Raw genomic sequence first — 115,343 nt, 5'->3', positions numbered from 1 at the left:
TACGATTTCCGGCTGGAGATGGACGGCGTCCTTAAAAGCTGGGCGGTAACCCGCGGGCCGAGCCTTGACCCGGAGGACAAGCGCCTTGCGGTCCACGTCGAGGACCACCCTCTAAGCTACGGCGACTTCGAAGGCGTAATCCCGAAAGGTCAATATGGCGGCGGCACCGTCATTCTTTGGGATCGTGGTGTCTGGCGCCCGATTGGCGACGCGAAGAAAGGCTACCGCAAAGGCCATCTCGAATTCGAACTGGAGGGCGAAAAGCTTAAAGGCCGCTGGCATCTTGTACGTATGCATGGAAAGCCCGGTGAAAGCCGTGAAAACTGGCTGCTGATCAAGGGCGACGACGAAGAGGCAAGGCATGATGGCGGCGCCGATATTCTGGAGGAGCGGCCGGAATCCGTGAAGACTGGCCGAAGTGTTGAAGAAGTTGCCGCCAAGCCGAAAGACACCTGGAATTCGAAGCCCGTATCGAAAAAGACCGTTAGTTCCTCCTCGGGCCAAAAACAGGCGCATGCCCTTCCGAAAGGTGCCCGCAAACAGGCGCTGCCATCCTTCGTGCCGCCGGCACTTGCGACGCTGAAACCCAAGCCACCGGAAGGCTCCCGCTGGCTGCATGAGATCAAGTTCGACGGCTATCGCCTGCAGGTCCGTATCGACCACGGCAAACTCCAGCTTCTGACCCGTAGCGGACTGGACTGGACCGAAAAGTTCGGCGATGCCGTGGCTCGAGCGCTCAAGTCGCTGCCGGTCGAAACACTGATGATCGACGGCGAAATCGTGGTGGAACGGGACAGCGGCGCCTCGGATTTCTCTGCCTTGCAACAGGACTTGAGCGAAGGGCGCAGCGACCGCTTCGTTTTTTATGCCTTTGATCTCCTTTATCTGGATGGCACGGATTTGCGCGGGGCGGCGCTGACGGATCGCAAGGCGCTACTGGAAAAGCTGCTGCCCGCCAGCAACCCGCATCTTCGCTACAGCGAACATTTCGAGGAAAGCGGCGGGCTTGTTCTCGATCATGCCTGCCGCCTCAGCCTCGAGGGCGTTGTCTCCAAGGTCAAGGACAGCAAATACGTCTCTGGCCGCAAGGGTAACTGGGTGAAATCCAAGTGCTCGATGCGACAGGAGTTCGTCATCGGCGGCTATACGCTTTCCTCCGCGTCGGACAATGCCATCGGCTCACTGGCGCTCGGCGTTTATGAGGAAGGCAAGCTGCGTCATGTCGGCCGAGTCGGCACCGGCTATACCGCTGACATTGCCGAAATGCTGCTTGGCCGCCTGAAACCGCTGGGCATCGATGATAGCCCTTTCGGCGAAAAGCTCACGGCACTTGCGCGCCGCGACCTGCATTTCGTCAAGTCGGAACTGGTTGCAGAAGTGGAGTTTCGCGCCTGGTCCGGAGATGGCAATCTGCGCCATGCATCATTCCGCGGCTTGCGGGAAGACAAGCCGGCGGGCGAAATCGAACGCGAGGATAAAGCCGTGTCGGAACAAGGGACGCCGCAGTCAAAGATCAAGTTCACCCATCCGGAACGGCTTTATTGGCCGGACGATGGCGTGACCAAGGAAGGGCTTGCCGATTATTACACGCAGGTCTGGCGCTATATGGCCCCCTTTGTCGTCAACCGGCCTCTGGCGCTGCTGCGTTGTCCTGAAGGGATCGATGGTCAGCGTTTCTTCCAGAAACACGCCTGGCGCGGTGTGAACAAGGCGATAGAACAGATCAAGGATCCGAAGGACAAGGGCGGCGAACCGCTTATCAGGATTACGGATTTCGATGGCATGATGGCCCTGGTCCAGTCCGCTGCGCTTGAAATTCACCCATGGGGGGCGACAACCGCGAACTGGGAAAAGCCTGACATGATCACCATGGATATAGACCCCGGCGAGGACGTGTCATGGCAGGAGGTAATCGATGCGGCACTGGAACTGAAGCGGCGTTTCGAAGATGCCGGTCTGGCCGCTTTCGTGAAAACCTCCGGCGGCAAGGGGTTGCATGTCGTGGCACCTTTGAAACCGGAAGCGGGATGGCCGGCCTTGAAGGCCTTTGCAAAGACCATGGCGGATGACATGGCCAAGGCGGAGTCGGAGAAATATCTTGCGGTGGCAACCAAAGCGAAACGCCAGGGTCGCATCTTCCTCGACTATCTGCGTAATGGCAGGGGCAATACGGCTGTTGCGCCCTATTCGACACGTGCCCGACCGGGAGCCGCCATTTCAGCGCCAATCGAATGGGCGGAACTCTCAGATGAGATAGGTCCGGCACACTTCACGGTCAGCAATATCGGCGCGCGCCTTTCTGCCCTGAAGAAGGATCCATGGGACGGCTTTTTCGCTGCCGCGCGACCCCTGCCGAAAAAGGCCCGATAAGCGTCAGCCCTTCTTGTCCGAGGCAAGGCTTTTCTTCAAGGCATCCATGATGTTGATGACATTGCCGCCGGTCCGGGTTTTCGTGCCGGTCTTCTTTTCCGGGGAAGAGACGGTCTTGCTCTTGGTTTTCAGCAAAGCGCTGATCTTTTTCTGGATCGGATCCTGCACCAGCGCCGGTTTCCATCCCGTCATCTGTTTGCCGATGCGTTTTTCCATCGCGTCCAGCAGCGGCTTTTCGATTTTCATCTTCGGGTCTAGCGCGTCGATGCTTTCGCGCACTTCCTCGCCATAGTGCAGGGTCCACAGAATGATGCCCTTGCCCGACGGTTCTAGCAGAACCGCTCTTTCGCGGCGATAGAGAACAAGCCGGGCAATACCGACGACGCCGTTTGCCCGCATGGCTTCCCGGATCACGCTGAAGGCTTCCGTGCCGATCTTGTCTTCCGGGCGCAGGAAGTGCGGCCGGTCGTACCATATCCAGTCGATAGAACCTGTGGGTACGAAGGTCTGGATGTCGATGGTGCGGGTGCTTTCAAGCGCGACCGCATCGATCTCGTCATCCTCCAGCAACACATAATCGTCTTCGGCGCGGGGAAACCCCTTCACCTGGTTCTTTGCGGCCACCGGCTTGTGGGTAACGCTGTCGACATAGCGGCTTTCGACGCGATTGCCGGTTTTGCGGTTGAGAACGTGAAAGCGGTATTTGTTGCTTTCGGTTGTGGCAGGCGTCAGCGAAACTGCGGCCGTCACCAGCGACAGCTTCAGATAGCCCTTCCAGAAAACCTGCCGTGCCATGATCCGCGATCCGCCTCGTCGCTTGCTGTCTCCCGGATTAACAACCACAGGGTGGCTTTTGTTCCGGGAGCTTTGGCAGATAGGGCGGGTCTCTGTCTCAGCCGAAAAGCGATGTAAGACCATAGACAGATGCGGATATCAGGGCAGCGGCCGGCATGGTCACGACCCAGGCAATGACGATATTGCCCGCAAGGCCCCAACGCACCGCCGAGACGCGACGCGCGGCACCGACGCCGATGATGGCGCCGGTGATCGTATGGGTGGTGGACACCGGAATGCCGAGCCACGTCGCGCCGAAAAGTGTCAGCGCACCGCCGGTTTCGGCGCAGAACCCCTGCATCGGGTTCAGCCTGGTGATTTTCGACCCCATGGTGTGCACAATGCGCCAGCCGCCGAACAGCGTACCGAGCGCCATGGCCGACTGGCACGAGATCACCACCCAGAACGGCACGTAGAAGCTCTCTCCGAGATGCCCCTGGCTGAACAGCAGCACGGCGATGATGCCCATGGTCTTCTGTGCATCATTGCCGCCGTGGCCGAGCGAATAGAGCGAGGCGGAAATGAACTGCATGATGCGGAAGGTGCGATCCACGGCGAAGGGTGTCTGGCGCACAAACAGCCACGACACGGCAAGCACCAGCAGCAGTGCCAGGAAAAAGCCGATGGCCGGCGACATGAAGATCGCGCCCACGGTTTTCAGAAGACCCGACCAGACGATGGAATTGAAACCGACCTTGGCAAAGCCCGCACCGACGAGACCGCCGATCAAGGCATGTGACGAGCTGGAAGGAATGCCGAAGATCCAGGTGACGATATTCCAGACGATGGCGCCCATCAATGCCGCGAAGATGACCTGCGGGGAGACGATGGCAGGATCGATGATGCCGGTGCCGAGCGTTTCGGCCACATGCAGGCCGAAGAACAGGAAGGCGATGAAATTGAAAAAGGCCGCCCATGCCACCGCATATTGCGGGCGCAATACACGGGTGGAGACGATGGTTGCGATGGAATTTGCGGCGTCGTGGAGACCGTTCAGAAAATCGAAGAACAGCGCGATGGCGATAAGGCCGACAAGCAGCGGCAGTGCAAGCGCGACATCCATCAGACGTTCTCGATAACGATGCCGCTGATCTCGTTCGCCACGTCCTCGAAGCGGTCGACGACCTTTTCGAGTTCGCCGTAGATCTCGCTGCCGATCATATAGGCCATGGCATTGCCGGTCGCACCATGGCGCCGGAAGAGGTCCTTCAGGCCCTGGTCATGAAGCTCGTCGGAGCGCCCTTCGACGCGGGTGACCTCTTCGGCAATCACCGACAGGCGCTGGGCATTGGTGCCGACCTTTTCCAGAAGCGGGATGGCTTCGGCGACGAGGTTTGCCGCACGTACGATCTCGTGGCCCATCTCGCGCATCAGCGGGTCGAATTCGGTTTGCTCGAACAGCCGGATCGTCTTGACGGTCTTGTGCATCATGTCGATGGCGTCATCCATGGACTGGATGAGGTCCTTGATATCGCCACGATCAAAGGGCGTTATGAAGCTGCGGCGCACGGCAAGCAGAACGTCGCGGGTAATATCATCCGCCTGGTCTTCGAGGGCGACGATAAGGTCGCAGTTTTTCTCGACGTCGACGCCGCTCAGAAGGTGGTCCAGAGCTGCGGCGGCTTTGACGACCGTTTCCGAATGTTTGCTAAACATGTCGAAGAAACGGTCCTCGCGCGGCATCAGCTTGCGAAAAATGCTCATCATGCGAATTGGCCCTCAATGGCGCTTTATTAGTTGTGGGGGGTGATTGTCATAAAACTGTCATAAATGCACGCGGGGCATTGATGCAACCCGGAAAATCGGCAGTATCAACGGATATGAAATCCACGAAGAAAAGCCGGAAAGCCCGTCCGGCGCGTTCCCTGACATTGCTTCAGCAACTTGCTGCGGTTCCCGAAAAGCTGTTCACCGGCTCTTTCCGGCAGCAATATGCCGCCTTATGCTTCCGTTATACCGGAAGCGGCGAAGAGATCGAAATCCTCGTCGTCACCTCCCGCACCAGCGCACGCTGGATCATTCCGCGCGGCTGGCCGATGAAACGCAAGAAGCCGCATGAGGCTGCCGCGATCGAAGCGTGGGAGGAAGCGGGCGTTCGTGGCCGCGTGAGGAAGGACGCCGTTGGCCGCTACACCTATCTCAAGATGCTTGACAATGGCGATGTCGTTCCGTGCGTTGTCGATGTCTTCCAGATCGAGATCACCGGGGAGGAAACGAGTTTCAAGGAGCGCGGCGAACGCCTTCTGGAATGGGTTCGCCCGGACGAGGCAGCAAGGCGCGTCCGGGAAATCGAACTGAAATCGCTTCTGGTCGACTTCCGCCCTAGGGGGAAGAGGAAACGCCTGACCGAGGAAAAGTCCTGACTGCAGTGTTGACTGGTCGAAATTAGGAAAGCCAGATGCCGTGATGGGCCGGCGTCTCATGAGTAGCCAGCTCTGTGGCTGCGCTTCGGAATGATCTGTTTGAACGAGGTCCGAGGGCGCCTCTCGGGCTGTACCGATTCTGGCATTTACGGATTATCGTCATTAGATCAGCTTGAACTCGCGGCCCCTGCGGTTCTCCGTTACAAAAATAGGGGCTGATTTTTCTCTCGATCGCCTGACCTTGATCATATGTGGAGACACAATCACTTCCTCGATCATGGGGCCAAGTGCCATCTCTTCCATCAAGTCGATAGCCAGATTGGCGAGAGAGTGGTGTTCTGCCCAGGGATGATCTGGTGCCTGGTAGTCGTCAAAGAAACTCCAGCTCCAATCCTCAATGATGTACAGGCCGCCGGGGCGCAATTGCGGGAATAGCGTTCTGAAGCTTGCCTTTGTCTGATCGTAGAAGTGCGAGGCATCATCAACCACCAGATCAAGCTCGCCGCCAAAATCGGTTTGCACAATCTCGGCAAGTCTTGCCTCATTATCCTGAGAGGTGCCATAATAGAGCTTGGCGCGCCCCTGCTGGGCATCAATGTACGTGTCGAGCGCGGGGATCGGCACTTCGGACAGCTCGACGGCAGCGATTTTGCTTGGCTTAAACACTTCGTTCAGAAAAACGAATGAGCCGCCCTGATAAACGCCGAGTTCGAAAATCCGCTTAAAGTCTTCGCCCTCATGGGCGAGATACTGATCGAGAAAGGTTCTTGATTTCATCATCGTGAAATCGGATTGACCGGATTCACGCTTGCTGCCGCCATACTCGTAATCCATCGTGATCTTGTGACCACCGACGGAAAAGGTTGCGCCGTCCACCCAAGTTAATGCTGGGCGGCTAGTTCCACCATCTTGCTGAAACGCATTCATTTGCTCCTCCATAGTCAACTAGAGGGCGAAAAGTACAATCAAGCCGAGATAGTGGCAACTCAAAATGCGACTTTGCGGGACGCGCAGGAGTGTTTGGCGTCTCCCGATGCTACACAGCAGTGCTTGCGCGAGGCCTGAAACTAAAGCTGCGGGCGAAAGCCAATGCGGGCTTTTCCACAAACGTCCAGGACAGGTATCCAGCCAGCAGAGCGGCAGGAATCGTAATCAAGTTGCTGGGATACGACGTCAAGTTAGGGAAGAAATGAGCGGCGGTCTGCTGAATAGGCCAACCATAGATGTAGACGCCATATGAATAATCGCCGGGGAGTTTGACCTGGCGAACTGGTTGCGATGCCGAGATTACAAGCACCGAATAGAACAGGGCGAGGTAGAGGGCATACTCCTGAACGAATGTTCCCTGCAGGAAGGCAGCGGCAACGATCAGCGGCAGGGCGTAAAGGGTCTTAATCGGGAGAATGTCCCGGATTGAGTAGGCAAAGACGCCGCCCATAAAAAACAGCCCAACCTTCAGGATGTCGGAATATTCAACATCCGAAAAATATAGGACTGCACGCGGCGCAACGGAATGAACCACCAGGATTGCGACCAACGTGGCCAATATCCCGAGCCTCGTTTTGATGAGCCCGAGCACCCCGAATACCAACACATACACATAGCAGATGATTTCCGGCGTGAGTGTCCACAACGATCCGTTAGGTGCCGAGGGGATGCGGTTTTCCGTAAAGACACCCGGCAAATCCCAGCACTGGATCGGGAATATGCTCAGCAAGCTGACGTGGTCTGCGAAGTAGCAATAGACCTGTCGACTTGTGAAATAGTCCATCACCGGCATCGCGGTTACGACCGGCCCGATCACAAAAGATATGACGGCCAAACAGACGATTGCGCCGGGATATATGCGGAATGCGCGCATAAGAACGAAACGTGCCGGCGAGTCGTTGAGCGCAAAGCTTTGCGTCACCAGGATGCCGCTCAGGAAGAAGAACACGCCGACCGCGAGCGTACCGGTGTAATTCTTGTGTATCAGTTGCGTAACCGGCTCCGAATAGCCGCCTGTCTGGAAGATATAGAACGAGTGCCCAAAGATTACGGCGACGGCGGCGAAAAGGCGCACGAGATCAAAGCCATTTTTGTCGCGAGGCAGGATATCGGCCAAGACGATCTTGTCAGGTCTCATTTCTTCTTCGCAACCCTCGCTCGCGGCTAACATACGACTTCCCCTACAGGAAGAACCTGAGACCTACAATAAGGAGACCACCATGACCAGTGTACGAGAAGCACAGCAGCGCTTGCTTGCGCTTGGTTTGCCGTTGTAGTTGATTGGTATACGCCGGTGAAACGCTGTTTGCGATTAATGGTGCTTTGCCCTGCCGAGACGGACAGCATGAAGCGTTCATGTTCACGGATAAGCACATTATCGAGATATCGAGAGAGCAGGTGAGCGGCCTTGCGGCCGATGTCCGCGGGAAGCACGGATATCCAAAGCGACCTTCTACATTCACCTGCACGCGTTGATGACGACGGTCGCTTGTGCCTTCCTGCGGTCTCTACGCCTCAGACAAGCGAAAGGGAAAAAAGAATCCTAGACTCTCGACCAACGCCAAACCTTGCTCGTACTGAAACCTCTTCGTTAAAAACCTGCCAAAGCAACGCTAAGCCGGGTGATCTGGAAGTTCCGTCTCCCCCATCTCGTCCGGTGCCTTCGGTAGCAGGCGGGCGAAACGCCGGGTGATGCTGTCGATGTAAGACAGGATTGTCGGCACGACGATCAGGGTGAGCAGGGTAGAGCTGATGAGGCCGCCGATTACTGCGTGCGCCATTGGCGCGCGCTGCGCCCCGCCACCGCCAACAGCCAGCCCGAGCGGGATCATGCCGAAGATCATTGCAAGCGTCGTCATGATGATCGGGCGGAAGCGGATGATGCCGGCGCTTGCCAGCGCTTCGTTGAGCGAAAGTCCTCGCTTCCTTTCGCGGTTGGCGAAATCGACAAGCAGGATGCCATTCTTTGTAACGAGGCCCATCAGCATGATGAAGCCGATCAGCGAGAACATGTTGATCGTGCTGCCGGCAACCAAGAGCCCGACGAGGACGCCGATGAGAGACAGCGGCAGCGACGCCATGATCGCGAGCGGTTGCAGGAAGCTGCCGAATTGCGAGGCGAGCACGATGTAGATGAAGATGACCGCCATTGCGAGCGCGGTGACCATGTGGCCGACCGTCTCGTCCATGGTTTCGGCGTCGCCGCCGAAGCGGATACGGTAGCCGTCCGGCAGGTCGCGGGCGGCGGTAAGGGTTTTCAACACGTCTGTCACTTCGCCAAGCGCTCGTCCGGATATGTTGGCCGAAACCAGAACCTCGCGGCGATTGTCGATGCGGCGGATTTCGGCGGGTGCTTCCACGGTGGTGATATCGGCGACCTGATCCAGACGTACCATCAGGGGCGAGCCGTTGGATGCCGTGCGGCTGGTGGCGATCATCAACTCGCTGATCCTCGTCGTGTCGGCACGCCGCTCGCCGGGCAGGCGCACGACGATGTCGTAGCTGTTGCCGCCCACATCCGTCCATTTCGACACGTCCTCACCGGCGATGAGCGGCGAGAGCGCTGCGGCAAGATCGGATCGGGAAATGCCGAGATCGCTTGCCGCCTCGCGTTTCAGGCGTACGGAAAGGATGGAGGTCACGTCGCGGGTGCTCGAGGTCACATCCACGAGGCCGGGGATTTTTTTCATATCTTCCATCAGACCGTCGGCGATCTTTTCGAGGATCGCCCGGTCGTCGCCAAGAATGCTGAGCTGGACGGGGCTTTCGCCACCGCCGAGGCCGTTTTGCAGGATCGCGACCTCTATGCCCGATATGGCCGACAGGCGTTTGCGGATCGGATCGGCCAGCGTGACCGGAGTTCGGGTGCGCATCTCCAGCGGCACTAGTCCCACCAGAACGGCGGCGCGATGTTTACCGACGGTGCCGCCGGTATTGACGGTGGAATAGAGCATCTCGACCTCCGGAAATTCCTGGAGTGCCTTCTCGACCTGCCGCACCTTCGCCGTGGTGTAATCCAGCGAGGAGCCGACCGGTGCCGTGACGTTGATCTGGAAGCGGCCTTCATCCGTATTCGGGACGAATTCCGCACCGACCAACGGCACCATGAGCAGACTGCCGACAAAAATGCCTGATGTGACGAGCAGGGTGACGAGCCGGTGGTGCAATGTCCAGCCGATCACGTGCCGATATTGATCGGCGAGCCATTCGAAGCCGTGATCGAAACGGGCGATCAGCCGGCCCACCGGCCCTCGCCGGGCGTTGGGTTGCGCATCCGGATCGTACCAGACGCTCGACAGCATCGGATCGAGCGTGAAGGCGACGAAAAGCGAGATCAGAACGGCAGCTGAAACGGTGATGCCGAATTCATAGAAGAACCGACCGACGATTCCGTCCATGAAAGCGACGGGCAGGAAAACCGCCACGATTGTCGCCGTTGTCGCGATAACCGCAAGTCCGATTTCGTTCGTGCCGTCGAGTGCTGCGCGGATATGGGATTTCCCCATGTGAAGGTGACGGGTGATGTTTTCGCGCACGACGATGGCGTCATCCACCAGAATGCCGATAGAAAGCGTCAGCGCCAGGAGGCTCAGTGTATTGAGCGTAAAGCCCATAACGTCAATGACCGCCAGCGTGCCGATGATCGCAATCGGCAGCGTCAGTCCGGTGATGACGGTGCTACGCCAGGAATTGAGGAACAGGAAGACGATGGCTACGGCAAGTGCCGCCCCTTCTATCAACGTCGTCTGCACCTGGGTGACGGATTCCCGGATGGGAATGGATGTGTCCGTAATGACTCGCAACTGCACGTTTTGCGGAACAAGGTCGGCATTGAGGGCGTCCAGGCGCTTTCTCACATCCGCGACAACCTGAACCGTGTTGGCATCCTGAACCTTGACGATGTCGATCGCCAGCGCAGTCTGGCCATTATAGAGGGCACGGTTTTCGGGGTCGGCAGCCCCTTCGGAGAGTGCGGCGATGTCGCGAAGATAAATGGCTGCGCCACCGCGCCGGGCGACGACCATGTCCAGCAGCGCCTGCGGTTCTGCGATGCGGCCCTGCACCTGGATCGTGCGTTCGGAAACGGTATCGACAAGACTTCCAGCCGGGCTGTTGCTATTGCCGGTGCGTAGCGCGCTCACCACCTCGTTGATGCCGATCCCAAGCGCGCGCATGCGGGTGTCGTCAATCACAATGTCGATCTGCCGCTTGCGGGCGCCGACCAGTGTTGCCTGCCCGACGCCGGGAACAGTCGTCAGTTGCCGCACCACCTTCTGGTCGGCAAGGGTGGTGAGTGCGGGTATGTCGAGCGACGTCGAGCTTATCGCCACCGACAGGATAGGCTCGGCGGCGGGATCGAACCGGGATATGACCGGCTTTTTAGCCTCTTGCGGAAAATTCGCGTCGATGGCGGCGATCTTGTCGCGCACGTCCTGTGCAGCGGTTGCGCTCTTAACGTCGAGCTTGAATTTTGCGACGACGACAGAGCGTCCCTCGTAGGAGGTTGACGTGATCTCGTCCAGACCGCCGATGGCGTTCAGCGCATCCTCGACCGGGCGCGTCAATTCTGTCTCCACCGTTTCCGGCGTGGCGCCCGGATAAGCGGTGGACACCACAACGACCGGAACGTCGACATTGGGGTAGAGGTCGAGCCCCAGCCGCTGCAACGAGAAAAGACCCATGACCAGAAGCGCCACCATCATCATGCTGGCGAAAACGGGGTGGGAGACGGATATGCGGGTAAGAAACATCTCAGCCTGCCTTGTCGACCGTAACAGCCATGTCGGGCTGCAATTCGGGAAGCGGTGCGGTCAGGATCGTCTCACCGTCCTCTAGACCGGCGCCTATCTCGATCAGGCTGCCATCGTTCCAGCGCGATCCCACAGCCACCGTCTGGCGGCGAAGGTGGCCGTTCAGGACTTTAAGGACGTGATAGCCGGTTTCGTCTTTGCGAAGCGCGATTGCAGGAACGACAAGCGCATCGTTTTTTTCGCGCACGAGGATGGACCCGCTGGCGAACATTCCTCCCCACAGCCGGCCGTCGCGGTTGGCAAGCCGCAGATAGACGGCGACAACGCGCGTCCCGTCTTCGGCAACTGGGCTGATGCGCTCAACGGTGCTTCTGAGAGGCTGGCCGCCGATGCCGTCAATATCGAGTTCGGCGGTCTGGCCAACGGCGACACGTGGGATGTCGCGCGTGGCAACGAGAACCTTCGCCTCAAGCATGCTTGTATCGACCAGCGTCATGAGTTCACCATCGGCACTGACGCGGGAGCCGGTTTCTGCCTGCCGGCGAGTAATGGTGCCATCAAAAGGCGCGCGGATTTCGGCATTGCGAAGGGCAAGGCGGGCGATATCCACCTGCGCCGAAAGGCTCTGAAGCCTTGCCGTTTTCACAACGACATCGCTCTTCGCCTTGTCGAGCTGTTCAGCCGATGCAATGTTTTTTGACGCTAGCTGTTCGGTTCGGGTGAGGGCCTGCATCGCCAGTGTCAGTTCGGCCTCGGCCGCATCCCGGTCGCTCTGCCGCAGCAGGAGAGTCGATTGCAGTTCCTCGGTTTCGAACCGTACCAGCAGGTCGCCCGCCCGCACCGCCTGTCCGTCTCGGACGTTCATATCCAGAATTTTTCCAGCCTCGCGGGCGCGGATCACGACACGGCTGACCGGCTGAAGTTCGCCACTGACGCTGAGCCGCTCCGCCATCGCTCGTGTGCCGATCCTTGCGATTTCCGCAGCCGTCAGTTCGAACGGGATACCGGCCGGGCTCATCGAGGTTGACGCCACGATCCCCTTCACGCGCTCGTTCGCATCGACGCTTCCGCGCGCCGGATCAAGAGCCGTGACGACGAGAGCGCAGCCCGCAAGCGCGATCCCCGCCTTGATCGTTCTTTTCACCCACATAACATAATCCTTCCAGGCAAAACTCATCCTGTGACCGCCGATCGAGCGGTCATGTCGCCTGTCTTCCAGGCTGATGGCTTCTGGATAAGTGTTGATAATTGCAGCAGCATTACCCGCTCGCATCTTCTGCGCCGCAATACTGCCGCAACCTTTCTGGCAGACAAGGAGCGGGCGAAGGGACGGTGGCAAATGAGACTTCTGTTGATTGAGGACGAAAAGGAAATGGCGGATGCGCTATCGACGACGCTCGGCAAGCAGGGGATCGTCATCGACCATACGATGCGGCTCGGCGATGCGATGGAGCTGGCGCGCCAGCATGCCTATGATGCCATTCTGCTCGACCGTCGTCTGCCGGACGGGGAGGGACTTACCTTCATTCCAAAGCTGCGCCGCGCCGGTATCGATACGCCGATCATTTTATTGACGGCGATGAACGAACCGGAGGAGCGGATCGAGGGGCTGAATGGCGGCGCCGACGACTATCTCGGCAAGCCGTTTCTCGTCGGCGAACTGCTGGCGCGGCTGCGCGCGGTTTTGAGAAGGCCGGCAAGCATCGCCCCGTCGCAAATCGCTGCAGGCCGCATCGTGATCGATCCGCTTCATCTCAGCGTCACGATCAACTCGCTTCCCTTTGATCTGCCAAGGCGCGAGCTGATGGTCCTCATCACGCTGGCGAAACGAAAAGGCAAATCCGTGCTGCGCTCGACGCTTGAGGCCGCCGTCTACAATTACGAGGAGGAAATCCAGTCTAATGCGCTCGATGCGCATATATCGCGACTGCGCAAACGCCTGCTCGACGCTTCTGCCGGGGTCAGCGTGCATAATATTCGCGGCATCGGTTATCTGCTCAGGGAAGACACATGAAGGCGCAGGGCAAGTCCAATCCGTCCTTGTGGTGGCAATTGAGCTGGCAGCTCAGCATTGTCGTCTCCTCCATGATCGCTGTCGTCATCGTCGGGCTCTGCGTTTACGGGGTGATGAAGCTCTCGCCCAATATCGGGCTCTGGAACGATTTGTCGGCGACACTTGACGAGTCGCTTTCGCTTGATCCGCAAAAGGGTCTGGTCGTTACCGAGGGGCCGGCATTACGCGCCTTGAAGGCGAAGAATGAAACGTTGTGGTTCGTGGTCTCGACACCTGACGGTCACGCGGCGACCTTCGGAACCGTACCGCCTGTTTATGCCGAACTGGCGCGCTACGTTCATCTGATGACGGACGCCGATATTCGCGGCGGCAGCGGCATATCCGAGGTCGCTTCGGCTGAAAGTATCGAGACGACGTCGGGACCCGTCAGGATCATGTTCGGCGGAACCTCTAATGCACGAGCGTCGTTTCTGACGCTTCTTGCCGGCACCTATCCGATTTACGTCCCCCTCCTGGCCGTTCTTTTGCCTGCGGTGTTTTTCTCCGTGCCACACATCGTGCGCCGGGCGCTTGCTGGCCTGAGTTCCGTCGTCAAAAAAGCACCGGAGATCGACCCGCGACGACCGGGTTCGAAGCTTCCCGTCGAAGATGTGCCGCGCGAAGTCGTTCCGTTGATCGTTTCCTTCAACAGCGTTCTCGAGCGGCTCGAAGAGCAGTTCCAGGCGCGGCAACGTTTTCTGATCGATGCCGCGCACGAATTGAGGACGCCGATTGCAATCATGCAGACCCGGATAGAGGGCCTGCCCGGACCGGACCAGCAGCGCCTGATGGAGGATGTCGGGCGGCTCGGTGAAACCGCCGAACAGCTTCTGGCCTTTGAGCGAAACGATCAGGTGAACGACCGGCGCGAGGCGGTGGACCTTGTCGATATCGCCCGCACGGTGGTGGCAGAGCTCGCGCCGCTTGCGCTTTCGGCAGGTTACGACATCTCCTTCGAAACGCAGATCGAAAAATACGACATGCAAGGCAACCCCTTCGCCCTGCCGCGCGCCATCAGCAATATCGTGCGCAACGCCATCGACCATGGTGGAAACAAGGGGCTGATCCATGTCTCGGTTCTGGCAAACGGCGAAATCGCGATTTCCGACGAGGGGCAGGGTATACCCGAGGACCAGCAGGAGCGGATATTCGAACCTTTCTATCGGGTCACCCCGAAAAGCACGGGTGCCGGACTTGGCCTCAGCCTCGTCAAGAAGATCGTCGCCAATCATAACGGCCGTATCATGCTGGAAAGCAACTCCTCCGGAAGCACGTTCCGGGTTCGATTCTGATTGCGCTTTGCGCGCTGTAGACCGGTCGCGGCGATTGTAATGCTGCCGCAACGTTCGCAGCCATAATGTGTGGGCACGGGATCAACCGTACCAACCGGAGTACACGCAGTGACACACCCACCGGATTGTTTTCTTCCGGATTGCCAGCGAGAAGACGGCGCGTAGAAAGCGCGTCGCCGGCCCGGAACCTCGCGCAATGCCGTAGCGCCAATGATCGCAGCAGAGCACCAATCCGATTTCATATTCGGTTCATCCTGGGCGCGCACAGTCCCGGCCAAATCACTCCACGCCCCAGTCCAAACAGTCATACTCCCCGGAATTTTACGATGTCGCATACTGAAATCGCCGCATTCGCTGCGGAAAAAAACTCGGCGAAACCCGAGCCGGTCATCGCTGCGCAAACCATGACTGGCGATGGGCTGGAACTCCTCCGTTTTCCCCTGGCCTGGAGCGTTGCGTCCTTCGTTATGCGCGCCCACTGGAAACGGAGCTTCCTTTTCTGGATGCGTTTTTTGGCTCATCCGCTTGTAACCCTGCGGTGGTGGAGGTTTCTGTCCCGATTCTCGGCGACGCAAAAACTGCCACCGCCGCATGACGAGCTTCTTCAGAAACCCCTGTCGAAATTCCTCGTCGGCAAAATCTCCTATGGAAGACGGCTGGATTTTCTCATGAAGAATTTCGTCATCGCCAGCGGTTGTCTTTCCATAGACGTTATGGCTGCGCTCTGGAGTGGAAAAACGATCGAAATCGGCACCATAGGCGGCCGTGCTGACGAATATCGCTGCACGCTTGCTCTTGCGGATTTATGTGGCGGCCGCCACGAAGGCGCTCTCGCGGTTCGGTTGATCAGAACCCGTGACGACGTCACCTTGTGGACGACGAAGTTTATCTTCGTGACGCAGGATGGGGGCGGGTACAGGACGATTGCTGTTGGCGGCATGCAGGGGCCACGCGCCGCGAAGCAGGAGATGGTGGCAGTAACGCGCGACCTTGCGGGTCTTCGCCCGAAGGATGCCGTTTTGATGCTGCTGCAAGGTCTAATAGAGACGGAAGCGGGTTCCTATTTCGCAGTCTCCCACGCCAGACATCCGATCAATTATCGTCGCGCGCGGCGGCAGAAAATGTTGCTTTCCGACATAGACGCATTCTGGCGGGAACGTTCCGCCGAGCCGGACGACGTGTTCGGTTTTCAGGTGCCGGTTTCAACCCTCGAGGGCGCGGACAAACGCAGCAAGATGAAGCTTGCCTTCTTTGCCATGGCCGGCCGGCTTTGCGAGGGTAAAGCTGGGAGTGCTGCGAAGAGTTGAGGCCGCAGATCCGAGTTGGCCCTCGACACCGTCATGCCGCTGCATCGGCAACACGGCCGAGTTTTTGCAGGCCGCATTCGCGGACGATCTCGGCAATGTGGGTAAACTGCGCCGAGAGCGGATTGCTCTTGCGCCACACCATGCCGATGGTGCGGGATGGTCTTGGCTCTGCCAGCCGAAATACCGAGACGGTGGATTGCCGCGTTTCCATATCGACAGCCATCTGCGGAATGAGCGTGACGCCGATACCGGCGCCGACCATCTGGACCAGCGTCGAGAGCGAACTGCCCTCCATCAGCACGCGCGGCGGCGCGTTCGTTGTACTGCAGAAAGACAGTGCCTGATTGCGGAAACAATGGCCTTCCTCGAGCAGCAGCAGGCGCATTTCACCGAGCTTGCCGGCGCTTGGCACCGGCATCCCCGCATCCTCCATCGGCCGGACCAGAATGAATTCCTCGGAAAACAGCGGAACCTCTTCCAGCGACGCTTCGGACACCGGAAGCGCCACGATTGCCATGTCCAGCCGGGCTTCCAGGAGGTCCTCGATTAGTTTCTGTGTCACCGCTTCGCGCGGACGCGTTTCCAGTCCCGGATAATGCCGGGTGAGCGTCTTGATGACCTGCGGTAAAAGATAGGGCGCGACCGTTGGAATGACGCCGATGCGCAGGCGGCCGCTGAGCGGGCCGTGCCTTGCCCTCGCCAAATCCTGCAATTCATCCACTGAACGCAGGATCAGGCGGGTGCGTTCGGCGAATTCATCACCGAGAGCGGTCAGCCTGATCTGGCGGCTGCCCCGTTCGACGAGCGGCGCGCCGATCAGCTCTTCCAGTTCCCTGATCTGTAGCGAAAGTGCTGGCTGGGAAATGGAGCACGCCTCCGCTGCCCGCCCGAAATGGCCGATCTTCGCCAAGGCGTCGAAATAACGCAGGTGTTTCATCGATAGCCCAATCATAAGCTGAGCATATCGCAGCCTTTAGAATATACAATTGGAAATTACGGAACCCGGCTGTTAGTCATCGTCATGACAGAAAGAGGATGTAGCTGTTCGGTATCACCAGCGTCACTGCGCGGTTTCCGTAAGGATGACCTGCTGTGGGCTGTGGTTCCAACATGCTGCGCATGTCGAATTGACTATGTCGTTTAATTACTAAACCCATCGGAGGGCGAAATGGACGCAACTTCAAAACCGGCTGGCAAGTGTCCCGTCATGCATGGAGGCAATACGGCCTCCGGTAAATCGGTTACCGAATGGTGGCCGAACGCGCTGAACCTCGATATCCTGCATCAGCACGACACCAAGACCAATCCGCTCGGCACCTCCTTCAATTACCGCGAAGCGCTAAAGACGCTCGACGTGGAAGCCCTGAAGGCCGATCTGCGCGCCCTGATGACGGAAAGCCAGGACTGGTGGCCGGCCGACTGGGGCAGCTATGTGGGCATGATGGCCCGCGTGACCTGGCATGCAGCCGGTTCCTATCGCGTGACGGACGGACGCGGCGGCGCCAACACCGGCAACCAGCGCTTTGCACCGCTCAATTCCTGGCCTGATAATGTGAACACCGACAAGGGCCGCCGCCTGCTGTGGCCGATCAAGAAGAAATACGGCAACAAGATTTCCTGGGCCGATCTCATCGCGCTTGCCGGAACGATCGCTTATGATGTCGCGGGTCTGAAGACGTTCGGTTTCGCCTTCGGCCGCGAGGATATCTGGGCTCCCGAAAAGGACACCTATTGGGGTGACGAAAAGGAATGGCTGGCACCGAGCGATGGTCGTTACGGTGACGTGACCAAGCCCGAGACGCTGGAAAATCCGCTTGCCGCCGTGCAGATGGGTCTCATCTACGTCAATCCGGAAGGCGTCAACGGCAAGTCCGATCCGCTGGCGACAGCCGCGCAGATGCGCGAAACCTTTGCCCGCATGGGCATGGATGACGAAGAAACCGTCGCGCTCACCGCAGGCGGCCACACTATCGGCAAGTCGCACGGCAATGGCAGCGCCGCCAACCTCAGCCCCGATCCGGAAGCAGCAGGCCCCGAATATCAGGGTCTCGGCTGGATCAACACCAAGGGTCGCGGCATCGGCCGTGACACCGTGGTGTCCGGTATTGAAGGTGCCTGGACAAGCGAACCGACCAAGTGGGACAACGGCTTCTTCGACATGCTCTTCAAGCATGAGTGGACATTGACGCACAGCCCGGCTGGCGCGTCCCAGTGGGCGCCGATCACCATTGCCGAAGAGGACAAGCCTGTTGACGTCGAGGATCCATCGATCCGCACCATCCCGATGATGACCGATGCCGACATGGCCCTGAAGGTCGATCCGATCTACCGCGAGATTTCGCTGAAGTTCAAGGATGACCAGGACCACTTCTCCGAGGTCTTTGCCCGCGCATGGTTCAAGCTGACCCACCGCGACATGGGCCCGAAGTCCCGCTACTTTGGCCCGGATGTTCCTGCAGAAGACCTGATCTGGCAGGATCCCATCCCGGCAGGTTCCACGAGCTACGATGTCGCTGCCGTAAAGGCAAAGATCGCCGCTTCCGGTCTGGCGGTCGCCGATCTGGTCTCGACCGCATGGGACAGCGCCCGTACCTTCCGTGGTTCGGACAAGCGCGGCGGCGCCAATGGTGCGCGCATCCGCCTTGCCCCGCAGAAGGACTGGGAAGGCAACGAGCCCGCCCGTTTGGCCCATGTGCTTTCGGTGCTGGAGCCGATTGCCCGTGAGACTGGCGCCAGCATCGCTGATGTCATTGTTCTCGCCGGCAACTACGGTGTTGAGCAGGCGGCGAAATCAGCCGGCTTCGATGTCGCCGTGCCTTTTGCACCCGGTCGTGGCGATGCCTCAGCCGAGCAGACTGATGCAGACAGCTTTGCCCCGCTCGAGCCGCTGGCGGATGGTTTCCGCAACTGGGTGAAGAAGGACTATGTCGTCAGCCCTGAAGAACTGCTGCTGGACCGCGCTCAGCTTCTGGGCCTCACGGCGCCGGAACTGACAGTTCTCATCGGTGGCTTGCGCGTCATTGGCGCCAATTACGGCGGCGCAGCGCATGGTGTGTTCACGCAGACCCCAGGTGCTCTGACCACCGATTTCTTCGCAACGCTGACGGATATGGCCTATTCCTGGGTTCCGACCGGCGGCAATCTCTATGAGATTCGCGATCGCAAGTCCGGAGCAACCCGATATACGGCGACCCGCGTGGACCTCGTTATCGGCTCCAACTCCATCCTGCGTGCCTATGCGGAAGTTTACGCGCAGGACGACAACAAGGAAAAGTTCGTGCGTGATTTCGTCGCCGCCTGGACGAAGGTCATGAACGCCGACCGTTTCGATCTTGTCTGAGAAGGCTGACTAATCCAAAAAGCCCCTCCCTGAGCGATCAGGGAGGGGCAATTTTCTATCTGCGGTCTGAGGATGGAACCGGTTTTTCGGGTGATGGCTTTTCGCCACTATCCCCCGGCGCCTTGCCGCCCTTTTCATTCTCATGCGCATCCGGCCCAGCGACGATGACGCCGCGGCCTTGCTCTTCGCGCTTCTTGTCGGCGAAATCGCCGGGTTCCTTTTTGTCGTTCATAGTGATCTCCCTTCGTGATTTCATTTGTCTGGAGATCAAACGGCTGGTCGGGGCAGAGGTTCCAAGGCTCACATTGGAGCGGGATCGTCTGCCAGCACAGCAATGTTTTGCATTACAACCATCTTTGCTATTAACATGAATTGATAAGTCATGTTATTGCGGCCTCATATGGTGGAGCGTGCGGCGCTGTTATCGTGACGCGCATGTCTTACAACCTCGGCTCGACAACTGAACGGTACCCGCATTGAGTTTCTGGCACTCCATGACCTGGCACACGGAAGGGATCAGCGTCACTGCGCCGGTTAAATGGCGCCAGCTGGACGGGCTCGTCAGCGCTTTCTGGGAGGCAGAGAGCCAGATGGGCGCGAAGGGTTATTACCTGGCCGCCGATCCACGTATCATGATATTTTTCAACGATGTCTCGTCGCGCATCAGCATTTCCAACCGCGACGGCGAGTTCACGCAGCATTCCCGCCCCATGACGCGGGCGGTCTATGTGCCGGCCGGTGTTCCGATGTGGACGAGCAGCAATGCTACGCACCGGTTTTCGCATCTCAATCTGCATATCCACAAGGACCGTCTGCTGCGTTTCCTGTCGCCATCGGTCGGCAGTTCGGCGGCGATGACAGCCTTGCGCCGCCCGGTCGAGATACAGGATATCGGCTCTGTCGAAACACTGGCTGGACTGCTTGTCGATGAACTCGCCGAGCCTTCGAAACATGCGGTCTATGCGGAAAGCCTTGTTGGCAGCATCGTTGCCGGTCTTCTCGATATTCCCGGATCTTCGCCGGAACAGGTAAATGGCAGGCTGACGCAGGCGCAGATGAACAAGCTGCTTTTCCGTGTCGAAAGCCGCGGCGACGACCGCATGACGGTTGCAGAAATGGCCGACATCGTCGGGCTTTCGGAAAGCTGGTTCGCAACCGTGTTCCGCCAGACAACGGGCCAGACGCCGCTGCAATGGCAATTGGAGCGGCGGATAAGCCTTGCTCAGAAACTGTTGCTCGAAGGCGATCTGACGGTGGCCGATATCGCCGCCCAGCTCGGCTTTTCCGATCAGGCCCATTTGACCAAAGCCTTCCGCCAGTCCGTGGGCAATACGCCAGCCGCCTGGCGGCGCATGCACAGGCTGCTTTGAATGGTCGCCTTGCCGTCTATGCGGAGCGGGTTCGGCGCATGCCTCGAGCTTCGTTCCACGTCACCCCAGGGGATGACGTTGAACGTTAGGATGGTTACGTAGTATGTTGAAAAGTAGGGATATACTTACCCTCACCACGTCTTGCGCAGCGTAGCCGAGAACGCTCGGCCGGGGTTGTAAAAGTCTGCGCCGAAACCGCCATAAGAGACGTGCTTCTCGTTGAAGAGGTTGGAGACATTCACCTCCAGCGAGGTGGTTTCCTGGATTTTGTAGCTGAACGCTGCGTCCATGGTCACGCTGCTGCCGGTCGAAACCTTGTTCGTATCATCAAAATAATACGCGCCAGTGAAGCGTCCGCCGAGCCCGAAGGTCATGTCACCGCGTTTGTCGTTGCCAGCCAGCGTGTAGTTTACCCAAAGCGAGGCCTGATGTTCAGGCACGAATTGCGGGCGGTTGCCGACATTGCCAGCGATGCCGTTTTCGGTGATTTCCGCGTTGAGATAGGAATAGGCCGCCGTCAGGCTCAGCTCGTCGGTAACCTCCGCCTTGGCCTCGAGGTCGAGACCACGCACGCGCACCTCGCCGATGGTGGTGGGCAGGCTGGTGATCGGGCTGGTGACGGTAATATTGTTCTTCTTGAGGTCGTAGATCGATGCCGTGAACAGGGCAGGGAAGGCATCCGGGCGATACTTCACGCCAAGCTCGATCTGCTCGCCGCGTTCGGGCTCCACGGTCAGGCCCGAGGCCGGCACCACGGATTCTGCGTAGCTGATGTAGGGCGCGATCTCGTTCGTGACCTTGTAAGACAGGCCGATGCGCTTTATCAGTTCGCTGATATCGCCGCTTGCCGTCGTGCCGTTCAGCCTGTTGGTCTGGTCGGTGTCGATCCAGTCATTGCGCAGACCGGCGCTGACGGTCAGCCTGTCGAAGAAGGTCAGGTCCTGCTGGAGGTAGATTGCCCTTGTCTTTTGATCCGTCAGCGAGCTGGCGTAGAGCGGCACCGAAGCGGGCGCACCGGTATAGACCGGGTTCAGCCAGTTGATGCCTGGCGCAGAACCGAAGTAGCTTTTGCTGCCGGACGAGTAGTCGTTATAAAAAACGCCGACAAGGCTGCGGCTTTCGACGCTTTCGAACGTCGCGTCATATTGCAGCCGGGTGTCGATCAGGAAATTCTCGGTTTCGGTCTCGTTGCCGAAATAGGAACGGTTGGCGATGGTCGAGCCATTGGTCGGTGTGGACGAGATATACGCATAACCGAAATCGGTATTTGCCTTGCTGTAGCGCGCGTTCGAACTCAGCGTCAGGCCAGAGCCGAAATCATGGTCGAACATCACGCTCAGCGAATTGCGGTTGGTGCCGCGGTAATTATAGTCCGGTTCACCGAAGAAACGGCTTCTGTCGAAATGCGAGCCGACCGGATGGCCGCCGCCGCCGGGAACGCCGTCCTTGTTGAGATGATCGTAAACGACGGTGAGGCTGGTGGCATCGGTGGGCCGCCATGTCAGGCCGCCCATGAAGAATTTTTCATCATCGCGGGAATAGTCATATTCCGCGTCGGCATTTCTGAGCTTGCCGGTCAGGCGGTATGACAGGGTGTCGTCGCTGGTGATGTTGTCACCGAAATCGAAGCCGGTTTCAGCGCGGCTATAGGAACCGCCTGTCACATAGGCCTCACCAAAGCGGCTGCGTTTGGGAACCTTGGTCGAGTAGTTCACCGAACCGCCGGGATCGGATACGCCAAAGGTCGTGGAATTGCCGCCCTTCAGGACTTCCACGCGCTCATAGGCATAGGTCTCTTCGCGCAGCGCGCCGAAGGGACGGCCGAGCGTCAGCCCGTCGCGATAGGTGTAGGCGTCGAAACCGCGAATCTTGAAATAGTCGAAACGGTCGTCCGAGCCGTAGAAATCCGTGGTCACACCTGCCGTGTATTGCAAGGCTTCTTCCACGGTCTGCACGCCACGCTGCTGCATTTCCTTGGCGGTGATGACCGAAACGGCGGCCGGCGTATCGAGAATGTCGGTTGCCATCTTGCTTCCGCTTGTGGTGCGGGTGGCGACGATCGACTTCTGGTCATTGTCACCGCTGTCGATGGTGATGCGCTCGAGAACCGTGCTTCCGCCCGTTTTGGCGGCCTCCTGCGCCAGCGAACGAGCGGGCAGTACCGTCACAAGCGCCGTGCAGGCAAGAAGGGCTGCCTGCCCATAGCGCAGTCGCGCGGTCCTGCCGTTGACGCCATTCATTTCAGTGTTCATTGCTAAATTCCAGAAGTTGATGCCCCAATCGCCGCTTCCACGGCCCGCTCTCGAAGCGCCCAATAACTTGAGAAAGTTTGTCCGGTATTGTAACTTTTTGCGGTTTTGTACAAAACCCCGGAAATTTCACCACTGTTGTGGCGGCATTTCCTCACCGGGGTTGACGGGGGCATGTGAAGCTGAGAGTTCAAGTCCACTTTTGAACCGTTGAGAGCTTCGCCCATGCTTTTCCTGTTTCGCTGCCTCGCGCCGGCATTCGTGTTTTTCCTGTCGATGATCGCGCCAGCCATTGCTTCGGCGGAAGAGGCGACGCGCTATCCCGTCGTCATCAAACACGCCTTCGGCACGACCACGATTGCGAGGAAGCCTCAGCGTGTCGCGACCGTCGCCTGGGCAAACCACGAGGTGCCGCTGGCGCTCGGCATCGTGCCCGTCGGTTTTGCCGCTGCCAATTTCGGCGATGATGACGGTGATGGATTGCTGCCGTGGGTGGCGAAGCAGCTTTCTGAATTGGGTGCTGCAAAGCCTGTTCTGTTTGATGAGGGTGATGGTATCGATTTCGAGGCCGTGGCGGCAACGCAGCCGGATGTCATCCTCGCCGCCTATTCCGGCCTCAGCCAGTCCGACTACGATACGCTAAGCCAGATCGCACCGGTCGTTGCCTATCCCGTGTCACCGTGGGCAACCGACTGGCGCGAGATGATCCGGCTGAACAGTGCCGGGCTTGGCATGGCGGCGGAAGGTGAGGCGCTGATCAAACGCATCGAGGGTGAGATCGCGCAGGTGGTTGCCGGTCATCCGCAGCTGAAGGGCAAGTCGGCGATGTTCGTCACCCATCTCGACGCCACCAATCTCAGTGTCGTCAATTTTTATACCGCCAATGACAGCCGGGTGAAATTTTTCACCGATCTTGGGCTGACCTCGCCGAAGAGCGTCGCGGAGGCGACGAAACCGGGGCAATTCGCCGCCGGCGTCAGCGCAGAGCGAGTCGATGCCTTTGACGATGTCGATATCGTCGTGACCTATGGTAGCCAGCCATTGCTCAAGGCGATGCGGGCCGATCCGCTGCTTGCCCGCATGCCCGCCGTTGCCCATGACGCAATCGTCATGCTGGGGCGTGATCCGCTCGGCACCGCATCCAATCCCACACCGCTGTCGATTTCCTGGGTTTTAAAGGATTACGCCGATCTTCTGGCGAAAGCAGCGGATAAGTCCTCCGGTAAAGTGAAATGACAATTGAAGGGCCTGCCAAAGGTCCGGCCGTGCTGCCAGGTGGCCGCTCCAACCGCATCCGGACCGCATGGCTCAGCGCCGTGCTGGCGCTTCTGGCGCTGCTATGTGCGCTTTCCGTCGCGATTGGCACCCGTGACGTCACGTTCGCTGACATCACGGCAGCGCTTGCCGGTCGCGTGGAGACGGTGGCGGAAGCGGCTGTTGCGGTTCGCCTGCCGCGAACGCTGCTTGCCCTGCTGTCCGGGGCAGCGCTCGGGCTCGCTGGCGCCATCATGCAGGGCGTTACGCGCAATCCGCTTGCCGATCCCGGTATTCTTGGCGTCAATATGGGCGCATCACTTGCCGTCGTTATCGCCATCGTCTGGTTCGGCATTGCCTCGGCGCAGGCCTTTATCATCACGGCGATTGTCGGGGCAGGTGCAGCTGCGGTTTTCGTTTATGTCGTCGGCTCGCTCGGACGGGGTGGGGCCACGCCGCTGAAACTCGCTCTGGCCGGTGCCGCCACCTCTGTCGCCTTCTCCTCGCTCGTCATTGCCGTCGTGCTGCCGCGCAGCGATATTGCCGGTGGCATCCGTTCCTGGCAGATCGGCGGTGTCGGTGGTGCGACCTTTGACCGGATTGAGACCGTGCTGCCGTTTCTCGCCGCCGGTTTTGCCATCAGCCTTCTTTCGGCACGCAAGCTGAATTCTCTGGCGCTTGGTGATGAGTTGGCCGCCGGTCTTGGCGAGAATGTCGTGGTCGCGAGAGCCATTGCATCCTTTGGAGCTATCCTCCTCTGCGGCGCGGCGACTGCCATCTGCGGGCCAATCGGTTTCGTTGGGCTGGTCGTTCCGCATCTCTGCCGCCTGCTCGTTGGCGTCGACAATCGCTGGCTTCTGCCGTTTTCCGCGCTCGGCGGCGCCTGTCTGCTGCTTGCGGCCGACATTGTCGGGCGCATCGTGGCGCGGCCGTCCGAACTCGATGTAGGTATTGTCACCGCCCTTGTCGGCGCACCTTTCTTCATCTGGATCGTCAGACGTCAGCGGGTACGCGAACTGTGAACATGCACACGTCCGTCATGGAAACATTGGTTTCCAATCGTCACGACCGCCAGCGCCGGCGTCGCCTTGTCATAGCAGCCCTTTCAGCTCTTTTGATCGCGGTTTTGGCATTGACGCTGATGCTGGGACAATCCTTCACGCCGCCCGCCGCCGTCCTGCGGGTGCTGCTCGGAGAGGACATTGCCGGCGTCACTTTCACGGTCGGACAGTTGCGCCTTCCACGCGCGCTGCTCTCCGTTCTCGCGGGACTGAGCTTCGGGCTGGGTGGTGTCGCCTTCCAGATCATGCTGCGCAACCCGCTTGCCAGCCCTGACATTATCGGCATCAGTTCCGGCGCAAGCGTGGCAGCGGTGTTTGCCATCGTCGTCCTGCATCTGAGTGGACCGCTCGTTTCGGTTTTCGCCGTCGTCGCCGGGCTTGGCGTCGCATTGCTGGTCTATCTGCTGTCCTTCCGCAACGGGGTTGCCGGAACGCGGCTGATCCTTGTCGGCATCGGCGTTTCGGCCATGCTCGAAAGTTTCATCGCCTATATCCTGTCCGTTGCACCGGCCTGGACGCTGCAGGAGGCGATGCGCTGGCTGACGGGCAGCGTCAACGGCGCAAAACTTGCCCAGACGCTGCCGCTCTTCGTTGCGCTCATCCTCTTTGGCGGCCTGCTACTCAGTCGCGCGCGCGATCTCGAGGCATTGAGGCTTGGCGATGATACGGCCGCGGCGCTTGGGGTCCAGGTGGGGAGAACGCGCATCGTCGTCATCATCGCCGCCGTCGGCATGATCGCCTTTGCCACGGCAGTTTCAGGCCCGATTGCTTTCGTCGCCTTTCTGTCCGGGCCGATTGCCGCGCGCATCGTTGGCAGCAATGGGTCGCTGCTCATTCCGGCTGCGCTCGTTGGGGCAGCCTTGGTGCTGGTGGGCGATTATTGCGGCCAGTTCCTGCTGCCGGGCCGTTACCCGGTCGGCGTCGTCACCGGCGCGCTCGGCGCGCCCTATCTGATCTACCTTATCGTGCGGGTAAACCGCAGCGGAGGCTCGTTATGACCAGCCACTCCCTTTCCGTGAACCGTCTTTCGGCCGGATACGGTGATAGCCTCATCATCGAAGGGCTGGATCTTGTCGTTCCGCGCGGCCAGATGACCGTCATCGTCGGCGCCAATGCCTGCGGCAAGTCCACGCTTCTTCGCAGCATGTCGCGGCTTATCTCTCCCCGCGCCGGGCAGGTCCTGCTCGACGGAAAGTCGATCCACCGTCTTCCTTCGCGCGAACTTGCAAGACGGATGGGTCTTTTGCCGCAGTCACCCATTGCGCCCGAGGGCATCGTCGTTGCCGATCTGGTCAGCCGCGGCCGGCACCCGCATCACGGCCTTTTCGCGCGGTGGTCGCGCCAGGATGATGAGGCCGTGGCCGCAGCCCTCGTCGCCACCGATACGGTCGAACTTGCCGAGCGGCCGGTGGATGAACTCTCCGGCGGGCAACGGCAACGCGTATGGATCGCCATGGCGCTCGCCCAGGAGACCGAGATATTGCTGCTCGACGAACCCACCACCTTCCTCGACATCAGCCATCAGGTGGAAGTGCTGGATCTTCTGACGGACCTCAACCATGCCCGTCAGACCACCATCGTCATGGTGCTGCACGATCTCAATCTCGCGGCGCGCTACGCTGATCATCTGGTCGCCATGACCGGTGGGAAGCTGCATATCTGCGGCACGCCGGAGGAGGTGCTGACGGAAGAAAACGTGCGGCACGTCTTCGGCATAGAAAGCCGTGTCATCGAAGACCCGACGTCGGGCAAACCAATGATGCTGCCGATCGGGCGGCACAGGACGGCGGCTCAACGGCCGCAATAATCCATCTATTTTTGCGGTGACCGTCTGCGTCCACGGGTGGTGGTTTTAACCGGAACGCTCGCGCCGTACTCGTTCCACCATGCCATCAATGCCTCCATGGTCGGGCCAAGTCCTTTCGCCTTTGCCGTAATTTCATATTCCACGCGTGGCGGAACCTCTGCAAAGACGGTGCGAGAGACCAGTCCATCAGCCTCGAGCTCACGCAATTGAGAGGTCAACATGTGCTGTGTGATGCCGGGAATGGCTTTGCGTAGCTCGTTGAAACGATAGATCCGTTGGTTGAGAAGCCACATGATTTCGAGCTTCCACTTGCCGGAAAGCAGCGCGAAAGCGCGACGCATTTCCTCGTGCATGTTAATGGTTTCACCGCCATTAGTCTGGTTTTTCATACTTACCACACCAAATTCATCCTACTTGCGCATATTCATTCAATAGCACATTTTCCATGTGAACGCCGGATCATGAGCCGCAAGCTGTTCCGGAACAGCGAAAATATTGAACAAATCAAGCTGCCGAAGACATTCGGCGGCAATGGATATCCCATGTCTTCATTCTACATCTACTGGGTCGCAACAACCCTTCTCGTCCTGCTCTATCTGGCGTCGGCAGTCACCTACGTCGTCAAATCCGACTGGGTCACGGAGACGATAACCGGCTTCGGTTACCCTGCCTACCTCGTGCCTCTTCTGACGGCGGTGAAGATCGCCGCCGTCATCGCCATCCTTGCGCGGTTCAACGTCGCCATCAGCGATCTGGCGTATGCGGGGGTACTGTTTCACCTGCTGCTGTCCGGCCTTGCACATATCGGCGTCCGCAAACCTGCCGGCGCACTGCCTGCCGCCATCGGCCTCGGGCTGCTCGTCGTTTCCTTCGCCATGCAGAACGCTGCACGCGAAGTCCCATCCCCCTATGCCCTTGCACGGCAGCTCTGACGCATTCATCACGAAAGGAAATCAAAATGGGAAAACTGACCGGAAAAGTAGCCATCGTGGCGGGCGCAGGCAGAGGGATTGGCCGTGCGACGGCAGAACTCTTTGCAAGGGAGGGCGCCAAGGTCGTGGTATTGTCCTTGACGCCTGCAAATGTGAACGCGGTCGTCAGTCAGATACAATCCAGTGGTGGCACCGCGCTCGGCATCGTCTGTGATCTTGGCGATGGCCAACAGATCACCCGGGCTGTGGCTGAGGCAGCGGAGGCATTTGGCGGCATCGACATTCTCGTGAACGTCGCGTTCGACCCGACTGTCGTCCACTCCCCGATCATTGAGCTCACCGTCGAGCAACTTCAACGAAACCTCGATATGGGGCCGATCGCCTATCTTCTCACGATGCAGGCTTGTTATCCGTACTTGAAGGCCAGTGGCGAGGGCCGGATCATTAATTTCGCGTCGCTGGCCGGTATTCTCGGCATGTCGCCGTATGGACCTTACAACCTTGCCAAGGAGGCCGTCCGCGCCCTGACGAGATCTGCTGCGCGCGAATGGGGTCCTGACAATATCACCGTGAACAACCTGCTTCCCGTTGCCGACACCTGGGGTGCGGGCGTCGACGCTCCTGCTCCCACGAATGCCCTTGGTCGTTACGGTTCCCCTGAAGAGGATGTCGCTCCGGTCGCTCTTTTCCTCGCAAGCAGCGATTCGAGGTTCATTACAGGCTCGAGCTTGACCCCCGACGGCGGCCAGATTATCGACAGCGCCCGCTAACGCCCCGTTGGAGTGCCGGGCAAACAGGCCGGCACTTCGCTCCGTTGTCTCTTCTGCCGCTCCTGATTTGCACCTGCCGGGCAGAACTCAAGGCCATGCGGCATAGGACGGCGGTGCTACGTTCTGTATGCGCACCGCCGTTCGCCGGAAACGGCCGGGAGACGTGCCTTCATTGCGGGTGAAGAAGCGGTTGAAATACCCAGGATCCTGAAATCCCAATCGAAACGCAATTTCAGCGACTTGCAGTGAAGAGTTGAGAAGAAGGTCGCGCGCTTCGGAAAGCAGTTCGCGGTGAATATAGGCCTGTGGTGAAAGCCCCGTTGCCTTGCGCACCACAAATCCAAGACGTTCACGGTTGACGCCGAGTTGACCCGCATAGTCTTCCACGCCCCATTGGTCGCGTTTGTGCTGACTGACAAGTAGCACAAACCGCTCCGTAAGGCTGCCTGCGGTGGAAGCCGCGCCCGCGACGTCGGCCATGGCATGCTGGCAGATGCGGATAAGGGTGACGGATAACAGGCTGGCGATGATCGTATCCGATCCTGTCGATGACCGGAAATTCTCATCCGCGATGGTGTCGAGATAACCCGCCAGTTCTAGGCTGTCTTTTTCAGCCAGCGTCCGGATCAGAACGCGCTGCAATGTGCTGCGCACCATGATTGCGCTCGTTCCGGTTGGCATGGCATGCGCAAGGCCGATTTCGGTCGTTTTCAGCAGTGATCCGCGGCTTCCGGCATTCAGCCGCAGGCGGCCAGCGGGGCCGGAGGCAGGCAGCCAGGCCAGCCCCGGCGCGGTAACCACAACTGTCTTTTCGCCCTGGATGATCTCCGCTTCACCGGCTGAGACGAGGACAAGATGGGCTGCGCCCTGTTCCAGCTTGAACTCCGACACGCGCAGGGACGAAGTCAGCATGCGCGCCGTCGTTTCGATCCTGTTAGCAGCTATCTGGCCGTGATGCGGCATTCACCCTCCAAAAGTACAATAATGTATTACATTAGTGCATTTTATATGCGCCTGTCGTTGCTAAACTTCCATCAGCGCAGGGAAGCCTTGAGGAGAACGGCAATCCCGCTACTGCGCCGTTGGAGGAAAATCATGAATGGTATGAAGCGCAGAACGCTGTCCTGCCTTGCGCTGGCGCAACAGGGTGTTCGCGGAAGCTTTGCCCTTGTCGATCGCGATTATCTGCTGGAAGCCGGAAGGATCGCAGGGGCGGGGAAGGCAGCAGCCCTTTCCTCCCGTCCCACCTTGCAACGGGCGTTTTTCGGCGGTGCCGCCGCCACCATTTTCTGAATTCAGGAGGAAGACCATGCAGACTGTCAATCTTTTCATCGGTGGCGACCATTGCCCGGCCGCAAACGGCAAGCGTTTCGAGCGCAACAATCCGATTACCGGGGACCTGGCAACCAGTGCGGCGGCGGCAACGCCTGAGGATGCCACACGTGCCGCCGATGCCGCAGCCGCAGCCTTTCCCGTCTGGTCGGCAACGCCGCCCGGCGAACGCCGTCGCCTGCTTCTTGCCGCGGCGCAGGCGCTCCGCGATGCCGGGCCGCAGATTACGCTGGCGATGAAAGAGGAGATTGGCGCGACGGATGCCTGGGCCGGTTTCAACGTGATGCTGGCCAGCGACATGCTGGTCGAGGCGGCCAGCCTGACGACCCAGATAAAGGGTGAAATAATTCCCTCCAACCGCCCGGGAACCACGGCGATGGCACTTCGCCAGCCGGCAGGCGTGGTTCTGTCCATCGCGCCATGGAATGCACCGGTCATTCTCGGCGTACGCTCCATCGCCACGCCACTTGCCTGTGGCAACACCGTGGTGATGAAGACCTCGGAGCTTTGCCCGCGCACCCATGCGCTGATCATCGAGGCCGTCGCTTCGGCAGGTCTGCCGAAAGGGGTGCTGAATGCCGTCTCCAATGCGCCGGAAGATGCGGCGAAAATCGTTGAAACACTGATCGCCCATCCGGCTGTCAGAAGGGTGAATTTCACCGGTTCGACCCGCGTCGGTCGTGTCATTGCGGAAACGGCGGGCCGTTACCTGAAGCCAGCGCTTCTGGAGCTTGGCGGCAAGGCACCCTTCATCGTGCTTGATGATGCCGATATCGATGCGGCAGTGGCTGCGGCCGCCTTTGGCGCTTACATGAACCAGGGCCAGATCTGCATGTCGACGGAACGCATCATCGTACTCGACAGCGTGGCCGACACCTTTGTCGAGGCCTTTGCCAAAAAAGCGGCGAGCCTGAAGGCTGGAGACCCTCGCGAGGGAAAAATGCCGCTTGGCTCCTTGGTCAGCGCCGAGGCCGCGTCCCGCATCCGGGCGCTGGTGGATGACGCCGTTGCCAAAGGCGCACGCCTTGTGGCCGGCGGAGGCGGCAATGGTACCATGCTGGATGCGCTTGCCGTCGATGGCGTGACCTCTGCGATGCGGCTCTATTCCGAAGAAAGCTTCGGCCCGGTCGTTTCCATCATTCGCGCCGGCAGCGTCGATGAGGCAGTCAGTATCGCCAACGAAACCGAGTTTGGTCTTTCCGCTGCTGTTTTCGGCAGGGATCAGGCAAAAGCACTCGCGGTAGCCGGACGCATCGAAAGCGGCATTTGCCACATCAACGGACCCACCGTTCACGACGAGGCGCAGATGCCATTCGGTGGGGTGAAGGCCTCCGGTTACGGCCGTTTCGGCGGCACGGCGGGCATTGCGGAATTCACCGAACTGCGATGGGTCACGCTGCAGGACGGACCGTTGCATTACCCGATTTAAGCCGGAAGCATCACCGGCTGGCTGGTCACGTCAACGCTTCTCGTCGATCAGCCAGCCGGTGAGTTTTCTGACCGCACTGTCGCTGCTTTTCGGCCTCAGCAACCAGTAGCCGCGACCCGGCGCATCCAGACTCGGGCCTGCGGTCACCAGGACGCCTGCCTCGACCAGCGGATCGACCAGTCCCGCCCAGCCGAGGGCAAAACCCTGTTCGCCGATCGTTGCCTGAACCACCATGGTGTAATTGTTGAAACTGATGTCTCCGCTTTCGTTTTCCGCGCCTCTCAGCACGCCGAAATGCTTGAAATAGGACGCCCAGTCGAACCAGTGCGCCTGTGAGGTGTTTTCGAGGTGGATGAGTTTCAGCCGCGAAAAATCAGCCACTGTTTCGGGTGCCGACTGCTCCGCCAAAAGCGCCGGCGAACAGACGGGCGTGACCTTCTCCGAAAGCAGCAGCACCGCGCCGTCGCCGGCATCCTGCCGCGTGCCGAAGATGATCATCACGTCGCTGTCGTGTTTGCCCTGTCCGAGCGGATCCTGCGTGGCGACGATCTGGATGTTGATGTCAGGATTGAGCGCGCGAAAACCATGCATGCGTGGGATGAGCCAGAGAGAGGAGAAGGCATAGTCCGTGTGCAGGCGGATTGTCTGCCGCTCCTCCGTTCTGCGAAGTTGCTGGGCCAGAAGGTCGATGGCATCGACATTGCGTGAGACAATCTCGAACAGCTTTAGCCCCTCGGCCGTCAACTCGATGCCGCGATGTTTACGCCGCACCAGTGCAACGCCCATATCGTCTTCCAGCCGGCGGATCTGATAGCTGACAGCTGGCTGGGTCAGCCGCAGGGACGCCGCCGCTGCCGTCAGGCTGCCGCGCCGGGCGACCTCGGTAAAAATGCGCATCCATCCAAGATCGAGCGGCCGCTCTGTCATAGAAATTCCTTATATCAGTCATCGAAAAATACCCGCTTCACAGGCAAAAACAATGTGGTGTTCAATAAACTGGACTAATAAAAGGGGAGCCGCAATGAAAACCGTTTCTCGCATGCACCGCATCGCCGCCGGTCTGTTTTTGTCCGTGGCGGCCTTCTCCACCCCGCTTTATGCCGCTGATGATGCGGCCTGCAAGACCATTCGCCTCAGCGATCCCGGCTGGACCGACATCACCGCCACCAATGGCGTCGCCTCGGTTCTGCTCGATGCTTTGGGGTATGAGGCCGACGTCAAGACGCTGTCGGTGCCGATCGGCTATCAGGCCATGAAAAACGGCGAGATCGACGTCTTTCTCGGCAACTGGATGCCCGCCCAGAAATCCTTCGTTGACGACCTCAACGCCGCCAAGGCGGCCGACGTGATGACGAAAAACCTTGAAGGCGCCAAGTTCACCCTGGCAGTGCCTTCCTATATGGCCGAAAAGGGCGTGAAGGATTTTTCGGATCTTGCCAAACACGCTGACGAATTTGAAAGCAAGATTTACGGCATCGAGCCGGGCGCACCCGCCAACCAGAACATTCAGAAGATTATCGATGCCAATGATTTCGGCCTGAAGGGCTGGCAGCTTGTCGAATCCGGCGAGCAGGCGATGCTGGCGCAGGTGGAACGGGCCGGAAAAGACAAAAAGGCGGTCGTCTTCCTAGCATGGGCGCCGCACCCGATGAACGAGAAGATCGATATCGCCTATCTCTCCGGCGGTGACGCCTATTTCGGCCCGAATTTCGGCGGTGCCGAGGTCTATACGCTTGCCCGTACCGGCTGGCCGCGGCAATGCCCGAATGCGGCGACGCTTTTCAAGAACCTCAAATTCGATATCGGCATGGAAAATGCCCTGATGGGTTCCATTCTTGGTGGCGAGGATTCCAAGGCGGCGGCAGCGACGTGGCTGAAGGCCAATCCGACATCGCTGGATGGCTGGCTGCAGGGCGTTACCACGCTGGATGGCAAGCCGGGTGCGGATGCCGTCAAAGGCAAGCTTGGCCTCTGAGACTGTAGGGTGAAATGCCGCGTCCCAATATCCTGATACTGATGGCCGACCAGTTCAACGGGACGTTTTTTCCCGATGGCCCGGCCGATTTTCTCCACGCGCCACATCTGAAAGCGTTGGCGGAGCGGTCTGTCCGTTTCGCCAATACCTATACGGCAAGTCCGCTTTGCGCGCCGGCCCGGGCTTCGTTCATGTCCGGTCAATTGCCCAGCCGGACGCGGGTTTACGATAATGCCGCCGAATTCGCGTCGGATATTCCGACCTATGCGCATCATCTGCGGGCAGCTGGTTATTACACCGGCCTTTCCGGAAAGATGCATTTTGTCGGACCGGACCAGCTGCACGGCTTCGAAGAGCGTCTGACGACGGATATTTATCCGGCGGATTTCGGCTGGACGCCTGATTATACCAAGCCGGGCGAGCGGATCGACTGGTGGTATCACAATCTCGGTTCGGTCACCGGCGCGGGCGTTGCCGAAATCACCAATCAGATGGAATATGACGATGAGGTTGCCTATCACGCAACCCGCAAGCTCTACGATCTGTCGCGCCGGCTCGACGACCGCCCGTGGTGCCTGACCGTCAGCTTCACCCATCCGCATGACCCGTATGTGGCACGGCGGAAATTCTGGGATCTCTATGAGGATTGCCCGGCACTCGATCCGCAGATACGGGCGCTTCCCTTCGAGCAGCAGGATCCGCATTCAAAACGGTTGCTGGAAGCCTGTGATCATCAGGCCTTCGATATTTCACCCGACGAGATACGCCGGGCGCGGCGCGGTTATTTCGCCAATATCTCCTATATCGATGAGAAGGTCGGCGAAATTCTCGACGTATTGAAGGCGACCCGGATGGAGGAGGACACGATCATCCTGTTCCTCTCCGACCATGGCGATATGCTGGGCGAGCGCGGCCTGTGGTTCAAGATGTGCTTTTTCGAGGGTTCGGCCCGCGTGCCCTTGATGATCGCAGCACCCGGCTGGAAACCGGCGCTTATCGACGCGCCGGTTTCGACGCTGGATGTCACACCGACGCTGTGCGGTCTGGCAGGCCTCGATATTACCTCACTGAAACGCTGGACGGATGGCGAAGACCTTGCGGCTTTGGCTGCGGGAACAGGCGAGCGCGGGCCGGTGCCGATGGAATATGCCGCCGAAGGTTCGATCACGCCACTGGTCGCTATCAGGGATGGCCGTTACAAGCTCTCAGTCTGCGAAGCGGATCCGCCGTTGCTCTACGACCTCGAGACGGATCCTGAAGAGCGGATAAACCTTGCCGGCAATCCTGAATTCGCTGATGTGCTGTCATCGCTTTCGGCTGAAATCGGCCGACGCTGGCAGCTGCCCGTTTTCGACGCATCGGTGCGGGAAAGTCAGGCGCGGCGCTGGGTGGTCTACAAGGCGCTGCGAAACGGCGCCTATTTCCCGTGGGATTATCAGCCGTTGCAGAAAGCCTCGGAACGCTACATGCGCAACCACATGGATTTGAACGTGCTGGAGGAAAACCAGCGTTTTCCACGCGGGGAATAACGCTGGCAGGGATTATGCGGCGGCCGTCGTTCTCGGCGCGCCGCCAGTGGCCTGCACGGCAAGGCTACCCGCCGCAACGCCTGCCTCAAGGCATAGCTTCTCGTCCGCCCGCCGAAGCCAGGCATCGATGAAACCGGCATTGAAGGCATCACCCGCGCCCGTCGTGTCGACGACGGGTACCTTCTTCGCCGCCTCATGGTGTAGGCCTGTTTGCGAGGACACCCAGGCGCCCTCCGCGCCGCCTTTCAGGGCGACGACAGGAAACGACCCCGACAAGGCTCTGGCCGCCGACTCAGGGTCAGAATGGCCTGTGATCGCCTCGGCTTCTTCGAGGTTGGGCAAGAATACGTCGACGCCATCACACGCCTTGAGCAGGCCCTTGTCGTAAATCAGCGAGGCATCCCAGCTGGGATCGAGCGAGACGGACAGTCCGCTGTCCCTGGCGCGGGCGACGAGATCGGGGATTTCGTGCAGTGTGGCGAATTCTGCGATGTGCAGATGGCAGGCCCCGTTCCACGAAAATGCGGCATCAAGGGTCGATGGCCGGGCGATACCGGCGCGCCGTGTCAAAAACGCCCTGTCATGGCCAACCACCGTCGCGACGGTGACCTGCGGGCCCGCATCTGCCGAGTGTTCCAGAAATTGCAGGTCTACACCGCTTTGCTGCATTTTCTCGCCGATGGCGCGTGAGAAGGTGTCGGTGCCGAGCCTTGCCAGCAGCGTGGCCGTGCGACCGATATGGGCGAAATGCGCAGCCGCAATGAAAGCCCCGCCACCGGCGGCGATTTCCATGTCGCTGGCAAACAGCTCCCGTCCGAGCACCGGCAATTCGTCAAGCCCGGTGAAAATGAGGTCGCAATAGATTCGGCCGATACTGATGACCGCTGACTTTTCCGTGTCTGTCCTCATCATGCGCGGCCCAGAAGCTCTTCCGTCTTGGCATCGAAAAGATAGAGCGCGCCTGCCTGCGTCTCGCATTGCAAGCGGCTACCCACCTGGGGAATGGCCTTGCCCCTTGCTGTCGCGATGACCGAGGTCGTGGGCGTGTCCAGATGAACCAGCGTTTCCGGGCCGAGCGGCTCCACGGCTGTCACTGTTCCCTCCAGCGAGAAAGACCCTTGAGTTGCCTCGCCTTCTCCAACCAGCAGATCATGGGGGCGAATGCCAATCAGCAGATCGCCATCGGCAGACTGTGTAACGCTGTTCGTCGTTCTTTTGCCCCGCAGCAGGTTCATCGATGGGCTGCCGATGAAACGCGCAGTGAAGACGTCCACCGGCGTCTCGTAAAGTTCCGAGGGCGTGCCGACCTGGAGGATATGGCCGTCCTTCATCACGACAATCCGGTCGGCCATCGTCATGGCTTCCACCTGATCGTGAGTGACGTAGACGGTGGTTGTCTTAAGACGTTGGTGCAAGCGCTTGATTTCAATGCGCATCTGCGATCTCAACTGGGCGTCGAGATTGGACAGCGGCTCATCGAAAAGGAAGGCTGAGGGATCGCGCACCATGGCGCGGCCGATGGCGACGCGCTGCCTCTGTCCGCCTGACAAAGCCGCGGGCCGACGGTCGAGCAATGCCTCAAGTCCGAGCACCCGACCGGCCTCTTCGATACGCCGGTTCTTTTCCGCCTTGTCGAGCTTTGAGGTATAGAGCCCGAAGCCGATGTTCTGGCGAACCGTCATATGCGGGTAGATCGCATAGTTCTGGAAGACCATGGCGATGTTGCGCTGTTTCGGTTCTTTCTCGTTGACGACGTTTCCGGCAATTTTCAGCGTTCCGCCCGAAATCTCTTCCAGACCCGCGATCATTCTGAGTGTCGTGGATTTGCCGCAGCCGGAAGGGCCGACGAATACGACGAATTCGCCGTCTTCAATGGCAAGGTCGATGCCTTTGACTGCCTCCACCTTGCCGTAGCGCTTTACGAGTTGATTGAGTTCGATTGTCGCCATTATCGCGCTCCCGTCAGGGCGGTAAATTTCTCTGCAAGCTCAGCAGCTTTTGCCGCTTCGTAGTCGGTGGATCGCTGTGCTTCTGCTTCAAACGCAGCAAGTTTGTCGCGATAGGCCGCAATCGCCTCGCGCATCGGCTCCGGGGCAGGGCCGCCGAAGCGGCTGCGCACGGCGACAAAGTGCTCAGGCGAGACGATCTGCCTAAACTTTTCCTCATCGACACTGGTCTCGCGTCCTGCCAGTTCCTCGAACGCCCTGCGGAACGGCTGGTAACCGTCGTTCGGCAGGTCGCCCTTCAGCGCGACAACGCTTTTGGCGACGGTTGCGGCAATTTCATGGGCCTGGCGGAATGACAGGTCTTCGATGCGGACAAGAGAATCTGCCAGTTCCGTGATGGTGATGCAGGAACGGCGAATATTCTGGTCGACCCTTTCCGGATCGATACTGATCTTGCCGACGAGGCTGGCAAGGAGATCGAGCACCCGGCCGGCAGAGGCGAAGGCTTCGTAACCCATGCCCTGGGTTTCGCCCTCGCTGTCGTTCATGTCGGTGAAGGGCGTGTTGTGCATCACGTCGAGCATGGTCCGTGCCCGCCCGAATGTCTGGCTAGCGAGGTGGCGCAGATGTTCGATCGGGACCGGGTTTCGTTTCTGCGGCATGATCGACGAAATCTGCACCAGCGAATTCGGTACGTAGATCTGCCCGACTTCGAAGCTCGTCCAGAACTGGAAGTCCTGAATGAGCCTGCCGAGATGCAGGAACATCAATTCGATGGCGCCATAGGTCGCTGTTGTATAGTCGACGGCGGCGATGCAGGAATAGGAATTGCGCAAGGGTGCCGCAAAGCCGAGAAGTTCGGCGACACGTGCCCGGTCGATGGGAAAGCCAGACGTGGTGATGGCCGCAGCGCCCATGGGTGAGAGATCGACGATGCGCCGGGCCTCAGTGAAGCGGTCAATATCCCGGATCAGCACTTCGATGGCGGCGGAAAGATAGTGGCCGAAGGTGGTGGGCTGGGCCGGTTGTCCGTGCGTATAGGCGACGATCAACGTCTTCTCATTGCGCTCGGCGGCGTCGATCAGGGCGGCCAGCAGAAGCCGCGCCTTGGCAGTGAGCGTGTCGATCTTGTCTTTCAGGCCGATTTTGAAAAGCGTGTGATCGATGTCGTTGCGCGAGCGTGCCGTGTGCAGGCGGCCTGCCACATCGACACCGATGCGGGCTTTCAGCTCCTTTTCGATCAGGAAGAAGAAATCCTCGACCTCGCCGGTATAGACCAGCTCCGACGGATTGATGGTCCTGTCGATGTCATCAAGCGCTCCGGCGATTTTTGCTGCCGTGTCCGCATCGAGAATGCCGGTCTCGCGCAGCATGACCAGATGGGCGCGGTCGATGCGGCGGAAACCGTCGACATGGTGGTTCTTGGCGCCATCGAAAAGCGGACGCAGCACGGTTTCCTTGTAAACTGGGTCGGGAAACTTGCTGGTATCCGACAGGCGCGGGTTCATATCGGCCATGGTGTTATCCTTTCAGGCCTGCCAGCATCACACCGCGAACGATGTAGCGTTGCAGGACGATGAAGACGATAAGGGTTGGGATGGTCGCAATGGCAGCGCCGGTCATGATCATTTCCCACTGGATCTGCTGTTCCACCGCAAAGCTCGATAGGCCGACGGGCAGCGTGTACAGCTCCTTGCTGGTAGTCACGATCAGGGGCCAGAAGAATGCTGTCCAGTTGCCGAGGAAGGTGAAGATTGCAAGCGCCGAAAGGGCAGGCGTCACCAGCGGCAGGGCTACCTTCCACCAGATCTGGAATTCGTTCAGCCCGTCGACACGCGCTGCCTCCAGGAAGTCGTTCGGAACCGTCTCGAAGAACTGCTTCATCAGGAAGGTGCCGAAGGCCGTCATCATTCCCGGGAACATGATGCCCCAGTAGCTGTCGAGCCAGCCAAGCTGGCTGGACATCAGATACCAGGGGATAACAAGCATTTCGGTCGGAATCATCAGCGTGGAAAGGATCGCGAGGAAGATGAAGTAGCGACCGCGAAACTCGAATTTGGCCAGCGTATAACCGACCAGACTGTCGAAGAAGCAGTTGGAGACGGTGACGATGACCGCAACGAACATCGAGTTGAAGAACCAGCGGAGGAAACGGCCGTCGGCCAAGACAGTCATGTAATTCGCAAGCGTCGGTGCTGCGGGAATGAGCCTGAGATCATAGACCTGATCCGCGGTCTTGAACGAGGTCGAAAACATGAAGAGCAGCGGCGAAATCATGATCAGGCCGCCGATGAACAGCAGCGTCCAGGCAAGGATGCGGCCGGGGCGGACGCGGGCGTGGGAGAGTGGCAACGCTTCGCTCATTTCTTTTCCCTCAGAACCCAGAGCTGGACCAGCGACACGACAAGAAGAATGGTGAACAGGACAACGGTCTGCGCGGCGGCATAACCCATCGCATAGGAATTGAACGCGGTCTGGTAGATCATCAGCACCAGCGGTTTGGTTGAGCCGAGCGGTCCGCCCGGATCGTTGGTGGTCATGTTGTAGACCTGATCGAAAATGCGCAGGAACCCGATTGAGGAGAAGACGACCAGGAAAACGGTGGTTGGTTTCAGGAGCGGCAGCGTGATCTTTCGAAGGATCGCCCATTCGCCAAGTCCGTCGATGCGCGCGGCCTCATAAAATGTCGTCGGAATGGAGCGCAGGCCCGCCATGAAGATGATGATCTGGAAACCAAGCCCGGCCCAGATGGACGTCACCATGACCGAATAAAGCGCCTGATCGGTGGAACGGATGAATGGCTGCTGCGGAATTCCGATCATGCCAAGCACGTCGTTGATGATGCCGATCGGCGGCGGCTGATAGAACCAGCGCCAGACCCATGCCATTGCCGCTGCCGTTGTCAGATAGGGCAGGAAATAAAGCGCGCGGATGAAACCGTGCAGGATGCGCACCCGATCCAGATAAAAGGCGATGACGAAAGCCAGAACCAGACTGATGGGCGTGCCGACAATGAGATAGGTGAAGGTGTTCTTGAAAACCTTCCAGAATTGCGGATCCTTGAACAGCTTGACGTAATTGGCAACGCCGATGAACTTTGCCGGGCGCAGCAGGTCCCAGTTGGTAAAGGACAACCAGAAGGCCTGCAACGTCGGGTAAAAACGGATGATGCTGTAAAACAGGATCGGGATAGCAAGAAAGCTCCAGATCCACACAAGCCGCTTCGTGCGCATGGAAAAGCGATCCCCGAAGGAGCCGCCGGGACGGCCGGATGCCGCCCCCTGTTGATCGATCGCTGTCATGATTGGACCTGCGGTTTTACGGTTTGGCCGCGTCGATGATTTCCTGCTCGGCGCTGGCGGCCTGCTTGATGGACTCCTCGACGGATTGACCCTCGAGCAAAATCCGGTTCGTCATGTCGATGGCGTTCTGCCGCTGGGCCGCCTCATCCATGAACCTTGTCGTATGGGCGTATTCGAGACCCTTCAGGAACGGTGCATAGATCGGGTCTTTCAGGTTCTCCTCGGTCAACGCCGCAGATCGCCGCGCCGGCAACTCGCCAACCGTCTTCAGCCAGATCGCCATGGCTTCCGGTGAGGAGATGTAAGCGAGGAATTTCTTCGACGCTTCCAGTTCTTCACCGGTTGTCTTGGCGCTGATGCCATTGGCGAAATAGCTGGCATAGTTGGAGCGGATATTCTTGTCATTGGTGGGAAGCTCGGTCACGCCCCACTCGAAGTCCTTGATGGTTCTGAAAGATCCAAGCCTGAACGTGCCGTCGATGGTCATGCCTGCCTTGCCCGCACGGAAGGCAGCCTGGCCTTCGTCCATGAAGCCCACCTGACCGATCTTCTTTTCAAGCTGCAGGCTCGTATAGAACTTCAGCGCCTGGATGCCCGCCTCGCTGTCATAGGTGACTTTCTGGTCGTTGTCGGTGTAGGGCTCGCCGCCATATTGGCGGATAAGAACTTCGCGCCACCATTGGTGGTCCTGACCGCCCATATCGAGCGTGGAGCCTGCAACGGTCAGGTTTCCAGCGGCATCGTGCTTGGCGATCTTTTCCGCCGCGGCAACAAATTCGTCCAGCGTCTTCGGCGGATTGGCGGCGTCGAGGCCGGCTTCCGTGAAGAGCTTCTTGTTGTAGAAAAGTGCGAGCGAGCGAACCGCCGTCGGCAGGCCGTAATAATCGTCGCCGCGCTTCATGGCGCCGACGATGGGGAAAAATTCGCTTTCGATCTTGTCATGCGGGAAAGCGTCGGTCGGCAGCGGCTGCAAGATACCGCCGGCTGCAAACTTGTCGAGCCAGCCGTAGAAGAGCTGCATCACGTCAGGGCCTTTACCGGACATGTTGGCGGCAATCACTCGCGTCTGGTAGTCGGCATAAGGGAAGGTCACCTGTTTGACGGTGATATCCGGATTGGCCTTCTGAAACTCGGCGATAAGCTCGTCCATCGCTTTGACGCGTGTGTCGAAGACATATTGCCAATATTCGATTTCAACCGCCTGCGCGGCGTTGAATGCAAATGTGCTGAAACCGGCGACCAAGCCGGCGAACAAAGTTGCCCTGCGCATGTAAGCCTCCATTTTCTCCGCCCGGTCTTCCGGATGCGGAGTGATCGTTCCCTTTATCCGCGCTTTCGCGCGCGCTCATCGATTTGCCGGCAGCGGGATTTTACGCGTTCCGCCCCTTGCAATTCTGACCCCCGGTCGCTCTCTACGGTTCTCTGAAGGCGAGCATTTGTCAATAACATAATTTACTTGAATTATTATATTGCGCTTATCCTCACTTCGACGCTATGAATTTTCTAACGGACGGGAAGTTGAAGAGATGACGGTGCACACGGTGGATACCTATCCCGTAGCAATCGGAAAAAATCCTGAGCGCAGCCGCGAACACAACAGGCGAGTCGTCCTCGACATCGTCAGGCGGCACGGCTCGCTCGGTCGCGCCCAGTTAGCCAAGATCACGCATCTCACACCCCAGGCGGTCGCCAATATCGTCGATGAGCTGGTGGGCGAGGGGCTCCTGAAAGAGCTTGGTCGCCGGCGCACCGGCAGGGGCCAACCGCCGATACAATTTGCCGTCAACCCGGATGGTGGCGCAACGATCGGGGTGGAGATTGCCGCAGACCATATGGTCACCGTCGGTCTTGATCTGGCCGGCGTGTTGCGCACGCAGCGCGTTACCCCGCTAAAGGACACCACGCCGGACGCCATACTCAAAACCTTTGCGGCGGAGCATTCAGCGGTTGCGAAGAATGTCGGGTGCAGGCTGCTTGGCACCGGCGTCGTCATGCCCGGGCCTTTCGAGATTGACGGCATGACCTCTGTCGGTCCGACGACGCTTTCCGGCTGGGTGGGTGTCGATGCCCGCCAGATGCTGAGCGATGCCTGCGGCCAACAGGTCGTGGTGGAAAACGATGCGACGGCCGCTGCTGTCGGCGAGCGCCTGTTCGGCGCAGGGCTGGCTATCCCGAATTTTTGCATGATCTATTTCGGCGTCGGCATCGGTCTCGGCATCATCCAGGATGGTTCGCCCTATCGCGGCGCTTTCGGCAACGCCGGGGAAATCGGCCATGTGACGGTCTCGCCCAAGGGAAGGCCTTGCCCGTCTTGCGGGCAAAGAGGTTGCCTGGAGGCCTATGCTTCCGTCTATGTGCTCAAGGAAAAGCTCGTCTGCGCCGGTGTTGCGGACACGGAGCTTGATGATCTTGAAGCCCTGTTCAGCGCGGGCAATCCGGTCGTGATGGAATGGATCGACGAGGCAGCCGTCCATCTGGCGCCCATGGTGGCGATGCTCGAGAACATTCTCGATCCGCAGACGGTCATTCTCGGCGGTGCGCTGCCTGAAAACATCATCAGCGAGATCATTGCGCGGATGGGGCATCTGCCGACTTCGGTTGCAAGCCGGCGGCAAAGAGAGTTGCCGCGCGTCATCCACGGCAAGTCCGGACAGTTGACGGCGGCGCTTGGTGCTGCCGCCTTGCCGCTGTTCGACATTGTCACACCAAAACTTGAGACGTCCCTGGGCGCCGTAGCGCAGGTGCCCGGCTGAATATTGGAGGAGACCGCCCATGCTTAACCCCCGGGAGCGCATCGAACGGCAGATGGCCGATCCATGGCTCGTGCGTCTGCACCGTAAACTGAGCGCACTGAAATCCACTGTCACCGTCATGCACACCGGTGCGCATCCGGACGACGAGCAGAACGGTCTTCTTGCCTATTTCCGGATGGAGCTGGGCATGCGGATCATCATCGCCTGCTCGACGCGCGGTGAAGGCGGGCAGAATGCGCTTGGGCCGGAGCGGCTGGGCGCGCTTGGTGTCATCCGGTCGCGGGAGCTGGAGGAGGCGGCCCGCATCATCGATGCGGACATAAGCTGGCTCGGCCATGGCCCGGCGGATATCATCCACGACTTCGGCTTCTCCAAGGATGGCGACCAGACCTTTGGTCGATGGGGGCGGCAGCGCATCGTCGAGCGGCTGGTGCGCGCCTATCGCAAGGAACGGCCCGATATCGTCATTCCGACATTTCTCGATGTGCCGGGACAACACGGGCACCACCGCGCCATGACGCGCGCGGCGAAAAGCGCAATCGCGCTGGCGGCTGATCCTGCCGCCTATCCCGAGCATTTCTCCGAGGGGCTGAAGCCGTGGAAGGTGGCCAAATATTATCTTCCTGCATGGTCTGGTGGTGGTGACACCTATGATGACGAGGTGCCTCCGCCGGAAACGACGCTGACAGTCAAGGCGGTGGGCAAGGAGCGGGCAACCGGCGCGCAATATGACCGCATCGGCGAATGGTCGCGTTATTATCATGCCTCACAGGGAATGGGGCATTGGCCGAAGCGGGCGCAGGAAGCATGGCCACTGCATCTGGAACTCTCCAACGTCGCAGTCGGTGAGGAAAGCTCGATCCTCGACAGCCTGCCGTCGTCGCTGGCTGATCTCTCGGCTTTTCCGGGTCTTACGGCCGATTTGGCAAAGGCGCTGGTTGCGGCCGAACAGGCAATCACTGACGCAATCGATGCCTTTCCCGACACGCAGCGGATCACGGCCTCACTTCTGACGGCGGCAACCCTTTTGCAAGAGGTCGACGAGGCCGCAGCGCCGGACTTCAGGGAGTTGCATGGGCACCGGATCGCGCGCAAACGGGCGCAGGTCGATGCCGCTATCCTGACAGCGCTCGATCTTTTCGAGCGGGCCTATGCCGAGCCAGCCGAGATCGTTCCGGGTGGGACGTCATCTCTCTATGTGGAACTCGCGGGAAAGGCGGCTGAATTTGACGTCGAGGTTACCCCCGTCCTTCCGGCTGGCGTATCGTCTTCAGTTCAGTCGCGTGGCCAGACAATGGTCTTCTCGCTTGCCGCCGATCAGGACGCGGCCGTTTCCGGGCTTTACCAGCCCGACTGGAAAGCCTCAGGCGGCAATGGTCATGCCTCGGTGCGCCTGTCCGTAAGGATTGGGGGCAGGGAGGTTTCGGCCGCTTTCGATCTGGAGGAGCCGATTTTCGTGACGCCGGCGCAGTCGCTGACGATTTCGCCCGATGCGCTTCTGGTTCCACTTGGACAGGGGCAGGATTCCCATGTTTTTCAGGCAAACATAAAGGGTGCCGATGCACCGCTGTCTTTCAGGAGTACGGGTGGCTGGAACCTGCGCAAGACCGGCAATAACTGGATTGCCGAGCGTACTGGTGAGGCAGCGGTCGGCCTTGCCCAGATCGAAGCGCTTGTCGGTTCGCAACCTGCCTTCCAGATCACGCCCATCGCATATCCGCATATCGGCCGGGCGCGGTTTCTGGCGCCCTCCGCTCTGAAAATCCTCTCGCTCGATCTCAAGCTGCCCGAGGGCGCGCGCGTCGGTTATATCGGCGGCGGTGCCGACCGGGTCGGGTCATGGCTTTCGCGCATGGGTCTTGATGTCACCGAACTCGATGCGCAGGCGCTTGGCGGTGATCTCTCGTCCTTCACGACGATTGTTGTGGGCATCTTCGCCTTCGGCATTCGCAAGGATCTGGCTGCGGCAACCGAAAGGCTTCACCGCTTCGTCGAAGAGGGCGGCCATCTTGTCACGCTCTATCACCGGCCGACCGACGGATGGAGCCCTGAGACGACGCCCGTCAGGCGGCTTGAGATCGGTAAGCCTTCCCTGCGTTGGCGGGTGACGGACCCTAATGCGGAGGTGACGGTGCTATTGCCCGATCATCCATTGCTTGTTGGGCCCAACACGATCGGTGCTGCCGACTGGACGGGCTGGGACAAGGAGCGCGGGCTCTATTTCGCTGCGCGCTGGGATGATGCTTATGAACCCCTGCTCGCCATGCACGATGTCGATGAACAGCCTCTGAAAGGGGCGCTGGTCTCGGCGGCCATTGGCATGGGCCGGCATACGCATACAAGCCTCGTGCTGCACCACCAGATGGACAAGCTGGTGCCGGGGGCATTTCGCCTCATGGCAAACCTTGTGCAACCCGCGTGAATGGCCAGGACCAGAGTGAAAAACAGGAAAACCCGCGCGAAAACGATGCTCGCGCGGGCATCGGCTGGCTGCTCATGGATATGGCCCTCGTTTCGGGTGGAATGACAGCCCTTGTCAAGGCGCAGGGTGTGACCTATCCGGCATTCCAGCTTGTCTTCATAAGAGCGATGATCGGCCTGATTTTCATCCTGCCGCTTATCTGGCGACACCGGGGGGAAATGGCGCGCGTCAAATATCCCTGGCGCAACCTTTTCCGAATCTGCTGCAACGCCATTGCACTCACCAGCAACTTCGTCGCCATCACCCTCTTGCCGCTCGCCACCGTCAATGCTGTCGGCTTCTCACGCCCGCTGGTGACGATGGCCATGGCGGTTGTCTTTCTCGGTGAAAAGGTAAGCCGATATCGCTGGGTCGGCGCTTGCCTCGCATTTGTTGGCGTTCTTGTAGTCATCGGGCCGGGCGGCGCGGAGATTAACGCAGGCGTGCTCGTCGTCCTCGTCTCCGTCGTGTTCGGCGCGCTTGCGGTGATCCAGACCCGGGCGCTGCGGCAGGAAAACACCACTGTCATGATGGTGTTCTACACGGTGGGTCTTGCCGTCATTACCGCCGTTCCGGCGATCTGGACGTGGAAACCGGTCATGCCGCTCGACTGGGGGGCGTTGCTCGCCATCGGCCTGCTTGCGCAAATGGGACAATATTGCTTCCTGCGGGCCTATCGCATCGCTGACGCCAGTGTTCTGGCGCCCGTTGGATATCTGTCGATTTTGTTCGTGACCGCTGTGGGATACTTCCTGTTTGACGAGGTGCCCGAAGCCCGTGTTGTTCTTGGCATTGCCATCATTCTCGTCTCCTTGCAGGCAACCGCCTTTGCGGAATATCTTTTGAGGAAGTTGCGCGGCCGGCGGTGACAGGTGCCGCTTTTATCTTTGACGCGCCAGAACGCTCAGCCGGATCCAGCCCAGTGTCGCGCGCTTGAAGCGATCGTAAAACGAACGGGCAAACCGCACATATCGCATGATCCATGCGAACCAGGCGTAGGTGAGGAGCTTCTCCCGACCGGCGTGGTAAATGCGCTCGACAATCAGGAACGTGGCGAGGTGAGCGAGGATCGTCAGCGCAATTCCCGTTTTGACGGTGCCGTGCGCGATGAGGAGCAGGCCGATGATTTTCATCGGTTCGGCGATGGCAAATGGCACCGCCAGCAAAAGAAGAATGGCAAGACGCGGTAATCCGCCAATCCGGCTTTCCAGTTTCCTGATGAATGTCAGTCTGGATATCGCCTTGATGATCGGCCGATAGAGCGGGCGAAAAATGCCGTCGAGGATCAGGGCAAACACGATGATTGCCCGAAGCGGAAAGATGAGGATCTTCCTGATTTTGTTGTTCACCTCATTCGGTCTCCAAAAGGGGCTGTATGGCCAATTCTTAATCGCCTGAAACGTGGCAAAACGAAGTTATTTTTTACGATCTGCTCTGCTGAACGCTCGCATACATGCCGGTGGTGCGGAATTCGCTTGGATTGATGCCATATAGCCTGCGGAAGACCTTCGAGAAATAGTTCGGGTCTTCGAAGCCGCATAGCACGGATACCTCCTTGATGGGGATGTTTTCGGCTGTGGTGAGAAGCTTGGCTGCCCGTCTCAACCGTCGCTGCAATACAAATTCGGCCGGTGGCAGGCCTTCGCTTGCCGTGAAGATGCGGGAAAAATGCGCACGGCTGAGGCCGGCGACCGCGGCAAGATCGCTGACGGAAAGACGCTCTCCGAGATGCCCGTCTATATAGCTCAGCACCTGCTGCATGGTGCGATATTCACCGCCAAAGGAGGGATGCGAGCCGAACACGTCGTCATAAAGCGTCATCGCCGCTTCATAGGCGACGGCGGAGGCCGCCCCTGGTGTTTCCGCGCCGTTGACGAGGCGCGAGCAACAATGGGCGAGATGATCGACGGTTTCCTGTTGCAGCTTGAGGATCGGCCCGGTGACGGCAAGAATATTGCGGTGAATGCGCAAGGCCTCCTCGCCATTCATGGAGATCCAGAAGAACTCCCATTGCTTTCCCGCTTCCAGCCAGTAGCGATGATTGTGCGGGATGAGCAGCAGGAGGGTTTCGCCCGGCTTCACCACGTAATGACGGTTCTCGTAACGAAGGTTTCCCTGTCCGCCAATGCAATATTGCAGCACAGTGAATGGTGTCTGTCCGCGCTTTCGTCCGTCCCAGTCATAATTGCCACTGCTGCGGATTTCATAGCCGCTGCTGGTGGGCATTGTGTGCAGGGTCTGGCGGCCGCGGGGCAGCGAGACGGTCCGCATCCCCGGCCCCTGATCGATCAAATCGCGCAGCACAAAATTACCCATGAAAGCATAATCCTTCTCTGGTTCCGCTCGTCATTATACGCATAATCCCGAACCGAGGAGACAGCCAGCACGATATTGTTGCGGAGAATTTTTCAGGAGTGCCGGTTTTCCGGGGTTCTTACAGGTATATTCTCGCATCGCCTTATTATGATCGTTTGGCCCGTTTCACCCGTTCGATTTGCAACAGAGGTGGCGTTATGAGTTTCAAAATCGCTATAATCGGCGCCGGAAGCGTCGGATTCACGAAAAAACTGTTCACCGATCTCCTGTGCGTGCCGGAGTTTCGCGACATCGAGGTCGCGCTGACGGATATCAGCCAGCACAATCTGGATATGATCAGGGCGATCCTCGACAAGGTCGTGGAAGCCAACGGTTTTCCGGTGAAAGTGACAGCGCATACCGACCGCCGTCGCGCGCTTGAGGGTGCGAAATACATCATTAGCTGTGTGCGGGTCGGCGGTCTGGAAGCCTATGCGGACGACATCCGTATTCCGCTGAAATACGGGATCGACCAGTGCGTCGGTGACACCATCTGCGCCGGCGGCATTCTCTATGGCCAGCGTAACATTCCGGTCATTCTGGATTTCTGCAAGGATATCCGCGAGGTCGCCGCACCTGGTGCCAAGTTCCTGAATTACGCCAACCCCATGGCCATGAATACATGGGCAGCCATCGAATACGGCAAGGTGGATACTGTTGGTCTTTGCCACGGTGTGCAGCACGGTGCGGAGCAGATCGCTGAAATTCTCGGCGCAAAATCCCCGTCCGAACTTGATTACATCTGCTCGGGCATCAACCACCAGACATGGTTCATCGATCTGAGGCTGAATGGCCGCAAGATCGGCAAAGAAGAGCTGGTCGCCGCTTTCGAGGCGCATCCGGTTTTCTCACAGCAGGAAAAGCTGCGCATCGACGTGCTTAAGCGCTTCGGTGTCTATTCGACGGAGAGCAACGGCCATCTGTCCGAATATCTGCCGTGGTACCGCAAGCGCCCGGATGAAATCGCCCGCTGGATCGATATGTCGGACTGGATTCACGGCGAGACCGGCGGTTATCTGCGCCACTCCACCGAGACGCGGAACTGGTTCGAAACGGAATTCCCGCAGTTCCTGGCGTCAGCCGCCAAGCCCATCGAACCGGAGAAGCGCTCCAACGAACATGCGAGCCACATTCTGGAAGCGCTTGAAACCGGGCGTGTCTATCGCGGCCACTTCAACGTCAAGAACAATGGCGTCATAACAAACCTTCCTTCTGATGCGATCATTGAGTCGCCCGGTTTCGTGGATCGTTTCGGCATCAACATGGTCTCGGGTATCACGCTGCCGGAAGCCTGCGCGGCGACCTGCATGGCGTCTATCAACGTGCAGCGCATGTCGGTACATGCGGCGGTCAGCGGCGATATCGATCTTCTGAAGCTTGCCGTGCTGCATGACCCGCTAGTCGGCGCCGTCGCCACTCCGGAGGAGGTCTGGCAGATGGTGGACGAGATGGTCGTCGCACAGGCGCGCTGGCTGCCGCAATATGCGGATGCCGTGCCTGATGCCAAGGAGCGGCTTGCGAAATCCACCGTCAAGACCCGCGACTGGGCGGGTGCGGCGCGCCGCAATGTGCGCTCAATCGAGGAACTACGGGCCGAGAAATCGGCGCTGAAAAAGGCCGTTTGAAGGAAAAGGCATGGGAACAGGCCGGTGGTGAAAAGGGAGTTCGCCGCCGTGGCTATCGCGACAACAGAGGGTTGGCGGTCGAAGAGCTGCCATTTGGGAGGAATGACGATGCAACTTCAACGCAAGATCGGTATCATCTCGGCATTGGGTCTTGGTGTTTCGATGGTCGCACTCAGTGCGAACGCCTTCGAAACCACCACGCCGCCGGAGCCGCCGCAGTTTCCGGCGGAAGGCAAGATCAATTATGTGGCGCGCGACTCGATCCTCGAATTCAAGGCCCTGCCTGATTACAGCGAGCCAGACTGGATCACCGAAAAATTCGAGAAGACAGGCAAGCTGCCGCCCTTGAAGGAACGCTTGCCTGAGGAGCCGCTGGTCTACAAGACCGGCAACATGGTGGATGGCATCGGCGTTTATGGCGATACGATGCGCCATGTGATCGGCGGACGGCCCGAGGGCTGGAACTACATTGCCGGCCAGAGCCAGGGCTGGGGCGGCATCGATATTGCGCTTTCCGAATGCCTGACGCGCACAGCGCCGCTGTTTCAGGTGAATGCCAAGGACACCGAACCGCTGCCCAATCTCGCCAAAGGCTGGGAATGGTCGCAGGATGGCCACAAGCTGACGATGCATCTGGTCAAGGGTGCAAAATGGTCTGACGGTGTGCCGTTCAACGCCGATGACGTCATGTTCTACTGGGAAGACGCGGTTCTCGATCCCAACGTGTCGCCGCTCGGCGGCGGCGCGTCGCCTGAAGCCTTCGGCGAAGGCACCACGCTCAAAAAGATCGATGACTATACGGTGGAGTGGACTTTCAAGACCGCTTTCCCGAAGCAATATCTCTATACCATGGCTTATCCGAGCTTCTGCCCCGGACCGGCGCATATTCTGAAACCACAGCACCCGAAATATTCCAAGAACACCTATAACCAGTTCAAGAACGCCTTTCCGCCGGAATATATGAACATGCCTGTAATGGGTGGTTGGGTGCCGGTGGAATATCGCCCCGACGACATCATCGTGCTCAGGCGCAATCCATACTACTGGAAGGTCGACGAGAAGGGCCAGCAGCTGCCTTATCTCAACGAGCTTCATTACAAGCTCTCCACCTGGGCCGATCGCGATGTGCAGGCTGTGGCGGGATCGGGCGATTTCTCCAATCTCGAGCAGCCGGAGAATTTCGTCGCTTCGCTGAAACGCGCAGCTGACACGAATGCGCCGGCTCGCCTTGCCTTCGGGCCACGCCTGATCGGCTATAATCTGCAGATGAACTTTTCCGCCAATGGCTGGGGCAATCCGGACGAGCGCGGGCAGGCCATTCGCGAGCTGAACCGCAACGAGGTGTTCCGTCAGGCGGTGACCTCGGCCCTCGATCGCAAGGCAATCGGCGACTCCCTAGTCAAGGGCCCGTTCACGGCGATCTATCCGGGTGGCATTTCCTCGGGCACCGGTTTTTACGATCGCAATTCCACGGTCTATTACCCCTTCAACCTTAAGGAAGCGAAAGCCGCCCTTGCATCAATCGGCCTGAAGGACACCGATGGCGACGGCTTCTTGAACTTCCCGAAGGAGACACTGGGCGGACGAAACGTCGAGATCATTCTTCTGGTCAATAACGGCTACACGACCGACAAGAGCATCGCGGAAGGCCTTGTCGGGCAAATGGCGAAACTTGGCCTTCGCCTCGTCATCAACAGCCTTGATTCCAACCAGCGCGATGCGGCCCATTATGGCGGTCAGTTCGACTGGCTGGTGCGCCGCAACTCCACCGAGCTTTCGTCCGTGGTGCAGAATACCGAGCAGTTGGCACCCGTTGGCCCGCGCACCAGCTGGAACCATCGCGCACCTGAAGGCAAGGAACTAGATCTGATGCCGTTCGAAAAGGAGATGGCCGATATCGTGCGCAAATTCATCTCCTCGCAGGACAATGCCGAGCGGGCGGAACTGATGAAGCAATATCAGAAGGTCTACACGCAGAACCTCTACACGATCGGGCTTACCGAATATCCCGGCGCGCTCATCGTGAACAAGCGGTTCTCGAATGTGCCGCAGGGCACGCCGATCTTCATGTTCAACTGGGCTGAAGACGCCATCATCCGCGAACGCCTTTGGGTCGCGGCCGACAAGCAGGGCAAATACGAGCTTTTCCCCGAGCAGCTTCCCGGCAAGCCGGGTGAGGGCGGCCCGATCAACTAGAACTCCTCCCGGAGAAAACCCGGTACCGGTCGCGCGTGAAGCGCGACCGGAGACACACGGACTAGCCAAGCGGAGGATACCCGTTCGATGCTGAGATTCCTGACAATACGCATAGGCTCCGCCATTCCGGTGCTGCTTATCCTGAGCGTGGTGACATTCGCCATCATTCAGGCGCCACCCGGCGACTATGCTGACTACATCCGCTCGCAATTGATGAACCAGGGCGGTGCGTCCTTCGAACAGGCGGAAGCGCAGGCGCAGGCCTACCGCATCGAACACGGTCTCGATAAGCCGATCGTCGTGCAATATTTCAACTGGATCGGCGGCATCATCACACGCGGCGATTTCGGCTACAGCTTCTATTACAACAAGCCGGTTGCCGATGTGGTCGGCGAACGCCTGCCGCGCACCATCGCACTCGCCCTTGTCTGCCACATTCTTTCATCGCTTCTCGGCACCGGTTTCGGCATCTGGGCTGCCACTAGACAATATTCCTGGATCGATAATCTGCTTTCGACCGTCGCCTTCCTCGGCATGACCATTCCGCGCTTCCTGATGGCGCTGATCCTCGTCTACCTGATGGTGTTTCATTTCGACGTGTCGGAAATCGGCAGCTTCTTTTCGCCGCAATATGGCGGTGCGCCATGGTCATGGGGGAAGTTCGTCGATCTCGTCAGCCATGTCTGGCCGGTGGTTGCCATCGCCGTTTTCGGTGGCCTTGCCTATAATATGCGGGTAATGCGCGGCAATCTGCTGGACACGCTGAACGCCCAATATGTGGAGACGGCGCGCGCCAAGGGCCTTTCGGAAGGCGCGGTCATCATGCGCCACGCCGTGCCGAACGCCGTGCATCCGCTCATTATGTATCAGGGCGTCGTGCTGCCCTACATGCTGAGCGGCGAAATCGAAACTGCGATCATCTTTGCGCTGCCGACCGTCGGTCCCGCCATCGTCGGGTCCATGGCGGTCGGCGATGTCTATGTCACCGCAACCTTCATGATGGTGCTGGCCGCCACGCTCATCGTCGGCAACATCATCGCCGACATGCTGCTCGCCATGCTCGACCCGCGTGTGCGCGAATTCGGGAGGGCTTGAGATGGTGGCCGTTGACGAACTCAAGAATGAATCGGCTGCCGCACCGAAGCCCGAGCGGGGTGTTCAGGGTAACGAGACCTATCTCGCTCTGGTGTGGCGGCGCCTCAGACGCTCTTTCACCGGCATGGTGGGGCTGGTGCTGGTGGTGCTGTTGATCACGATCTCAGTCTTCGCCGATTTCTTCGCGCCAATGAACCCGCTTGAAACCAATGACAGTTTCTCCCCGCCGCAGGTGGTGCGGTTCTCCGACAAGGACGGCAATATCAGCCTGTTCCCTCGGGTCTATGCCACCGCTGAAACGGACGAGCTCGATCCGGTGACGTTCCAGCCTATTGTCGGCCCGGATTACGACAATCCGCTTTATCTCGGCTTTTTCGTGAAAGGCGCGGAATATCGGCTGTTCGGCCTCATCCCGGCAAACCGGCACTTCTTCGGCACCACGGACGGGCAGCCGGTGCATTTTCTCGGAACCGACAAGTTCGGACGCGATGTGCTGTCACGCGCCATTTATGGCTCGCGCATCTCGCTTGCCATCGCGCTCAGTGTCGTCACCATCGTTACCGTCATCGGCACCAGCGTCGGGTTGATCTCAGGATATTTCGGCGGGCCGCTGGATGCATGGGTGCAGCGTTTCGTGGAAGTGGTTCTGGCCTTTCCTCAGTTGCCGCTCTATCTCGCCTTGACGTCGCTTATCCCGGTCACCGCCCCGACGACTGTTTTCCTCCTCTTCGTGGTCGGCGTCATGTCGGCGCTCGGCTGGGCGCAGATGTCTCGCGAAGTGCGCGGCAAGACGCTGGCGCTGGCGCGTATCGATTATGTCCGCGCCGCGATCGCGGTCGGCGCCACCGACCGGCGCATTATCTTCCAGCACATCCTGCCGAATGTGATGAGCCATGTGATCGTTGCCGTCACGCTGCATATTCCAAGCGTCGTGCTGCTCGAATCCTTCCTTGGCTTTCTCGGTTTCGCGGTCAAGCCGCCGCTGATCTCCTGGGGGCTGATGCTTCAGGATACGGCCACCTATTCAGTCATTGGTTCCTATCCATGGATCCTTGCGCCGGTCGGCTTTGTGCTGGTCACCGTTTTTGCCTTCAACGCGCTGGGCGATGGCCTTCGCGATGCTGTCGATCCCTATTGAGAGGTGCGTAACATGGTTGCTGCACAGAACACCTACGCCCCTGCCATCCGCTTCGATGCTGATAATCGAAACGACCAGGCCATCATCGATGCACGCAATATTGCCGTGACTTTCAAGGTTGAGCACGGCACGGTGGAGGCAGTGAAGGACATTTCCTTCCAGCTTTACCGGGGGGAGACGATCGCCATCGTTGGCGAATCCGGTTCGGGAAAATCGGTGACCGCCCGCACCATCATGGGGCTTTTGACGAAGCGGGCCTCGGTTTCGAAAACCGCGACCGTGCGCTTCAACGGCGACGACATCCTGAAATTTTCAAGCCGCCAGCGGCGGGCGTTGCGCGGCAACCGTATCTCGATGATCTTTCAGGAGCCGATGAGTTCGCTGAACCCGATCTATACGATCGGCAGTCAGATCGTCGAGGCGATCCGCGTCCACTCGAAGCTGAGCAGGAAGCAGGCCGAAGCGAGGGCGCTCGATCTTTTGCGGCAGGTGCAGATTCCGGAACCCGAGGCGCGGCTGAAGCAATATCCGCACCAGCTTTCAGGCGGTCAACGGCAGCGTGTCATGATCGCCATGGCGCTCTCCAACGATCCGGATGTGCTGATCGCCGACGAACCCACCACAGCACTGGATGTGACAGTACAGGCGCAGATCCTCAACCTCATACGCGATCTGCAGAAGAAGCGCGGCATGGCCGTGGTGCTCATCACCCATGACCTGACGATCGTGAAGCAGTTTTCCGATTACGTCTACGTCATGCAGCATGGCGAGATGCGTGAGCACAACACCACTGAGCGGCTGTTTGCAGCGCCGAACCACCCCTATACCCGAAAGCTGCTTGCTTCCGAGCCGCATGGCACCGCCAAACCATTGCCGGAAAATTCCGGTGTGCTGCTGACGGCGAATGGCGTGCGGGTGTCGTTCATGATGCGCTACGGTGGCCTGTTCAAGCCGGAATTGAAGGAACTTGTTGCCGTCGACGATCTTGGTCTTACCCTCAAGCGCCATGAAACGCTGGGAATTGTCGGCGAATCCGGGTCTGGCAAAACGACCTTTGGCCAATCCCTGTTGCGGCTGAACGAGCCGGTGGCCGGAGAGGTGATTTTCGATGGCGAGAGGGTCGACGGCCGCTCCCGGTCTCAAATGCGGCCTCTGCGCTCTCGCATGCAGGTCGTCTTTCAGGACCCTTTCGCCTCGCTCAATCCACGCATGACCATCGGCCAGATCATCGAGGAAGGGCTGGTTATCAACGGGCTTGGTAAAACCAAGGCCGAAAGGCTGGAGCGGGTGCGCGACGCGCTGGAAGCGGCAGGCATGCCCGGCAACATCCTCTCGCGTTTCCCGCACGAGTTCTCAGGCGGCCAGCGCCAGCGCATCGCCATCGCGCGTGCAGTCGCGCTGGAGCCGGAATTCATCCTGCTCGATGAGCCGACCTCGGCGCTCGACCTTTCCGTTCAGGCGCAGATCATAGACCTGCTGCGCAAGCTGCAGGACGAGCGGGGCTTGAGCTACCTGTTCATCTCGCACGACCTGAAGGTCGTTCGGGCTCTCTGCCACCGCGTCATCGTCATGCAGCGCGGCAGGATCGTGGAGGAAGGCCCCGTCGAGGAGGTGCTGAACCGCCCGAAAACCGAATACACCCAGCGGCTCGTCCGGGCCGCCTTTGAAATCGCATAGTTCAAGATGCCGGAGGCAAATATGGCACGAGATCCCAAGATCACATTTATCGGCGCAGGTTCCACGGTGTTCATGAAGAACATCATCGGCGACGTGCTGCAACGTCCGGCCCTTTCCGGCGCAACGATCGCGCTGATGGACATCAACCGCGAAAGGCTGGAAGAAAGCGCCATCGTCGTCAACAAGCTGATTTCGACGCTCGGGGCAAAGGCGAAAGCCGAGACTTTTACAGACCAGAAAAAGGCGCTCGCCGGTGCCGATTTCGTCGTCGTCGCCTTCCAGATCGGCGGATACGAGCCCTGCACAGTCACCGATTTCGAGGTGCCGCGTAAACATGGCCTGCGCCAGACCATTGCCGATACGCTTGGTGTCGGCGGCATAATGCGGGGCCTGCGCACCGTGCCGCATCTGTGGAAGATTTGCGAGGATATGCTCGCCGTCTGCCCCAATGCGATCATGCTGCAATATGTCAACCCGATGGCGATCAACACCTGGGCGATTGCGGAGAAATACCCGACAATCCGGCAGGTCGGCCTTTGCCATTCGGTGCAGGGCACGGCCATGGAACTCGCCCATGACCTCGATATTCCCTACGAGGAAATCCGCTATCGTTCGGCCGGCATCAACCACATGGCGTTTTTCCTGGAATTCGAGCACCGCCAGTCTGATGGCAGCTACAAGAACCTCTATCCCGATCTCGTACGAGGCTATCGCGAAGGCCGTGCGCCGAAGCCCGGCTGGAACCCGCGCTGCCCCAACAAGGTGCGGTACGAGATGCTGACGCGTCTCGGCTACTTCGTTACCGAAAGTTCCGAGCATTTCGCCGAATACACACCCTATTTCATCAAGGAGGGGCGCGAGGACCTGATCGAGAAATTCGGTATTCCGCTCGATGAATATCCCAAGCGCTGCATCGAGCAGATCGAGCGCTGGAAGGGGCAGGCGGCGGCCTATCGCTCAGCCGAAAAGATCGAGGTCAAGCAATCCAAGGAATATGCCTCCTCCATCATCAACTCGGTCTGGACCGGCGAACCGTCTGTCATCTACGGCAACCAGCGCAACAATGGCTGCATCACCTCGCTGCCATCAGATTGCGCGGCGGAAGTGCCCTGCCTTGTCGATCATAACGGCGTGCAACCAACCTTCATCGGGGAATTGCCGCCGCAGCTGACCGCGCTGATGCGCACAAACATCAACGTGCAGGAGCTGACGGTGCGGGCGCTGATGAGCGAAAACCGTGAGCATATCTTCCACGCGGCGATGATGGACCCGCATACGGCAGCGGAACTCGATCTCGACCAGATCTGGCAGCTGGTGGACGATCTTCTTGTCGCGCACCGGGACTGGTTGCCGGAATGGACGCAGGTGGAGATGAAGCGGGCGCGGGCGGTGTAAGGAACGCAACGGCTGCGTTGACGGCAGGCTGGCGCACCTTGCGTGGCGTTCGCCGGTTGTCATTCCGCTATAGATTTAACGTCATCCTCGGGCTCGTCCCGAGGAACCAACCACCTAGCAGAAAATGATAGCTAGCAGATGCTCGGGACAGGGCCGAGCATGACGAAGTGGGTTTTAGTCCTTCATCCACTTGACGTGTGTCAAAGCCTCGAAGCGCTCCCTCACCTAAACAGTCCCTAGCAACCTGTCTTCTCGCTCCAATATGGGAAATATCAGGTGGGATTTATGAACGTAAAGGTGGCTGGCTTCTTCGGTTTTATCGTATTACGGTTGAAACTCGAAGGGTTCATGGGGAAGACGGATGTCTAAAAAAGGCTTGCTCGTTGGTCTGGCGGTTGGGGTTATTGCCGTTGCTGCCTATTTCGCCTGGTCGAAGTTGACGGCAGAGGGTCTGCCCTCCGGTTTCGTTTCCAGTAACGGCCGGATCGAGGCGGTCGAGATCGATATTTCCACCAAAACCGCCGGCCGTCTTCAGGACATCATGGCGCGCGAAGGCGATTTCGTGAAGGCAGGGCAGGTGCTTGCCCAGATGGATACTGCCCAGCTGGAGGCCAAAAAGCGTCAGGCGGAAGCGCAGCTTCGTCGCGCAAAGATCGCAATCGATACCGCCCATAGCCTCGTTGCCCAGCGGGAGGCGGAAAAGACCTCGGCGCTTGCGGTGGTGGAACAGCGCAAGGCCCAGCTTGATTCGGCGTCCAAGACCTATGCGCGCTCAAGACAGCTGTTGACCGGCAATGCCGTGTCGCAGCAGATCGTCGATGACAGTGAGGCGGCAGAACAGTCCGCCCGCGCCACTCTTGCCTCGGCGCAGGCCTCGCTTGCCGCCTCTGATGCGGCAATCAACGCCGCCAAGGCACAGATCGTCGATGCGGAAGCGGCTGTCGATGCCGCGCAGGCCGATATTGAGAGCATCGAGACAGACATAGCCGATGCGACGCTGAAATCACCCCGCGACGGCCGTGTGCAATATCGCATCGCCCAGCCCGGCGAGGTGCTTTCCGCCGGCGGGCGGGTTCTCAACCTCGTCGATCTCGGTGACGTCTACATGACGTTCTTCCTGCCCACGGCTGAGGCTGGCCGTACATCCATGGGCTCGGATGTGCGCCTGATACTGGACGCAGCGCCGCAATATACCATTCCCGCCAAGGTTTCCTTCGTCGCCGATGTGGCGCAATTCACGCCAAAGACGGTGGAAACCGAGGAGGAGCGCCAGAAGCTTACCTTCCGGGTGCGGGCGCAAATTCCGCAGGAGCTGCTGCAGAAATATATTCAGTATGTCAAAACCGGTCTTCCCGGCATGGCCTATGTCCGGCTTGATCCGCAGGCCGTCTGGCCGGAGAATCTCGAACGCAATCTTGTGAAGTGAGAGTGGCCGCGATGGTCACACCCTCCGCGACGAATACTAAAAATCCCGGCGCGCCAGTCGCGCGGTTGACGGATGTACGGCTGGCGTTTGGCAGCACGGTTGCGCTTGCCGATATATCGGTCGAAATTCCCGCCGGACGGATGATCGGCCTTATCGGGCCTGACGGTGTCGGCAAGTCCAGCCTCCTCTCTCTGGTTTCCGGCGCCCGGGCTATACAGAAAGGCAAGGTGGAGGTCCTCGGCGGCGATATGTCCGATCCGCGCCACCGCGAGGATACTTGCCCGCGCATCGCCTATATGCCGCAGGGCCTCGGCAAGAACCTCTATCCAACCCTCTCGGTCTTCGAAAATATCGACTTTTTTGGCAGGCTGTTCGGGCAGGACGGCAGGGAGAGAAAGGCACGTATTGCCGAGTTGCTGAAGAGCACCGGCCTTGAACCTTTTGCCGACCGGCCGGCAATGAAGCTTTCCGGCGGCATGAAGCAGAAGCTCGGGCTCTGCTGTGCGCTGATCCACGATCCTGACCTGCTCATTCTCGATGAGCCGACGACGGGTGTCGATCCGCTGTCGCGCCGGCAATTCTGGGAGCTGATCGATTCCATCCGCGCCGGTCGTCCGGGTATGAGCGTGATTGTCGCTACGGCCTATATGGAAGAGGCCGCCGGTTTCGACTGGCTGGTCGCCATGGATGGCGGCAAAATTCTTGCCACCGGCTCGCCCACCGAGTTGCTCTACCGCACCTCCGCCGCCAATCTCGATGCAGCCTTCATCGCGCTTCTTCCGGAAGAAAAGCGTAAGGGTTACCACGAGGTGAATATCGCGCCGCGCACGGTGACCGGCGAGGGCGATTATGCCATTGAGGCCTCGCATCTGAGCATGCGTTTCGGTGATTTTACCGCCGTCGACAATGTCAGCTTCAAAATTCCGTGTGGCGAGATTTTCGGTTTTCTCGGCTCGAACGGCTGCGGGAAATCCACCACCATGAAGATGCTGACCGGTCTTCTGGCCGCCAGTGAAGGCGAGGCGAAGCTATTCGGCCACGAGGTGGATGCCAGCGACATGGCGATCCGCCACCGCGTCGGTTACATGAGCCAGGCCTTTTCGCTCTATTCCGAACTCACGGTGCGACAGAACCTCGATTTTCACGCGCGGCTGTTCAAGCTGCCGGAAGCGACCATTCAGCCGCGCATCGCCGAGATGGCAGAGCGCTTTGATCTCGGCACGGTCATGGACACGCTGCCGGACGACCTACCGCTCGGCATCCGGCAAAGACTGTCGCTTGCGGTGGCGATGATCCATTCTCCTGACATTCTCATCCTCGATGAGCCGACCTCCGGCGTCGATCCCGTGGCGCGGGACGGGTTCTGGCAAATCCTAGCCGATCTCTCCCGCAACGATAATGTCACCATCTTCATCTCCACCCATTTCATGAATGAGGCGGAGCGTTGCGATCGGATTTCGCTGATGCATGCCGGCAAGGTGTTGATAAGCGATACGCCTGACGCGATCACCAAAAGCCGTAATGCCGCAACGCTGGAAGAGGCTTTCGTCGCCTATCTCGAGGATGCCTCGGGTGTCAAAAAGGCGGAACCTTCAATAGCGCCCGCTCCGGCAACGGAGGTGGTCCCGACGCAGCATGTTGCACCAGCCCGCAAACGGTTTTTCGATGTCAGGCGCATGTTCAGCTATACGCGCCGCGAGGCGCTGGAACTGCAACGCGATCCCATTCGCGGCACTTTAGCGGTTCTTGGCAGCGTCATCCTGATGTTCGTGATCGGATACGGCATCAATCTCGATGTTGAGGACCTGACCTTCGCGGTACTGGACCGCGACGATTCCACCATCAGCCGCGATTATGTGCTCGATATAGCCGGTTCCCGTTACTTCATCGAGAAAATGCCGATCCGCGACTATGCGGATATGGACCGGCGCATGCGTGACGGGGAACTCAGCCTTTCCATTGAAATTCCACCCGGTTTCGGCCGCGATGTGCTGCGCGGCAAGACGGTGGAGGTCGGCGCTTGGATCGATGGCGCCATGCCGCAACGGGCAGAAACCGTGCGCGGTTACGTGCAGGGCATGCACCAGACATGGTTGGCGCGCAAGGCGAGCGAAATCTATGGCAATGCAGCGACGCAAAGCAGCTTCAGCATCGAAACGCGCTATCGTTACAACCCCGATGTCAAGAGCCTCGTCGCCATGGTGCCGGCGGTCATTCCGCTGCTGCTGATGCTCATTCCCGCCATGCTGGCGGCGCTCAGCGTCGTTCGGGAAAAAGAACTTGGCTCGATCGTCAATCTTTACGTGACGCCGACCACGCGGCTGGAATTCCTGATCGGCAAACAGCTTCCTTATGTGGCGCTCGGCATGCTCAATTTCCTGCTCTTGACGGCATTTGCGATCTTCATCTTCCGGGTGCCGTTTACCGGGAGTTATCTCGCTTACGCGACGGGCGCTTTACTCTTCGTCATCATCGCCACATCCATCGGGCTCGTCATGTCTTCCTTCATGAAGAGCCAGATCGCGGCGATCTTCGGCACGGCCCTGTTGACGCTCATTCCGGCCACACAATACTCGGGCATGATCGATCCCGTTTCGTCGCTGCAGGGGGCGGGGGCCTTTATCGGCAATATCTATCCCGCCACCTATTTCATGACGATCTCACGCGGCACCTTCTCCAAGGGGCTGGATTTCGACGGTCTTTCGGGTTCCTTTCTGCCGCTTCTCATCGCCATTCCGCTGCTGCTCATCGCTGGTGCTACTCTTTTGAGGAAACAGGCGTCATGAGTTTGTTTTCATCCAACATCTTCCAGCTCGGCATCAAGGAACTGCGCGGGCTTGCGCGTGATGGCATGTTGTTGCTGCTGATCGTTTACGCTTTCACGCTGCAAATCTACACCGGTTCCAGCGCGTTGCCCGAAACCCTAAACAACGCCGCCATCGCCATTGTTGATGAGGATCAGTCGCCGCTTTCCGGTCGCATCAGCACGGCGTTTTATCCGCCCTATTTCGCGCCGCCGAAGCAGATTTCCATTGCTGAAATGGACAAGCGCATGGATGCAGGGCTCGACACCTTCGCGCTCAACATTCCGCCGGATTTCCAGCGTCAGCTAATGGCCGGGCAGCACCCTGCCATCCAACTCAATATCGATGCCACCCGCATGAGCCAGGCCTTCAGCGGCGGCGGTTACGTGCAGAACATCGTGACGAGCGAAGTTGAGGAATATGTCAACCGCTATCGCGGCGCGACGACGGTGCCAGTCGATCTGACGCTGCGTTCTCGTTTCAACCCTGAACTGGACAAATCCTGGTTCGGCTCGATCAACAATATCATCACCGCCATCACCATGCTGTCGATCGTGCTGACGGGCGCGGCGCTCATTCGCGAGCGTGAACATGGAACGGTCGAGCATCTGCTGGTCATGCCGGTCACGCCGCTGGAAATCATGCTCAGCAAGGTCTGGTCCATGGGCCTTGTCGTGTTGGTGGCCTCGGCATTTTCCCTTTTCGTTGTCGTTAAGGGGCTGCTCGCTATTCCCATCGAAGGCTCGCTCTCCCTTTTCCTACTTGGAACGGCGTTGCAGCTCTTTGCGATGACCTCGATGGGTATTTTCCTGGCAACAGTGGCGGGTTCCATGCCGCAATTCGGCATGTTGCTGATCTTGTTCCTGCTGCCGCTGCAGGTGCTGTCCGGCGCCATGACGCCGCGCGAAAGCATGCCGGATATCATCCAGTACCTCATGCTGCTCGCACCCAACACTCATTTCGTAATTCTGGCGCAATCGGTGCTTTTCAGGGGGGCGGGGCTGGATGTGGTCTGGCCGCAATTGCTGGCGCTGCTTGCGATAGGCTCTGCACTCTTCATTTTTGCGCTTCGCCGCTTCCGGCGGTTCCTGCGCTGACCGGCGGACATTAGCCCGTTTTCCAGCATTTGCGAACGAGTTGAATTAATTGTGTTCGGTAACGGTATGTTCGCCCTCCGGGAATATGCCTATGAGGACGGTTGGGTAAAAGAGGGCTTTGTTGAGGAGTAGCAAATGAATATCGCAGGACGTCTGTCACTCACGGCCATGATCGCACTGGCCACGACACCATCCCTCGCATCGGAGGATATGGCTTCGCAGACGAGTGAAGCGATATTTGGTTTCGGTGGTGTTTTAACGAAAGAAGACATGTTGAAAAGCGCTGCCCTCGTTCCCGTGGAATACGAAAAGAATGCCATTCTGGGTGGCGGTTATCAGTTCTATCCCTATCGCATCGGCAATGTGAAGCTGGGCGGTGAAATCGGCGTTGCCGTCAGGTTTGGCAAGGGGTTCACCGGTGAAGTCTGGGCAGGACCTGTCGCGCGTTATGACAAGATCAGGCTCGGGGATCGGTTGTTCGTTTCGCCGAGTTTCACGGCGGGTCTGAGCCTCGTCTCGGATGCGCAGCCGGGGCGGGAGAGGCAAGAAGAAATCAAGGACAACGGCAACGCCAATGTCCTGTTTTACCTCGGCCCGGAAATCAACGTTTCCTTCAGCGAAGAATCCTCGACGGAGTTCTTCTGGCGGCTTCACCACCGTTCCGGCGGCGGCAAGACGCTGGGCAATATGAAGGGCGCGACGAATGCCAATGTGTTTGGCGTTCGCTACAAGTTCTGACGACGTGGTGTCGGTAGTGGCCCCCGATATGACTGAATTTACGCCATACTTCTGTTTTTCCGCGCCCCTCGGAGGATGACCCTTGCACTCAGCGCATGGGTGGCCTGCCTTATTCTGTCTGTTCTTTGGTCCCGACAAGGCGCATATAAGGGACATCAAAGGACGCCGGAACGAAACGTTACTGACGTCGCCAACACCTTGAAAGGGTAATGTCATGAACGTAGCACGCAGCTTTAATAACTGGCGCAAGTATCGTCAGACCGTCAACGAACTGGGCCGCATGAGCAGCCGCGAACTGCACGATCTCGGTATCGACCGTAGCCAGATCAACAGCGTCGCCCGCGCCGCCGTCGGCAAGTAATCAGGCAGCTATTGCCGCTTTTGAATGACTAAACGCCCGCTTCGCGGGCGTTTTTGTTTTTGGCGAACCGTCGACGCTTGTGTCTCCCACGGGGCATGCCGTGCAAAGGCGAAAATCAGCCTGTTGCATTGATGTTTCGGGTTGGAAAAATCGCCATGCGTTTGATGCATGTCTGAGGTGCAAGCTTGTGTCTGTGAAATGCAGAAAAAAATGATATCTTCAAATCATCGAAACGGATGTACCTCCTCCCACATTCTTTCGGTAATGCGGGTGATCCTACTCCTCCTCCCAAGGATTGCCCCGGGGACAGCGGTTTCCTCCTCCCATATCGCTGTTCAATCTTTCAAGAAGCCTGCCGCACCTCCTCCCGCGGCAGGCTTTTTTGTTTTCAGCGCCGGGCGCCGTTTTCAGGCAACCCGCTTTTTATCTCCACGAGAATGGTTCAGTCGAAAGCCATCATGCCGATGGGCGTAACGGCACGGGTGCCCGCGCGCTTGGCAAGTGCGTAGGAAAGGCACTGTTCCACGGCGTCCTGCGGCACAGGTTTTACGATAACGCCTGCGCCGATACCGAGATTGACCACCACTTCCGGATTTGCCGTCATGAAGATCACCACGACGCCGTGATCCTGCGAAAGCCGCCTCCCGATCTCCGGGCCGGTCTGGCCGTCGGCGAGATTGACGTCTACAAAGGCAATATCTGCGCGGCTGCCGAGTGCCACGGCCTGATCCAGCCGGTTGGCGATGCCGATGACGTCAGCTTCCTCTTCCGCCTGCATAATGGAATCTTCGATATCCATAGCGATGAGAAATTCGTCCTCCACGATCAGCACACGCGGTTGTTCCGTGCGGAAACCCGGTTCGTTTTGCAGGATGTATGCGGACATATGACTGCCTCCATTCCATGCGCTTTAGCGCGGTCGGAAGGCAAACACCTGCCGAAGCAACTCGTTCCAAAGTGAGATAAACATGGTGAATACAGTGTAAACGGACCGGCTTTTCGGCTATCACCTCTAGATAGCGAAGCAGTTGATTCGGTTTGGTTTTCATCCGGGGAAGGGGTCGGAGACAGTCGCCGTAGCGCATCTTTCGCCCCTGGAGCACAAGCCTTTAGCCGCAAGCGGGGCAAAGGCTTGCATGCAAATTCAAAGCGTTACAGCGTCCTTCACGCGCCAGGAAGGACATGCAGGAACGTTGCCGATCATTCGCGTGCCGCGGTTAAAAAACGGCGCGAGACCCTATGAGTTTAGAAAGAGAATAAGACGATGACCCAGTCTCCGCGCGCTCCAATCGCCCGCAATACGCCCAATATCGCTGTTATCGGCGTCGGTGGCGGCGGCGGAAACGCGATCAACAACATGATCGACGAGGGCATCGGCGGCGTTGATTTCATCGCCGCCAACACGGATGCGCAGGCGCTGAAGAAAACCAACGCGCCAAGGCTCGTGCAACTCAGCTCCGAACTTACAGGCGGGCTGGGTGCCGGGGCTGATCCGGAGGTTGGCCGGCAGGCGGCAATCGATTCGCTTGACGAGATCATGGATCACCTCAACGGTTACGACATGTGCTTCATCACCGCCGGTATGGGCGGCGGTACCGGCACCGGTGCTGCGCCCGTCATCGCGGAAGCGTGCCGTGCGAAGAACATCTTGACCGTCGGTGTCGTCACCCTGCCGTTCAGCTTCGAGGGCGCGCGCCGCATGCGTGCTGCCGAATATGGTTTCGCCAATCTGCTTAATACCGCCGATACCGTCATCGTCATTCCCAACCAGAACCTGCTGCGTATTGCGGATGCCGGCACGACCTTTGAAAGTGCCCTGAAGACGGCGGACAAGGTCCTGTCCCTCGGCGTGCGCTGCATTACCGATCTCATCCTGCGCGAAGGCCTGGTCAATCTCGACTTCGCCGATGTGCGTTACGTCATGAAGAATGGCGGACGCGCGCTTATGGGCACGGCGCAGGCCAAGGGTCCAAAACGCGCTTCGGAAGCGGCAGCCGCCGCCATCGCCAACCCGCTGCTCGGCGAACCGTCGCTGAAGGAGGCACGCGGCGCACTTGTGTCGATTTCCGGCGGTAACGACCTGACGCTTTACGAGATCGACGAGGCGATGACGCTTGTGCGCGAGGCAGTCAGCGAAGAGACCGATGTGGTGATGGGCGCGTCCTTCGATCCGACGCTGGACGGCGCTTTCAAGATTTCCGTCGTGGCCACCGGCCTGCGTAACTGAGGTCCCTACCTCGAAGCGGTGCTTTGTAAAAAAGCAGCGATGTCACAAATTGAATTATTGAAGCCGTCGCGGGTAATTTTCGTGACGGCTTTTTGTTGTTTTTGAACAATTATTCCGCCATTCGAGGGGCAGGTGCTGCAACGCGGCGTTGATATGGAAAAAATATAATAGTACTCTTTATGTCGACAAGAGGGATTTGGTTATGACGGATATAATTGCTTCTGCCGAGCGTAAGCGTGGCTCCGGCGTGAAGATGGTCTACGATCTGCTGCGCGACGAGATTCTCGATCTGGTTCTGCCACCGGGTAGTCCAATCGATGAGGTGCAGCTTGCCGAGCGGTTCAAGATGTCGCGCACGCCCATTCGCGAAGCGCTGGTGCGGCTCTCGGGCGAGGGGCTGATCGATACGCTGCCGAACCGTTCGACCATGGTGTCGAACATCGATTTCCTCAATATGCATACCTATTTCGATGCGCTGGTGCTGATGTACCGGGTGACGACCCAGCTTGCTGCCCAATATCACCGTCCGGAAGATCTGGCCGGCATCCGCGCCCATAATGCGGAATTTGCCATTGCGGTGGAAGAGCAAGACGCGCTGGCGATGATTTCCACCAATGCGGCCCTGCACCTTTCCATCGCCGAAGCCGGGCGCAACCCCTATTTCACCAGTCTGTTCAAGCGTCTGCTGGATGAGGGACGGCGCATCTTGCGGCTGTATTACCAGTCCTATGATGATCGCCTGCCGAAACGTTTCGTCGACGATCACGATGCGATCATAGCGGCGATCGCCGCGCGCGACACTGTTCTGTCCGAGAAACTGGCCCGCGAGCATGCCGAACAGATCGTGCAGCAGGTGCAGAAACTACTGGTGCGCAATGAGCGGCTGGAAATAAATCTGTAGCTTGTCGATTTCTTGTCGACAAATAAAATACAAGATTGTAATGTCCTTGTTGAAAGGGTGGCGCGGAGGTGCGTCCATTCCCGAAAAACTGTCCCTTAGGAGCTAGTAATGACGGCCAGCATTTTTTCCGGCGTGATTCCCGCCTTGATGACCCCCTGCAAAGATGATCGCACCCCCGATTTCGACGCGCTTGTCCGCAAGGGCAAAGAGCTGATCGCCGATGGCATGTCTGCCGTCGTGTATTGCGGTTCCATGGGCGACTGGCCGCTTCTTTCCGATGAGCAGCGCATGGAAGGCGTGGAACGTCTGGTGAAAGCCGGCATTCCGGTCATCGTCGGCACCGGCGCGGTCAACACGGCATCTGCCGTTGCGCACGCCGCCCATGCCCAGAAGGTTGGCGCAAAGGGCCTGATGGTCATTCCGCGTGTTCTTTCGCGCGGCTCGGTCATCGCTGCCCAGAAGGCGCATTTCAAGGCCATCCTTGCGGCCGCTCCCGAAACGCCCGCTGTCATCTACAACAGCCCCTATTACGGTTTCGCCACCCGCGCCGATCTCTTCTTCGCGCTGCGTGCGGAACACAAGAACCTCGTGGGCTTCAAGGAATTCGGTGGTCCGGCGGATATGCGTTACGCTGCTGAAAACATCACCAGCCGCGATGATGAAGTCACCCTGATGATCGGCGTCGATACTGCCGTTGTCCACGGCTTCGTCAATTGCGGCGCAACCGGCGCGATCACGGGCATCGGCAATGTTCTGCCGAAGGAAGTCATCCATCTCTGCAAGCTGTCGCAGGCCGCCGCCAAGGGCGATGCGGACGCCCGCGCCCGCGCGCTGGAACTGGAGCAGGCGCTCGCCGTCCTCTCCTCCTTCGATGAAGGCCCGGATCTGGTTCTCTACTTCAAGCACATGATGGTGCTGAAGGGCGACAAGGAATATACGCTGCACTTTAACGAGACCGATGCCCTCAGCGACAGCCAGCGCGGTTATGTCGAGGCGCAGTTCAAGCTGTTCAACAGCTGGTACGCCGACTGGAGCAAGCTTCCGGGTGCGGTTCAGGCCTGCAAGGCTGCCTGATTACTTTCTGCAGTGAAAAAGGCCCGCATTTGCGGGCCTTTTTTCGTTTTATGAGGTTCGATAGATATCCTTCGTCATGCCTGATTGGGTTCGGCATGACGAAGGACTGATGTCAGGAGACGGCGTCCATCCCCTGTTCCAGCAGCCGGTCGAGACCGGCGATTTCGGCGGCGGTCAAGGTAATGCCTTCGCTTTCCGATTTGGCGCGTGCAGTGAAGCGGCGGCCGGAGGGCAGGCGGGCTCCCTGGCCGGTAATGGCGTCGAACAGGATTTCCGCCCGCTGGAAAGGATCGCCCGGACGGCCCTTGGCGAAGGCTTCCGGGGAAAAGGCGACGATAAGCTCGCCATGGAAGGGTGCAAGCGTTGTGGTGCCGAGATACTCCAGTACTTCGGGGCTGGTCAGGTCACCGATCATGATACCCGCGAGAAGCTCGATCATGGTGCCGATGGCCGAACCCTTGTGGCCGCCGAACGGAAGCATGGCGCCGGCAAGCGCAGCCTCCGGGTCGGTCGTCGGGTTTCCGTCGGCATCCACGGCCCAGCCTTCAGGCAAAGATTTGCCCGCGCGACGGTGCAGTTCTATCTCGCCGCGCGCCGCAACAGATGTTGCGAAATCAAAGACATAGGGTGAAGTGTTCTTACGGGGCCAACCGAAGGCGAAGGGGTTGGTGCCGAGCAGCGGCTTGGTTCCGCCAGTGGGAGCGACGGTGGAATAGCTCGGGCACATGACCAGACCCGCTAGACCGTTCGCTGTCAGCCCCTCGACTTCCGGCCAGAGCGCCGAGAAATGCGTACAGTCATTGATGACGAGCGCGGCGATGCCGGTGCGTTTCGCCCGCTCCACCAGAACAGGCAGGCCAAGCTCGAAGGCGGGGTTGGCAAAACCGCCATTGGCGTTGACTTTCACGATCGCTGTGCCGTCGTCTTCGGCCACCTCCGGCATCGCATCGGGCTTAACCTTGCCTGCCTTGACGGTGCGCAGGGCGCCTTCGATGCGGTAGATACCGTGCGATTTGCAGGCGTCACGCTCACCGGCAACAATAACCCGCGCAAGCGCTCCCGCCTGCACGGCATTGAGCCCCGCCTTGCGGAAAATCGCTTCGACCCGCTGAAAAAGCCCGTCGATGGTCAATGTGGTGTTGTCGCTCATCATAATCCTCCGATATTGGGCTCGCACATTTTGAATACATAAAGTATACAACGGTCATTCTATTGCAACTCGTCTTTTCGGCATTCTGCGTCCGGTGCCCATTCCTGCCACAAGCGCCGGGATGAGAGTAGGGCAGACTTGCCCAACCAGGGCGCCATTTTCACGTGCTCTTCGGTCCCGAATTGCAAGCTCGCTCCCGTAGCACTGTTCGCTGCTGCAAAAATTCTTTTTGTATACTCATTGTATTTTTATGTTGATTTATCGCCTCCATGGGGAAATAGTGACCTCGCCTTCAATGGCAGAGCAATTCTGGGAGCAAATCAACAATGAAAAAATCGGTCATCGTCGCCGGCCTGCTGGCCGCCACTTTCGCTATTACTCCGGCCAAGGCCGACAAGCTTGACGACATCATTTCGTCCGGTACGCTGCGCTGTGCGGTCGTGCTCGACTTCCCGCCCATGGGCGCGCGTGATGACGCCAACAACCCGATCGGCTTCGATGTCGATTATTGCAACGATCTCGCAAAGGCGCTCGGCGTCACGGCTGAAATCGTCGAGACACCTTTCCCGGAACGTATACCGGCGCTGATGTCCGGCCGCGTCGATGTTGGCGTTGCCTCCACGTCCGACACGCTTGAGCGCGCCAAGACGGTTGGCATGACCGTGCCTTACTTCGCCTTCGAAATGGCTGTCACCGCCAACGACAAATCTGGCGTCAAGTCCTTTGAGGACATGAAGGGCAAGACCGTCGGCGCGACTGCCGGTACGTTCGAAGCCATTGCGCTCGAAAAGACCGTCAAGGAATGGGGCGTGGGCGAGTTCCGTCCTTACCAGACGCAGGCTGATGTGTTCCTCGCGCTCAGCCAGGGTCAGATCGACGCCACCGTTTCAACCTCGACCGTTGCACAGGCCAACGTTAAGACCGGCAAATTTGCCGGCATCTCGGTGGTCGGCAAGGCACCTTATGACATCGATTATGTCGCTCTCTTCACCAACCGCGATGAATATGGCTTCATCAATTACCTGAACCTGTTCATCAACCAGCAGGTTCGCACCGGCCGTTACGCCGAACTCTACGGAAAATGGGTTGGCGGCGAAGTTCCTTCGCTCACCGTCAACGGCGTCTATCGCTGATCGGAACTTTTCCCAAACGGCGCGGTCGGATCGATCGCGCCGTTGATCGTTTCTGAAAAGGTGAGACGGTTATGTTCAATTATACATTCCACTGGAATCAGGCGCTGAAGGCTTTGCCGCAGCTGCTGGACGGTGCGGTGGTGACGCTGCAGATCGCGATCCTGTCGATGGTGATCGGTCTTTCCTGCGCCATCGTGCTGACCCTGTTCCGGCTTTCCGGTAACCGGATATTGGGTGCCATTGCCGCCGTCTGGGTGGAAATCGCCCGCAACACGCCGGCGCTGTTCCAGATTTACATGGCCCATTTCGGCCTTGGCAATTTCGGCATTCATCTCAGCCCCTATACGGCGCTTCTGGCCGGCATCGCCTTCAACAATGCGGGCTATCTTGCGGAGAACTTCCGTGGAGCGCTGAAGGCGATACCGGATACGCAAACGCGCTCCGGCCGTTCGCTCGGCATGACGTCGATGCAGACCTTCCGCCTCATCATCATGCCGCAGATGCTGCGCGTCGCCTTCCTGCCTGCCACCAACCAGATGGTCTGGGCAATCCTGATGACCTCGCTCGGTGTCACCGTCGGCATGAATACGGATCTCGCCGGTGTCACGCAGGCCTTGAACGCCCGTTCGTTCCGCACCTTCGAATTCTTCGCGCTTGCCGCGGTCATCTATTACGTGATCGCCAAGATCGTCACGCTTGCCGCCAGATTGCTGGCCGCTCGTCTGTTTCGTTACTGAGAGAGGTGCGCCATGTTTGAAACCGCTCTCACCTGGAGTGATCTTGCCTTCCTTGCCAAGGGCGCGGGGATGACGCTTGCCGTCACCGCCGTTGCCGTGACGGCTGGCACCCTCATGGGTATCATCTTCGGTGTCATCCGCTTCCAGCTCGGGGCCTATTGGTCGCTGCCGCTGACCTTCGTGCTGGATGTTTTCCGCTCCGTGCCGCTCCTCATCCAACTGGTGCTTGGCAATGCCTTCCAGTCGATCGCCAAGCTCGGCTGGCCGCCATTCACCACCTCATGCGTGGTTCTGTCGCTTTATACGGCGGCCTACTGCACCGAGATCGTGCGTGGCGGCATCGAAGCGGTGCCGTCGAACACGCGCCGCGCCTGCCGTTCGCTCGGCATGACCTGGTCGCAGGACATGTGCTACATCGTGCTGCCGCTTGCAACTCGCGTGTCGTTGCCCGCCTGGATCGGCCTGACACTCGGCGTCATGAAGGATTCGGCGCTCGTGCTGTGGCTCGGACTTATCGAGCTTCTGCGTGCCTCGCAGATCCTCGTCACGCGCCTGCAGGAACCGCTGACCATTCTCATGATCTGCGGCGCCATCTATTTCCTTATCAGCTTCCCCATCGCCCGTTTCGGCGGGTATCTCGAAAGACGGTGGTCCCCCAATGATTGAGATCGAAAACGTCCGCAAATCCTTCGGCCCGCTGGAGGTTCTGAAAGGGATCAACCTGACCGTCAACAACGGCGAGGTCGTCACTATCATCGGTGGTTCCGGCTCCGGCAAGTCGACGCTGCTGACCTGCATCAACGGCCTGGAGCCGATCGATAGCGGCAAGATCGTCATCGACGGCACCGAGGTGCATGCCAAATCGACCGACCTCAACAAGCTGCGTCGCAAGGTCGGCATCGTCTTCCAGCAATGGAACGCCTTTCCGCATCTGACGGTACTCGAAAACGTCATGCTGGCGCCGCGCAAGGTGCTTGGCATTTCGAAAGAGCAGGCCGAGGAAATCGCGGTCAAGCAACTGACCCATGTCGGTCTTGCTGAAAAGCTGAAGGTCTATCCGAACCGCATGTCTGGCGGTCAGCAACAGCGTATGGCGATTGCCCGCGCTCTTGCCATGTCGCCGGAATATATGCTGTTCGACGAAGTCACCTCAGCGCTCGATCCGATGCTGGTGGGCGAAGTGCTCGATACGCTGAAAATGCTGGCCGACGAGGGCATGACGATGATCTGCGTCACCCATGAAATGGCCTTCGCCCGCGATGTGTCGAACCGTGTCGCCTTTTTCCATCAGGGCGTGATGGCGGAAATCGGCACGCCGGATCGGCTTTTCGGCGCGCCGCAGCACCCCGAGACGCAGAAATTCCTGTCGAGCGTGCGGTAATGTCTGCAAACAATGTCATCGTCATAGGGGCCGGCGTTGTCGGCCTCTCGGCAGCTATTGCCGCGCAGGGACGCGGCCTTTCGGTCACGGTTATCGATCGCGAAGGCCCGGCGGCCGGCGCTTCCGCCGGTAACGCCGGTGCCTTCGCCTTCACCGATATCCTGCCGCTCGCATCCCCCGGCATTCTCTGGAAAGCGCCGAAGTGGCTTCTCGACCCGCTCGGGCCTCTCAGCGTACCGCCTGCCTATGCGCTGAAGATTGCACCATGGATGTTCCGGTTCTGGCGCGCCTGTGCCGCCTCGAAGGTTGAACATTCCACCACCGCCCAGACGGCGCTGATGGACCTGTCGAAATCTGAACTTGAGCCGTTTCTCAGGAGAACCGACACGATTGCCATGCTGCGCAAGGAGGGCAATCTCCAGGTCTATGAAAGCGAAGCCGAATTCGAAGGCTCGCTTGCCGGCTGGAAGGCGCGCGAGCGTCATGGCATCGAGTTCCGGCACCTCAATGCCGAGCAGATGGCCGAGATACAGCCCGGCATCGCACCGCGTTTCACCTGCGGCACCTTCACGCCCGGCTGGCATTCCATCGCCGACCCGAAGCTCTATACGCTGGCTCTTGCCGAGCATTTCCGCAGCATCGGCGGTCGTATCGAACGTCTCGACATCGCAGCGCTCAGGCCGCTGGAAGACGGTGTGGAAGTGGTGAGCCATGACGGGCGCACTCGCAAGGCCGGCAAGGTGGTATTGGCGGCGGGCGCGTTTTCGCATCGCATTGCCCGTTCGCTTGGGGAAAAAATTCCGCTGGAAACGGAACGGGGGTATAATACCACCCTGCCTTCAGGCGCCTTCGATCTGCGCACGCAGGTGACCTTCGGCGGTCATGGTTTCGTTGTCACGCGGCTTTCGACCGGCATTCGCGTCGGCGGTGCAGTGGAGCTGGGCGGGCTCGAGCTTCCGGCCAATTTCGCCCGCTCCGAGGCGCTTCTCGCCAAGGCGGCAAGTTTTCTGCCAGGCCTGAAAACCGAAGGCGGCAAGCAATGGATGGGTTTTCGCCCGTCGCTGCCCGACAGCCTGCCGGCGATTGGTGCGGCGCGCCACACGGCGCGGGTGGTCTATGCTTTCGGTCACGGCCATCTGGGGCTGACGCAATCGGCCGGCACGGCCCGCATCGTCGCCGATCTACTGACGGGGCAAAAACCCGCCATCGATACAAGGGCATTTTCGCCACAACGTTTCTAGAGAATTTTGGCTTTTCTCCGAAACGCAAAAATTCTCTAGTTTTTTTTACGCATTTTCCAGACGTAAAACCGCTACGCACTTTTACTGGAAATGCTTTTGGGGAGATTTTCGATGTCTTCTTCCGGTTCGACAACAGCCGTTCCTCAGGCGCGCAGCATCCTGCCGGGCGCGGCTGAAGGCGTGGTGATCGCCACGACTGAGGCGCTGAGTTTCTGGGGCGGTGTCGATCCCGCCACAGGCAAGGTGATTGATGTGCACCACCCGCTGCACGGCGTCTGTCTCACCGGCGGTGTGCTGTTCATGCCGTCAAGCCGTGGCTCCTGCACCGGTTCTGGCGTTTTGCTCGATCTCATCCTGACGGGCCGCGCACCCTCAGCGCTTGTCTTCTGCGAGGCCGAAGACGTGCTAACGCTAGGCGCACTGATCGCTTCGGAAATGTTTTGCAAGCCCATGCCGGTGCTGCGCCTGGACGCGGAGAATTTCGCGCGGTTCTCTCAAGCCTCTCATGTGCGTATCGATAAAAATACCATTGAGGCTGATGGCGTTTCCCTCGCGATCGCGCCGCCTGCGACGACGCATCTCGATCTCAAGAATGACGACAGGGCAATGGTCGAGGGCCGCGACGGCATTGCCGTGCAGCAGGCCATGCGCATCATTGTCGCCATGGCCGCCCAGCAGGGGGCGTCAGCGCTCGTCGATGTCACGCAGGGTCATATTGACGGCTGCATCTATGCCAGCCCCGCCAATCTCACCTTTGCAGAGAAGATGGCGGAGATGGGCGCAAGCGTGCGCGTGCCGACGACCATGAACGCCATCTCGGTGGACAAGGCGCATTGGCGCGCGCAGGGCGTGCCGGAGGATTTCGGCGATCCCGCCGCAAGGCTGGCAGATGCCTATGTACGCATGGGCTGTCGCCCCACCTTTACCTGTTCGCCATATCTGCTCGACAGCGCGCCGCAGGCCGGCGACATGATCGCCTGGGCCGAATCGAATGCCGTGATTTTCGCAAATACGGTTCTCGGCGCACGCACGGCCAAACATCCGGATTTTCTCGATCTCTGCATTGCCTTGACGGGCAGGGCGCCATTGTCCGGCGTCTATCTTGAGGAAAACCGCCGACCGCAACGCATTGTCGATGTCGCTTTGCCTGAGGATATCAATGACGCCTTCTGGCCGCTCATCGGTTATCTCGCTGGCAAGACAGCCCCCGATTGCATTCCGCTTCTGCGCGGTCTTGGCGCAGCAAAGCCTTCGCGGGATGATCTGAAGGCGCTCTGCGCCGCTTTCGGCACCACGTCTGCGGCTCCCATGCTGCATATCGAGGGCGTCACCCCGGAAGCGCGACTGGAGCCGGTCGAGACGGCGGAAACCGTCACAGTTTCGCTTGCTGATATGGCCGCAGGCTGGTCGCTTCTGAATGAGGGACCAGAGGATGTGCAACTGGTTGCCATCGGCAGCCCGCATGCCTCGCTGGAGGAATGCCGCGCGCTGGCGTCCGCCTTCAACGGACGCAGGCGTCATGCAAATGTTGCCGTCATCGTCACTGCCGGACAGCAGGTCATCGACGCAGCAGAACGGGACGGCACCCTGCGAAGCCTGCATGACAGTGGCGTCCAGGTACTGCCTGATCTGTGCTGGTGCTCGATTTCCGAACCGGTCTTTCCGACCAGGACGCGCGCGCTGATGACCAATTCGGGCAAGTACGCCCACTACGGTCCTGGCCTCAGCGGCCGCGCGGTGCGTTTCGGCAGCCTTGCCGACTGTGTTGAAAGCGCACTGACCGGCCGTGCTATTTCCCGTCTTCCATCCTGGCTTTCCTGAGGAGCACTAAATGCGCAGTATCAAGACAGTTCACGTCATCTCCGCCCATGCGGAAGGCGAGGTGGGTGATGTGATCGTGGGCGGCGTGAGGCCGCCGCCGGGCGAGACGATCTGGGAACAGAGCCGTTTCATCGCCCGCGATGAGACCCTGCGCAATTTCGTGCTCAACGAGCCGCGCGGTGGCGTGTTCCGCCACGTCAATCTTCTGGTGCCGCCAAAACATCCTGACGCGGATGCCGCCTTCATTATCATGGAGCCGGAAGATACCCCGCCCATGTCGGGCTCCAACTCCATCTGCGTTTCCACCGTGCTTCTGGATGGCGGTATCGTGCCAATGCAGGAGCCAGAAACCCATATGCTGCTTGAAGCGCCGGGCGGGCTTGTGAAGGTGCGTGCCGAATGCCGCAATGGCAAGGCCGAACGCATTTTCGTGCAGAACCTGCCGAGCTTTGCCGCGAAGCTCGATGTAGAGCTTGAGGTCGAGGGTCTCGGTACGTTGAAGGTGGATACGGCCTATGGCGGCGACAGTTTCGTCATCGTCGACGCCGAGGCGATGGGCTTCAGCCTGAAGCCGGACGAAGCGCATGAGATTGCCCGTCTCGGCGTGCGCATCACCAATGCGGCCAACAAGGCTCTGGGTTTCGAGCATCCCGAAAACCCGGATTGGCGTCATTTTTCCTTCTGCCTGTTTGCGGGCAAGGTAGAGCGCACCGCTGAGGGCCTGCGGGCAGGTGCCGCCGTTGCCATCCAGCCGGGCAAGGTGGATCGCTCACCGACCGGTACGGCGCTTTCGGCCCGCATGGCGGTGCTGCATGCACGCGGTGAGATGAAAGAAGGCCAGACGCTGACGGCCGTGTCGCTCATCGGCTCCACCTTTACCGGTCGCATTCTGGGAACGACAACGGTGGGCGACCGCCCGGCCATCCTGCCGGAAATTTCCGGCCGCGGCTGGATCACCGGCATTCACCAGCACATGCTCGATCCTTCCGATCCATGGCCGGAAGGATATCGTCTGACGGACACTTGGGGCGCTCGATAAGGACGATACACCGTACTTCCCTCATCCCTGTGACCAGCACAGGGATGAGGGAGGGACCTCACCCGCCCACCCGCTTCGTTGTCTCCCTGACGATCAACTCGAACCCGACATCCACCCGCGCACCTTCGGGAACGGCAGCGCCTTTTTCCGCTTCCAATATGGAAAGCAGCAATTCGCCCGCTTTGCGGCCGATCATCTGGGCGTCTACACGGATCGTTGAAATCGCCGGATAACATTGCCGGCCGATGTCGAAATCGCCGAAGCCGAGGATGGAAATCTGTTCGGGAACGCGAATGCCGCGACGATGACACTCCATCAGTGCGCCGACGGCGGAAATATCGGAGACCGCGAAAATGCCTTCGACATCCGGCGCCTTCGCCAGCAACGAGCCGAGCGTTTTGGCCCCATGGTCGTAGGAGACTGGGGCGCTGCCCTCGCGGATGATGAGGTCGTCGGCAATGCCGGCTTCGCGAAGTGCAGCACCAAAACCGAGCAGGCGGCTTTCGCCGCGCCAGTCCTTTACATCGCCATCCGCACGCGATCCCAGTGCGCCAATTCTCTTAAATCCAAGCGATATTAAATATTTGGCGGCGTTTCTTCCCACTTCGTAGTTGGAAAAGCCTACCGCATGGTCGATGGGATGTTCGGGAACGTCCCAGATTTCGACAATCGGGATGCCGGCGCGCATCAAAACTTCGCTCGCCATCTTGGTATGCACCGTTCCGGCAACGACTATGGCGTCTGGCCGGCGCTCCATCATGGTGCGGATGACGCGCTCCTCCTCCTGGAGATCGTACATGGTATAGCCGATCAGCAGTTGATAGTCGGCGGCGCGTAGCGCGTTGGCGAGCCCCTGTGCGCTGTCGGCGAAGTTGGAGTTGGTGAGCGTCGGCAGGATGGCGGTGATGAAATTGGTGCGTCGGGAAGACAGCGAACCGGCGATCCGGTCAGGCACATAGCCAAGCTTCTCGATAGCCTTCATCACCTTCTGGCGCGTGTCCTCAGACACCAGCGCCGGATCGGCCAGCACCCGCGAAACGGTCATCTTGGAGACGCCCGCGAGTTTCGAGACGTCGCTCATGGTTGCTTTTTTTGACGTGACTAACGCTGCGGCCAAGGGCGTGCGCTCCACCAAAGCATGTCTCCCTGAATTAGAACCGGTTCAGGACAAGACATACACGAAGATATCAAGGGAAAGCACGCCGCATGATTGCAGATCGGTGCGGCGTGCACCGGATTTATGCGATGCGACGGTAGACGAGGTGATAGAAACGCCCGTCGCACATGCTCATCATCTCGTCCGTCAGCACCCGGCCTTCCAGTCTGACCGGCGAAACCAGCGCTTCTTCCACAGCCTCAATCGACGGATAGTCGATTTCCTGCACCATAATGATGGCCGCCGCGTCCGGGTCCGTACGCTCGGTGCGCATGACGCGCACGGCCTGCGCGTTCGGCATGCGTTTCCAGACCGGCAGAAGCTTTTCCTCGACAATGCGGAAAAACTCCTCCTCCCGACCGGCGTGGATCTTGCCTTCAAAAATTGCCGAGCGTGTATACATGGTTCCCTCCCGAATGAATGCCCGATGCAACAGTTCTGTAGATCGGACTTGCAATGATACCGATAACATGCATTATTGATCCTGCCAAGAACGCGAAATGGTGTCGACCAGAGGAAAATCGATAACCAGCCAAAATCATTGAATTTCATGGGGAATTCTAACAGTTTTGGATCTTCGCGTCTTCTTGGGAGGAGTTTTTTGCAAATCGGGTTGAAATGTTATCGAGAACATTTTTCGGTTTGCGCAAAGGCCGCTGTTCCCGTGCGGACGGCAAATAAAGGGTTGGAGGAGAAACCATGAGCATTTCCAGATTCTTGAAGAACATGACCGTCGCAGTCGGTGTTGCCGCAGCAACGCTAGCCGCCACCACCTCGGCCCATGCCGTCTCGCTCAGCGAGATCACCGCGCGCGGCAAGGTCAAGATCGGCGTTCTCACCGGCGCGCCGCCGATGGGTATGGTGGACGAGAAGGGCAATCCTTCCGGATATGACGTTGATGTCGCCAATCTGATCGGCTCTTACCTGTCGCTGCCGGTCGAACTGGTGCCGCTGACGCCGCCGGCCCGCATTCCGGCGCTCCAGACCGGCAAGGTCGATTTCCTTGTCGCGACGCTCGCACCGACCGGTGAACGCGCCAAGACCGTCATGTTCACGCAGCCCTACAGCGCCTTCAACATGGACATCATCTCCGGCAAGGACCAGAAATTCGAAAATCTCGACAGCCTCAAGGGCAAGCGCGTTTCGGTCAATCGCGGTTCCTCGCAGGAAACCGCGCTGCGCAAGGCCAATGTCGAAGGTCTCGAAATCGTCGTCTACGAAGACGATTCCACCAGCGCCCAGGCTCTGCTTGCCGGTCAGGTGGATGCCGTCGCCCTGCCGTCCACGGTGGGTGAGGCGATCATCAAGCAGCGTCCGGAAGCCGGTCTGCAGGTCGGTTTCACCTTCTTCCAGCAAGGCAATTCCATGGCGACGAAGATTGAGGATTTCGAGCTGCGTCAGTGGCTGAACACCTCCATCTATCTCATGAAGATGTCGGGCGATCTCGACCGCATCTCGGTGAAGTGGACCGGCCGTCCGCTGCCGCAACTGCCTAGCTTCTGATTGAGCCATTCAACGCGCCCGCCGGGAGAAATTCCGGCGGGCCGGGAAATGTCCACGGAGTGACGCATGTCCTATACATTTCAATTCGGCGCGCTTGCCCAATATCAGAACGAATTGTTGAGCGGCATATGGCTGACGATCAAGCTATCGGTCCTCTCCATCGTGCTCGGTTGCGCGTTCGGCATTCTTTTAGCCTCGCTGCGTTCCATCAATGGCGGCATCGTCCGCATCATCGTGGACGGCTATGTTGAGGTGATCCGCAACACGCCATTTCTGGTGCAGCTTTTCATCGTCTATTTCGGTCTGCCGGGGCTCGGCTTTCGCGTTGGAGCCGATACGGCAGCTCTGATCGGCATGACGATCAATCTTGCCGCCTATTCCACGGAAATCATCCGCGCCGGCATCGAGGCGGTCCACAAGTCGCAGATCGAGGCGGGCGAGGCTCTGGGCTTCACCAAATATCAGATCTATCGTCACGTCATCATCGTGCCTGCCATCGCCAAGGTCTATCCTTCGCTGTGCAGCCAGTTCGTGCTGATGATGCTGGCATCGAGCATATGTTCGGCCATCTCCACCCATGAGCTTGCGGCCGCCGCTGCCTTCGTGGAATCGCAGACCTATCGCTCCTTCGAGGTCTATATCGTCGTCACGCTCATCTATCTTGCGCTGGCGCTCAGCCTGCGGCTCATCCTTGCCCTTGTCGGCATGTGGCTGTTCGGCCGCCGCGTGGCGCGCAAGACGATGACCGCCTTGCCGGAGGTGCAGTCATGACACTCAGAACTTTCGGCTGGAACGAGTTCGGCTTTCTGCTCACCGCCCTGCAATGGACCGTGCTTCTGACGATCATTGCGCTCATCGGCGGCGGCCTCGTCGGTTTCTTCGTGGCGCTTGCCCGCACCTCGGATCTGAAGGCGCTGCGTATCGCTGCCGGCACCTATATCCAGGTCATCCAGGGCATTCCGGTGCTGATGATCCTGTTCCTGTCCTATTACGGCCTAAGCCTTGCCGGACTTGAACTGCCACCGCTGATTGCCGCCGGCGCATCGATGACGATCTATACGTCGGGTTATCTCGCCGAAATCTGGCGCGGCTGCATCCAGGCGGTGCCGAAGCAGCAATGGGAGGCGTCCGAGTCGCTGGCTCTCACCCGCGCCCAGCAATATCGCTACGTCATCCTGCCGCAGGCGATCCGCATTTCCCTGCCGCCGACCGTCGGTTTTGCCGTTCAGGTCGTCAAGAATACGTCCATCGCATCGATCATCGGTTTCGTCGAACTGGCGAGAGCGGGGCAGCTTATCAACAATGCCACGTTCCAGCCGTTCCGCGTCTTCGTCGCGGTGGCCGTGCTTTATTTCATCGTCTGCTACCCGTTGTCCCAGCTGTCTCGTTGGCTGGAAAGGAGGCTTCATGCCGGAAGTAATCGTTGAAAACGTTCACAAGAGCTTTGGCGCTCTGGAAGTCCTCAAAGGCGTGTCGCTGACGGTCGGCCGTGGTGAAGTTTTCGCCCTCATCGGCCGCTCCGGCTCGGGCAAGAGCACGCTGCTGCGCTGCATGAACGGGTTGGAGAAGATAAATTCGGGCCGCATCGAAATCGCCGGCCATGCGCTGGGCGGAGATGCCACGGCGCTGCGCAAGCTGCGCACAGATGTCGGCATCGTGTTCCAGAGCTACAATCTTTTCCCGCATCTGACGGTCGGCGAAAACATCATGCTCGCTCCGCGCATCGTCAAGGACGTGGCAAAATCGGAAACGAAGGACATTGCCCGCGAGGTTCTGCAACTCGTCGGCCTGTCGGAGAAATTCGATTCCTATCCCGACCAGCTTTCCGGCGGCCAGCAGCAGCGCGTGGCGATTGCCCGCTCGCTTGCCATGCGGCCGAAGGTGATGCTGTTCGACGAGGTGACCTCTGCACTCGATCCCGAACTGACGGAGGAAGTGCTGACGGTCATGGAAAACCTCGCCAAGGGCGGCATGACCATGATCCTTGTCACCCATGAAATGGCCTTTGCACGCCGTGTGGCGACCGAAACCATCTTCATGCACAAGGGCAAGATCTGGGAACAGGGCCGCTCGGCAGAACTCTTCGCCAATCCGCAAACACCGGAACTCCGGCAATTCGTCAAGGCCGATGTGAAATAGCGCCTGATCACAAGGACATATCCATGACTACTGAAATCGTACAACTGTGCCCGCTGATCCCGGCACTGGAACAAGAACTCGCGCAGCGCTTCACTGTTCATCGCCTGTTTGAGGCGGCAGACAAGGTGGCATTCCTTTCTGAAAAGGGTGCTGCAATCCGCGGCGTCGTCACCGGTGGCCATATCGGCCTGCCGGCGGATGTCGGCGCCGCGATCCCCAATCTCGAGATCGTCGCCATCAACGGCGTTGGTTTCGACAAGGTGGATCTGGCGGAAGCCAAGCGACGCGGTTTGCGCGTCTCCAACACACCGGATGTTCTGACGGCGGATGTCGCTGACCTCGCGCTCGGTCTTGTTCTGGCGCAGGCGCGCAAGCTGCCGCAGGCTGACCAGCATGTGCGCACGGGGCAATGGCTGAAGGGTGATATGGGTCTTTCCACCCGTGTGGCCGGCCGCCGCTACGGCATTTTTGGCCTTGGCCGCATTGGTCAGGCGATCGCCAAAAGGCTGGAAGGCTTTGATGCGCGCATTTCGTACACCGCCAGAAACCGTCGCGATGTTCCCTATGATTATCACGACAGCATCGAGGCTCTGGCCGCCAATTGCGACGTGCTGATCATCGCCGCCGCCGCCACCGCCGAAACGCGCCATATCGTCAATGCGGATGTGCTGAAGGCTCTCGGTCCCCAGGGTGTGCTCGTCAACGTGGCGCGTGGTTCGCTGGTGGATGAAAAGGCACTGGTCGAGGCGCTCTCGAGTGGCACGATCGGTGGCGCAGCGCTTGACGTCTTTGAAGATGAGCCACGTGTGCCGGAGGCCCTTTTCGCCTTCGAAAACGTCACGCTCGCGCCGCATGTCGGCAGCGGCACGCACCAGACCCGGCGCGCCATGGCCGATCTGGTTCTCGCCAATCTTGACGCGCATTTTGCCGGTAAAGAGCTCCCCACACCTGTCGTGTGATGGATAAGCAATTGACGGTTGCAGTCAAACGCTGCAGCCGTTGCAGCTGCATGAGATTGACTAGGAAGTCCTGTAGCTAACGGTTCAGTGCTATGAAGTATTGATCGGGAAAAGCTTGTTCCACGGCGCAAATGCGCCGTGGCTCAATGCCGGCTCACGGCCGGTATGTCGCAGGAGAGGTTTTGTCTTTGCCGACAATCTGATCGCGCGGTATTTGTCGCGCCATTTCGCTTCAATCCCCCGCCGTCGTTCATATTTATATAATATGTGTAATCCTACTATTCTGCTTCCTTATACAGTAACGAGGCGGATAGTTGCGTTCCAAAGGCCCGAAGTCACGCTTGCAGAACCGGCCGCCGCCGACGAAGTCCGATGCGCCGCCATCCGACCGGCATACGCTGCTTGAAGCGATGATCGATCATGTGCCGGATTTCATCTATGCCAAGGACCTGGAAGGCCGCTTTCTCTTCGCCAACCGTGCCATCGTGACCGAAAACGGGTTCGACACAGTCGAGGAACTGATCGGTCTCACCGATTACGATATTAACGGCGATGCGGCGCAGCGTGCCGGCATTCCAGAGACCGAGGCCCGGGTGATGCGCACGGGAGAGCCGGATCTCGGTTTTGAGGAACGCGCAATGCGCGGCGATATCGACCGCTGGCTGATGATGTCGCGCGTGCCGCTTAGGGACAAGAACGGCGCGATCATCGGTGTGGTTGGTGCCTCCAGGGATATTACCCAGAAGAAGGCCTCGGAGCGACTGCTTCAGGCGCAGGCGCATATTCTCGAAATGATTGTCGGGGCGGCGCGTATCGAGGATTTTCTCGAAGAATTCGTGAAAGCCATCGAAAACCTCGCTACCGGACTTGCCTGCGCTGTTCGCGTGTTTGATGCCGCGGCCGGCGAACCTTCGGTCTATGCCTCGCCTTCGCTTGCACAGCATGCGGGGGTGACCGCACTCATCTCCAGCGTCAGCGATGCCGAAAGCCTGACCTATCCTGCCGGTAATGTGGCCTTCAGTTTCGATATTCCCGCCAGCGAAGGCAATGCGCACGGTTTCGTCTGGTGCATGTTGACGGGCCGCACACCGGATGCGGGGCTTCTGGAGTTCATCGCCGCCGCCGCGCGTATGGCGGGTCTTGCGATCGATCGCAAACGGGCGGCGGAACATATCGCGTTTCTTGCCGATCACGACATGCTGACACGGCTGCCCAATCGCCGCTTTCTGGATACGCGACTGCCGGAAATACTGGCAGCATCGGCAAAAGCGAAGCGGCATGTCGGCATCGGCTTTCTTGATCTCGATAATTTCAAGCAGATCAACGATACGCTCGGCCATAGCATTGGCGATGCGTTGTTGTCGAAAACGGCTGAGCGCATCGCGCGCAGTCTCGGTCGAAACGATCTGGTGCTGCGGGTGGGCGGGGATGAGTTCGTCATTATTCTGCATAAGCAGAAGGACGATTTCGAAAGCCGCCTGCAACACATCCGGGCTGCAGTCTCGCAGCCGCTGCGCCTCGGCAACTACGATATCAAGGTCACATGCAGCATTGGCATGGCATTTTTCCCGGAGCACGGGGAAACCACGGCGGAAATTGTCGCTGCGGCCGATCTTGCGATGTATGAGGCCAAACATCGCGGGCGAGATGGCATTGCAACCTTCACGCCGCGCATGGCGGATGATCTGAGGAAGAAGTTCACCCGCATCGAGGAATTGCGCAGGGCGGTGGAAAGGGACGAGTTCGTTCTCCACTATCAGCCGCAGGTCGATCTTCTGACCGGTTGCATCAGCGGCGTGGAGGCGCTGGTGCGCTGGCAGCACCCGGTGGAAGGTCTGCTCGGCCCCGCGGATTTCATCGGCCTTGCGGAAGAAACCGGCCTCGTCGTGGAACTTGGGGAAAGCATTCTGAAGAAAGCCTGCTTTCAGGCGCAGGCATGGTGCACTGCCGGGCTGCCGCCCGTCAAAATGGCGGTCAATATTTCACCCAGGCAGTTTCAGGGCGGGCTTGTGGAGCAGATAAGGTCTGCGCTCACGCAATCCGGCCTTGCACCGTCTCTCCTGGAAATCGAGATCACCGAAAGTCTCATCATTCAGGATGTGGAAACATCCGTGCGGATCATGCACGTCATCAAGGAGATGGGCGTCAGCCTGGCACTGGATGATTTCGGCATCGGTTATTCCTGTCTCGGCATGCTCAAAACCTTCCCGCTGTCATGCATGAAGATAGATCGGTCGTTCCTTACCCATCTGCCGGAAAAAACCAAGGACAGCGCCATCGTCTCCATCATGATCCAGCTTGCCGTGTCGCTGGGCATCGATGTCATTGCTGAGGGCGTCGAGACCGGCGAGCAGGCAGCGTTTCTGCGTGCCGCCGGCTGCCCCTTTGGGCAGGGTTATTACTTCAGCCGTCCGGTGCAGGCGGATGCGATCGAGGCAATGTTGGGGACTATGATGACTTTCCCTGCCGTCCTGTCCAACAATATCGAATAATTCCCACCTCGGTGGCCTGCCTCTAACCGGATTCGCCGGGCGCGAATTGGCGGAAGGCACGTTGCGCTGTCTTTGCCGCATAGTGGCGTCGGGAGGGAGTGCGGCTATATCACCCTTCTTGCGACCCCACGCGGCATTAAAAGCCCGCATCACCTCATCTTAATCCATGAAACTTGATGCCTTCCCAAGCGATTGCGGGATTGGGCGCAAGTTTGTTCTAGTATTATAATTCAAAAATATTAGAACTAATTTGCGCTATATCTAAGTAATAAATATCGAAATGACCAAATAAAACATTTATATATTATATATTAAACTATTAATTTGTTGTAATTTTACTACGTTATTTGATTGCGTGCTTAAAGGTTACTTGTATTATTTAGATTTAAATTGCGAGTCTCCCGTAGTTTCTGCCATTTGCTAGATCGGCGCAGAGAAGCGGGCGGCAGGGAAAAGACCAGCCCTCGGTTTTGCGCATTCGTTGAAAAATTTTTTGACTGGAGATTAAAAATGAACATCAAGAGCCTCCTCATCGGCTCCGCTGCCGCTCTCGCAGCAGTATCCGGCGCACAGGCCGCTGACGCTATCGTCGCTGCCGAACCCGAGCCCATGGAATATGTTCGCGTCTGCGACGCCTTCGGCACCGGCTTCTTCTACATCCCCGGCACTGAAACTTGCCTGAAGTTCGACGGTTACGTTCGTTTCCAGACCGACTTCGGTCGTAACCAGTCCGGCACTTCCGACTGGGATGCCACGACGCGCGGTCAGTTCAACATCGACACCCGCACCGACACCGAACTCGGCGCTCTGCGCGGCTACATCGGTCTGCGCGGCCAGGCCGACAACGACACTGACCGTAACGTCGTTCTCGATCAGGCTTTCATCGAACTCAGCGGCCTGAAGGTCGGTTTCTACTACAACTGGTGGGATGACGGTCTCTCTGGCGAGTATGACCAGCTCAGCTCCAACCGCACCCGTCTGAACGCCATCCGTTACACCTACGACGCAGGCTCCTTCTACGTTGGTGCCGCTGCTGAAGAGCTGGAAGGCTCGCGCAAGGGCACGTCTGAGCTTGGCGTTTCAAAGGGCGGCAAGTTTAAGACCAACACGAACGATGTCAGCGTAAGCGCCATCATCGGCGGCAAGTTCGGCGGCGTTAAGGCCAACCTGCTCGGCGCTTACGACACCAACCAGGAAAACGGTGCAATCCGTGCAATTGTCACGGCTGACATCGGTCCGGGCACTCTTGGCCTCTCCGGCGTATGGGCTTCCGGCGCCAACTACTACTACGAAGAATCCGAATGGTCGGTTGCTGCCGAATATGCCATCAAGGCAACCGACAAGCTGACCATCATCCCCGGTTTCCAGTACTTCGGCACGATCGATATCGGTGCTAACAACGACTTCGTTGGCAACCGCGATGCATGGCGCGCTGGCGTAGCGACAAGCTACAAGATCACCTCCGGCCTCTCCACGAAGGTTGCAGTGACCTATCAGGACGTGGACGGCAAGAAGGGTGTAAACGGCGGTGGCGACAGCTGGACCGGCTTCCTTCGTCTCGAGCGTTCGTTCTAATACCCGACACAAGAAAAGAGCATAAACCTTGTTAGATAACTCAGATCCACCCCGCAATCCAGCGGGTGAGTAGCTAGCTCCAGTCAAAGTTCCTGACATGACGTCAGGTTTGCTCCCCGGACCCCTCCAGACCGGGGAGTTTTTGATTCACGAGAGATTGAGTGAATTTTTGTCAACAATGTTATTGCTGGCAATTGAAAGCAGTGTGACTGCCGACCGAGCTTCTCGGCCGCATTTCCATACTACCGGCCAAGCACCGCGGCGGGCGGCTGGGGAGGGTGGACCGGTTCTTCGAAGGTTCGCAGTAAACGTCCCCAGCCCGGATCATGCATATGCGCTTCAAGACCCGCGCGGGCGGCGAGTGCCAGTGCCTCTTCCTGTCCAAAGGAGAGAGCCGCATCGACGTCGGTCGTCAGGACACGGCCGTTTTCCATCAGCATTCGGCCATCCACGAAAACGGTATCGACGTCGCTTCCCAGCACCTGATGTACCAGACGGTGCACCGGCATCCACATCGGCATCAGATGCGGTTTACGCATATCGATGATGACGACATCCGCCTTTTTGCCGATTTCAAGCGAGCCGATTTCATCTTCCATGCCGATGGCGTGGGCGGCGTCGATGGTGATCATTTCGAATATCTTGCCCGGCGGCAAAAGGTAGCGATCGTGATTGTGCAGCAGGTGCTGCGTGAATTGCGCCAGACGGGCGGTCTGGAGCATATCGAAGTGACGGCTGGGTGCCGCGCCGTCAGTGGTGATGGCGACTCGAATCCCCTTCGACATCATTTCCATGATCGGCGTTGAGCGGCCCGGCGGGGCGTGGGTCACGCGCGTGCCGGTTTCCGCCAGAATGTCGATTTCTTCATGCGAGATGCCCCAGCAGTGCTGGAGGTGGATATCCGGGCCGAGAAGCGCATTTTCCTTATCCTGAAACGCCATGCGGATTTGCCCCGCAAATGCGTCCGAATGCAGCCTGACGCCCATTTTCCGGGCCGTCTCGCGTATTCGGCGCGCCTGCATGCGGTCGTTTTCCGTCAGTTTCACCGCCTGGTCGGGGCTTGAAGCGTTGGAGGGTTCCACCGAGGGAACGATGGTAAAGGGTGTCAGAAAAACGCTGATGCGTCCGTCTGCCGTTCCGTTCAGGGCCTCGATCGTAGCTTCGCTGCCCTCGATCATTTCCTCGAAGCTTACATTTCGGTGCTCCGGAGAGCCGCTTTCCCATCGGGTCACCGGGTGCGGCCAGGGCAGGCCGGAAGGTCCAACGCAGATGATTTCACGAAGCCCGATCTCGTCATAAGCGCGGGCGTGGTTGATGGCAAAGATTGGGTCGTCGGCGCGTGGCATCGAGGTGATGATGCTGGCACCGGTCGTCACGCCGGCGCGAAGCCGCTCGATGCCGGAGACCAGGCCGTCCGCATACCAGTAATCGCGCGTGACGTAGTGGTAGTAGGTCGGCGTCACGACCTTCATCCACATGGCGTTGGTGTCGGCCGCAATGCTGCGGATCAGCGCGTGCCCTGCATGGCCATGGGCGTCAATGAGGCCGGGAATGATGAGTTTTCCCCGGCAATCTATGATCTGTTTGTCGCTGTGACGTGGCGCCAGCTCCGCTGCTGTACCGATGTCGACAATACGGTCGCCCTGAATGGCAAGGCCACAATCCTCGATGATGCGTCTTTCACGATCCACCGTCACCATCGTGCCGTGCAGCAGCAGAAAATTCCCCATTTCGTCCTCTCCCTCATTGAAGTGCAGCTTGTATCCAGAATCTCGCAATTTTGGATACGATAATTGTCAACAATATTATTGACAATACGGCTGTGCGAAACAATACTCCGCCTTGCCCGGCCGGTTGGTCTGCCGGCTATCCAATGATTTATAAAAAGGGGGGATCAAATGTCCCGAATTAGAAGTTTCGTTCTGGCCGCCATGGCCGCCGCCGCCATTGCCGTTCCCGCAAACGCAGAAACCTTGCGTTGGGGCGGTCGGGCGGATCTTTACTCGCTTGATCCGTATTCGGTGCCTTCCACCTCCAACCTCGCCTTTCTCAATCATATCTATGAAGGGCTGGTGCGTTACGGGCCGGACTTCAAGATCGAGCCGGCGCTTGCGACGGAGTGGAAACTTGTTGATGAAAAAACATGGCGTTTCACCCTGCGCAAAGGCGTGAAGTTCCATGATGGCGCTGAGTTTACCGCTGACGATGTCGTTGCATCTTTCACGCGCGCTTCGGATGCCACCTCGCCATTGCGCGGCAACATTCCGGTTTTCGCCGGCGTGAAGAAGGTCGATGATTACACCGTCGATCTGAACGTCACCGCGCCCACCTCGCTTTTCCTCAACGACATCACCAATATCTTCATCTTCAACGCCAAGTGGTTGAAAGATAACAACAGCGAAAAGCCGACCGACTTCGCTTCCAAGGTCGATGGCTACACGACGATGCACACCAACGGCACCGGCCCGTTCAAGCTTGAGAGCCGCGTTCCCGATAGCAAGACGGTTCTTGTCGCCAACGATGCCTGGTGGGATCAGAAAAAACACAATCTCGATCGCATCGAATTCGTGCCGATTGCCTCGGCCGCAACCCGCGTCGCAGCTTTGCTCTCCGGCGAAATCGACCTGATCGATTCCGCGCCGATCCAGGATCTGCCGCGTCTGGAATCCTCGCCGAACATCACGGTGAAGAAGCGCACCGAGCTGCGCACGCTGTTCATCGGTTTCAATCGCCGCGAAAAGCTGGAAGACGGCAAGCCTAACCCCTTCAACGACCTTCGCGTTCGCCAGGCATTCGAGTCCTCGATCGATCGTGATCTCATCAACAAGAAGGTCATGCGCGATCTTGCAAGACCGTCCGGCTCGCTTATTGCGCCTGAGATTGCGGGTTACGCCAAGTCGCTTGATACCTACCAGCCTGCCGATCCGGCAAAGGCGCAGAAGCTGCTTGACGATGCGGGGATGAAGAACCTTGCATTCACCTATACCTGCATGAATGACGAGAGCATCAACGAGGAAGACATCTGCTCCGGCGTTGCCAACATGCTCAAGCGCGGCGGTTTCCAGCCGACAATCGACATCGCTCCGCGCTCGGTACAGTCTCCCAAGCGCAATGGTGGCAAGGCCGATGTCTTCAACCTCAGCTGGGCGAACGAGCCGACGCTCGATGCCTTCTCGTTCCTGTCGCAGATCCTGTCGACCCGCAAGGGCGCGATGGGCGTTTCCAACTATGGCGGCTGGTCTAACCCCGAGATCGACAAGCTGGTGGATCAGGCAGCACACGAGCAGGACAATACCAAGCGTCTCGCGCTTGAAGAAGCTGCATTGAAAATCGCCAAGGACGAGACGATGCTTGTTCCGCTGCACCAGCAGCCCATCGCCTGGGCCATGCTGGGAAAGGTCAAGAGCGTTGATTTCCGCGCCGACAACAAACCGCGCCACTGGCTGACGCAGGTCGGCAAGTAATCCGGAAATATCAGGGAGGCGTTGGGCATTCCGCTTAACGCCTCCTTGAATGCTCCGCTGCCGGTGCAATTGTTGACATTGTTACGGGCGAATGCGGCCCGTACCCCGTCTCTTGCAAAAATGGGCGAACCTGCCTGCCTTTTGGCCACGGGTTTGCATCCGAGAGGTTACAATGCTGGTTTTCATCATCAAGCGTATGGGAAATGCCATTCTGGTCATGCTTTCCGTCGCGCTTATTGCATTTCTCATTTTCAGGCTTGCCGGAGACCCCGTCGAGCTGATGGTGGGGGAGCAGACATCGCAGGAAGATCGCGCCGCGTTGCGTGAGCGTCTTGGTCTTAACGACAGTCTGCCAACGCAATATCTGCGGTTTGTCAAAGATGCCGCCCAGGGCAATTTCGGCGTTTCCTATCGCAACGGCCAGCAGGTGCTGCCGCTGATCGCGGAGCGGTTTCCGGCCACGCTGGAACTGGTTCTGGTGGCCACGATTATATCGCTTGTCGTCGGCCTGCCGCTCGGGGTGCTGACGGCGATCAGGCGCGGAAAGTGGTATACGGAGGGCCTGCAATTCCTGTCGATTGTCGGCGTCTCGCTGCCAAGCTTCGTTGTCGGCATTCTGCTTATTCTCGTCTTTTCGGTCAGCCTCGGCTGGGCGCCGGCCTTTGGTCGCGGTGATGTCGTGCAGCTCGGCTGGTGGTCCACCGGCCTGCTCACCTCATCGGGGCGTGCCGCACTCATTCTGCCTGCCATCGCGCTCTCGCTTTACCAGATCACGCTCGTCATGCGTCTGGTCCGCGCCGAGATGCTGGAGGTGCTGCGGTCCGATTTCGTGAAGTTCGCCCGTGCACGCGGCATTCCCCGCTGGCGCATATATTTCCGCCATGCGCTGCGCAACTGTCTTATGCCTGTTGTGACGCTGACGACGATGAATGTCGGTTCGCTCATCGCTTTTGCGCTCATCACCGAGACGGTGTTTCAGTGGCCGGGCATGGGCATGCTGTTCATACAGGCGGTGACGTTTCTCGATATCCCCGTCATGGCGGCCTATCTCTGCATCATTTCCTTCATCTTCGTTGTCCTCAACACGTTCGTCGACATTGCCTATGCGGTGATCGATCCGCGTCTGCGCACTGCGCGCTAACCGAAGGGAGCCGGTTTCATGGCCACAGACCTTCCGCAAACGGCAAAACCTGCCCGCCCGTCGCTCATCAAGCGCATACGCAACAGCGATCTCTACTGGTCGTTCAGCCACAGCAGATCGGCCAAGATCAGCGCGCTGATCCTTGCAGTCCTCATCCTCGCCGCCGTTTTCGCGCCCCTGATCGCACCGCAGAACCCTTATGACGGCGCTTCGCTCGACATGTGGAAGGCCGAACTGCCGCCGGTGTGGCAGGAGGGCGGCGAATGGCCCTATCTGCTCGGCACGGATACGCAAGGGCGCGACATGCTCTCCGCTATCCTCTACGGCACGCGCATATCGATAGTCATCGGTGTTGCCTCGGTGGCGCTTTCCCTGGTCATCGGCATGACTGCCGGGCTTGTGGCCGGTTATTTTGGCGGTTTTGCCGATAATCTCCTGATGCGCATCGGCGATATCACGCTCTCCATTCCGACAATTCTGGTGGCAATTCTCGTCTCCACGGTCGTCAGACAGATGCTCCCGGACAATCTTCGCGAGGTCGGCGCATCTGCCGTGCTCATTCTCGCCATCGCGCTTTCCGCCTGGGTGCAATATGCGCGCACGGTGCGTGCCCAGGCGATTGTCGAAACCGGCAAGGACTATGTGCAGGCAGCGAAGCTGATCGGCGTTCCCGCGCGCCGCATCATGGCAAACCATATTCTGCCCAATACGCTGACGCCGATCATGGTTGCCGCCACGCTCAACTTCGGCATGGCGATCCTGACCGAAGCGACGTTGTCGTTCCTCGGCATCGGCATGCCACCCAGCCAGCCGTCGCTCGGAACGCTGATCCGCATCGGCAACCAGTTCCTGTTTTCCGGTTCCTGGTGGATCGTGTTGTTTCCCGTTTTCCAGCTCTGCCTGCTCGTCGTCACCGTCAACCTTCTGGGTGACTGGCTGCGCGATGCGCTCAATCCGAAACTGAGGTGAGTTCCATGTACGATCTTCTGCTCCGCAACGTCAGGCCCATGGCGGGCGACACCTGCGATATTCTGGTAAGACAGGGAAAGATTGCCGGTTTTGGAAAGTTCGAGGCCGAACCCGGCATGGCGGTCGAGGATGGCAACGGTGCAATCGTTGCGCCCGGTCTCATCGATGCACACACCCATCTCGACAAGACGACATGGGGCATGCCCTGGCATGAGAACAACCGTGCGGCCATCCTGCGCGGACGGATCGATTTCGAGCGCGAGAACCGCACCCAGATCGGTATCGATCCGCACCGCCAGTCCATGCGCCACGCCATCGGCCTTGCTTCAAACGGCGGCACGCATATCCGCAGCCATGTGGATATCGATCCGACCCACGGCCTGAGGCTTGTCGAAGGCATATGGGAAACACGTGAGAAGCTGAAAGGCATCATCGACATCGAGGTCGTTGCCTTTCCGCAGTCCGGCGTCATGGTCATGCCCGGCACGGTGGAGTTGCTGGACGAGGCCCTGAAACAGGGTTGCGAAGTCCTTGGCGGCATCGATCCCTGCGGCATCGATCGCGATGCCAAAGGCCAGCTCGATATTCTCTTTCAACTCGCGGTCAGGCACGGCGTGCCGATCGACATTCATCTGCATGAGGCTGCCGATCTCGGCGCCTTCACGATGGAGCTGATCTTCGAGCGTATTCGTGCCAATGGCATGGAAGGAAAGGTCGCAATCAGCCACGCCTTTGCGCTGGGCATGAATGATTACATCAGGGTCGGCAAGCTGATCGATGAAATCGCCCGGCTCGATGTGGCGATCCTGACGACGGGCGCGCCCTCGGCAACCGTGCCGTCGATCATGCGGTTGAAGGAAGCCGGCGTTCGCGTTGGCGGCGGTTGTGATGGCATTCGCGATACCTGGGGACCCTGGGGCCAGCCGGATATGCTCGACCGGGCCAAGATCATCGGCATGAAGAACGGCTTGCGCTCGGATATCGAGCTTGCGCATGTCCTGCATGTCGTCTCGCAGGGTGGTGCCGATGTCATGGGCCTCAAGGATTACGGTCTTGAGGTTGGCTGTGCCGCAGACTTCACGCTGCTGACCGGCGAAACATTGGCCCATGCCGTTGTCGATGTCGCGCCACGGCCGCTGGTCGTAAAGGGCGGACGCGTGACCGCCAGAGGCGGCAAGGCGGTGGTGGAGGCGCCATGATGAACAATCCGCTACAGTCTATCGCTCTCGGTGAACGCCCCTCCGGTCGCACGCTGCTCACCGCAAGCTGGGTGGTCGGTCATAAGGACGGGTCTCACCGACTGTTGAAAAACGGCGAAGTGGTTTTCGAGAACGGCGAAATCCTTTTTGTCGGCCATGGCTTTCCGGGCGAGGTCGCGCGCCGCGTCGATTTCGGCAATGCCCTGATCAGCCCCGGCCTGATCGACCTCGATGCGCTTTCCGATTTCGATACGACTATTTTGGGCATCGACAATCACCCCGGCTGGGCGAAAGGCCGTGTCTGGCCGCGCTCTTATGTCGAGGCCGGTCCTTACGAGATGTATTCCGAGGATGAGCTTGCCTTCCAGAAACGTTTCGCCTTTGGCCAGCTTCTCCTCAACGGCATCACCACGGCGGCACCCATTGCCTCGCTGTTTTATCGTGAATGGGGAGAAACGGTCGCTGAATTCGAGGCTGCGGCCGATGCTGCCGGCGAACTTGGTCTCCGGGTCTATCTCAGCCCCGCCTTCCGCTCCGGCGGCATGGTGCTGGAAGAGCCGGGACGCATGGTGCCCGTGTTCGATGAGGAGCGCGGTCTTCAGGGGCTGAAGGAAGCAGTGTCGTTCATCGAACGGCAGACCGGAAGACACGGTGATCTCGTCCGCGGCCTTCTGGCACCTGATAGGGTAGAAACATCGACGCTCACCCTGCTCGAAAGAACCGATGCGGCCGCCCGTGATCTCGGCTGCAAATTCCGGCTGCACATGGCGCAGGGCACCATGGAAGTTGACACGGTTCGCAAGCTGCATGGCTCAACCGCGCCGGTATGGCTCGCAAAAGCAGGCCTGCTGAGCGACCGCCTTATCGCGCCGCATGCCACCAATGCGACGCAGGAAGATCTGGCACTCTATGCAGAAAAGGGCGTGTCGATCGTCCACTGTCCGCTGGTGTCGGCCAGAAGCGGCAGTACGCTGTCGTCCTTCTCCGCGTGCCGGCAGCTTGGAATAAACATTGCGATGGGCACCGATACGGCGCCCGCCGACATGTTGATGAACCTGCTTGTCGGTCTCATAACCTGCCGCATCAATGACGGTGCTCCAGATAAGGTCCGCTCGGCCGATCTGTTCGACGCCGCCACGCTCGGCGGCGCTCGGGCGCTGGGTCGCTCCGATCTCGGGCATCTTTCCAAGGGTGCGCGCGCCGATATCGCGGTCTTCGATCTGGATGACACGGTCATGGCACCGAGCCTCGATCCGATCACGACGATTGTCACTGGCGGTTCGGGCAAAATCACGCGCGCCGTGTTTGTCGATGGCCGTCTCTCCATGCGGGAAAGACAGGTCGCGAACATCGACATGGCGAGCGCCCGCGTTCAGGCGCAGGCACAGTTCGATGGGCTGATCGCGAAATATCCCGAGCGAAGCTGGGCCAATCCGCCCGTTTCGGAAATCTTCCCCCCGAGCTACCCGGTGGAGGTGAATACCAATGGATGACATGAACCAGTCGGTTATCGATGTCCGCAATTTGAAAGTCGAGTTTCCCGGCCGCCGGGGAACGGTGACGGCACTTTCGGATATCAGCCTTTCCATCCGCCCCGGCGAAATCCTCGGTGTGGTCGGGGAGTCCGGTGCCGGAAAATCCATGACCGGCCTTGCGATACAGGGCCTGCTCGAAAAACCGGGCCGCATCGCGGATGGCGAAATATGGCTTGGGTCGCGTCGTATCGATCAACTCGATGACAGGGCGATGGAAAGCATCCGTGGCCGGGAAATCGGCGCGATCTTTCAGGATCCGCTCACCTCACTCAATCCGCTGTTCACGGTTGGCGCGCAGCTCGTGGAGACGATCCGCCAGCATCTGCCACTTTCGAAAAGGGATGCAAAGGCACGCGCAGTCCAGCTTTTGCGTGATGTCGGTATCCCATCTCCGGAAGAGCGCGTCGATCACCATCCGCATCAATTCTCCGGTGGTATGCGTCAGCGCGTCGTCATAGCGCTCGCACTTGCGGCGTCGCCGAAACTGATCATCGCCGATGAACCGACGACGGCGCTTGACGTGTCGATCCAGGCGCAGATCATCTCGCTGCTGCGCAAGCTCTGCAAGGAAAAGCAGACGGCTGTCATGCTGGTCACCCATGATATGGGCGTCATCGCCGAAGCGGCCGATCGCGTTGCCGTGCTTTATGCCGGCAGGCTGATAGAGGTGGGGCCGGTCGAACAGGTTCTCCATGCGCCGAGGCACCCCTATACGCAGGGCCTGATGGCCTCCATTCCTTCGCTCGGCGCGCGAGTGGAACGGCTCAACCAGATCGACGGTGCCATGCCGCGTCTCGACGCCATCCCGCCCGGATGCGCCTTCAATCCGCGCTGCGGCTTCTCAGGACCGCGTTGTCTCCGCGAGCGGCCGGAACTGGAAGCGGTGGGTGATGGCGCCAGCGCTTGCTGGATGAATGCAGGAGGTACAGCATGAACACGCCCGTTCAAAGAACACCCGCATTGACGGTCAAGGGCCTCACCAAGACCTTCGATGTCTCTGCCCCATGGCTCAACCGGATCATTGAGCGCAAGCCCCGGCAATTCGTCCAGGCCGTAAACGACATCGATTTTACGGTTCCGGCGGGCGGCTGTCTCAGCATCGTCGGGGAAAGCGGCTGCGGCAAGTCCACGGTTGCCCGTCTGGTGACCGGGCTGTTCCGGCCAAGTGCTGGTAATTTCCACTTCGCCAAGGGTCGCAAGGATACACCGCTTTCGGCGCAGATGATCTTTCAGGATCCCTATGCCTCGCTCAATCCGCGCTGGCGGGTGAAGAATATCATTGCCGAACCCATCCGCGAACTGAAACTTCGTGCGACCCGGGCCCAGACCATGGAACGGGTGGAGGAACTGTTGCTGACGGTTGGTCTGTCTGCTTCGGACGGCGAAAAGTTTCCGCATGAATTTTCAGGCGGCCAGCGTCAGCGCATCTCCATTGCCCGCGCTTTGGCAAGTGAGCCCGAGTTTCTGGTCTGTGACGAGCCTACATCGGCACTCGATGTATCGGTGCAGGCGCAGGTGCTGAACCTGATGCGACGCCTTCAGGACGAGTTGGGGCTGACCTATCTGTTCATCAGTCATGACATGAGCGTGGTTCGCCACATGTCGGATCGCATCGCGGTCATGTATCTTGGCCGCATCGTTGAGGAGGGCGACACGGAGGAGCTGTTCGCCCGCCCGCGTCACCCCTATACCCAGCTTCTGCTGCAGACCATTCCCAATATCGACGCGCCGCGCCGTGACCGGGAACTGGTTGCCGGTGAGGTTCCAAGCCCGCTCAAACCGCCATCGGGATGCACGTTTCATCCGCGTTGCCCGCTTGCAACGGCGCGTTGTTCGGCGGAGGTGCCAAAGGTGCGCACGCTTGCCGGCGGCACACGTGTCGCCTGCCATCTGGTGGCGGACGAAGAAGAGCTGGTTGTGAAGGAAAGAGAACTCGTCTGACCGTCGGGTCAGGCGAGTGCGGCGCGCAGATCGTGGGAAAGGTCGCGGATTTCGCTGAGATCGAGTTCCGCTTCCACATGTTCCAGATGGTGGGTCATCAGATGCGTGGCTTTCGCCGGGTCGTTATTGGCAATCGCATCGACGATTTCCGCATGCTCGTCCGGTCCGCAATTGAAGCGGTCGGTGTTGCGGTAAACGGCGGTGATGAGGGAGGAACGCGAAATGAGGTCGCGCATGGTGGTGAACAGGAAATCGGAACCGGCCGTTTCCGCAAGCAGCAGATGGAACCCGCCGGAGAGCTTGATGATATCTGTGGTGATGTTGTGAGCATTGGCCACGCGCTCCTTGGCGACATGGTCGCGAAGCCGTTTCAGATCCGCCTTGGTGGCCGATTTGCACAGACGTTCAACGACACATTGCTCCACGGTGCGACGCACGAAGAACACATCTCTGGCTTCTTCGACCGATGGTTTCGAAACGAAGGCGCCGCGATTGGGAACGATGGTGACGAGACCGTCGCGCTCCAGAACGGACAGGGCCTGACGGATACGTGCACGGCTGACACTGAAAATTGTCGCCAGTTGTTCTTCCTTCAGCTGCACGCCGGGACGCAGCCGCCGCTCAGCGATGGACAGCCAGACTTTCTCGACAATTTGCTGTGTGGACTGGCCGTTCTGCTCGGTCATTTTGTTCGCTCTCCATTAGGGTTAGAAAAGCGTGATGCCGCCGAAAAAGTCAACTGTTTCAAGAGGGTTTTGGTTGCATAATTGTCAACAATATGAAACAATATTGTATACTATAAACAGGGCAACGTCATGGAATTCGACTTCACCACGCTTGAGCCACAGAGCCGCTATCGGTTGCTGACGAATTTTATTGGTCCACGGCCGATAGCGCTTGTCACGACCCGCTCGGAAGCGGGCCACAACAATGCAGCGCCGATGAGCTTTTTCAACGTCTTCTCCCATGATCCGCCCATCGTTGTTCTCGGAATCCAGCCGCGTCTGAATGGCGAGGAGAAGGACACGATGGCCAATATTCGCCGCACCGGCGAGTTTGTCGTCAACATGGTCGATATGACTATTTCCGAACATATGCTTGTCTGCGGCCTCGGTTTCGACAGCGAGGTCGACGAACTTTCCATGGCGCAGTTGACGCCGGCGCCCTGCAACAAGATCGATGCAAGCTTTGCAGCGGAATCGCCCTGCGCCTTCGAGTGCCGGGTGGAGCGCCTGATCGATTATCCGCGCCGGACGCTGGTGCTGGGGGAGGTCGTGCACATGCATGTCCACAGGGACTGCCTCGACAAGGAGGGGCATTATGTCGATCCGGACCGATACCAGCCGATCGCACGCCTCCATGCCGACAATTACATTACCTCGGATCGCCAGTTCGTCTTGAAGGCGCCACCCATTACCGACTTCATCAAGCCAGATGGCAAGTGACAGTCCCGAAAGGCTGACCTGAATGCATATTCGTCTGATCAACCCGAACTCAACCGCCTCGATGACGGCGCAGGCGCTCGAGAGCGCCTTGCGCGTCAGGCAGGCGGATACGAAGATTTCCGCTGCAAACCCTGTCGATACGCCGGTCAGTATCGAAGGCGGGGCCGATGAGGCGCTGGCTGTTCCCGGCATGCTGGAGGAAATCCGCAAGGGCGAGCGGCTGGGCGTCGATGCCTATGTCATTGCCTGCTTTGATGATCCGGGCCTGCATGCGGCGCGTGAAGTCGCGCGTGGTCCCGTGATCGGCATCTGCCAGGCCGGTATTCAGGTGGCGATGACGATCAGCCGCCGCTTTTCCATCATCACAACGCTGCCGCGCTCCATCCCCATTATCGAAGATCTCGTCGATAGCTACGGTGCACAGCGGCATTGCCGCAGGGTTCGTGCCATCAATCTGCCGGTGCTGGGTCTTGAAGAGGATCCGCTTGCAGCCGAGGCGATGTTGATCCGCGAAATCGAAGCGGCCAAGAAAGAAGATGCGGCAGAAGCCATCATCCTCGGTTGCGCCGGCATGTCCGCACTGTGCGACAGGCTGCGCGAGGCAACCGGCGTCCCTGTCATCGATGGTGTCACGGCCGCCGTCAAGCTGGCCGAAGCCCTGGTGGGCGCGGGTTACGTGACATCCAAGGTCAATGCCTATGATTATCCGCGGGTGAAGGAAACCAAGCTGGTCGCCTGACCGGGAAACGCGGGTGCGGCAAAGCGCCTCCACGGCGTTTGCGACAAAGCTCGCCTCGCTCTAGTGTCTGCTTTCGCGCCGGTCCGCAGAATGGCCGCGCGGGATGGGAGGCAGGATGATCGACAAGCTGGAGTTTTTCATTGCACTTGCGCGCGCGGAGCATTTCGGGCGGGCCGCGGAGGAGTGCGGCATCTCGCAGCCGACGCTGTCTGCGGCCATCCGGCAACTGGAAGATCAGCTCGGTGTCGTGCTCGTCGTGCGCGCGGCCCGATATCAGGGCCTGACGCCGGAGGGGCAGCGGGTGCTCGAATGGGCAAGGCGCATCGTTGCCGATACACGTACCATGCGGGAGGAAATGCGGGCTGCGCGTAAAGGTCTCGCCGGCCATATCCGGCTGGCCGTCATCCCCACCGCTCTCGCCATGGTGCCCAGGCTCACCGAACCCTTTCAGGCGCGTCACCCGGCAGTCACGTTTTCCGTCACCTCCCGCACGTCGTTGCAGGTTCTCAGCCAGATCGAAAATCTCGAAATCGACGCGGGAATCACCTATCTCGACAACGAACCTCTGGGCCGGGTGACGACGGTTCCGCTTTACTCGGAGCGATATCACCTGATTGCGGCTGCAGGCACGCCCCTTGCCGATCAAGAGAGCGTGACCTGGAAGCAGGTTTCGGGTCTTCGGCTTTGCCTATTGACTTCCGACATGCAAAACCGCCGCATTATCAACAAGCACATGGCCGAAGCGGGTGTTGAAGCGAAACCCACGCTCGAATCCAATTCGATGATTGTACTGTTTTCCCATATCCGAACCGGACAATGGGCTTCAATTATGCCGCGTAACATCGCGGAATCGTTTGGTTTTCCAAAACAGATTCGAATGATCCCGATTGTCGAGCCCGATGCCGAGCATCTTGTCGGCCTCATCGCCACCTATCGTGAACCGCATACGCCACTCGTTTCCGCACTGCTGCATGAGGCCCGATTGCGCGTCGCGGCCTCCGCTTTTGATAGAAATTTCCTATCGACTGACGGAAAGACGATATTGACCTGATCTTGCTCCGCTCGCCATTCTTTCGCCATCAGGCAGCGCGGCGCGCCGGATAAGGATGTGGAGGTCCTCCGGTTGAAACGCCCGCCACCTGTCGGTTTGGGAGGACTGGCTCATGAATATTCGTGCTGTCGCCGCAGATGAGGCGACGCGTGTGCAGGCTATCATTGACGACTGTCTGCATATGGAAGGGCCAATGCTGCCCATCCTGCACAGGGTGCAGGAAGAATTCGGCTATGTGCCTGATAGCGTCAAACAGGTGATCGCCCTGGCCCTCAACGTATCGCGTGCCGAAGTGCATGGTGTTGTGAGCTTCTATCCCGATTTCCGCGACCATCCCGGCGGGCGCCATGTGCTGAAGCTCTGTCGGGCCGAGGCTTGCCAGTCGATGGGCTGCGAGTCTCTTGCCGACACCATCAAGGGGAAACTTGGTCTCGACTGGCACCAGACGGCAAAGGATGGCTCGGTCACACTCGAGCCGGTCTTCTGTCTCGGGCTCTGCGCCCAGGCACCCGCGCTGATGCTGGATGGCGAGGTTCATGCCAGAGTGGATGAGCACTTTCTTGGCAACATTCTGGCGGAGGTGCGTCGATGAGCGTGACCGTTTTCGTGCCTTGCGATTCCGCAGCACTCGCCGTTGGTGCTGACCGCGTTGCCGAAGCAATCCAGAGTGAGGCCGCGGCCCGCAATCTTGATATTCGCCTTGTCCGCAACGGTTCGCGCGGCCTGCTCTGGCTTGAAGTGCTGGTAGAGGTCGACACCCATCATGGCCGCGTTGCTTATGGACCAGTCAAAGCTTCTGATGTTTCCGGGCTGTTCGATGCGGATTTTCTGGATGGCGGCGATCATGCGCTCTGTCTTGGGTTGACCGAAGAAATCCCTTTCCTGAAGAATCAGACGCGCCTGACGTTTGCGCGCTGCGGCGTGACCGATCCGCTTTCGCTGGAAGACTACCGTGCCAACAAGGGCATGAAGGGGCTGGAGAGAGCCGTTGCACTCACCCCCGCGGAGATCGTCAAACAGGTCACCGATAGCGGCCTTCGCGGACGGGGTGGCGCCGGTTTTCCGACCGGTATCAAGTGGAAAACCGTTGCGGATGCCACCGCCGATCAGAAATACATTGTCTGCAATGCGGATGAGGGCGACAGCGGCACCTTTGCCGACCGCATGATCATGGAAGGCGATCCCTTTGTCCTTATTGAGGGCATGGCCATTGCTGGCCTCGCGGTTGGTGCAACGAAGGGCTACATCTACACCCGCTCCGAATATCCCCATGCCGTTAGGACGATGGAAAAAGCCATCGACATTGCCCGGCGAGAAGGGGTTCTCGGCGCGTCTGTGCTGGGTTCGGGTCGCGCGTTCGATCTCGAGGTGCGCATGGGCGCCGGAGCCTATGTATGCGGTGAGGAAACCTCGCTGCTCAACAGTCTCGAAGGCAAGCGCGGCACGGTGCGCGCCAAACCGCCGCTTCCCGCCCTGCAGGGGCTGTTCGGCAAGCCGACGGTAGTCAACAATGTCATTTCTCTCGCTTCGATCCCTGTGATCATGGATCGCGGCGCGGCGTTCTACCAGGATTTCGGCATTGGTCGTTCGCACGGCACAATCCCGATCCAGCTTGCCGGAAACATCAGACATGGCGGACTTTACGAGACCGCTTTCGGTCTGCCGCTCGGGCAATTGGTCAACGAAATCGGTGGCGGCACCATTACTGGCCGGCCGGTCAAGGCGGTTCAGGTCGGCGGCCCATTGGGCGCTTATTTCCCGGTGTCGCTGTTTGATACGCTGTTCGACTACGAAGCATTTACCGCTGCAGGCGGCCTGATCGGTCATGCCGGCATCGTCGTCTTTGACGACACCGCCGATATGCTGCGCCAGGCGCGTTTTGCCCTGGAATTCTGTGCCGTCGAAAGTTGCGGAAAGTGTACGCCATGCCGGATCGGTTCGACACGCGGTGTCGAGACGGTGGACAAGATTTCCCTTGGAATAGAAGCAGAGCGAAGTACGGCGCTGCTTGAGGATCTCTGCGAAACCATGAAGTTCGGTTCGCTCTGCGCGCTAGGCGGTTTCACGCCTTATCCCGTGATGAGCGCGCTCAGGCACTTCCCGCAGGATTTTGCACCCATCCCACGTGTCGAAGCGGCGGAGTAAGACCATGGCCCTTATATCTGAAATCGACTACGGAACACCAAAATCCACCTCGACAGAGATGGTCACGCTAACGATAGACGGCCGCGAGATCACCGTGCCGGCGGGAACGTCGATCATGCGTGCTTCGAGAGAAGCGGGCATCGATGTTCCCAAACTCTGCGCCACCGATATGGTCGATGCCTTCGGTTCCTGTCGCCTCTGTCTCATCGAGGTGGAGGGCCGCAATGGCACCCCCGCCTCCTGCACCACGCCAGTGGCGGCCGGTCTTGTCGTCCACACCCAGACGGAACGCCTGAAGCAGATCCGCAAGGGCGTGATGGAGCTTTATATCTCCGACCACCCGCTCGACTGTCTCACCTGCGCCGCAAATGGCGACTGTGAATTGCAGGATATGGCCGGCGCCGTCGGCCTGCGTGACGTGCGTTACGGCTATGATGGCGACAACCATGTGAAGGCCCGTGCCGGCGATGGCGACCTCAACGCCAACTGGATGCCCAAGGACGAGAGCAACCCGTATTTCACCTACGATCCGTCAAAGTGCATCGTCTGTTCCCGCTGCGTGCGCGCCTGTGAGGAAGTGCAGGGAACGTTCGCATTGACGATCGAAGGGCGCGGCTTTGAAAGCCGCGTTTCGCCCGGCGCGCACGAGGCATTTCTTGATTCCGAATGCGTTTCCTGCGGCGCCTGCGTGCAGGCCTGTCCGACGGCGACGCTGACTGAAAAATCGGTGATCGCCATTGGCCAGCCGGAACATTCGCTGGTCACCACCTGCGCTTATTGCGGCGTCGGCTGTTCGTTCAAGGCGGAGATGCGCGGAGAGGAGCTGGTTCGCATGGTGCCGTGGAAGGACGGTCAGGCAAACCGTGGCCATTCCTGCGTCAAGGGTCGCTTTGCTTATGGGTATGCCAGCCACCGCGACCGTATTCTCAACCCGATGGTCCGCGAAAAGATCAGCGACCCGTGGCGCGAAGTGACGTGGGACGAGGCATTTGCCCATGTCGCCTCCGAATTCCAGCGCATTCAGGGAACCTATGGCCGCGAATCCATCGGCGGCATCACCTCTTCCCGCTGCACCAATGAAGAGACGTTTCTGGTCCAGAAGCTCATCCGCGCCGGTTTCGGCAACAACAATGTCGATACCTGCGCCCGCGTCTGTCATTCGCCGACAGGTTACGGGTTGGGGCAGGCGTTCGGCACCTCTGCCGGAACGCAGAATTTCGATTCCGTCGAACATTCTGATGTTGTCCTCGTCATCGGCGCCAACCCGACGGACGGGCACCCGGTGTTCGGCTCACGCTTGAAGAAGCGGCTGCGCCAGGGCGCCAAGCTGATCGTCATCGATCCGCGCCGCATCGATCTCGTTCGCACGCCGCATGTGGAGGCGTCGTTCCATTTGCCGCTGAAGCCCGGGACGAATGTTGCTGTGCTGACGGCCCTTGCCCATGTCATCGTCACCGAAGGTTTGTTCGACGAGGCCTTCATCCGCGAGCGTTGCGACTGGTCGGAATTTGAGGACTGGGCCGCCTTCGTGGCCGAACCGCAGCATGGCCCGGAGGAAACAGAAAACTTTACCGGCGTTCCCGCCGAGGAGCTGCGCGGTGCCGCCAGGCTCTTCGCCAAGGGCGGCAATGGCGCAATCTATTACGGACTTGGCGTTACCGAACACAGCCAGGGCTCCACGACCGTCATGGCGATTGCCAATCTGGCCATGGCGACCGGCAACATTGGTCGCCCCGGTGTCGGCGTCAATCCGTTGCGCGGCCAGAACAATGTGCAGGGCTCCTGCGACATGGGGTCTTTCCCGCATGAGCTTCCCGGTTATCGTCATATATCCGACGATGCCACCCGGGAAATATTCGAAAAGCTCTGGGGTGTTACCCTCAACAACGAGCCGGGGCTGCGCATCCCCAACATGCTGGATGCAGCCGTCGATGGCAGTTTCAAGGGCATCTACATTCAGGGCGAAGACATCCTCCAGTCGGACCCGGACACCAAGCATGTTTCAGCCGGTCTTGCCGCGATGGAATGTGTTGTCGTGCACGACCTGTTCCTGAACGAGACGGCGAACTACGCGCATGTCTTCCTGCCGGGTTCCACCTTCCTCGAAAAGGATGGCACGTTCACCAATGCCGAACGCCGCATCAATCGTGTGCGCAAGGTCATGTCGCCGAAAAACGGCTATTCGGATTGGGAGGTCACCCAGAAGCTGGCTCAGGCCATGGGGCTGAACTGGAACTATACGCACCCGTCGCAGATCATGGATGAAATCGCCGCGACGACGCCGAGCTTTGCCGGCGTTTCCTATGACTATCTGGAGAGCAGAGGCTCGGTGCAGTGGCCGTGTAACGAAAAATTCCCGGAAGGCTCGCCGATCATGCATGTGGACGGGTTCGTGCGCGGCAAGGGCAAGTTCATCCGCACCGAATATGTGGCGACGGACGAGCGTACCGGCCCGCGCTTTCCGCTGCTGCTCACCACCGGCCGCATTCTGTCGCAGTACAATGTCGGCGCGCAGACACGGCGCACCGAAAACGTCGTCTGGCATGAGGAGGATCGTCTCGAAATCCATCCGCATGATGCCGAACAGCGTGGCGTCAAGGATGGTGACTGGATCAAGCTCGCCAGCCGCTCGGGCGATACGACGCTACGGGCGCTGATCACCGATCGTGTCGCGCCGGGGGTGGTCTATACCACCTTCCACCATCCGGGCACGCAGGCAAACGTCATTACCACCGACTACTCCGACTGGGCGACGAACTGTCCGGAATACAAGGTCACTGCGGTTCAGGTCTCGCCCTCGAACGGGCCGACCGAATGGCAGGAAGGATATGACGCGCTCAGCCGCCGTTCGCGGCGGATCGCAGGCAAGCTCGAGGCGGCCGAATAATCGGGGCCGGGGCAATCCCGGCCTTTTGAAAACGTGAACGTCGTCCGTCAGGCGGCGCGGGGAAAACAGCCATGTTGCTTAATCACACCGACGAAAAACTGGTGAGAATGGCGAACCAGATCGCGACTTTTTTCCTTTCTCAGCCGGAGGATATCCGCGTTGAGGGGGTCGCCACGCACATTAACAAATTCTGGGAACCCCGTATGCGCAAACGGTTTTTCGAGATGGTTGATGCCGGTGCCGGGGAGTTTTTGCCGCTGGTGCTCGCAGCAGCGCTCAAGATCAAGAGGCTTGGGGTGTCCGCCGCCGATGCGGTCGGGCTTGGCAACGATGCCACGGGAACGCCCGAGGGCAAGGGCGTTGCTGCGGGCGAGTCCTTGTCCGAACCGAGCATTCCCGAAACCACGTAAAGCCAGGCGGTAACACGCCGCAAACAGGTATTGCCGGATGGGGGACATCCGGCGATCTCGGTAACGCCCGGTCGATGCGGCCAATGCGGGCGTATCATGGTTGTCCAGACATTCACGAGGGAGGTAGTGTCGATGGCAGTAGCAGGCGTATCTGCGGGAGGGCCGGCGCAAGCCGGGGTTCTGGACCGCGAACGGATCATAGCAAAACCGGGCTTCAACCGCTGGCTGGTACCGCCGGCGGCTTTGGCCATTCACTTGTGTATCGGCATGGCCTACGGCTTCAGCGTCTTCTGGCTGCCGCTGTCCAAGGCATTGCCGGCAACGGACCCCAGTTGCTCCAGCCTTACCCTTGTCGGGGCGCTGTTCACCACCGAGTGCAACTGGCGTGTGGCCGATCTTGGCTGGATCTATACTCTCTTCTTCGTCCTGCTCGGATGCTCGGCGGCGATCTGGGGCGGTTGGCTGGAAAGGGTCGGGCCGCGCAAGGCCGGCTTCGTTTCCGCCTGCTGCTGGTGCGGCGGCATTCTGGTTGCAGCGCTTGGCGTGATGACGCACCAGCTCTGGCTGATGTGGGTCGGGGCAGGTGTCATCGGCGGCGTTGGTCTTGGTCTCGGTTACATCTCGCCGGTCTCGACATTGATCAAATGGTTTCCGGACCGGCGCGGCATGGCAACCGGCATGGCCATCATGGGCTTCGGCGGCGGTGCAATGATCGGCGCACCGCTTGCCAATCTGCTCATGAACACCTTCAAGACGGATACTTCAGTCGGTGTCTGGCAAACGTTCGTCGTCATGGCATTGATCTATTTCGTCTTCATGATGGCGGGTGCCTTCGGTTACCGCATTCCACCGGCGGGCTGGCGTCCGGAAGGCTGGACGGCCCCGGCGGCCAAAAGTGCCATGATCACCAATCGTCACGTTCATCTGCGTGATGCGCACAAGACGAAGCAGTTCTGGCTCATCTGGGCGGTTCTGTGCCTCAACGTGTCGGCGGGTATCGGCGTGATCGGCATGGCATCGCCAATGTTGCAGGAGATTTTCGCGGGTTCCTTGATCGGTCTGCCCGGCGTTGGTTTTGCGGACCTCAATACCGAGCAGAAAGCATCGATTGCCGCCATCGCGGCCGGGTTCACGGGCCTGCTGTCGCTGTTTAACATCGGCGGCCGCTTCTTCTGGGCTTCCATGTCCGACAAAATCGGCCGCAAGAACACTTACTTCTGCTTCTTCGTGCTTGGCATCATTCTTTATGCGCTGGCCCCGACGCTGGCAACGATGGGTTCCAAGGCGTTCTTCGTTCTTGCCCTCGGCATCATCCTGTCGATGTATGGCGGCGGCTTTGCAACCATTCCCGCCTATCTTGCCGACATATTCGGCACGCAGTTCGTCGGCGCGATCCATGGCCGTCTGCTGACGGCATGGGCAACGGCGGGTATCGCCGGGCCTGTTGTCGTCAACTACATCCGCGAAGCACAGATCGCGGCCGGTGTCGCGCCGGGTCCCGCACTCTATACCAGCACCATGTACATCCTGGCGGGGATGCTCGCGATCGGCCTCATCGCCAACGCGTTTGTCCGGCCGTTGCCGGAGAAATGGTTCATGTCGGATGCGGAGGTTGCGACACTTCAGGCCAAGACTGCAGCCGCCAATGCAGGGCCCACCGGTTCCTTCGGTATCGGCAGGGGTGGCTTGGACGCCAAGGCCGCACTCGCCTGGGCAGCCGTCGGCATACCACTTCTCTGGGGCGTGTGGGTCACGGTCAAAAGCAGCCTTGTGCTGTTTGGCTGATTGCAACAAACATCAGATGGTCCGGGCAGCCCTGTGGCTGCCCGGATTTGTTTTCAGGCCTTGAGTGAAAGGCGGGCATTCTCGAAGGGCAGGCCGTCATCGTCAGTCGACCTGCGCGAGACTTCAAGGAAGCCGAGCGAACGGTAAAACCGCATCGCCTGCTCATTGGCGGTATAGACCTCAAGCGACAATTCACCCTTGAGATCAAGCGTGTGGGCGATGAGCCTGCGCCCGATACCCTTGCCCTGTTGTGCCGGTGCGACGAACAGGCCTCCGATGAAACTGTCGAGCAGGCTGATGAAGCCGACAGGGTTACCGGCCTGCGCTGCGACGAAAGTCTCCGATAACGGCAGATAGGTATCTTCGATCAGTCTTTGCTGCTCGCGCAAACGCTGCGTGCCGATAAAGGGATGTGCCAGCAGCGAGGCATCGAGCCAGATGCGTGACAGGATTTGCGTATCCGCTGCCGCGTCAAAGGGCCGGATGTCGATAGATTTGATATTCATGGAAATTCCGCAGAATTAGACATGCCAAAGGGTCAGCTCCGTTTTAGAGCCGGCTGAAACCGCGATGGGCGGTCAGATTTTCAACCTCTGCGCATAAATCTCCCTGCTTCGAAACCTGTATTTAACGCTGCTGCGCAGCAGGGTCAACAAAGGGAAAGGCGGGCTTTCCTCAAGATCCTGCCGGCAGGGCCAGCGAACAGGTAAGCCCGCCATTTTCGCCGCGCTCCAGCCTGATGCTGCCGCCATGAAGCTCCACAAGTTCCTTGACGATGGTAAGACCGAAGCCGTCACCCGGAACGGTCTCGTCCATGCGTGTACCCGGCTGGAAAGCCTCCGAAATACGGTTGTCCTCGATGCCAGGTCCATTGTCCGAGATCACGATCCAGACGTCGCGTCCGGTCTTTTTCGCGGAAATACGAACCGCGCTTTTTGCCCATTTGAATGCGTTGTCGATGATATTGCCAACGATCTCGTCCAGATCCTCAGGCGTGACATGCAATAGCAACTCGGGGTCCACATCGACTGTTGCGACAATCCCCCGGTCGGCATGAATACGCGACATGATATCAACGATATCGTTGATCCTCGGTTTGAGCGCGGTCACCGTGGCCGTGCCGCCTGCTGCGGTCTTGCGGGCTCTTGCCAGATGGTGGCGGATGCGCTGGTCGATCCTGTCCACCAGCGCACGCATTTCACGATCCGGGTCGTTGGTTTCGTTGAGCGCAAGGTAGAGACTTGTCACGGGGGTTTTCAGACCATGGGCGAGATTTGCAAAGTGCAGACGTGTTTCCGCAAGCCTCTCGCTATTCTGCTCCACGAGACGGTTGATTTCGCCCGAGGCGGGACGCAGTTCCTCGACATCCGCCTCCGGCAACCTGTCGAGTGTGCCTGCCGAAATCGAGGAAATATCGGCGGTGAGTTGCCGCAGTGGTCGCAGACCATATCTGACCTGCAAGAAGATACCGCCGACGAGGCTCGCGCCCAAGAGGGTCATGGCAGGTATCAACCACAGAAGCGCGCTGCGGGCGGGTGCAACCAGCGCGAATTGCGGCGCAGTGGCAGTGATTTCGACGAGGCGCTGTCCAACCATGGTTTGAATGGATCTGAGATAGAGCTTCTCGCCGTGAAAATCGGTATTCGCGCCGGGACGAGGGCCGTGGCCCATCATTTTGCGCCATTCGAACGGGGAGGGCGGGTTGGTTATGGTTTGCCCCGCGAGCGACCGAGAGACGATCGCTACACCCTCGCCGGTGATCTGCCAGTACCAGCCGGAGCCGCGCCTGTCGAATGGCGGGCCGTCCAGCGCGGCGTTGAGTGTCACGCCGCCGCTTGCGCTGCCGGAGAGCGCGCTCCGCAATCCCTCTATCTGCGTGTCGAGCCGTTGGTCGATCTGTTCACGCACCACGCCGGCAACAATGAGATAGAGTATGATCGAGGCGACGATCACGGTCGCGGTGACGAAAACCACGGAAAAAACCGTGAGGCGGCGCGAGATCGACGAACCCGGAATGGCCGAAAACTCCCTCATGGCTCTGCCTTCAGCATGTAACCGCGCCCGCGAACGGTCTCTATATGCCCGGCACCGATCTTGCGTCGCAGGCGGGCAATGATCACTTCGATGGAATTGGAATCCACTTCCGCATCGCCCTCATAGACCCGTTCGATGAGTTCGCGACGGTCGACCACCACTTCCTTGCGCAGGATGAGGCAGGAGAGGACCCGCCACTCCAGCGCGGTCAGCTTCAACGGCAAGCCGTCCTGTTCGAAGGTTCCGAGCTGCGCATCGAAGATGAGCGAACCGCAGGTGATGGCGGAGGCGGCGTGGCCGGTGGCGCGGCGAACGAGTGCACGCAGCCGCAGCACCAGTTCTTCTACCTTGAACGGCTTGGTGAGGAAATCGTCTGCTCCCGCTTTGAAACTTGCCACCTTGTCCGGCCATCCGTCACGCGCGGTCAAAACGAGCACGGGCAGGTTCCGCTGCGCCGCCCGCCATGATTTCAGAACCGATACGCCATCAATTTTCGGTAATCCCAGATCGAGAACGGCCACGTCGTAAAGTTCGGTAAGCCCGGCATGTTCGGCATCCTCGCCATTCTGCGCGATGTCGACGACAAAATCTTCCGCCCGCAGGCTGGCTGCGATGCGCCGGGAAAGATCGGTATCGTCTTCAACGAGAAGTATGCGCATGGTTCTGCCGTTTCGGTTTCGTGGGCGGTGTTTTAACTAGGCCCGGAAGGCTTAACTCAACCTGAACCACAAGGTTCAGGCTGCTGGTGGTGCCTGGCAGGTAAAAAGGCCCTGTCAATCAAACAGGAGACCATCATGTCCAACTCTGAAGAGAATAACGAAATCGCAGCACCGAAGGCCGCTTCTGACACTCCCGTGCCGCCGCACCGGAAACATCGCCGTAAAACCGCCGCGTTCGCCTTTGCGGCCGTTGCCATGCTGGCCGTTGGGGCAGCTGCCGGTGCCGGTGCGGTGAAGCTGACGCGGCCGACGCCCGAGATGGCGCCGATGACGCCCGTTGCCATTTCCACCGTCAAGGAAGGGAATCTCGTGACACTGAAGGGCAAGGTCGCCGAGATTTTCGGCAACAAGTTCATCGTTCAGGATGATAGCGGCCGCGCACTCATCGATACCGGCCCCGAGGGCGACAATGGCAAGGTCGTGACTGTCGATGAAGCGGTCAGCGTTCAGGGCCGTTTCGACAGGGGTGTCCTGCGGGCAAGCTATGTCGTCCGTCAGGATGGCAGTATCGAGGCACTAGGACCGGCAGGCCGTCCGCCGCATCATGGTCCTAAAGAGGATATGATGCGCGGGCCAAAAGGCGACGGCCCGATGGGCGAGATGATGCCTCACCCCAAACCCTGATATCGGGGCCTGATCTGCGCCAGACGGCGCGGGCTCGAAGACGATAACCGTCCCGAGCCCGCGCCGCCGGTTTTTTAAGGTTTAGCCCGCACGCTTCAACTGCAGACGCGAGACACCCGCAGCGATGTTAACGCCGGTGCCGACTTCGGCGCTGAGCGGCTGAAGCGCGAAGTTCTTGGAATTGCCGCCGATCAATGCATTGGCGCCCAAGCCTACGCCGACCGATGCGGCAGCGGAGGCACCAACATAGTTGCCGCTCAACGCACCGTCACCCACGCGGCTGGCTGCGGTGTTCAGCACGATCCAGCTCATATAGGTCTTGCCGGTTACGCCGATATCGAGACCGAGCTTGCCGATCGTGCCGGTATAACGCTCGGTCTTGCCGGAGCGCTGGCGAAACTCGCAGGCCACGCTCTTGCTGGAGCCGACCACAAGGCCGATACCGCCGGCAATTTCGCACGACAGGGTGCCGACGCGTTCCTTCTGCGCGGTTTCCATGGGGCGCTTTGCATTGTGCTTCGTTTCGGCTGAAGCAATCGGGGCAAGGGCCAGGGTTGCAATCGCGGTTGCGAGAACGAATTTCTTCATTGTTTTTCACTCCTGTTGTTATTCGCTAGATGGATGCGCCGGGACGGCGTCTCCAGATAGGTGCGAGGCCGCTGCCGTATCGCCAGATCGGCGATGATGGGCCGCGACGCGAAACATTCTGCGATGATGACCGCATGTTCGAAGGCAGAGAGTGTTTCCACCTCTCCGGAGAGCACGATACGGCCCTCCACGGAGGTGACGGAGATCGAGCTTTTTTCCTGCCCGTCCGCATAGGCGATCACGGCTTGCAACGCGGCGCACAGGCTGATCTCCTGGGGATCGCAGCTTGACACCTGGTTTGCATCGCACGAGAGCATCATCGTGAAACCTCCTGCCTTGAACATAGATGGTTCACTTGAGAACTTTGTTGACGGCGTCCTTTGCCTGTCCGAGCTTCTCCTGCGCCTGGCCAGCCAGTTTCTCGGCCTTGCCTTCTGCCTGAAGCTTGTCGTTGCCGGTGATCTTGCCGGCTGCTTCCTTGATTGTGCCCTTGGCTTGACGGGCGATACCTTCGATACGGTTATTGTCCATGACGAACTCCTTCCATCGTTAGAGGGTGCCGCTGTTGGTAACGGCATGATGGTAAGGTAGTTCGGGAAAATCACAGTTTGCAGAGCAATAGCTACTAGTTGAACTGGTACAAACTGACCTATTTTCGCGTTCGGCTGCGGTTATTTTTCCCTATGGCCGGTAAAACCGCGCTCACGTGCCCAGATCACGGCGGCGGTGCGGCGGTTGACGCCGATCTTGCCGTAGAGTGAGGCGATATGGTTGCGGATCGTATGCTTGGACAGGTTCAGCCTGTCGCTCATTTCCTTGTCGCTGCATCCATCGCAGATCAGTGACAGGATTTGCTCCTCGCGCTCGGTGAGATCCTTGAGGGAGGCTGAAGACGTTGTGCCGCGGGAGTTCTGACGCAGCCCCGCCAGCCGCTCGACAACCGTCCGGCTGAACCAGGATGTATCGGTCATGACGCTTTCGATCGCTTCAATCAGTTCGTTCTCGGTTCTACGCCGCTCAGTCACGTCCTGTATCGCCCAGATGACACAGAGCTGATCGTTGATCTCGGCGCGTTCGGCGGAAACGATGCATTCGGCCAAACCGCCACCGGAAAGATTCATGCGCATGTTCTCATCGCGGATGGGGATGTTGTCCTTCAGCCGCTTTTCGAGATCGCGGCGCGCGCCCGCGTCCTCCCACAGCCGCAATTCGCTGGCCGTCTTGCCCACGACTTCGGCCTCGTTGCGTCCGCACAGGACCAGAAACGCGTCGTTGACCTCCATCAGCACGAAGTCGTCCAGCCTCGAAATCGCTGCCGGGACAGGCGACAGGCGAAAGGACTTGAAGAAGCGCTCCTCGCTCTGTCGCAGAGCGTTCTGGGCTTTGCGGCGGCCGTCCAGATCGGCGAAGGTGAACAGCATGCACGGTTCTTCGGCAACGGCGATCGTTTCGCCGGCCACGATAACCAGCCTGTCGCCGCCGGGGATGGGAATGAGCGCCTCGCGCTGACGGATGAGCCGGCCATCCTCCAGCTTTTTCAGGGCGTCCTCGCCTGTATCGCACTCTGAAAACAGTCCGAGTTCCTCGACACTGATGCCGATGATCTCTTCACGGCTGAACCCGGTCATCTCAAGGAAACCCTGATTGACGCGGATGAAACGCTTGTCCTCCAGCCGGCATATCAGCCCCGGCGCCGGATTGGCATTGAAGGCGCTCTCGAAGCGCGCCTCCGCCTCGAAACGCGGCGTTTCGTCCCGGATGATCAGGACCAGAACATCCGGTTTTGCGCCAGCATCTTCAAGAACGAGGCCGCGCACCGTGTGGACCCAGCATTCCGCTTCATCGCCGCTTGGCGATATCTCTACCGTCACATCTTCGAAGGTCTCGCCCGCCAGAAGCCGTTCAAGCGGATATTGCCCCTCGTCGAGCAGGTGGTTGTTGCGGTATCGAAGCGTGAAATTTCGCCGATAGGCAGCGGCATCCTCCCCAAGCTCAGGCATCGCTTCTATACGGTGCATCTGAAGGGCGGCCTTGTTGGCCCAGGCTATCGTTCCGTCGTTTTCGAGCAGGATCAACCCGTCGCTGAGGCCAGCTATGAGGTTTTGCAACACGAGCCGGTTGATCTTGGGAATGTTTACGCTGTCGTCCATGTTGCCCCCGGTATTTCAATGCTTTGTGCCCGCTATAACGCGCGGTTCCGCCAAGCGTTGCAGGGCAGGCGTGTCGCATGGCCTTCGCGCATGGTTTGCGATGCCGGTTGCTTGCTCTCAAGTCCATTTGAGCTACTATGCGCTGATGGCGGGGAGGCCATTCTACAGGAGGGTTCATGAATTACCGGTCTTTGAAACGGCGTATGGTGTTGAAACTTGCGGCTACGGCTGCTTCTTTTTGCATGATGGGACTGACGGCGAGCGCGCAGGGTTTTCCTGATCGAACGATTACGCTGGTCGTTCCCTTTGCGGCAGGTGGCTCAACCGATGTGGTTGCGCGCGTCATCGCACAGAAAATGGGTGATGAGCTTGGTCACCAGATCGTCGTTGAAAATGTTGCCGGTGCAGGCGGTAATCTCGGTGCCGACCGTGTCGCACGCGCAGAGCCTGACGGTTACACGATCCTGATGGGCACCGTTGCTACCCATGCCTTGAACCCGCTCATTCTCAAGACAAAGCCTTACGATCCGCAAAAGGATTTTGCCCCGGTCTCGCTTCTGGTCGTGGTTCCCAATGTGCTTGTTGTCAATCCGAAGCTGAACGTCAACAGCGTCGCGGAATTGATCGCGCTTCTGAAAGCCGAACCCGACAAATATGCCTATGCCTCGTCCGGCAATGGCACGCCGCTGCATCTTTCAGGGGAATTGTTCAAGAGCATGACCGGTGTGAGCATGCAGCACGTTCCCTATAAAGGTGCCGGCCCCGCGCTCAACGATCTTCTCGGCAACCAGATTTCGATCATGTTCGACAATCTGCCGTCGTCGTCCGGCCACATAAAATCCGGCACATTGCGGGCGCTTGGCGTAACGACTGCCGAGCGGGCGTCATCATTCCCGGATCTGCCGACCATTGCCGAAACCGTACCCGGTTATGAAACCTACACGTGGAACGCGCTGTTTGCGCCTGCCGGCACGCCGGCCGATGTGGTGGACACACTGAATGCGGCGGCCAAGAAAGCGCTTGCCGATCCGGGTGTGGCGGCCCGCATGGCCGAATTCAGCGCCAAGATCGTCGGCTCTTCGCCCGATGAGCTGAAAAGCCACGTTGCGGCCGAAATCGCCAAGTGGGAACCGGTCGTCAAGAACGCAAACGTCCAGATGGATTGACCAGATATGTTCTCGCCGCGCACCGGAGCCTGGGTGCGGCGGGAAGCGCCACTACGCAAAAAAAACGTGGCCGAAGCTTTCATTGGCATCGGCCACGTTCGTTGCCGTCACACCAGCTGATGTGTCGTTTTCGCATCACTTGCCATAAGGTTGCAATTACCCGGTTGGCAACGGCGAACAGCTCAGGTACAAATTTCTCACCGCGTCAGATCGAACATAGGGAGGCGTTGCATGACATCATCATTCATCAAGTTCCTCCCGCGTGGAATGAACCGACACTAGGTCATTTCCATTCGTGGCCCGCCCCGAGCGCGCCCCACATGCGGTTTTGTTTTCCTTCATAGCCCGATTGATCTGACGGGATCATTTTGTTTTCCGCCCGGGCTGTGCCATCCAACTTCCGTTTTTGAGGACCGGTTGCCGAACGCATGGCGCCGTGCTGGTTAAAATGTCTCGCAAGAAGCTCGATTTCCGCGCCGATGCCTATCGCCATGTGCTCGGCTTTGTTTTCCACCATTGGACCCACCGGCGGGCATTGGTGGGCTTTATTGTTGTGCTGGTGATTGCCAGCACGCTGGCCGAAGTCATGGTGCCGGTTTTCTCCGGCCAGATCGTCGATGCCATTGCCGGCGGCAACGGGGCTGACCGGGCGCTGCGCGCCTTTGTCGTCGTCGTGGCGCTGGGCTTGACCAGCGTAGTCCTGCGCTGGTTCGTGTTTAACGGCATCATCAGGCTGACGCTGAAAACCATGGCGGATGTGGCGAATAACGGTTTCTACCGGGTGCAGCGGTTCTCAACCGACTGGCACGCCAACAGCTTTGCCGGTTCAACGGTTCGAAAGATCACGCGTGGCATGTGGGCGCTTGATTCACTCAATGACGTGCTTCTTATCGCCCTGTTGCCCTCCATCGTCATGCTGGTGGGCGCCACCATCGTACTGGGCAGTTACTGGCCGATCATGGGCTTAATCGTGGGCACGGGGTCGCTGATCTATGTCGGCGTCACCGTGGTGCTCTCCATGGGCTTTGTATCGCCGGCGGCAAGACTTGCAAACGCCTGGGATACCAAGCTTGGTGGCGCGCTGGCAGATGCCGTCAGCTGCAATTCGGTGGTGAAAGCTTTTGGCGCCGAGACTCGCGAAGAGGCGCGGTTGCGCCATGTGCTGGCCAAATGGGACAACCGTACGCGAAGGACATGGAAACGCGGCACGCTGAACGGCACGATCCAGGGCTTCATGATGGTGTCCATGCAGGCCGGTATTCTGGGAACAGGCCTTGTCATGTGGCAGCAGGGACTGGCGACGCCGGGCGACATCACCTTCGTGCTGGCGATGTTCTTCGTCCTGCAGGGCTATCTGCGTGATGTCGGTCAACACATCCGTAACCTGCAACGCGCCGTCAACGACATGGAAGAGTTGGTGTTGCTCGACAAGATGCCTTTGGGTGTCGA

At 59.2% G+C, this 115,343-nt stretch carries 101 protein-coding genes (1 of these 101 cut by a window edge); 66 read left to right on the top strand and 35 right to left on the bottom strand.

Features of this window, described 5'->3' with window-relative positions; all coding sequences use genetic code 11:
• Positions 1 to 2,370, top strand: the 3' portion of a protein-coding gene (gene ligD / locus T18_RS13260; protein ID WP_038495311.1) for a DNA ligase D. The gene continues 123 nt to the left of window position 1, outside the view; 2,370 of the gene's 2,493 nt are visible here — the last part of the coding sequence; its start codon lies off the left edge, out of view; the stop codon is at positions 2,368 to 2,370.
• Between the two features lie 3 nt (positions 2,371 to 2,373).
• Here ligD and T18_RS13255 read toward each other — a convergent pair whose 3' ends face one another.
• The 3 genes from T18_RS13255 to T18_RS13245 form a co-directional block, all read right to left on the bottom strand.
• Positions 2,374 to 3,165 carry a Ku protein gene (locus tag T18_RS13255; protein WP_004431193.1) on the bottom strand — a complete coding sequence of 264 codons (792 nt, stop codon included), beginning with the start codon at positions 3,163 to 3,165 and terminating at the stop codon, positions 2,374 to 2,376.
• Positions 3,166 to 3,262: 97 nt separating this feature from the next.
• Positions 3,263 to 4,267, bottom strand: coding sequence for an inorganic phosphate transporter (locus tag T18_RS13250; RefSeq protein WP_004431194.1), 1,005 nt, complete (start codon positions 4,265 to 4,267; stop codon positions 3,263 to 3,265).
• Complete coding sequence (locus T18_RS13245) at positions 4,267 to 4,911, bottom strand: DUF47 domain-containing protein (RefSeq protein ID WP_038495314.1); 645 nt, start codon at positions 4,909 to 4,911, stop codon at positions 4,267 to 4,269. Before T18_RS13245 ends, T18_RS13250 begins: the two co-directional genes overlap by 1 nt.
• Positions 4,912 to 5,024: 113 nt before the next feature.
• Here T18_RS13245 and T18_RS13240 point away from each other — a divergent pair, with 113 nt between their 5' ends.
• Entirely contained in the window at positions 5,025 to 5,567 is a 543-nt protein-coding gene (locus T18_RS13240) for an NUDIX hydrolase (RefSeq protein WP_038495316.1), read from the top strand.
• A gap of 162 nt (positions 5,568 to 5,729) precedes the next feature.
• Here T18_RS13240 and T18_RS13235 read toward each other — a convergent pair whose 3' ends face one another.
• The 4 genes from T18_RS13235 to T18_RS13220 all read right to left on the bottom strand — a co-directional run bounded on the left by T18_RS13235 (position 5,730) and on the right by T18_RS13220 (position 12,455).
• On the bottom strand, positions 5,730 to 6,494 hold the full coding sequence (locus T18_RS13235; RefSeq protein WP_080863765.1) for a class I SAM-dependent methyltransferase: 765 nt from the start codon (positions 6,492 to 6,494) through the stop codon (positions 5,730 to 5,732).
• A gap of 109 nt (positions 6,495 to 6,603) precedes the next feature.
• Positions 6,604 to 7,725, bottom strand: a complete 1,122-nt coding sequence (locus tag T18_RS13230; RefSeq protein WP_080863766.1) for an acyltransferase family protein — start codon at positions 7,723 to 7,725, stop codon at positions 6,604 to 6,606.
• Between the two features lie 442 nt (positions 7,726 to 8,167).
• The gene (locus tag T18_RS13225) at positions 8,168 to 11,305 is read right to left on the bottom strand and encodes an efflux RND transporter permease subunit (RefSeq protein ID WP_038495324.1); all 3,138 of its coding nucleotides are present in this window, start codon (positions 11,303 to 11,305) and stop codon (positions 8,168 to 8,170) included.
• A 1-nt stretch (position 11,306) separates the two neighbouring features.
• A complete protein-coding gene (locus tag T18_RS13220) occupies positions 11,307 to 12,455 on the bottom strand; it encodes an efflux RND transporter periplasmic adaptor subunit (RefSeq protein WP_038495926.1) in 1,149 nt (382 codons plus the stop codon).
• Positions 12,456 to 12,644: 189 nt separating this feature from the next.
• Here T18_RS13220 and T18_RS13215 point away from each other — a divergent pair, with 189 nt between their 5' ends.
• From T18_RS13215 to T18_RS13205, 3 genes are all read left to right on the top strand, one after another.
• Entirely contained in the window at positions 12,645 to 13,319 is a 675-nt protein-coding gene (locus tag T18_RS13215) for a response regulator transcription factor (protein WP_038495930.1), read from the top strand.
• Positions 13,316 to 14,650 (top strand): sensor histidine kinase, encoded by a 1,335-nt coding sequence (locus tag T18_RS13210; RefSeq protein WP_038495327.1) that lies wholly within the window; start codon positions 13,316 to 13,318, stop codon positions 14,648 to 14,650. The genes T18_RS13215 and T18_RS13210 overlap by 4 nt, the downstream gene beginning before the upstream one ends.
• A gap of 326 nt (positions 14,651 to 14,976) precedes the next feature.
• Positions 14,977 to 15,957 carry a DUF535 family protein gene (locus tag T18_RS13205; protein ID WP_038495330.1) on the top strand — a complete coding sequence of 327 codons (981 nt, stop codon included), beginning with the start codon at positions 14,977 to 14,979 and terminating at the stop codon, positions 15,955 to 15,957.
• A 31-nt stretch (positions 15,958 to 15,988) separates the two neighbouring features.
• On the opposite strand, the gene T18_RS13200 is transcribed toward T18_RS13205, so the two are convergent.
• The gene (locus T18_RS13200) at positions 15,989 to 16,909 is read right to left on the bottom strand and encodes a hydrogen peroxide-inducible genes activator (RefSeq protein WP_025594953.1); all 921 of its coding nucleotides are present in this window, start codon (positions 16,907 to 16,909) and stop codon (positions 15,989 to 15,991) included.
• A gap of 216 nt (positions 16,910 to 17,125) precedes the next feature.
• Between T18_RS13200 and katG the strand changes: the two genes are divergently transcribed.
• Positions 17,126 to 19,297, top strand: a complete 2,172-nt coding sequence (gene katG, locus T18_RS13195; RefSeq protein WP_038495333.1) for a catalase/peroxidase HPI — start codon at positions 17,126 to 17,128, stop codon at positions 19,295 to 19,297.
• 55 nt (positions 19,298 to 19,352) lie between these two features.
• Here the strand turns inward: katG and T18_RS13190 are convergent, their stop codons facing one another.
• On the bottom strand, positions 19,353 to 19,529 hold the full coding sequence (locus T18_RS13190) for a hypothetical protein (protein WP_038495335.1): 177 nt from the start codon (positions 19,527 to 19,529) through the stop codon (positions 19,353 to 19,355).
• 244 nt (positions 19,530 to 19,773) lie between these two features.
• Between T18_RS13190 and T18_RS13185 the strand changes: the two genes are divergently transcribed.
• Positions 19,774 to 20,667 (top strand): helix-turn-helix domain-containing protein, encoded by an 894-nt coding sequence (locus T18_RS13185; protein WP_198848188.1) that lies wholly within the window; start codon positions 19,774 to 19,776, stop codon positions 20,665 to 20,667.
• A gap of 131 nt (positions 20,668 to 20,798) precedes the next feature.
• Here the strand turns inward: T18_RS13185 and T18_RS13180 are convergent, their stop codons facing one another.
• Entirely contained in the window at positions 20,799 to 22,919 is a 2,121-nt protein-coding gene (locus T18_RS13180; RefSeq protein WP_038495341.1) for a TonB-dependent siderophore receptor, read from the bottom strand.
• A gap of 222 nt (positions 22,920 to 23,141) precedes the next feature.
• On the opposite strand from T18_RS13180, the gene T18_RS13175 reads away from it, so the two are divergent.
• From T18_RS13175 to T18_RS13160, 4 genes are read left to right on the top strand one after another with little or no spacing between them, the layout of a single operon-like run.
• Positions 23,142 to 24,152: an iron-siderophore ABC transporter substrate-binding protein gene (locus T18_RS13175; protein ID WP_038495344.1), complete on the top strand. Its 1,011-nt coding sequence runs from the start codon at positions 23,142 to 23,144 to the stop codon at positions 24,150 to 24,152.
• Positions 24,149 to 25,192 carry a FecCD family ABC transporter permease gene (locus tag T18_RS13170; RefSeq protein WP_038495347.1) on the top strand — a complete coding sequence of 348 codons (1,044 nt, stop codon included), beginning with the start codon at positions 24,149 to 24,151 and terminating at the stop codon, positions 25,190 to 25,192. The genes T18_RS13175 and T18_RS13170 overlap by 4 nt, the downstream gene beginning before the upstream one ends.
• Positions 25,193 to 25,194: 2 nt before the next feature.
• Positions 25,195 to 26,229 carry a FecCD family ABC transporter permease gene (locus tag T18_RS13165; RefSeq protein ID WP_038495349.1) on the top strand — a complete coding sequence of 345 codons (1,035 nt, stop codon included), beginning with the start codon at positions 25,195 to 25,197 and terminating at the stop codon, positions 26,227 to 26,229.
• Entirely contained in the window at positions 26,226 to 27,038 is an 813-nt protein-coding gene (locus T18_RS13160; protein WP_038495350.1) for an ABC transporter ATP-binding protein, read from the top strand. The genes T18_RS13165 and T18_RS13160 overlap by 4 nt, the downstream gene beginning before the upstream one ends.
• A 5-nt stretch (positions 27,039 to 27,043) precedes the next feature.
• On the opposite strand, the gene T18_RS13155 is transcribed toward T18_RS13160, so the two are convergent.
• Positions 27,044 to 27,427, bottom strand: a complete 384-nt coding sequence (locus T18_RS13155; RefSeq protein WP_038495352.1) for a winged helix-turn-helix transcriptional regulator — start codon at positions 27,425 to 27,427, stop codon at positions 27,044 to 27,046.
• Positions 27,428 to 27,580: 153 nt separating this feature from the next.
• On the opposite strand from T18_RS13155, the gene T18_RS13150 reads away from it, so the two are divergent.
• Together T18_RS13150 and T18_RS13145 are read left to right on the top strand one after the other, a co-directional pair.
• Positions 27,581 to 27,970: a DoxX family protein gene (locus T18_RS13150; RefSeq protein ID WP_173865421.1), complete on the top strand. Its 390-nt coding sequence runs from the start codon at positions 27,581 to 27,583 to the stop codon at positions 27,968 to 27,970.
• 26 nt (positions 27,971 to 27,996) lie between these two features.
• Complete coding sequence (locus tag T18_RS13145) at positions 27,997 to 28,740, top strand: SDR family NAD(P)-dependent oxidoreductase (protein ID WP_038495357.1); 744 nt, start codon at positions 27,997 to 27,999, stop codon at positions 28,738 to 28,740.
• A gap of 87 nt (positions 28,741 to 28,827) precedes the next feature.
• Here the strand turns inward: T18_RS13145 and T18_RS13140 are convergent, their stop codons facing one another.
• Positions 28,828 to 29,703 (bottom strand): helix-turn-helix transcriptional regulator, encoded by an 876-nt coding sequence (locus T18_RS13140; protein ID WP_038495360.1) that lies wholly within the window; start codon positions 29,701 to 29,703, stop codon positions 28,828 to 28,830.
• 132 nt (positions 29,704 to 29,835) lie between these two features.
• Between T18_RS13140 and T18_RS13135 the strand changes: the two genes are divergently transcribed.
• Positions 29,836 to 30,033, top strand: coding sequence for a hypothetical protein (locus T18_RS13135; protein ID WP_038495363.1), 198 nt, complete (start codon positions 29,836 to 29,838; stop codon positions 30,031 to 30,033).
• Positions 30,034 to 30,049: 16 nt separating this feature from the next.
• Complete coding sequence (locus T18_RS13130; RefSeq protein ID WP_038495366.1) at positions 30,050 to 31,501, top strand: aldehyde dehydrogenase; 1,452 nt, start codon at positions 30,050 to 30,052, stop codon at positions 31,499 to 31,501.
• A gap of 30 nt (positions 31,502 to 31,531) precedes the next feature.
• Here T18_RS13130 and T18_RS13125 read toward each other — a convergent pair whose 3' ends face one another.
• Positions 31,532 to 32,428, bottom strand: a complete 897-nt coding sequence (locus tag T18_RS13125) for a choline sulfate utilization transcriptional regulator (protein WP_038495369.1) — start codon at positions 32,426 to 32,428, stop codon at positions 31,532 to 31,534.
• A gap of 94 nt (positions 32,429 to 32,522) precedes the next feature.
• Here T18_RS13125 and choX point away from each other — a divergent pair, with 94 nt between their 5' ends.
• Together choX and betC are read left to right on the top strand one after the other, a co-directional pair.
• On the top strand, positions 32,523 to 33,476 hold the full coding sequence (choX, locus tag T18_RS13120) for a choline ABC transporter substrate-binding protein (protein ID WP_038495372.1): 954 nt from the start codon (positions 32,523 to 32,525) through the stop codon (positions 33,474 to 33,476).
• 14 nt (positions 33,477 to 33,490) lie between these two features.
• Positions 33,491 to 35,005, top strand: a complete 1,515-nt coding sequence (betC, locus tag T18_RS13115; RefSeq protein ID WP_038495375.1) for a choline-sulfatase — start codon at positions 33,491 to 33,493, stop codon at positions 35,003 to 35,005.
• Positions 35,006 to 35,017: 12 nt separating this feature from the next.
• On the opposite strand, the gene T18_RS13110 is transcribed toward betC, so the two are convergent.
• From T18_RS13110 to T18_RS13085, 6 genes are read right to left on the bottom strand one after another with little or no spacing between them, the layout of a single operon-like run.
• Positions 35,018 to 35,917 (bottom strand): carbohydrate kinase family protein, encoded by a 900-nt coding sequence (locus T18_RS13110; RefSeq protein ID WP_414896156.1) that lies wholly within the window; start codon positions 35,915 to 35,917, stop codon positions 35,018 to 35,020.
• On the bottom strand, positions 35,914 to 36,954 hold the full coding sequence (locus T18_RS13105; protein ID WP_038495377.1) for an ABC transporter ATP-binding protein: 1,041 nt from the start codon (positions 36,952 to 36,954) through the stop codon (positions 35,914 to 35,916). Before T18_RS13105 ends, T18_RS13110 begins: the two co-directional genes overlap by 4 nt.
• Positions 36,954 to 38,468, bottom strand: coding sequence for an argininosuccinate lyase (argH, locus tag T18_RS13100; protein ID WP_013761104.1), 1,515 nt, complete (start codon positions 38,466 to 38,468; stop codon positions 36,954 to 36,956). Before argH ends, T18_RS13105 begins: the two co-directional genes overlap by 1 nt.
• A 4-nt stretch (positions 38,469 to 38,472) precedes the next feature.
• The gene (locus tag T18_RS13095; protein ID WP_013761103.1) at positions 38,473 to 39,315 is read right to left on the bottom strand and encodes a carbohydrate ABC transporter permease; all 843 of its coding nucleotides are present in this window, start codon (positions 39,313 to 39,315) and stop codon (positions 38,473 to 38,475) included.
• The gene (locus T18_RS13090) at positions 39,312 to 40,253 is read right to left on the bottom strand and encodes a carbohydrate ABC transporter permease (protein WP_004431252.1); all 942 of its coding nucleotides are present in this window, start codon (positions 40,251 to 40,253) and stop codon (positions 39,312 to 39,314) included. The genes T18_RS13095 and T18_RS13090 overlap by 4 nt, the downstream gene beginning before the upstream one ends.
• Before the next feature lie 16 nt (positions 40,254 to 40,269).
• Positions 40,270 to 41,535, bottom strand: coding sequence for an extracellular solute-binding protein (locus T18_RS13085; protein WP_019566690.1), 1,266 nt, complete (start codon positions 41,533 to 41,535; stop codon positions 40,270 to 40,272).
• A gap of 244 nt (positions 41,536 to 41,779) precedes the next feature.
• On the opposite strand from T18_RS13085, the gene T18_RS13080 reads away from it, so the two are divergent.
• The 3 genes from T18_RS13080 to T18_RS13070 are packed head-to-tail and all read left to right on the top strand — an operon-like array spanning position 41,780 to position 46,336.
• Positions 41,780 to 43,006, top strand: coding sequence for an ROK family transcriptional regulator (locus T18_RS13080; protein WP_038495382.1), 1,227 nt, complete (start codon positions 41,780 to 41,782; stop codon positions 43,004 to 43,006).
• A 19-nt stretch (positions 43,007 to 43,025) separates the two neighbouring features.
• Positions 43,026 to 45,428, top strand: coding sequence for a PIG-L family deacetylase (locus tag T18_RS13075; protein WP_038495385.1), 2,403 nt, complete (start codon positions 43,026 to 43,028; stop codon positions 45,426 to 45,428).
• Positions 45,425 to 46,336: a DMT family transporter gene (locus tag T18_RS13070; RefSeq protein ID WP_038495388.1), complete on the top strand. Its 912-nt coding sequence runs from the start codon at positions 45,425 to 45,427 to the stop codon at positions 46,334 to 46,336. Before T18_RS13075 ends, T18_RS13070 begins: the two co-directional genes overlap by 4 nt.
• Positions 46,337 to 46,348: 12 nt before the next feature.
• On the opposite strand, the gene T18_RS13065 is transcribed toward T18_RS13070, so the two are convergent.
• The gene (locus T18_RS13065) at positions 46,349 to 46,816 is read right to left on the bottom strand and encodes a hypothetical protein (protein ID WP_035200397.1); all 468 of its coding nucleotides are present in this window, start codon (positions 46,814 to 46,816) and stop codon (positions 46,349 to 46,351) included.
• 73 nt (positions 46,817 to 46,889) lie between these two features.
• Positions 46,890 to 47,783 (bottom strand): AraC family transcriptional regulator, encoded by an 894-nt coding sequence (locus T18_RS13060; protein ID WP_013761096.1) that lies wholly within the window; start codon positions 47,781 to 47,783, stop codon positions 46,890 to 46,892.
• A 197-nt stretch (positions 47,784 to 47,980) separates the two neighbouring features.
• Between T18_RS13060 and T18_RS13055 the strand changes: the two genes are divergently transcribed.
• From T18_RS13055 to T18_RS13005, 11 genes are all read left to right on the top strand, one after another.
• The gene (locus T18_RS13055; protein WP_013761095.1) at positions 47,981 to 49,447 is read left to right on the top strand and encodes an alpha-glucosidase/alpha-galactosidase; all 1,467 of its coding nucleotides are present in this window, start codon (positions 47,981 to 47,983) and stop codon (positions 49,445 to 49,447) included.
• A 108-nt stretch (positions 49,448 to 49,555) separates the two neighbouring features.
• On the top strand, positions 49,556 to 51,643 hold the full coding sequence (locus tag T18_RS13050) for an ABC transporter substrate-binding protein (RefSeq protein WP_038495391.1): 2,088 nt from the start codon (positions 49,556 to 49,558) through the stop codon (positions 51,641 to 51,643).
• A gap of 87 nt (positions 51,644 to 51,730) precedes the next feature.
• Complete coding sequence (locus tag T18_RS13045; RefSeq protein ID WP_038495396.1) at positions 51,731 to 52,738, top strand: ABC transporter permease; 1,008 nt, start codon at positions 51,731 to 51,733, stop codon at positions 52,736 to 52,738.
• A 1-nt stretch (position 52,739) separates the two neighbouring features.
• A complete protein-coding gene (locus T18_RS13040) occupies positions 52,740 to 53,876 on the top strand; it encodes an ABC transporter permease (RefSeq protein WP_004431275.1) in 1,137 nt (378 codons plus the stop codon).
• A gap of 12 nt (positions 53,877 to 53,888) precedes the next feature.
• Entirely contained in the window at positions 53,889 to 55,553 is a 1,665-nt protein-coding gene (locus T18_RS13035) for an ABC transporter ATP-binding protein (RefSeq protein ID WP_035200401.1), read from the top strand.
• A gap of 21 nt (positions 55,554 to 55,574) precedes the next feature.
• Positions 55,575 to 56,948, top strand: a complete 1,374-nt coding sequence (locus T18_RS13030) for an alpha-glucosidase/alpha-galactosidase (RefSeq protein WP_038495936.1) — start codon at positions 55,575 to 55,577, stop codon at positions 56,946 to 56,948.
• A gap of 361 nt (positions 56,949 to 57,309) precedes the next feature.
• Positions 57,310 to 58,374: an HlyD family secretion protein gene (locus T18_RS13025; RefSeq protein ID WP_038495399.1), complete on the top strand. Its 1,065-nt coding sequence runs from the start codon at positions 57,310 to 57,312 to the stop codon at positions 58,372 to 58,374.
• Positions 58,375 to 58,385: 11 nt separating this feature from the next.
• Positions 58,386 to 61,160: a ribosome-associated ATPase/putative transporter RbbA gene (gene rbbA, locus T18_RS13020; protein ID WP_075807686.1), complete on the top strand. Its 2,775-nt coding sequence runs from the start codon at positions 58,386 to 58,388 to the stop codon at positions 61,158 to 61,160.
• Positions 61,157 to 62,275: an ABC transporter permease gene (locus T18_RS13015; RefSeq protein ID WP_004431287.1), complete on the top strand. Its 1,119-nt coding sequence runs from the start codon at positions 61,157 to 61,159 to the stop codon at positions 62,273 to 62,275. The genes rbbA and T18_RS13015 overlap by 4 nt, the downstream gene beginning before the upstream one ends.
• 135 nt (positions 62,276 to 62,410) lie before the next feature.
• Complete coding sequence (locus tag T18_RS13010; RefSeq protein ID WP_038495406.1) at positions 62,411 to 63,013, top strand: hypothetical protein; 603 nt, start codon at positions 62,411 to 62,413, stop codon at positions 63,011 to 63,013.
• Between the two features lie 214 nt (positions 63,014 to 63,227).
• Positions 63,228 to 63,374: a DUF1127 domain-containing protein gene (locus tag T18_RS13005; RefSeq protein WP_004431290.1), complete on the top strand. Its 147-nt coding sequence runs from the start codon at positions 63,228 to 63,230 to the stop codon at positions 63,372 to 63,374.
• Positions 63,375 to 63,816: 442 nt separating this feature from the next.
• Here the strand turns inward: T18_RS13005 and T18_RS13000 are convergent, their stop codons facing one another.
• Positions 63,817 to 64,260, bottom strand: coding sequence for a response regulator (locus tag T18_RS13000; RefSeq protein WP_004431292.1), 444 nt, complete (start codon positions 64,258 to 64,260; stop codon positions 63,817 to 63,819).
• 378 nt (positions 64,261 to 64,638) lie between these two features.
• Between T18_RS13000 and ftsZ the strand changes: the two genes are divergently transcribed.
• The 3 genes from ftsZ to T18_RS12985 all read left to right on the top strand — a co-directional run bounded on the left by ftsZ (position 64,639) and on the right by T18_RS12985 (position 67,576).
• A complete protein-coding gene (ftsZ, locus tag T18_RS12995) occupies positions 64,639 to 65,601 on the top strand; it encodes a cell division protein FtsZ (RefSeq protein ID WP_019566702.1) in 963 nt (320 codons plus the stop codon).
• A gap of 202 nt (positions 65,602 to 65,803) precedes the next feature.
• A complete protein-coding gene (locus tag T18_RS12990; protein ID WP_004431295.1) occupies positions 65,804 to 66,502 on the top strand; it encodes a GntR family transcriptional regulator in 699 nt (232 codons plus the stop codon).
• Positions 66,503 to 66,610: 108 nt separating this feature from the next.
• Positions 66,611 to 67,576 (top strand): dihydrodipicolinate synthase family protein, encoded by a 966-nt coding sequence (locus T18_RS12985; RefSeq protein ID WP_013761087.1) that lies wholly within the window; start codon positions 66,611 to 66,613, stop codon positions 67,574 to 67,576.
• A 112-nt stretch (positions 67,577 to 67,688) separates the two neighbouring features.
• Here the strand turns inward: T18_RS12985 and T18_RS12980 are convergent, their stop codons facing one another.
• Complete coding sequence (locus tag T18_RS12980; protein WP_038495411.1) at positions 67,689 to 68,726, bottom strand: Ldh family oxidoreductase; 1,038 nt, start codon at positions 68,724 to 68,726, stop codon at positions 67,689 to 67,691.
• A gap of 326 nt (positions 68,727 to 69,052) precedes the next feature.
• On the opposite strand from T18_RS12980, the gene T18_RS12975 reads away from it, so the two are divergent.
• From T18_RS12975 to T18_RS12945, 7 genes are all read left to right on the top strand, one after another.
• Entirely contained in the window at positions 69,053 to 69,859 is an 807-nt protein-coding gene (locus T18_RS12975) for a transporter substrate-binding domain-containing protein (RefSeq protein ID WP_013761084.1), read from the top strand.
• Between the two features lie 71 nt (positions 69,860 to 69,930).
• Entirely contained in the window at positions 69,931 to 70,596 is a 666-nt protein-coding gene (locus tag T18_RS12970; RefSeq protein ID WP_019566704.1) for an amino acid ABC transporter permease, read from the top strand.
• A 12-nt stretch (positions 70,597 to 70,608) separates the two neighbouring features.
• Positions 70,609 to 71,262, top strand: coding sequence for an amino acid ABC transporter permease (locus T18_RS12965; protein ID WP_038495415.1), 654 nt, complete (start codon positions 70,609 to 70,611; stop codon positions 71,260 to 71,262).
• Positions 71,255 to 71,977: an amino acid ABC transporter ATP-binding protein gene (locus T18_RS12960; protein WP_019566705.1), complete on the top strand. Its 723-nt coding sequence runs from the start codon at positions 71,255 to 71,257 to the stop codon at positions 71,975 to 71,977. The genes T18_RS12965 and T18_RS12960 overlap by 8 nt, the downstream gene beginning before the upstream one ends.
• Positions 71,977 to 73,218: an NAD(P)/FAD-dependent oxidoreductase gene (locus T18_RS12955; protein ID WP_038495419.1), complete on the top strand. Its 1,242-nt coding sequence runs from the start codon at positions 71,977 to 71,979 to the stop codon at positions 73,216 to 73,218. The genes T18_RS12960 and T18_RS12955 overlap by 1 nt, the downstream gene beginning before the upstream one ends.
• Positions 73,219 to 73,329: 111 nt before the next feature.
• The gene (locus T18_RS12950; RefSeq protein WP_038495422.1) at positions 73,330 to 75,039 is read left to right on the top strand and encodes an aconitase X; all 1,710 of its coding nucleotides are present in this window, start codon (positions 73,330 to 73,332) and stop codon (positions 75,037 to 75,039) included.
• A gap of 10 nt (positions 75,040 to 75,049) precedes the next feature.
• On the top strand, positions 75,050 to 76,078 hold the full coding sequence (locus T18_RS12945; RefSeq protein WP_025594919.1) for a trans-3-hydroxy-L-proline dehydratase: 1,029 nt from the start codon (positions 75,050 to 75,052) through the stop codon (positions 76,076 to 76,078).
• A gap of 58 nt (positions 76,079 to 76,136) precedes the next feature.
• On the opposite strand, the gene T18_RS12940 is transcribed toward T18_RS12945, so the two are convergent.
• Both T18_RS12940 and T18_RS12935 read right to left on the bottom strand, forming a co-directional pair.
• A complete protein-coding gene (locus T18_RS12940; protein ID WP_019566709.1) occupies positions 76,137 to 77,159 on the bottom strand; it encodes a LacI family DNA-binding transcriptional regulator in 1,023 nt (340 codons plus the stop codon).
• 157 nt (positions 77,160 to 77,316) lie between these two features.
• Positions 77,317 to 77,637, bottom strand: a complete 321-nt coding sequence (locus tag T18_RS12935) for a hypothetical protein (protein WP_004431319.1) — start codon at positions 77,635 to 77,637, stop codon at positions 77,317 to 77,319.
• A gap of 296 nt (positions 77,638 to 77,933) precedes the next feature.
• Between T18_RS12935 and T18_RS12930 the strand changes: the two genes are divergently transcribed.
• From T18_RS12930 to T18_RS12900, 7 genes are all read left to right on the top strand, one after another.
• Positions 77,934 to 78,737: a transporter substrate-binding domain-containing protein gene (locus tag T18_RS12930; protein WP_004431321.1), complete on the top strand. Its 804-nt coding sequence runs from the start codon at positions 77,934 to 77,936 to the stop codon at positions 78,735 to 78,737.
• A gap of 66 nt (positions 78,738 to 78,803) precedes the next feature.
• Positions 78,804 to 79,508: an amino acid ABC transporter permease gene (locus tag T18_RS12925; RefSeq protein WP_004431329.1), complete on the top strand. Its 705-nt coding sequence runs from the start codon at positions 78,804 to 78,806 to the stop codon at positions 79,506 to 79,508.
• The gene (locus T18_RS12920) at positions 79,505 to 80,164 is read left to right on the top strand and encodes an amino acid ABC transporter permease (RefSeq protein WP_003505666.1); all 660 of its coding nucleotides are present in this window, start codon (positions 79,505 to 79,507) and stop codon (positions 80,162 to 80,164) included. Before T18_RS12925 ends, T18_RS12920 begins: the two co-directional genes overlap by 4 nt.
• A complete protein-coding gene (locus T18_RS12915) occupies positions 80,145 to 80,876 on the top strand; it encodes an amino acid ABC transporter ATP-binding protein (protein ID WP_004431334.1) in 732 nt (243 codons plus the stop codon). The genes T18_RS12920 and T18_RS12915 overlap by 20 nt, the downstream gene beginning before the upstream one ends.
• Before the next feature lie 23 nt (positions 80,877 to 80,899).
• Positions 80,900 to 81,835, top strand: coding sequence for a 2-hydroxyacid dehydrogenase (locus T18_RS12910; protein ID WP_004431336.1), 936 nt, complete (start codon positions 80,900 to 80,902; stop codon positions 81,833 to 81,835).
• 341 nt (positions 81,836 to 82,176) lie between these two features.
• Positions 82,177 to 84,327, top strand: coding sequence for a putative bifunctional diguanylate cyclase/phosphodiesterase (locus T18_RS12905; protein WP_038495940.1), 2,151 nt, complete (start codon positions 82,177 to 82,179; stop codon positions 84,325 to 84,327).
• A gap of 510 nt (positions 84,328 to 84,837) precedes the next feature.
• The gene (locus T18_RS12900) at positions 84,838 to 85,902 is read left to right on the top strand and encodes a porin (RefSeq protein ID WP_038495427.1); all 1,065 of its coding nucleotides are present in this window, start codon (positions 84,838 to 84,840) and stop codon (positions 85,900 to 85,902) included.
• 242 nt (positions 85,903 to 86,144) lie between these two features.
• Here T18_RS12900 and T18_RS12895 read toward each other — a convergent pair whose 3' ends face one another.
• Positions 86,145 to 87,632, bottom strand: coding sequence for an amidohydrolase family protein (locus T18_RS12895; protein WP_004431341.1), 1,488 nt, complete (start codon positions 87,630 to 87,632; stop codon positions 86,145 to 86,147).
• Positions 87,633 to 87,800: 168 nt separating this feature from the next.
• Here T18_RS12895 and T18_RS12890 point away from each other — a divergent pair, with 168 nt between their 5' ends.
• From T18_RS12890 to T18_RS12860, 7 genes are all read left to right on the top strand, one after another.
• Complete coding sequence (locus T18_RS12890; RefSeq protein WP_038495429.1) at positions 87,801 to 89,366, top strand: ABC transporter substrate-binding protein; 1,566 nt, start codon at positions 87,801 to 87,803, stop codon at positions 89,364 to 89,366.
• 172 nt (positions 89,367 to 89,538) lie between these two features.
• Positions 89,539 to 90,507, top strand: a complete 969-nt coding sequence (locus T18_RS12885; RefSeq protein ID WP_004431345.1) for an ABC transporter permease — start codon at positions 89,539 to 89,541, stop codon at positions 90,505 to 90,507.
• Positions 90,508 to 90,525: 18 nt separating this feature from the next.
• Positions 90,526 to 91,476 (top strand): ABC transporter permease, encoded by a 951-nt coding sequence (locus tag T18_RS12880; protein ID WP_038495432.1) that lies wholly within the window; start codon positions 90,526 to 90,528, stop codon positions 91,474 to 91,476.
• Positions 91,477 to 91,481: 5 nt separating this feature from the next.
• Positions 91,482 to 92,675: an amidohydrolase family protein gene (locus T18_RS12875; RefSeq protein WP_038495435.1), complete on the top strand. Its 1,194-nt coding sequence runs from the start codon at positions 91,482 to 91,484 to the stop codon at positions 92,673 to 92,675.
• Positions 92,675 to 94,168, top strand: a complete 1,494-nt coding sequence (locus tag T18_RS12870) for an amidohydrolase family protein (RefSeq protein ID WP_038495438.1) — start codon at positions 92,675 to 92,677, stop codon at positions 94,166 to 94,168. The genes T18_RS12875 and T18_RS12870 overlap by 1 nt, the downstream gene beginning before the upstream one ends.
• Positions 94,161 to 95,144 carry an ABC transporter ATP-binding protein gene (locus T18_RS12865; protein ID WP_004431353.1) on the top strand — a complete coding sequence of 328 codons (984 nt, stop codon included), beginning with the start codon at positions 94,161 to 94,163 and terminating at the stop codon, positions 95,142 to 95,144. Before T18_RS12870 ends, T18_RS12865 begins: the two co-directional genes overlap by 8 nt.
• A complete protein-coding gene (locus tag T18_RS12860; RefSeq protein WP_038495441.1) occupies positions 95,141 to 96,151 on the top strand; it encodes an ABC transporter ATP-binding protein in 1,011 nt (336 codons plus the stop codon). Before T18_RS12865 ends, T18_RS12860 begins: the two co-directional genes overlap by 4 nt.
• A gap of 8 nt (positions 96,152 to 96,159) precedes the next feature.
• Here T18_RS12860 and T18_RS12855 read toward each other — a convergent pair whose 3' ends face one another.
• Positions 96,160 to 96,837, bottom strand: a complete 678-nt coding sequence (locus T18_RS12855) for a GntR family transcriptional regulator (protein WP_004431355.1) — start codon at positions 96,835 to 96,837, stop codon at positions 96,160 to 96,162.
• 129 nt (positions 96,838 to 96,966) lie between these two features.
• Here T18_RS12855 and T18_RS12850 point away from each other — a divergent pair, with 129 nt between their 5' ends.
• From T18_RS12850 to T18_RS12815, 8 genes are all read left to right on the top strand, one after another.
• Positions 96,967 to 97,596: a flavin reductase family protein gene (locus T18_RS12850; RefSeq protein ID WP_013761067.1), complete on the top strand. Its 630-nt coding sequence runs from the start codon at positions 96,967 to 96,969 to the stop codon at positions 97,594 to 97,596.
• Positions 97,597 to 97,618: 22 nt separating this feature from the next.
• Positions 97,619 to 98,335, top strand: coding sequence for an aspartate/glutamate racemase family protein (locus tag T18_RS12845; RefSeq protein WP_013761066.1), 717 nt, complete (start codon positions 97,619 to 97,621; stop codon positions 98,333 to 98,335).
• A 115-nt stretch (positions 98,336 to 98,450) separates the two neighbouring features.
• Entirely contained in the window at positions 98,451 to 99,386 is a 936-nt protein-coding gene (locus T18_RS12840) for a LysR family transcriptional regulator (RefSeq protein ID WP_004431358.1), read from the top strand.
• 112 nt (positions 99,387 to 99,498) lie between these two features.
• The gene (locus T18_RS12835; protein WP_038495443.1) at positions 99,499 to 99,978 is read left to right on the top strand and encodes a formate dehydrogenase subunit gamma; all 480 of its coding nucleotides are present in this window, start codon (positions 99,499 to 99,501) and stop codon (positions 99,976 to 99,978) included.
• Positions 99,975 to 101,531, top strand: coding sequence for a formate dehydrogenase beta subunit (locus T18_RS12830; RefSeq protein WP_038495446.1), 1,557 nt, complete (start codon positions 99,975 to 99,977; stop codon positions 101,529 to 101,531). Before T18_RS12835 ends, T18_RS12830 begins: the two co-directional genes overlap by 4 nt.
• 4 nt (positions 101,532 to 101,535) lie before the next feature.
• Entirely contained in the window at positions 101,536 to 104,418 is a 2,883-nt protein-coding gene (fdhF, locus tag T18_RS12825; protein ID WP_038495449.1) for a formate dehydrogenase subunit alpha, read from the top strand.
• 71 nt (positions 104,419 to 104,489) lie between these two features.
• A complete protein-coding gene (locus T18_RS12820; RefSeq protein WP_038495452.1) occupies positions 104,490 to 104,828 on the top strand; it encodes a formate dehydrogenase subunit delta in 339 nt (112 codons plus the stop codon).
• 132 nt (positions 104,829 to 104,960) lie between these two features.
• A complete protein-coding gene (locus tag T18_RS12815) occupies positions 104,961 to 106,613 on the top strand; it encodes an OFA family MFS transporter (protein ID WP_038495455.1) in 1,653 nt (550 codons plus the stop codon).
• A gap of 53 nt (positions 106,614 to 106,666) precedes the next feature.
• On the opposite strand, the gene T18_RS12810 is transcribed toward T18_RS12815, so the two are convergent.
• The 3 genes from T18_RS12810 to T18_RS12800 form a co-directional block, all read right to left on the bottom strand.
• Positions 106,667 to 107,119 carry a GNAT family N-acetyltransferase gene (locus tag T18_RS12810; RefSeq protein WP_038495458.1) on the bottom strand — a complete coding sequence of 151 codons (453 nt, stop codon included), beginning with the start codon at positions 107,117 to 107,119 and terminating at the stop codon, positions 106,667 to 106,669.
• A gap of 169 nt (positions 107,120 to 107,288) precedes the next feature.
• Positions 107,289 to 108,647 (bottom strand): sensor histidine kinase, encoded by a 1,359-nt coding sequence (locus T18_RS12805; RefSeq protein WP_038495461.1) that lies wholly within the window; start codon positions 108,645 to 108,647, stop codon positions 107,289 to 107,291.
• Positions 108,644 to 109,306 carry a response regulator transcription factor gene (locus tag T18_RS12800; RefSeq protein ID WP_038495464.1) on the bottom strand — a complete coding sequence of 221 codons (663 nt, stop codon included), beginning with the start codon at positions 109,304 to 109,306 and terminating at the stop codon, positions 108,644 to 108,646. Before T18_RS12800 ends, T18_RS12805 begins: the two co-directional genes overlap by 4 nt.
• 135 nt (positions 109,307 to 109,441) lie before the next feature.
• On the opposite strand from T18_RS12800, the gene T18_RS12795 reads away from it, so the two are divergent.
• Entirely contained in the window at positions 109,442 to 109,990 is a 549-nt protein-coding gene (locus T18_RS12795) for a hypothetical protein (RefSeq protein WP_038495467.1), read from the top strand.
• Between the two features lie 81 nt (positions 109,991 to 110,071).
• Here T18_RS12795 and T18_RS12790 read toward each other — a convergent pair whose 3' ends face one another.
• From T18_RS12790 to T18_RS12775, 4 genes are all read right to left on the bottom strand, one after another.
• Positions 110,072 to 110,578, bottom strand: a complete 507-nt coding sequence (locus T18_RS12790) for a DUF992 domain-containing protein (protein ID WP_038495470.1) — start codon at positions 110,576 to 110,578, stop codon at positions 110,072 to 110,074.
• Positions 110,575 to 110,898 carry a BON domain-containing protein gene (locus tag T18_RS12785; RefSeq protein WP_038495943.1) on the bottom strand — a complete coding sequence of 108 codons (324 nt, stop codon included), beginning with the start codon at positions 110,896 to 110,898 and terminating at the stop codon, positions 110,575 to 110,577. The genes T18_RS12790 and T18_RS12785 overlap by 4 nt, the downstream gene beginning before the upstream one ends.
• Before the next feature lie 31 nt (positions 110,899 to 110,929).
• Entirely contained in the window at positions 110,930 to 111,109 is a 180-nt protein-coding gene (locus T18_RS12780; RefSeq protein WP_004431371.1) for a CsbD family protein, read from the bottom strand.
• 140 nt (positions 111,110 to 111,249) lie between these two features.
• Positions 111,250 to 112,728: a PAS domain S-box protein gene (locus tag T18_RS12775; RefSeq protein ID WP_004431372.1), complete on the bottom strand. Its 1,479-nt coding sequence runs from the start codon at positions 112,726 to 112,728 to the stop codon at positions 111,250 to 111,252.
• Positions 112,729 to 112,904: 176 nt separating this feature from the next.
• Between T18_RS12775 and T18_RS12770 the strand changes: the two genes are divergently transcribed.
• Positions 112,905 to 113,894 carry a Bug family tripartite tricarboxylate transporter substrate binding protein gene (locus T18_RS12770; protein ID WP_025594897.1) on the top strand — a complete coding sequence of 330 codons (990 nt, stop codon included), beginning with the start codon at positions 112,905 to 112,907 and terminating at the stop codon, positions 113,892 to 113,894.
• Positions 113,895 to 114,177: 283 nt separating this feature from the next.
• Here the strand turns inward: T18_RS12770 and T18_RS27165 are convergent, their stop codons facing one another.
• A complete protein-coding gene (locus T18_RS27165) occupies positions 114,178 to 114,411 on the bottom strand; it encodes a hypothetical protein (RefSeq protein WP_162163082.1) in 234 nt (77 codons plus the stop codon).
• Between T18_RS27165 and T18_RS27685 the strand changes: the two genes are divergently transcribed.
• A partial coding sequence (locus tag T18_RS27685; protein ID WP_323455221.1) for an ABC transporter ATP-binding protein occupies positions 114,343 to 115,343 on the top strand: 1,001 nt, incomplete at its 3' end. The genes T18_RS27165 and T18_RS27685 overlap by 69 nt on opposite strands.

It is taken from the genome of Rhizobium sp. TBD182 (genome assembly GCF_001950375.1).
Classification (GTDB): domain Bacteria; phylum Pseudomonadota; class Alphaproteobacteria; order Rhizobiales; family Rhizobiaceae; genus Agrobacterium; species Agrobacterium tumefaciens.
The sequence above is the reverse complement of the archived record's forward strand: the minus strand, read 5'-3'. Positions and strand labels throughout refer to the sequence as shown.

Excerpts from the sequence above, each read along its gene's own strand:
- T18_RS13255 (WP_004431193.1), bottom strand. The coding sequence starts at position 3,165 with ATGGCACGGCAGGTTTTCTGGAAGGGCTATCTGAAGCTGTCGCTGGTG.
- T18_RS13250 (WP_004431194.1), bottom strand. The coding sequence starts at position 4,267 with ATGGATGTCGCGCTTGCACTGCCGCTGCTTGTCGGCCTTATCGCCATC.
- T18_RS13245 (WP_038495314.1), bottom strand. The coding sequence starts at position 4,911 with ATGATGAGCATTTTTCGCAAGCTGATGCCGCGCGAGGACCGTTTCTTC.
- T18_RS13240 (WP_038495316.1), top strand. The coding sequence starts at position 5,025 with ATGAAATCCACGAAGAAAAGCCGGAAAGCCCGTCCGGCGCGTTCCCTG.
- T18_RS13235 (WP_080863765.1), bottom strand. The coding sequence starts at position 6,494 with ATGAATGCGTTTCAGCAAGATGGTGGAACTAGCCGCCCAGCATTAACT.
- T18_RS13230 (WP_080863766.1), bottom strand. The coding sequence starts at position 7,725 with ATGTTAGCCGCGAGCGAGGGTTGCGAAGAAGAAATGAGACCTGACAAG.
- T18_RS13225 (WP_038495324.1), bottom strand. The coding sequence starts at position 11,305 with ATGTTTCTTACCCGCATATCCGTCTCCCACCCCGTTTTCGCCAGCATG.
- T18_RS13220 (WP_038495926.1), bottom strand. The coding sequence starts at position 12,455 with ATGTGGGTGAAAAGAACGATCAAGGCGGGGATCGCGCTTGCGGGCTGC.
- T18_RS13215 (WP_038495930.1), top strand. The coding sequence starts at position 12,645 with ATGAGACTTCTGTTGATTGAGGACGAAAAGGAAATGGCGGATGCGCTA.
- T18_RS13210 (WP_038495327.1), top strand. The coding sequence starts at position 13,316 with ATGAAGGCGCAGGGCAAGTCCAATCCGTCCTTGTGGTGGCAATTGAGC.
- T18_RS13205 (WP_038495330.1), top strand. The coding sequence starts at position 14,977 with ATGTCGCATACTGAAATCGCCGCATTCGCTGCGGAAAAAAACTCGGCG.
- T18_RS13200 (WP_025594953.1), bottom strand. The coding sequence starts at position 16,909 with ATGATTGGGCTATCGATGAAACACCTGCGTTATTTCGACGCCTTGGCG.
- katG (WP_038495333.1), top strand. The coding sequence starts at position 17,126 with ATGGACGCAACTTCAAAACCGGCTGGCAAGTGTCCCGTCATGCATGGA.
- T18_RS13190 (WP_038495335.1), bottom strand. The coding sequence starts at position 19,529 with ATGAACGACAAAAAGGAACCCGGCGATTTCGCCGACAAGAAGCGCGAA.
- T18_RS13180 (WP_038495341.1), bottom strand. The coding sequence starts at position 22,919 with ATGAACACTGAAATGAATGGCGTCAACGGCAGGACCGCGCGACTGCGC.
- T18_RS13175 (WP_038495344.1), top strand. The coding sequence starts at position 23,142 with ATGCTTTTCCTGTTTCGCTGCCTCGCGCCGGCATTCGTGTTTTTCCTG.
- T18_RS13170 (WP_038495347.1), top strand. The coding sequence starts at position 24,149 with ATGACAATTGAAGGGCCTGCCAAAGGTCCGGCCGTGCTGCCAGGTGGC.
- T18_RS13165 (WP_038495349.1), top strand. The coding sequence starts at position 25,195 with ATGCACACGTCCGTCATGGAAACATTGGTTTCCAATCGTCACGACCGC.
- T18_RS13160 (WP_038495350.1), top strand. The coding sequence starts at position 26,226 with ATGACCAGCCACTCCCTTTCCGTGAACCGTCTTTCGGCCGGATACGGT.
- T18_RS13155 (WP_038495352.1), bottom strand. The coding sequence starts at position 27,427 with ATGAAAAACCAGACTAATGGCGGTGAAACCATTAACATGCACGAGGAA.
- T18_RS13150 (WP_173865421.1), top strand. The coding sequence starts at position 27,581 with ATGTCTTCATTCTACATCTACTGGGTCGCAACAACCCTTCTCGTCCTG.
- T18_RS13145 (WP_038495357.1), top strand. The coding sequence starts at position 27,997 with ATGGGAAAACTGACCGGAAAAGTAGCCATCGTGGCGGGCGCAGGCAGA.
- T18_RS13140 (WP_038495360.1), bottom strand. The coding sequence starts at position 29,703 with ATGCCGCATCACGGCCAGATAGCTGCTAACAGGATCGAAACGACGGCG.
- T18_RS13135 (WP_038495363.1), top strand. The coding sequence starts at position 29,836 with ATGAATGGTATGAAGCGCAGAACGCTGTCCTGCCTTGCGCTGGCGCAA.
- T18_RS13130 (WP_038495366.1), top strand. The coding sequence starts at position 30,050 with ATGCAGACTGTCAATCTTTTCATCGGTGGCGACCATTGCCCGGCCGCA.
- T18_RS13125 (WP_038495369.1), bottom strand. The coding sequence starts at position 32,428 with ATGACAGAGCGGCCGCTCGATCTTGGATGGATGCGCATTTTTACCGAG.
- choX (WP_038495372.1), top strand. The coding sequence starts at position 32,523 with ATGAAAACCGTTTCTCGCATGCACCGCATCGCCGCCGGTCTGTTTTTG.
- betC (WP_038495375.1), top strand. The coding sequence starts at position 33,491 with ATGCCGCGTCCCAATATCCTGATACTGATGGCCGACCAGTTCAACGGG.
- T18_RS13110 (WP_414896156.1), bottom strand. The coding sequence starts at position 35,917 with ATGATGAGGACAGACACGGAAAAGTCAGCGGTCATCAGTATCGGCCGA.
- T18_RS13105 (WP_038495377.1), bottom strand. The coding sequence starts at position 36,954 with ATGGCGACAATCGAACTCAATCAACTCGTAAAGCGCTACGGCAAGGTG.
- argH (WP_013761104.1), bottom strand. The coding sequence starts at position 38,468 with ATGGCCGATATGAACCCGCGCCTGTCGGATACCAGCAAGTTTCCCGAC.
- T18_RS13095 (WP_013761103.1), bottom strand. The coding sequence starts at position 39,315 with ATGAGCGAAGCGTTGCCACTCTCCCACGCCCGCGTCCGCCCCGGCCGC.
- T18_RS13090 (WP_004431252.1), bottom strand. The coding sequence starts at position 40,253 with ATGACAGCGATCGATCAACAGGGGGCGGCATCCGGCCGTCCCGGCGGC.
- T18_RS13085 (WP_019566690.1), bottom strand. The coding sequence starts at position 41,535 with ATGGAGGCTTACATGCGCAGGGCAACTTTGTTCGCCGGCTTGGTCGCC.
- T18_RS13080 (WP_038495382.1), top strand. The coding sequence starts at position 41,780 with ATGACGGTGCACACGGTGGATACCTATCCCGTAGCAATCGGAAAAAAT.
- T18_RS13075 (WP_038495385.1), top strand. The coding sequence starts at position 43,026 with ATGCTTAACCCCCGGGAGCGCATCGAACGGCAGATGGCCGATCCATGG.
- T18_RS13060 (WP_013761096.1), bottom strand. The coding sequence starts at position 47,783 with ATGGGTAATTTTGTGCTGCGCGATTTGATCGATCAGGGGCCGGGGATG.
- T18_RS13055 (WP_013761095.1), top strand. The coding sequence starts at position 47,981 with ATGAGTTTCAAAATCGCTATAATCGGCGCCGGAAGCGTCGGATTCACG.
- T18_RS13050 (WP_038495391.1), top strand. The coding sequence starts at position 49,556 with ATGCAACTTCAACGCAAGATCGGTATCATCTCGGCATTGGGTCTTGGT.
- T18_RS13045 (WP_038495396.1), top strand. The coding sequence starts at position 51,731 with ATGCTGAGATTCCTGACAATACGCATAGGCTCCGCCATTCCGGTGCTG.
- T18_RS13040 (WP_004431275.1), top strand. The coding sequence starts at position 52,740 with ATGGTGGCCGTTGACGAACTCAAGAATGAATCGGCTGCCGCACCGAAG.
- T18_RS13035 (WP_035200401.1), top strand. The coding sequence starts at position 53,889 with ATGGTTGCTGCACAGAACACCTACGCCCCTGCCATCCGCTTCGATGCT.
- T18_RS13030 (WP_038495936.1), top strand. The coding sequence starts at position 55,575 with ATGGCACGAGATCCCAAGATCACATTTATCGGCGCAGGTTCCACGGTG.
- T18_RS13025 (WP_038495399.1), top strand. The coding sequence starts at position 57,310 with ATGTCTAAAAAAGGCTTGCTCGTTGGTCTGGCGGTTGGGGTTATTGCC.
- rbbA (WP_075807686.1), top strand. The coding sequence starts at position 58,386 with ATGGTCACACCCTCCGCGACGAATACTAAAAATCCCGGCGCGCCAGTC.
- T18_RS13015 (WP_004431287.1), top strand. The coding sequence starts at position 61,157 with ATGAGTTTGTTTTCATCCAACATCTTCCAGCTCGGCATCAAGGAACTG.
- T18_RS13010 (WP_038495406.1), top strand. The coding sequence starts at position 62,411 with ATGAATATCGCAGGACGTCTGTCACTCACGGCCATGATCGCACTGGCC.
- T18_RS13005 (WP_004431290.1), top strand. The coding sequence starts at position 63,228 with ATGAACGTAGCACGCAGCTTTAATAACTGGCGCAAGTATCGTCAGACC.
- T18_RS13000 (WP_004431292.1), bottom strand. The coding sequence starts at position 64,260 with ATGTCCGCATACATCCTGCAAAACGAACCGGGTTTCCGCACGGAACAA.
- ftsZ (WP_019566702.1), top strand. The coding sequence starts at position 64,639 with ATGACCCAGTCTCCGCGCGCTCCAATCGCCCGCAATACGCCCAATATC.
- T18_RS12990 (WP_004431295.1), top strand. The coding sequence starts at position 65,804 with ATGACGGATATAATTGCTTCTGCCGAGCGTAAGCGTGGCTCCGGCGTG.
- T18_RS12985 (WP_013761087.1), top strand. The coding sequence starts at position 66,611 with ATGACGGCCAGCATTTTTTCCGGCGTGATTCCCGCCTTGATGACCCCC.
- T18_RS12980 (WP_038495411.1), bottom strand. The coding sequence starts at position 68,726 with ATGAGCGACAACACCACATTGACCATCGACGGGCTTTTTCAGCGGGTC.
- T18_RS12975 (WP_013761084.1), top strand. The coding sequence starts at position 69,053 with ATGAAAAAATCGGTCATCGTCGCCGGCCTGCTGGCCGCCACTTTCGCT.
- T18_RS12970 (WP_019566704.1), top strand. The coding sequence starts at position 69,931 with ATGTTCAATTATACATTCCACTGGAATCAGGCGCTGAAGGCTTTGCCG.
- T18_RS12965 (WP_038495415.1), top strand. The coding sequence starts at position 70,609 with ATGTTTGAAACCGCTCTCACCTGGAGTGATCTTGCCTTCCTTGCCAAG.
- T18_RS12960 (WP_019566705.1), top strand. The coding sequence starts at position 71,255 with ATGATTGAGATCGAAAACGTCCGCAAATCCTTCGGCCCGCTGGAGGTT.
- T18_RS12955 (WP_038495419.1), top strand. The coding sequence starts at position 71,977 with ATGTCTGCAAACAATGTCATCGTCATAGGGGCCGGCGTTGTCGGCCTC.
- T18_RS12950 (WP_038495422.1), top strand. The coding sequence starts at position 73,330 with ATGTCTTCTTCCGGTTCGACAACAGCCGTTCCTCAGGCGCGCAGCATC.
- T18_RS12945 (WP_025594919.1), top strand. The coding sequence starts at position 75,050 with ATGCGCAGTATCAAGACAGTTCACGTCATCTCCGCCCATGCGGAAGGC.
- T18_RS12940 (WP_019566709.1), bottom strand. The coding sequence starts at position 77,159 with ATGAGCGACGTCTCGAAACTCGCGGGCGTCTCCAAGATGACCGTTTCG.
- T18_RS12935 (WP_004431319.1), bottom strand. The coding sequence starts at position 77,637 with ATGTATACACGCTCGGCAATTTTTGAAGGCAAGATCCACGCCGGTCGG.
- T18_RS12930 (WP_004431321.1), top strand. The coding sequence starts at position 77,934 with ATGAGCATTTCCAGATTCTTGAAGAACATGACCGTCGCAGTCGGTGTT.
- T18_RS12925 (WP_004431329.1), top strand. The coding sequence starts at position 78,804 with ATGTCCTATACATTTCAATTCGGCGCGCTTGCCCAATATCAGAACGAA.
- T18_RS12920 (WP_003505666.1), top strand. The coding sequence starts at position 79,505 with ATGACACTCAGAACTTTCGGCTGGAACGAGTTCGGCTTTCTGCTCACC.
- T18_RS12915 (WP_004431334.1), top strand. The coding sequence starts at position 80,145 with ATGCCGGAAGTAATCGTTGAAAACGTTCACAAGAGCTTTGGCGCTCTG.
- T18_RS12910 (WP_004431336.1), top strand. The coding sequence starts at position 80,900 with ATGACTACTGAAATCGTACAACTGTGCCCGCTGATCCCGGCACTGGAA.
- T18_RS12900 (WP_038495427.1), top strand. The coding sequence starts at position 84,838 with ATGAACATCAAGAGCCTCCTCATCGGCTCCGCTGCCGCTCTCGCAGCA.
- T18_RS12895 (WP_004431341.1), bottom strand. The coding sequence starts at position 87,632 with ATGGGGAATTTTCTGCTGCTGCACGGCACGATGGTGACGGTGGATCGT.
- T18_RS12890 (WP_038495429.1), top strand. The coding sequence starts at position 87,801 with ATGTCCCGAATTAGAAGTTTCGTTCTGGCCGCCATGGCCGCCGCCGCC.
- T18_RS12885 (WP_004431345.1), top strand. The coding sequence starts at position 89,539 with ATGCTGGTTTTCATCATCAAGCGTATGGGAAATGCCATTCTGGTCATG.
- T18_RS12880 (WP_038495432.1), top strand. The coding sequence starts at position 90,526 with ATGGCCACAGACCTTCCGCAAACGGCAAAACCTGCCCGCCCGTCGCTC.
- T18_RS12875 (WP_038495435.1), top strand. The coding sequence starts at position 91,482 with ATGTACGATCTTCTGCTCCGCAACGTCAGGCCCATGGCGGGCGACACC.
- T18_RS12870 (WP_038495438.1), top strand. The coding sequence starts at position 92,675 with ATGAACAATCCGCTACAGTCTATCGCTCTCGGTGAACGCCCCTCCGGT.
- T18_RS12865 (WP_004431353.1), top strand. The coding sequence starts at position 94,161 with ATGGATGACATGAACCAGTCGGTTATCGATGTCCGCAATTTGAAAGTC.
- T18_RS12860 (WP_038495441.1), top strand. The coding sequence starts at position 95,141 with ATGAACACGCCCGTTCAAAGAACACCCGCATTGACGGTCAAGGGCCTC.
- T18_RS12855 (WP_004431355.1), bottom strand. The coding sequence starts at position 96,837 with ATGACCGAGCAGAACGGCCAGTCCACACAGCAAATTGTCGAGAAAGTC.
- T18_RS12850 (WP_013761067.1), top strand. The coding sequence starts at position 96,967 with ATGGAATTCGACTTCACCACGCTTGAGCCACAGAGCCGCTATCGGTTG.
- T18_RS12845 (WP_013761066.1), top strand. The coding sequence starts at position 97,619 with ATGCATATTCGTCTGATCAACCCGAACTCAACCGCCTCGATGACGGCG.
- T18_RS12840 (WP_004431358.1), top strand. The coding sequence starts at position 98,451 with ATGATCGACAAGCTGGAGTTTTTCATTGCACTTGCGCGCGCGGAGCAT.
- T18_RS12835 (WP_038495443.1), top strand. The coding sequence starts at position 99,499 with ATGAATATTCGTGCTGTCGCCGCAGATGAGGCGACGCGTGTGCAGGCT.
- T18_RS12830 (WP_038495446.1), top strand. The coding sequence starts at position 99,975 with ATGAGCGTGACCGTTTTCGTGCCTTGCGATTCCGCAGCACTCGCCGTT.
- fdhF (WP_038495449.1), top strand. The coding sequence starts at position 101,536 with ATGGCCCTTATATCTGAAATCGACTACGGAACACCAAAATCCACCTCG.
- T18_RS12820 (WP_038495452.1), top strand. The coding sequence starts at position 104,490 with ATGTTGCTTAATCACACCGACGAAAAACTGGTGAGAATGGCGAACCAG.
- T18_RS12815 (WP_038495455.1), top strand. The coding sequence starts at position 104,961 with ATGGCAGTAGCAGGCGTATCTGCGGGAGGGCCGGCGCAAGCCGGGGTT.
- T18_RS12810 (WP_038495458.1), bottom strand. The coding sequence starts at position 107,119 with ATGAATATCAAATCTATCGACATCCGGCCCTTTGACGCGGCAGCGGAT.
- T18_RS12805 (WP_038495461.1), bottom strand. The coding sequence starts at position 108,647 with ATGAGGGAGTTTTCGGCCATTCCGGGTTCGTCGATCTCGCGCCGCCTC.
- T18_RS12800 (WP_038495464.1), bottom strand. The coding sequence starts at position 109,306 with ATGCGCATACTTCTCGTTGAAGACGATACCGATCTTTCCCGGCGCATC.
- T18_RS12795 (WP_038495467.1), top strand. The coding sequence starts at position 109,442 with ATGTCCAACTCTGAAGAGAATAACGAAATCGCAGCACCGAAGGCCGCT.
- T18_RS12790 (WP_038495470.1), bottom strand. The coding sequence starts at position 110,578 with ATGAAGAAATTCGTTCTCGCAACCGCGATTGCAACCCTGGCCCTTGCC.
- T18_RS12785 (WP_038495943.1), bottom strand. The coding sequence starts at position 110,898 with ATGATGCTCTCGTGCGATGCAAACCAGGTGTCAAGCTGCGATCCCCAG.
- T18_RS12780 (WP_004431371.1), bottom strand. The coding sequence starts at position 111,109 with ATGGACAATAACCGTATCGAAGGTATCGCCCGTCAAGCCAAGGGCACA.
- T18_RS12775 (WP_004431372.1), bottom strand. The coding sequence starts at position 112,728 with ATGGACGACAGCGTAAACATTCCCAAGATCAACCGGCTCGTGTTGCAA.
- T18_RS12770 (WP_025594897.1), top strand. The coding sequence starts at position 112,905 with ATGAATTACCGGTCTTTGAAACGGCGTATGGTGTTGAAACTTGCGGCT.
- T18_RS27165 (WP_162163082.1), bottom strand. The coding sequence starts at position 114,411 with ATGGTGGAAAACAAAGCCGAGCACATGGCGATAGGCATCGGCGCGGAA.